Annotated in this window: 106 protein-coding genes and 1 pseudogene (1 of these 107 only partly in view); 63 read left to right on the forward strand and 44 right to left on the reverse strand. The window is 62.0% G+C overall.

Annotated elements, in window-relative coordinates:
* The first annotated feature begins 315 nt into the window (after positions 1-315).
* From KW838_RS25920 to KW838_RS25950, 7 genes are all read left to right on the forward strand, one after another.
* On the forward strand, positions 316-1,464 hold the full coding sequence (locus tag KW838_RS25920) for an amine dehydrogenase large subunit (protein ID WP_095968170.1): 1,149 nt from the start codon (positions 316-318) through the stop codon (positions 1,462-1,464).
* A gap of 11 nt (positions 1,465-1,475) precedes the next feature.
* Positions 1,476-2,015 carry a MauE/DoxX family redox-associated membrane protein gene (locus KW838_RS25925; protein ID WP_218503969.1) on the forward strand — a complete coding sequence of 180 codons (540 nt, stop codon included), beginning with the start codon at positions 1,476-1,478 and terminating at the stop codon, positions 2,013-2,015.
* Between the two features lie 5 nt (positions 2,016-2,020).
* Positions 2,021-2,641: a methylamine dehydrogenase accessory protein MauD gene (mauD, locus tag KW838_RS25930; RefSeq protein WP_085728207.1), complete on the forward strand. Its 621-nt coding sequence runs from the start codon at positions 2,021-2,023 to the stop codon at positions 2,639-2,641.
* A gap of 18 nt (positions 2,642-2,659) precedes the next feature.
* Positions 2,660-3,181, forward strand: a complete 522-nt coding sequence (locus KW838_RS25935) for a methylamine dehydrogenase light chain (RefSeq protein ID WP_007978110.1) — start codon at positions 2,660-2,662, stop codon at positions 3,179-3,181.
* A 224-nt stretch (positions 3,182-3,405) separates the two neighbouring features.
* Positions 3,406-3,957, forward strand: coding sequence for a cytochrome C (locus tag KW838_RS25940; protein ID WP_218503970.1), 552 nt, complete (start codon positions 3,406-3,408; stop codon positions 3,955-3,957).
* Between the two features lie 51 nt (positions 3,958-4,008).
* Positions 4,009-4,221: a DUF4287 domain-containing protein gene (locus KW838_RS25945; protein WP_218503971.1), complete on the forward strand. Its 213-nt coding sequence runs from the start codon at positions 4,009-4,011 to the stop codon at positions 4,219-4,221.
* A 14-nt stretch (positions 4,222-4,235) separates the two neighbouring features.
* Complete coding sequence (locus tag KW838_RS25950; RefSeq protein WP_218503972.1) at positions 4,236-4,907, forward strand: bifunctional 2-polyprenyl-6-hydroxyphenol methylase/3-demethylubiquinol 3-O-methyltransferase UbiG; 672 nt, start codon at positions 4,236-4,238, stop codon at positions 4,905-4,907.
* A 621-nt stretch (positions 4,908-5,528) separates the two neighbouring features.
* On the opposite strand, the gene metE is transcribed toward KW838_RS25950, so the two are convergent.
* The 3 genes from metE to KW838_RS25965 all read right to left on the reverse strand — a co-directional run bounded on the left by metE (position 5,529) and on the right by KW838_RS25965 (position 10,832).
* Positions 5,529-7,817, reverse strand: coding sequence for a 5-methyltetrahydropteroyltriglutamate--homocysteine S-methyltransferase (metE, locus tag KW838_RS25955; protein WP_218503973.1), 2,289 nt, complete (start codon positions 7,815-7,817; stop codon positions 5,529-5,531).
* Positions 7,818-7,953: 136 nt separating this feature from the next.
* Positions 7,954-8,325 (reverse strand): nuclear transport factor 2 family protein, encoded by a 372-nt coding sequence (locus KW838_RS25960; RefSeq protein ID WP_218503974.1) that lies wholly within the window; start codon positions 8,323-8,325, stop codon positions 7,954-7,956.
* Positions 8,326-8,603: 278 nt separating this feature from the next.
* Positions 8,604-10,832, reverse strand: a complete 2,229-nt coding sequence (locus KW838_RS25965) for a TonB-dependent hemoglobin/transferrin/lactoferrin family receptor (protein ID WP_218503975.1) — start codon at positions 10,830-10,832, stop codon at positions 8,604-8,606.
* Between the two features lie 244 nt (positions 10,833-11,076).
* Between KW838_RS25965 and KW838_RS25970 the strand changes: the two genes are divergently transcribed.
* From KW838_RS25970 to KW838_RS26005, 8 genes are all read left to right on the forward strand, one after another.
* The gene (locus KW838_RS25970; RefSeq protein WP_218503976.1) at positions 11,077-11,889 is read left to right on the forward strand and encodes an energy transducer TonB; all 813 of its coding nucleotides are present in this window, start codon (positions 11,077-11,079) and stop codon (positions 11,887-11,889) included.
* Positions 11,890-11,906: 17 nt separating this feature from the next.
* Positions 11,907-12,977, forward strand: a complete 1,071-nt coding sequence (locus tag KW838_RS25975) for a hemin-degrading factor (protein ID WP_218503977.1) — start codon at positions 11,907-11,909, stop codon at positions 12,975-12,977.
* Between the two features lie 12 nt (positions 12,978-12,989).
* The gene (locus tag KW838_RS25980; protein ID WP_218503978.1) at positions 12,990-13,874 is read left to right on the forward strand and encodes a hemin ABC transporter substrate-binding protein; all 885 of its coding nucleotides are present in this window, start codon (positions 12,990-12,992) and stop codon (positions 13,872-13,874) included.
* 50 nt (positions 13,875-13,924) lie between these two features.
* Positions 13,925-14,908 carry an iron ABC transporter permease gene (locus tag KW838_RS25985; RefSeq protein ID WP_173900848.1) on the forward strand — a complete coding sequence of 328 codons (984 nt, stop codon included), beginning with the start codon at positions 13,925-13,927 and terminating at the stop codon, positions 14,906-14,908.
* Positions 14,908-15,675 (forward strand): heme ABC transporter ATP-binding protein, encoded by a 768-nt coding sequence (locus tag KW838_RS25990; protein WP_102701690.1) that lies wholly within the window; start codon positions 14,908-14,910, stop codon positions 15,673-15,675. The genes KW838_RS25985 and KW838_RS25990 overlap by 1 nt, the downstream gene beginning before the upstream one ends.
* A gap of 55 nt (positions 15,676-15,730) precedes the next feature.
* Positions 15,731-16,615 carry a ChaN family lipoprotein gene (locus tag KW838_RS25995; RefSeq protein ID WP_218504075.1) on the forward strand — a complete coding sequence of 295 codons (885 nt, stop codon included), beginning with the start codon at positions 15,731-15,733 and terminating at the stop codon, positions 16,613-16,615.
* 277 nt (positions 16,616-16,892) lie between these two features.
* Positions 16,893-17,498: an SCO family protein gene (locus KW838_RS26000; RefSeq protein ID WP_218503979.1), complete on the forward strand. Its 606-nt coding sequence runs from the start codon at positions 16,893-16,895 to the stop codon at positions 17,496-17,498.
* Between the two features lies 1 nt (position 17,499).
* Positions 17,500-18,009, forward strand: coding sequence for a copper chaperone PCu(A)C (locus tag KW838_RS26005; RefSeq protein WP_218503980.1), 510 nt, complete (start codon positions 17,500-17,502; stop codon positions 18,007-18,009).
* A 262-nt stretch (positions 18,010-18,271) separates the two neighbouring features.
* Here KW838_RS26005 and KW838_RS26010 read toward each other — a convergent pair whose 3' ends face one another.
* Both KW838_RS26010 and KW838_RS26015 read right to left on the reverse strand, forming a co-directional pair.
* Entirely contained in the window at positions 18,272-18,688 is a 417-nt protein-coding gene (locus KW838_RS26010) for an organic hydroperoxide resistance protein (protein ID WP_095968188.1), read from the reverse strand.
* A 123-nt stretch (positions 18,689-18,811) separates the two neighbouring features.
* Positions 18,812-19,141: a hypothetical protein gene (locus tag KW838_RS26015; protein ID WP_015094587.1), complete on the reverse strand. Its 330-nt coding sequence runs from the start codon at positions 19,139-19,141 to the stop codon at positions 18,812-18,814.
* A 183-nt stretch (positions 19,142-19,324) separates the two neighbouring features.
* Between KW838_RS26015 and potE the strand changes: the two genes are divergently transcribed.
* The 7 genes from potE to KW838_RS26050 all read left to right on the forward strand — a co-directional run bounded on the left by potE (position 19,325) and on the right by KW838_RS26050 (position 28,007).
* Positions 19,325-20,734 (forward strand): putrescine-ornithine antiporter, encoded by a 1,410-nt coding sequence (gene potE / locus KW838_RS26020; protein ID WP_102701695.1) that lies wholly within the window; start codon positions 19,325-19,327, stop codon positions 20,732-20,734.
* Positions 20,731-23,016, forward strand: a complete 2,286-nt coding sequence (locus KW838_RS26025) for an Orn/Lys/Arg decarboxylase N-terminal domain-containing protein (protein WP_102701696.1) — start codon at positions 20,731-20,733, stop codon at positions 23,014-23,016. The genes potE and KW838_RS26025 overlap by 4 nt, the downstream gene beginning before the upstream one ends.
* A gap of 182 nt (positions 23,017-23,198) precedes the next feature.
* Positions 23,199-23,600: a hypothetical protein gene (locus KW838_RS26030; RefSeq protein WP_015094584.1), complete on the forward strand. Its 402-nt coding sequence runs from the start codon at positions 23,199-23,201 to the stop codon at positions 23,598-23,600.
* Entirely contained in the window at positions 23,600-24,139 is a 540-nt protein-coding gene (locus tag KW838_RS26035; RefSeq protein ID WP_218503981.1) for an HD domain-containing protein, read from the forward strand. Before KW838_RS26030 ends, KW838_RS26035 begins: the two co-directional genes overlap by 1 nt.
* Before the next feature lie 191 nt (positions 24,140-24,330).
* On the forward strand, positions 24,331-25,944 hold the full coding sequence (locus KW838_RS26040) for an arylsulfatase (RefSeq protein ID WP_218503982.1): 1,614 nt from the start codon (positions 24,331-24,333) through the stop codon (positions 25,942-25,944).
* Positions 25,945-26,013: 69 nt separating this feature from the next.
* Entirely contained in the window at positions 26,014-27,282 is a 1,269-nt protein-coding gene (locus KW838_RS26045; RefSeq protein ID WP_218503983.1) for an OmpP1/FadL family transporter, read from the forward strand.
* A 50-nt stretch (positions 27,283-27,332) separates the two neighbouring features.
* Positions 27,333-28,007, forward strand: coding sequence for a DUF3313 domain-containing protein (locus tag KW838_RS26050; RefSeq protein WP_007978067.1), 675 nt, complete (start codon positions 27,333-27,335; stop codon positions 28,005-28,007).
* Between the two features lie 147 nt (positions 28,008-28,154).
* On the opposite strand, the gene ligD is transcribed toward KW838_RS26050, so the two are convergent.
* Together ligD and KW838_RS26060 are read right to left on the reverse strand one after the other, a co-directional pair.
* The gene (gene ligD, locus KW838_RS26055) at positions 28,155-30,167 is read right to left on the reverse strand and encodes a DNA ligase D (RefSeq protein ID WP_218503984.1); all 2,013 of its coding nucleotides are present in this window, start codon (positions 30,165-30,167) and stop codon (positions 28,155-28,157) included.
* Positions 30,168-31,162: 995 nt separating this feature from the next.
* On the reverse strand, positions 31,163-31,891 hold the full coding sequence (locus KW838_RS26060; RefSeq protein ID WP_218503985.1) for a tellurite resistance TerB family protein: 729 nt from the start codon (positions 31,889-31,891) through the stop codon (positions 31,163-31,165).
* Positions 31,892-32,149: 258 nt separating this feature from the next.
* Here KW838_RS26060 and pcsA point away from each other — a divergent pair, with 258 nt between their 5' ends.
* Together pcsA and KW838_RS26070 are read left to right on the forward strand one after the other, a co-directional pair.
* Positions 32,150-32,872, forward strand: a complete 723-nt coding sequence (gene pcsA, locus KW838_RS26065; protein WP_102701706.1) for a phosphatidylcholine synthase — start codon at positions 32,150-32,152, stop codon at positions 32,870-32,872.
* 2 nt (positions 32,873-32,874) lie between these two features.
* The gene (locus tag KW838_RS26070) at positions 32,875-33,261 is read left to right on the forward strand and encodes a DUF488 domain-containing protein (RefSeq protein ID WP_218503986.1); all 387 of its coding nucleotides are present in this window, start codon (positions 32,875-32,877) and stop codon (positions 33,259-33,261) included.
* A 122-nt stretch (positions 33,262-33,383) separates the two neighbouring features.
* Here KW838_RS26070 and KW838_RS26075 read toward each other — a convergent pair whose 3' ends face one another.
* Together KW838_RS26075 and KW838_RS26080 are read right to left on the reverse strand one after the other, a co-directional pair.
* On the reverse strand, positions 33,384-34,196 hold the full coding sequence (locus tag KW838_RS26075) for a class I SAM-dependent methyltransferase (RefSeq protein WP_218503987.1): 813 nt from the start codon (positions 34,194-34,196) through the stop codon (positions 33,384-33,386).
* 44 nt (positions 34,197-34,240) lie between these two features.
* Positions 34,241-34,510: a DUF4242 domain-containing protein gene (locus KW838_RS26080; RefSeq protein WP_102701709.1), complete on the reverse strand. Its 270-nt coding sequence runs from the start codon at positions 34,508-34,510 to the stop codon at positions 34,241-34,243.
* Between the two features lie 177 nt (positions 34,511-34,687).
* Here KW838_RS26080 and KW838_RS26085 point away from each other — a divergent pair, with 177 nt between their 5' ends.
* Complete coding sequence (locus KW838_RS26085; protein ID WP_007978348.1) at positions 34,688-35,680, forward strand: AraC family transcriptional regulator; 993 nt, start codon at positions 34,688-34,690, stop codon at positions 35,678-35,680.
* A gap of 9 nt (positions 35,681-35,689) precedes the next feature.
* Here KW838_RS26085 and KW838_RS26090 read toward each other — a convergent pair whose 3' ends face one another.
* The 3 genes from KW838_RS26090 to KW838_RS26100 all read right to left on the reverse strand — a co-directional run bounded on the left by KW838_RS26090 (position 35,690) and on the right by KW838_RS26100 (position 37,619).
* Positions 35,690-36,907 (reverse strand): cytochrome c biogenesis protein DipZ, encoded by a 1,218-nt coding sequence (locus tag KW838_RS26090; protein WP_218503988.1) that lies wholly within the window; start codon positions 36,905-36,907, stop codon positions 35,690-35,692.
* A 145-nt stretch (positions 36,908-37,052) separates the two neighbouring features.
* Positions 37,053-37,307, reverse strand: coding sequence for a hypothetical protein (locus KW838_RS26095; RefSeq protein ID WP_218503989.1), 255 nt, complete (start codon positions 37,305-37,307; stop codon positions 37,053-37,055).
* Between the two features lie 48 nt (positions 37,308-37,355).
* Complete coding sequence (locus KW838_RS26100; RefSeq protein WP_218503990.1) at positions 37,356-37,619, reverse strand: DUF2790 domain-containing protein; 264 nt, start codon at positions 37,617-37,619, stop codon at positions 37,356-37,358.
* A 306-nt stretch (positions 37,620-37,925) separates the two neighbouring features.
* Between KW838_RS26100 and KW838_RS26105 the strand changes: the two genes are divergently transcribed.
* Both KW838_RS26105 and KW838_RS26110 read left to right on the forward strand, forming a co-directional pair.
* Positions 37,926-38,666, forward strand: a complete 741-nt coding sequence (locus tag KW838_RS26105) for a response regulator (protein ID WP_102701714.1) — start codon at positions 37,926-37,928, stop codon at positions 38,664-38,666.
* Entirely contained in the window at positions 38,663-39,973 is a 1,311-nt protein-coding gene (locus KW838_RS26110) for an ATP-binding protein (protein ID WP_218503991.1), read from the forward strand. The genes KW838_RS26105 and KW838_RS26110 overlap by 4 nt, the downstream gene beginning before the upstream one ends.
* Before the next feature lie 608 nt (positions 39,974-40,581).
* Here KW838_RS26110 and KW838_RS26115 read toward each other — a convergent pair.
* Positions 40,582-41,340, reverse strand: coding sequence for a putative DNA-binding domain-containing protein (locus KW838_RS26115; RefSeq protein ID WP_218503992.1), 759 nt, complete (start codon positions 41,338-41,340; stop codon positions 40,582-40,584).
* Positions 41,333-42,175 carry a DUF692 domain-containing protein gene (locus tag KW838_RS26120; RefSeq protein ID WP_218503993.1) on the reverse strand — a complete coding sequence of 281 codons (843 nt, stop codon included), beginning with the start codon at positions 42,173-42,175 and terminating at the stop codon, positions 41,333-41,335. Before KW838_RS26120 ends, KW838_RS26115 begins: the two co-directional genes overlap by 8 nt.
* A gap of 447 nt (positions 42,176-42,622) precedes the next feature.
* On the opposite strand from KW838_RS26120, the gene KW838_RS26125 reads away from it, so the two are divergent.
* Positions 42,623-43,669 (forward strand): class I SAM-dependent methyltransferase, encoded by a 1,047-nt coding sequence (locus KW838_RS26125; RefSeq protein ID WP_218503994.1) that lies wholly within the window; start codon positions 42,623-42,625, stop codon positions 43,667-43,669.
* A gap of 133 nt (positions 43,670-43,802) precedes the next feature.
* Positions 43,803-44,645, forward strand: a complete 843-nt coding sequence (locus KW838_RS26130) for an NAD-dependent protein deacetylase (protein WP_218503995.1) — start codon at positions 43,803-43,805, stop codon at positions 44,643-44,645.
* 120 nt (positions 44,646-44,765) lie between these two features.
* Here KW838_RS26130 and KW838_RS26135 read toward each other — a convergent pair whose 3' ends face one another.
* Positions 44,766-45,662, reverse strand: coding sequence for a LysR family transcriptional regulator (locus tag KW838_RS26135; protein WP_015094555.1), 897 nt, complete (start codon positions 45,660-45,662; stop codon positions 44,766-44,768).
* A gap of 173 nt (positions 45,663-45,835) precedes the next feature.
* Here KW838_RS26135 and KW838_RS26140 point away from each other — a divergent pair, with 173 nt between their 5' ends.
* The 7 genes and pseudogenes from KW838_RS26140 (at position 45,836) to KW838_RS26165 (ending at position 51,529) form a co-directional block, all read left to right on the forward strand.
* On the forward strand, positions 45,836-46,534 hold the full coding sequence (locus KW838_RS26140; protein WP_007975747.1) for a CoA transferase subunit A: 699 nt from the start codon (positions 45,836-45,838) through the stop codon (positions 46,532-46,534).
* Positions 46,535-46,570: 36 nt separating this feature from the next.
* Positions 46,571-47,236, forward strand: a complete 666-nt coding sequence (locus KW838_RS26145; RefSeq protein WP_007975748.1) for a CoA transferase subunit B — start codon at positions 46,571-46,573, stop codon at positions 47,234-47,236.
* An 11-nt stretch (positions 47,237-47,247) separates the two neighbouring features.
* A complete protein-coding gene (locus KW838_RS26150) occupies positions 47,248-48,429 on the forward strand; it encodes an acetyl-CoA C-acetyltransferase (RefSeq protein WP_218503996.1) in 1,182 nt (393 codons plus the stop codon).
* 395 nt (positions 48,430-48,824) lie between these two features.
* Complete coding sequence (locus tag KW838_RS26155; RefSeq protein WP_218504076.1) at positions 48,825-49,619, forward strand: hypothetical protein; 795 nt, start codon at positions 48,825-48,827, stop codon at positions 49,617-49,619.
* Between the two features lie 58 nt (positions 49,620-49,677).
* Entirely contained in the window at positions 49,678-50,595 is a 918-nt protein-coding gene (locus KW838_RS26160; protein ID WP_218503997.1) for a DMT family transporter, read from the forward strand.
* Between the two features lie 51 nt (positions 50,596-50,646).
* Positions 50,647-50,724, forward strand: a pseudogene (locus KW838_RS30015) (glutathione S-transferase family protein); the annotation flags it as partial.
* Between the two features lie 238 nt (positions 50,725-50,962).
* Positions 50,963-51,529: a hypothetical protein gene (locus KW838_RS26165; RefSeq protein WP_218503998.1), complete on the forward strand. Its 567-nt coding sequence runs from the start codon at positions 50,963-50,965 to the stop codon at positions 51,527-51,529.
* Between the two features lie 3 nt (positions 51,530-51,532).
* Here KW838_RS26165 and KW838_RS26170 read toward each other — a convergent pair whose 3' ends face one another.
* The 3 genes from KW838_RS26170 to KW838_RS26180 form a co-directional block, all read right to left on the reverse strand.
* Positions 51,533-52,249, reverse strand: coding sequence for an alpha/beta hydrolase (locus KW838_RS26170; protein ID WP_218503999.1), 717 nt, complete (start codon positions 52,247-52,249; stop codon positions 51,533-51,535).
* Positions 52,250-52,431: 182 nt separating this feature from the next.
* A complete protein-coding gene (locus tag KW838_RS26175) occupies positions 52,432-53,544 on the reverse strand; it encodes a succinylglutamate desuccinylase/aspartoacylase family protein (RefSeq protein ID WP_218504000.1) in 1,113 nt (370 codons plus the stop codon).
* Positions 53,545-53,735: 191 nt separating this feature from the next.
* Positions 53,736-54,515, reverse strand: a complete 780-nt coding sequence (locus tag KW838_RS26180) for an ABC transporter substrate-binding protein (protein WP_007975754.1) — start codon at positions 54,513-54,515, stop codon at positions 53,736-53,738.
* A gap of 329 nt (positions 54,516-54,844) precedes the next feature.
* On the opposite strand from KW838_RS26180, the gene KW838_RS26185 reads away from it, so the two are divergent.
* The gene (locus KW838_RS26185; RefSeq protein WP_218504001.1) at positions 54,845-55,486 is read left to right on the forward strand and encodes a type 1 glutamine amidotransferase; all 642 of its coding nucleotides are present in this window, start codon (positions 54,845-54,847) and stop codon (positions 55,484-55,486) included.
* Between the two features lie 134 nt (positions 55,487-55,620).
* Here the strand turns inward: KW838_RS26185 and KW838_RS26190 are convergent, their stop codons facing one another.
* Complete coding sequence (locus KW838_RS26190; RefSeq protein WP_218504002.1) at positions 55,621-56,055, reverse strand: rhodanese-like domain-containing protein; 435 nt, start codon at positions 56,053-56,055, stop codon at positions 55,621-55,623.
* A 101-nt stretch (positions 56,056-56,156) separates the two neighbouring features.
* On the opposite strand from KW838_RS26190, the gene ftrA reads away from it, so the two are divergent.
* On the forward strand, positions 56,157-57,143 hold the full coding sequence (gene ftrA / locus KW838_RS26195; protein ID WP_218504003.1) for a transcriptional regulator FtrA: 987 nt from the start codon (positions 56,157-56,159) through the stop codon (positions 57,141-57,143).
* A 107-nt stretch (positions 57,144-57,250) separates the two neighbouring features.
* Here ftrA and cobF read toward each other — a convergent pair whose 3' ends face one another.
* Both cobF and KW838_RS26205 read right to left on the reverse strand, forming a co-directional pair.
* Positions 57,251-58,006 (reverse strand): precorrin-6A synthase (deacetylating), encoded by a 756-nt coding sequence (gene cobF, locus KW838_RS26200; RefSeq protein ID WP_218504004.1) that lies wholly within the window; start codon positions 58,004-58,006, stop codon positions 57,251-57,253.
* Positions 58,003-58,578, reverse strand: a complete 576-nt coding sequence (locus KW838_RS26205; protein ID WP_218504005.1) for a histidine phosphatase family protein — start codon at positions 58,576-58,578, stop codon at positions 58,003-58,005. Before KW838_RS26205 ends, cobF begins: the two co-directional genes overlap by 4 nt.
* A 714-nt stretch (positions 58,579-59,292) precedes the next feature.
* Here KW838_RS26205 and KW838_RS26210 point away from each other — a divergent pair.
* The 3 genes from KW838_RS26210 (at position 59,293) to KW838_RS26220 (ending at position 62,411) form a co-directional block, all read left to right on the forward strand.
* The gene (locus KW838_RS26210; RefSeq protein ID WP_218504006.1) at positions 59,293-60,309 is read left to right on the forward strand and encodes an arginine N-succinyltransferase; all 1,017 of its coding nucleotides are present in this window, start codon (positions 59,293-59,295) and stop codon (positions 60,307-60,309) included.
* A gap of 55 nt (positions 60,310-60,364) precedes the next feature.
* Entirely contained in the window at positions 60,365-61,399 is a 1,035-nt protein-coding gene (astA, locus tag KW838_RS26215) for an arginine N-succinyltransferase (RefSeq protein WP_218504007.1), read from the forward strand.
* Positions 61,400-61,541: 142 nt separating this feature from the next.
* Complete coding sequence (locus KW838_RS26220; RefSeq protein ID WP_007975765.1) at positions 61,542-62,411, forward strand: oxaloacetate decarboxylase; 870 nt, start codon at positions 61,542-61,544, stop codon at positions 62,409-62,411.
* Between the two features lie 323 nt (positions 62,412-62,734).
* Here KW838_RS26220 and KW838_RS26225 read toward each other — a convergent pair whose 3' ends face one another.
* Complete coding sequence (locus tag KW838_RS26225; protein ID WP_218504008.1) at positions 62,735-63,808, reverse strand: diguanylate cyclase; 1,074 nt, start codon at positions 63,806-63,808, stop codon at positions 62,735-62,737.
* 198 nt (positions 63,809-64,006) lie between these two features.
* On the opposite strand from KW838_RS26225, the gene KW838_RS26230 reads away from it, so the two are divergent.
* From KW838_RS26230 to KW838_RS26240, 3 genes are all read left to right on the forward strand, one after another.
* Positions 64,007-65,461 carry an NAD(P)/FAD-dependent oxidoreductase gene (locus KW838_RS26230; RefSeq protein ID WP_218504009.1) on the forward strand — a complete coding sequence of 485 codons (1,455 nt, stop codon included), beginning with the start codon at positions 64,007-64,009 and terminating at the stop codon, positions 65,459-65,461.
* Between the two features lie 22 nt (positions 65,462-65,483).
* Entirely contained in the window at positions 65,484-66,440 is a 957-nt protein-coding gene (locus KW838_RS26235; RefSeq protein WP_102702683.1) for an alpha/beta fold hydrolase, read from the forward strand.
* Positions 66,441-66,550: 110 nt separating this feature from the next.
* Positions 66,551-67,981 (forward strand): VOC family protein, encoded by a 1,431-nt coding sequence (locus KW838_RS26240; RefSeq protein ID WP_218504010.1) that lies wholly within the window; start codon positions 66,551-66,553, stop codon positions 67,979-67,981.
* Between the two features lie 457 nt (positions 67,982-68,438).
* Here KW838_RS26240 and KW838_RS26245 read toward each other — a convergent pair whose 3' ends face one another.
* From KW838_RS26245 to KW838_RS26260, 4 genes are all read right to left on the reverse strand, one after another.
* Positions 68,439-69,017, reverse strand: a complete 579-nt coding sequence (locus KW838_RS26245; RefSeq protein ID WP_008052121.1) for a hypothetical protein — start codon at positions 69,015-69,017, stop codon at positions 68,439-68,441.
* 117 nt (positions 69,018-69,134) lie between these two features.
* The gene (locus tag KW838_RS26250) at positions 69,135-70,208 is read right to left on the reverse strand and encodes a lipocalin-like domain-containing protein (RefSeq protein WP_218504011.1); all 1,074 of its coding nucleotides are present in this window, start codon (positions 70,206-70,208) and stop codon (positions 69,135-69,137) included.
* Entirely contained in the window at positions 70,198-72,669 is a 2,472-nt protein-coding gene (locus tag KW838_RS26255) for an FtsX-like permease family protein (protein WP_218504012.1), read from the reverse strand. The genes KW838_RS26250 and KW838_RS26255 overlap by 11 nt, the downstream gene beginning before the upstream one ends.
* Position 72,670: 1 nt before the next feature.
* Entirely contained in the window at positions 72,671-73,339 is a 669-nt protein-coding gene (locus KW838_RS26260; protein ID WP_218480547.1) for an ABC transporter ATP-binding protein, read from the reverse strand.
* A 137-nt stretch (positions 73,340-73,476) separates the two neighbouring features.
* Here KW838_RS26260 and KW838_RS26265 point away from each other — a divergent pair, with 137 nt between their 5' ends.
* A complete protein-coding gene (locus KW838_RS26265; protein ID WP_218504013.1) occupies positions 73,477-75,450 on the forward strand; it encodes an alkyl/aryl-sulfatase in 1,974 nt (657 codons plus the stop codon).
* A gap of 950 nt (positions 75,451-76,400) precedes the next feature.
* Here KW838_RS26265 and KW838_RS26270 read toward each other — a convergent pair.
* From KW838_RS26270 to KW838_RS26290, 5 genes are all read right to left on the reverse strand, one after another.
* The gene (locus KW838_RS26270) at positions 76,401-77,786 is read right to left on the reverse strand and encodes a DUF1254 domain-containing protein (RefSeq protein ID WP_218504014.1); all 1,386 of its coding nucleotides are present in this window, start codon (positions 77,784-77,786) and stop codon (positions 76,401-76,403) included.
* The gene (locus tag KW838_RS26275) at positions 77,783-79,132 is read right to left on the reverse strand and encodes a DUF1254 domain-containing protein (RefSeq protein ID WP_218504015.1); all 1,350 of its coding nucleotides are present in this window, start codon (positions 79,130-79,132) and stop codon (positions 77,783-77,785) included. The genes KW838_RS26270 and KW838_RS26275 overlap by 4 nt, the downstream gene beginning before the upstream one ends.
* Before the next feature lie 159 nt (positions 79,133-79,291).
* Complete coding sequence (locus KW838_RS26280; protein ID WP_218504016.1) at positions 79,292-80,629, reverse strand: DUF1329 domain-containing protein; 1,338 nt, start codon at positions 80,627-80,629, stop codon at positions 79,292-79,294.
* An 11-nt stretch (positions 80,630-80,640) separates the two neighbouring features.
* Positions 80,641-82,467, reverse strand: a complete 1,827-nt coding sequence (locus KW838_RS26285) for a DUF1302 domain-containing protein (protein ID WP_218504017.1) — start codon at positions 82,465-82,467, stop codon at positions 80,641-80,643.
* Between the two features lie 629 nt (positions 82,468-83,096).
* Entirely contained in the window at positions 83,097-83,393 is a 297-nt protein-coding gene (locus KW838_RS26290; protein WP_095967716.1) for a DUF1330 domain-containing protein, read from the reverse strand.
* 70 nt (positions 83,394-83,463) lie between these two features.
* On the opposite strand from KW838_RS26290, the gene ribBA reads away from it, so the two are divergent.
* From ribBA to KW838_RS26320, 6 genes are all read left to right on the forward strand, one after another.
* On the forward strand, positions 83,464-84,573 hold the full coding sequence (ribBA, locus tag KW838_RS26295; protein ID WP_126045298.1) for a bifunctional 3,4-dihydroxy-2-butanone-4-phosphate synthase/GTP cyclohydrolase II: 1,110 nt from the start codon (positions 83,464-83,466) through the stop codon (positions 84,571-84,573).
* A 322-nt stretch (positions 84,574-84,895) separates the two neighbouring features.
* Positions 84,896-85,921 (forward strand): ABC transporter substrate-binding protein, encoded by a 1,026-nt coding sequence (locus tag KW838_RS26300; RefSeq protein WP_102701563.1) that lies wholly within the window; start codon positions 84,896-84,898, stop codon positions 85,919-85,921.
* Complete coding sequence (locus tag KW838_RS26305) at positions 85,918-86,862, forward strand: ABC transporter permease (RefSeq protein WP_015095695.1); 945 nt, start codon at positions 85,918-85,920, stop codon at positions 86,860-86,862. Before KW838_RS26300 ends, KW838_RS26305 begins: the two co-directional genes overlap by 4 nt.
* 6 nt (positions 86,863-86,868) lie before the next feature.
* Complete coding sequence (locus KW838_RS26310; RefSeq protein WP_218504018.1) at positions 86,869-87,678, forward strand: ABC transporter permease; 810 nt, start codon at positions 86,869-86,871, stop codon at positions 87,676-87,678.
* A 16-nt stretch (positions 87,679-87,694) separates the two neighbouring features.
* On the forward strand, positions 87,695-88,849 hold the full coding sequence (locus KW838_RS26315) for an ABC transporter ATP-binding protein (protein WP_218504019.1): 1,155 nt from the start codon (positions 87,695-87,697) through the stop codon (positions 88,847-88,849).
* Between the two features lie 264 nt (positions 88,850-89,113).
* Positions 89,114-90,829 (forward strand): amidase, encoded by a 1,716-nt coding sequence (locus KW838_RS26320; protein WP_218504020.1) that lies wholly within the window; start codon positions 89,114-89,116, stop codon positions 90,827-90,829.
* 295 nt (positions 90,830-91,124) lie between these two features.
* Here the strand turns inward: KW838_RS26320 and KW838_RS26325 are convergent, their stop codons facing one another.
* The gene (locus tag KW838_RS26325) at positions 91,125-92,123 is read right to left on the reverse strand and encodes a bile acid:sodium symporter family protein (protein WP_218504021.1); all 999 of its coding nucleotides are present in this window, start codon (positions 92,121-92,123) and stop codon (positions 91,125-91,127) included.
* Positions 92,124-92,207: 84 nt separating this feature from the next.
* On the opposite strand from KW838_RS26325, the gene KW838_RS26330 reads away from it, so the two are divergent.
* Positions 92,208-92,996, forward strand: coding sequence for a helix-turn-helix domain-containing protein (locus tag KW838_RS26330; RefSeq protein WP_218504022.1), 789 nt, complete (start codon positions 92,208-92,210; stop codon positions 92,994-92,996).
* 201 nt (positions 92,997-93,197) lie between these two features.
* Here KW838_RS26330 and KW838_RS26335 read toward each other — a convergent pair whose 3' ends face one another.
* A complete protein-coding gene (locus tag KW838_RS26335; protein ID WP_218504023.1) occupies positions 93,198-94,298 on the reverse strand; it encodes a polyamine ABC transporter substrate-binding protein in 1,101 nt (366 codons plus the stop codon).
* A gap of 15 nt (positions 94,299-94,313) precedes the next feature.
* On the opposite strand from KW838_RS26335, the gene KW838_RS26340 reads away from it, so the two are divergent.
* The gene (locus KW838_RS26340) at positions 94,314-94,520 is read left to right on the forward strand and encodes a hypothetical protein (protein ID WP_218504024.1); all 207 of its coding nucleotides are present in this window, start codon (positions 94,314-94,316) and stop codon (positions 94,518-94,520) included.
* A gap of 223 nt (positions 94,521-94,743) precedes the next feature.
* On the opposite strand, the gene KW838_RS26345 is transcribed toward KW838_RS26340, so the two are convergent.
* A complete protein-coding gene (locus KW838_RS26345; protein ID WP_218504025.1) occupies positions 94,744-96,069 on the reverse strand; it encodes an OprD family porin in 1,326 nt (441 codons plus the stop codon).
* A 348-nt stretch (positions 96,070-96,417) separates the two neighbouring features.
* Between KW838_RS26345 and KW838_RS26350 the strand changes: the two genes are divergently transcribed.
* Positions 96,418-97,038, forward strand: a complete 621-nt coding sequence (locus KW838_RS26350) for a glutathione S-transferase family protein (RefSeq protein ID WP_102701570.1) — start codon at positions 96,418-96,420, stop codon at positions 97,036-97,038.
* A 205-nt stretch (positions 97,039-97,243) separates the two neighbouring features.
* On the opposite strand, the gene KW838_RS26355 is transcribed toward KW838_RS26350, so the two are convergent.
* Positions 97,244-98,650: a cytosine permease gene (locus KW838_RS26355; RefSeq protein ID WP_102701571.1), complete on the reverse strand. Its 1,407-nt coding sequence runs from the start codon at positions 98,648-98,650 to the stop codon at positions 97,244-97,246.
* 323 nt (positions 98,651-98,973) lie between these two features.
* On the opposite strand from KW838_RS26355, the gene KW838_RS26360 reads away from it, so the two are divergent.
* From KW838_RS26360 to KW838_RS26380, 5 genes are all read left to right on the forward strand, one after another.
* Positions 98,974-99,459 carry a flavin reductase family protein gene (locus KW838_RS26360; protein ID WP_007976207.1) on the forward strand — a complete coding sequence of 162 codons (486 nt, stop codon included), beginning with the start codon at positions 98,974-98,976 and terminating at the stop codon, positions 99,457-99,459.
* A 231-nt stretch (positions 99,460-99,690) separates the two neighbouring features.
* On the forward strand, positions 99,691-100,734 hold the full coding sequence (locus KW838_RS26365) for an LLM class flavin-dependent oxidoreductase (RefSeq protein WP_218504026.1): 1,044 nt from the start codon (positions 99,691-99,693) through the stop codon (positions 100,732-100,734).
* A 136-nt stretch (positions 100,735-100,870) separates the two neighbouring features.
* Entirely contained in the window at positions 100,871-101,023 is a 153-nt protein-coding gene (locus KW838_RS26370) for a hypothetical protein (protein WP_007976201.1), read from the forward strand.
* Positions 101,024-101,113: 90 nt separating this feature from the next.
* On the forward strand, positions 101,114-101,791 hold the full coding sequence (locus tag KW838_RS26375; RefSeq protein WP_218504027.1) for a cysteine hydrolase family protein: 678 nt from the start codon (positions 101,114-101,116) through the stop codon (positions 101,789-101,791).
* A 5-nt stretch (positions 101,792-101,796) separates the two neighbouring features.
* Positions 101,797-103,149: a cytosine permease gene (locus tag KW838_RS26380; RefSeq protein WP_218504028.1), complete on the forward strand. Its 1,353-nt coding sequence runs from the start codon at positions 101,797-101,799 to the stop codon at positions 103,147-103,149.
* Between the two features lie 301 nt (positions 103,150-103,450).
* On the opposite strand, the gene KW838_RS26385 is transcribed toward KW838_RS26380, so the two are convergent.
* From KW838_RS26385 to KW838_RS26400, 4 genes are all read right to left on the reverse strand, one after another.
* The gene (locus tag KW838_RS26385; protein ID WP_102701575.1) at positions 103,451-104,797 is read right to left on the reverse strand and encodes a glutamine synthetase family protein; all 1,347 of its coding nucleotides are present in this window, start codon (positions 104,795-104,797) and stop codon (positions 103,451-103,453) included.
* 20 nt (positions 104,798-104,817) lie between these two features.
* Positions 104,818-105,372 carry a helix-turn-helix domain-containing protein gene (locus tag KW838_RS26390; RefSeq protein WP_007976194.1) on the reverse strand — a complete coding sequence of 185 codons (555 nt, stop codon included), beginning with the start codon at positions 105,370-105,372 and terminating at the stop codon, positions 104,818-104,820.
* Positions 105,373-105,397: 25 nt separating this feature from the next.
* Positions 105,398-106,687 (reverse strand): FAD-binding oxidoreductase, encoded by a 1,290-nt coding sequence (locus KW838_RS26395; RefSeq protein WP_218504029.1) that lies wholly within the window; start codon positions 106,685-106,687, stop codon positions 105,398-105,400.
* Between the two features lie 139 nt (positions 106,688-106,826).
* Positions 106,827-108,029 (reverse strand): NAD(P)/FAD-dependent oxidoreductase, encoded by a 1,203-nt coding sequence (locus tag KW838_RS26400; protein WP_218504030.1) that lies wholly within the window; start codon positions 108,027-108,029, stop codon positions 106,827-106,829.
* Between the two features lie 309 nt (positions 108,030-108,338).
* Between KW838_RS26400 and KW838_RS26405 the strand changes: the two genes are divergently transcribed.
* The gene (locus KW838_RS26405; RefSeq protein WP_015095711.1) at positions 108,339-108,899 is read left to right on the forward strand and encodes an Rrf2 family transcriptional regulator; all 561 of its coding nucleotides are present in this window, start codon (positions 108,339-108,341) and stop codon (positions 108,897-108,899) included.
* A gap of 127 nt (positions 108,900-109,026) precedes the next feature.
* On the opposite strand, the gene KW838_RS26410 is transcribed toward KW838_RS26405, so the two are convergent.
* Entirely contained in the window at positions 109,027-109,362 is a 336-nt protein-coding gene (locus KW838_RS26410) for a hypothetical protein (protein WP_102701579.1), read from the reverse strand.
* A 279-nt stretch (positions 109,363-109,641) separates the two neighbouring features.
* Here KW838_RS26410 and KW838_RS26415 point away from each other — a divergent pair, with 279 nt between their 5' ends.
* The gene (locus KW838_RS26415; RefSeq protein ID WP_102701580.1) at positions 109,642-109,881 is read left to right on the forward strand and encodes a hypothetical protein; all 240 of its coding nucleotides are present in this window, start codon (positions 109,642-109,644) and stop codon (positions 109,879-109,881) included.
* A gap of 13 nt (positions 109,882-109,894) precedes the next feature.
* Entirely contained in the window at positions 109,895-110,245 is a 351-nt protein-coding gene (gene osmE, locus KW838_RS26420; RefSeq protein WP_007976184.1) for an osmotically-inducible lipoprotein OsmE, read from the forward strand.
* A gap of 121 nt (positions 110,246-110,366) precedes the next feature.
* On the opposite strand, the gene KW838_RS26425 is transcribed toward osmE, so the two are convergent.
* Positions 110,367-110,567 carry an SPOR domain-containing protein gene (locus tag KW838_RS26425; protein WP_102701582.1) on the reverse strand — a complete coding sequence of 67 codons (201 nt, stop codon included), beginning with the start codon at positions 110,565-110,567 and terminating at the stop codon, positions 110,367-110,369.
* 218 nt (positions 110,568-110,785) lie between these two features.
* Between KW838_RS26425 and KW838_RS26430 the strand changes: the two genes are divergently transcribed.
* A complete protein-coding gene (locus KW838_RS26430) occupies positions 110,786-111,148 on the forward strand; it encodes an NUDIX hydrolase (protein WP_218504031.1) in 363 nt (120 codons plus the stop codon).
* Between the two features lie 3 nt (positions 111,149-111,151).
* Here KW838_RS26430 and KW838_RS26435 read toward each other — a convergent pair whose 3' ends face one another.
* The 3 genes from KW838_RS26435 to benC all read right to left on the reverse strand — a co-directional run.
* Positions 111,152-111,850, reverse strand: coding sequence for an alpha/beta hydrolase (locus tag KW838_RS26435; protein ID WP_218504032.1), 699 nt, complete (start codon positions 111,848-111,850; stop codon positions 111,152-111,154).
* A gap of 42 nt (positions 111,851-111,892) precedes the next feature.
* On the reverse strand, positions 111,893-112,666 hold the full coding sequence (locus tag KW838_RS26440; RefSeq protein WP_218504033.1) for a 1,6-dihydroxycyclohexa-2,4-diene-1-carboxylate dehydrogenase: 774 nt from the start codon (positions 112,664-112,666) through the stop codon (positions 111,893-111,895).
* A 155-nt stretch (positions 112,667-112,821) separates the two neighbouring features.
* A protein-coding gene (gene benC, locus KW838_RS26445) for a benzoate 1,2-dioxygenase electron transfer component BenC (RefSeq protein WP_218504034.1) crosses the window boundary here: on the reverse strand, positions 112,822-113,037 show its 3' end. Its footprint extends 798 nt past the window's final position; 216 of the gene's 1,014 nt are visible here — the last part of the coding sequence; the start codon falls outside the window, past its right edge; its stop codon occupies positions 112,822-112,824.

Genomic DNA, 113,037 nt, shown 5'->3' on the forward strand with positions numbered 1-113,037 from the left:
TACCAAGCGGATGGCTTCCGCTTTTTCCTCAGATGTAACAACCCGATATCCCATGATGCGTCCTTAAGTCGATGCTCCTACATCATGGTCCAAAAATGTTCGACCACTACACGGCAGCTCCTACAGGGTAATGCGCCCCCTGTAGGAGCTGCCGCAGGCTGCGATCTTTTCGCTGTTCATCACGACTGGCACAGACACACAAACACTTGGCAGGCAGGGCAATTCTCCTGATCGCGGGGCACGGCAGAATCAAAGGGTAAAAATCTGCCAAAGCACCCGCGATCCGCGTTACCAACAATTCAGGAAGTTCCCCTTATGCGAACAAACAGGATCTCCGTACAGTCAGCGCTTGGCCTGAGCCTGCTTGTACTCGGTTTGAACAGTGCCCGCGCGGATTTGCCCGCCGGTACGATTGGCCAGACCGTTCTGGCGTTTCCACCCGAAGCTCACCGCGCGTTTGTCATCGACGTCGAGTTCGACAGCTTCGTCGCTGGCCGCGTGACCGTGGTCGACCCGGACCAGAAGCGCATCCTCGGCATGGTGCCGACCGGTTTTGCCGCGCCGTCGACCCTCAGCCATGACAAGAAGACCCTCTACAGCGCGGACATCTGGTATTCGCGCGGCACCCGCGGTACCCGTACCGATGTGCTGACCGCGTGGGACAGTTCGACCCTGTCGCCGGCCTGGGAAGTGCTGATCCCGAACAAGCGCGCCGAATCGCTGACCCAGCGTTATGCGCTCAAGCCGAGTGGCGACGACAAGTTCGTCTATGTCTACAACTTCACCCCGTCGACCTCGGTCACTGTGGTCGATACCCAGGCCAAGGCCGTTGCCACGGAAATCGCCATTCCCGGTTGCGTGCTCAACTACCCGATCGGCAACCGCCGCTTCGCCTCGCTGTGCGGCGACGGCAGCCTGCAAGTGGTGACCCTCAACGATCAGGGCCAGGAAACCGCGCGCAGCCGCACGCCGTTCTTTGATCCAAATGCGGAAAAACTGGTGGAGCGTGCGGTCAACGTCGGTGACACCTACTACTTCACCACCACGACCGGCACCGTGCGTCCGGTGGATTTCGCAGGTAGCGCGCCGAAGATCCTACCGTCCTGGTCGCTGGTTACCGACGAAGAAAAGAAGGCCGGTTGGGCACCGGGTGGCTGGCAGTTGATGGCCGTGGCACCGAAGCTGGACCGCCTGTACGTGCTGATGCACGACGCCCACGAAGCCATGAAGTGGGAAGACCCGAGCCCGTTGATCTGGGCGTTCGACCTCAAGACCCACAAAAAGGTAGCGACCCTGGAAGCCCCGGTTCCGGTGTGGAGCATGCAAGCCACCGGTGACGACAAGCCGCTGTTGCTCGGCACCGATGTGGAAGGCGGTTTGCAGATTTTCGATCTGAAGACCAACAAGCTCACCGGCAGCATGCCGAAAGTCGCGAAGACCGCGACTCAGGTCCTGAGCTACTGAGAGGTTCGGCCATGCACACAGATCCGATCTTCATCATTGCCAGCGCCATCGCCATCGCGGTGTTGCTGGCCAGCGCCGCGACCCACAAGTTGCGCGCGCCGGCCCGCTTCGCCCGGCAACTGGCGGACTACCAACTGCTGCCCCAGGCGCTGGTGCGCCCGACGGCACGGCTGGTGCCGCTGCTGGAACTGGCCATCGCCTTTGCCCTGCTGGTGCCGGTCAGCCGTGGTTACGCCGCAATAGGCGCGGCCAGCCTGTTGGCGCTGTACGCCGCCGCCATCGGCATCAACCTGTGGCGCGGTCGCGCGGACATCGACTGCGGTTGCGCCGGTCCCGACCAGGCACAACCGCTGCGCCCGGTCCTGCTGGCGCGCAACAGCGCACTGGTGCTGCTTGCGCTGGTGGCCAGCGTGGCCCCGGTGGCCCGCGACCTCAACCTGTTCGATGGTTTCGTGACCCTGGCCGCCGCCGCAGTCGCGTTGCTCATCTACGCCGCGGCCGATGGCCTGCTGGCGAACTCCCCTCTTCTGCTCAAATTGATTGGTAGGTAATCGAAATGGAAGGCTTGATTGTTTCCAACGTTCTGCTCTGGGTGCTGCTGGTGGCCGTGGCGTTTGTCGTCATGGGCCTGGTGCGGCAGATTGGCGTGCTGCACGGGCGTCTGGCCCCCGCCGGCGCACTGATGGTCGACAAAGGCGTGGCGGTCAATGAACCCGCGCCGCAAATCACTGCCAGCGATCGTCACGGTCGCCCGGTGAACTTCGGCTATGCCGGTGAAAAATCGCAATTGCTGTTCTTCCTCTCGCCGACCTGCCCGATCTGCAAGTCGCTGCTGCCGGCGATCAAATCCATCGCCAAGGAACAAGCGGGCAGCCTGGACGTGGTGTTCGTCAGCGATGGCGACATGGACGCCCAGCAAGCGCTGATCCGTGAACACAAACTCGAAGACGCCACCTACGTGGTCGGCCCGGAAGTGGGCATGACCTACCAGATCGGCAAGCTGCCGTACGCCGCGCTGATCGACAAGGCCGGCACCCTGCGCGCCAAGGGCCTGGTCAACTCCCGCGAGCACCTGGACAGCCTGTTCGAAGTCGAGCACCTCAAGCACGCCACGCTGCAGCAGTACCTCAATGCCCAACCCCACACCCACGACCACAGCCACGGCCATAGCCACTGATTAGGCAGGGAGACCTTTATGAAACTGCTGGATCTGTTGTTCGAGCGCTCGACCCGCCGCGTGGCCGACACCACTTCGCGCCGCAAATTGCTGTCGCGCATGGGCTCGCTGATGGTGGCCGGTGCCGCCCTGCCCTTGCTGCTGCCGCTGGACCGTACCAGCAAGGCCCTGGCCGCGGAGCCGGCGCAGGCTGGCGACCCGGGTGATCCGAACAGCTGCGACTACTGGCGCTACTGCTCCATCGACGGCTTTCTGTGCAGCTGCTGCGGCGGTTCGGTGACCTCCTGCCCGCCAGGCACCGAAGCCTCGCAAGTGACCTGGATCGGCACCTGCCGCAACCCGGCCGATGGCAAGGACTACATCATCTCCTACAACGACTGCTGCGGTAAGCAAAGCTGCGCCCAGTGCGCCTGTACCCGAAACGACAGTGAAGAACCGGCTTACCGCCCGTTCAACAACAACGATGTGAACTGGTGCCTGGCCGCCAAGTCGCACATCTACCACTGCACCGTTTCGGTAATCCGCGGCGTCGCCGTCTAAACGCGCACTTTCCGCCGGTTGCTTGCGCAATCGGCGGTTTTTTTTCTGTGGCTGCTTTTCTTTTTTTACTGCTTTGTGTGTGTACCTGTAGGAGCGAGCCTGCTCGCGAAGAACGTCAACGATAACGCGGGCTATCTGGTTCAACGCGGTGCCCTTGAGTTCTTCGCGAGCAGGCTCGCTCCTACATTAACGTGCCAAACCGGTCATCAGCGGAGGTCTGTTTCATGCGTAGGTTGATATTGCTCGGACTCGTCTGCGCCCTGAGCGCCCCGCTCGCGTTCGCCCGGGCCATTCCCGACCCGGCGCAGGGCCATGCGCCGGGCAACGAAGCGGTTCAAAAACCGATTGCCCAGGCCGGGTACGGCGTCGGCGTCAACTATCAGCTGCAATGCGCCGGTTGCCACCTGGGCGACGGCACGGGTTCCGCCGCCAATGACACGCCACGGATGAAAGGCTTTGTCGGCAACTTCCTGAAGGTACCGGGCGGCCGCGAATTCCTCGTGCGGGTGCCGGGCATGTCGCAGTCGGCGCTGAATAACGCGCAACTGGCGGACTTGCTCAACTGGCTGATGCGTAAAGACGGCATGGCGGGCGAAAGCCTGCCGGCGGACTATCAGCCCTACACCGCCGAAGAAGTCACGGCGCTGCGTGCCCAGACCATGCTCAACCTGCCCGGCACCCGCAGCGAGTTGATCAAGGCCATGCGCGCCCAGGGCATCGCGATCGATGACGGGATGACCGCTGGAACGATGGACTCGCCGACGGCAAATCAGTAACGTAACCGGTGCTGCTTTCGAACCCACAAAAGCGAAAAGGGAGTTTGCATCGTGACCGAAGAGACAAAACCAAAAGGACCGGCTTCGTACTTCCCGTCAATCGAGAAGAAGTATGGGCAGCCGATCAGCCATTGGCTGGACCTGCTTAAAACCCTCAGCGACAAGAAACACATGGAAATGGTGGCCTGGCTCAAGACCGAACACGGCATGGGGCATGGCCACGCCAACGCGCTGGTTGCCTATCATTTGGCAACTGCCAAATAGCGTCGGACAACGCCATGCCCGCCCCCGAATCCACCCTCCTCGACAGCTGGCACCACAATGCCCGGGCCTGGATCGACGCCATCCGCACGGGCACCATCGAAAGCCGTCTGAAGGTCACCGACCAGGCCATCCTGCTGGCGGTGCTGGGGCGCCAGCCCGAGCGGGTGCTCGACCTGGGTTGCGGCGAAGGCTGGCTGTTGCGTGCGCTGACGGACCGGGCCATCGAGGCGGTCGGTGTGGATGGCGATGCGACGCTGGTGGAAGCGGCGCGGACGGCGGGCGCGGCACCGGTGCATCTGGCGAGCTATGAACAGTTGGCAGAGGCAGCCGTCGACATCGGCCGCGACTACAACCTGATCTGCGCCAACTTCGCCCTGCTGCATCAGGACATCATCCCCCTGCTCGGCGCCATGAACAGCCTGCTCGCCCCTGGCGGCGCGCTGGTGATCCAGACGTTGCACCCGTGGGCCGTTGCGGCGGGCGACTATCAGGATGGCTGGCGGGAAGAGACCTTTGCCGGATTCAAGGGCCAGTGGCAGCCCATGCCGTGGTACTTCCGCACCCTGTCCAGTTGGCTCAACGCGCTGGACATGGCGGGTTTTGTACTGGCCGGCCTGCAAGAACCGCAGCACCCGCAAAGCCCTGTGCCGCAGTCGTTGCTGTTGGTGGCCGAGCGGCGGTTGTAGGAGCGCGGCACATCCAACATCATCAGCGATTGATCTACCGCTTTCGCGGGCAAGCCCGCTCCCACAGGTTCAGCGGTTGAGCGCAAAATCTGCGAACTACCCAAATCAATGTGGGAGCGGGCTTGCCCGCGAAGAGGCCGGCACATTCGACATCGATGTCGCCTGACAGTCCGTCATCGCGAGCAAGCTCGCTCCCACAGGTTCAGCGGTTGAGCGCAAAATCTGCGAACTAACCAAATCATTGTGGGAGCGGGCTTGCCCGCGAAGAGGCCGGCACATTCGACATCGATGTCGCCTGACAGTCCGTCATCGCGAGCAAGCTCGCTCCCACAGGTTCAGCGGTTGAGCGCAAAATCTGCGAATTAACCAGGTCACTGTGGGAGCGAGCTTGCTCGCGATTGCGGTCTGGCAGTCACTACACCGGTGTCTGTCATGCCGCCTTCGCGAGCAGGCTGCTCCCACAGGTTCAGGACTTTACGCAAAATCTGCGAACTAACCAGGTCACTGTGGGAGCGAGCTTGCTCGCGATTGCGGTCTGGCAGTCACTACACCGGTGTCTGTCATGCCGCCTTCGCGAGCAAGCTCGCTCCCACAGAGTTCAGTGGTAGATCCAGCAAAGCCTCAGGCCCATTCTTTACGCAACTGACGCGCAGCGTTGACCATGTGCACCAGCGCCGCTTCGGTTTCCGGCCAGCCGCGGGTTTTCAGGCCGCAGTCCGGGTTGACCCACAGGCGGTCGGCGGGAATGCGCCTGGCGGCCTTGCGCAACAGGTTGGCCATTTCCGAGGCGTCCGGCACCCGTGGCGAGTGGATGTCGTACACGCCGGGGCCGATGTCGTTCGGGTAGGCGAAGGCTTCGAACGCGTCCAGCAACTCCATGTCCGAGCGCGAGGTTTCGATGGTGATCACGTCGGCATCCATGGCGGCGATGGACTCGATCACATCGTTGAACTCGCTGTAGCACATGTGGGTGTGGATCTGGGTTTCGTCACGCACACCCGAGGCGCACAGGCGGAACACTTCGGTCGCCCAGTCCAGGTAGTGTTGCCACTGCGCCTGGCGCAACGGCAAGCCTTCGCGGAACGCCGCTTCGTCGATCTGCACGATCCTGATCCCGGCGGCTTCCAGGTCCACCACTTCGTCGCGAATGGCCAGGGCCAGCTGACGGGCTTGTACTTCACGGGTCACGTCTTCACGGGGGAACGACCACATCAGCATGGTCACAGGACCGGTCAGCATGCCCTTCATCACTTTGTCGGTGAGGCCTTGAGCGTAGCGGATCCACTCCACCGTCATGGCTTTCGGGCGGCTCAGGTCGCCGAAGATCACCGCCGGTTTCACGCAGCGCGAACCGTAGCTCTGCACCCAGCCAAAACGCGTGAACACATAGCCGTCGAGTTGCTCGGCGAAGTATTCGACCATGTCGTTGCGCTCGGCTTCACCGTGCACCAGCACGTCCAGGCCCAGGTTCTCCTGCACTTGCACGGCGTGGCGAATCTCGCTGTGCATCGCTTCGGTGTATTCGGCTTCGGTCAGCTTGCCTTGCTTGAACGACTGGCGCGCCAGACGGATCGACACGGTTTGCGGGAACGAACCAATGGTGGTGGTCGGGAACAGTGGCAGGTTCAGGCCGGCGCGTTGCCTGGCGATGCGCTGGGCAAACGGCGATTGACGCTGGCTGTCCCTGGCGCTGATCGCGGCGACACGGGCCTGAACAGCCGGCTTGTGGATGCGTGGCGATGCAGCACGGGCCGCCTGAACGGCGCGGCTTTGGCTCAGCGCTTCAAGCACGTTCGGCGCCTCGGGCTCGTTGACCGCCTGAGCCAGCAGCGCGACTTCTTCACACTTCTGCACGGCAAACGCCAGCCAGCTTTTCAGCTCGGCATCGAGCTGGTCTTCGCGGCCCAGATCAACCGGGCTGTGCAACAGCGAGCAGGACGGCGCGACCCACAGGCGATCGCCCAGGCGTTCGTGAGCGTGCTGCAGGGTGGCCAGGGCGTTTTCCAGATCGCAGCGCCAGACGTTACGGCCGTTGACCACCCCCAGCGACAGCACTTTATAGGCCGGCAGGCGGTCGAGAATGGTCGGGTACTGTTCAGGCGCACGCACCAGATCGATGTGCAGGCCATCCACCGGCAGGTTGGCGGCCAGGCCCAGGTTCTCTTCCAGGCCACCGAAGTAAGTGGCGACCAGCTTCTTCAGCGGATCGCGCTGGATCAGGTTGTAGGCGCGTTCGAAGGCGTTTTTCCAGTCCTGAGGCAGGTCGAGGACCAGGATCGGCTCGTCGATTTGCACCCACTCAACGCCCTGTGCCGCCAGGCGCTGGAAGATCTGGCCGTACAGCGGCAGCAGGCGTTCGAGCAGTTCGAGCTTGTCGAACCCGGCGCCCTTGGCCTTGCCCAGCCACAAGTAGGTCAGCGGGCCGATGATCACCGGCTTGACGTTGTGCCCCAGTGCCCGGGCTTCTTCGACTTCTTCGAACAGTTGATCCCAGCCAAGCTGGAACTGCTGGTCGGCGCTGAATTCCGGGACCAGGTAGTGATAGTTGGTGTCGAACCACTTGGTCATTTCCTGGGCGTGGGCACCGCCGCAACAGCTGTCGCTCACACCGCGCGCCATGCCGAACAGGGTCTGCAGGCTGGCCTTGCCATCGTGCGGGCGGAAACGCTCAGGGATCACACCGAACATCAGCGAGTGGGTCAGGACCTGGTCGTACCAGGCGAAGTCGCCGACTGGCAACAGCTCGATCCCGGCCTTTTTCTGCAAGTCCCAGTGGGTCTTGCGCAGGTCACGGCCAACGGCGCGCAGGCCGGCTTCGTCCAGCTCGCCCTTCCAGAACGCCTCTTGGGCCTTTTTCAGTTCACGGTCGCGGCCGATGCGCGGAAATCCAAGGGAATGGGCCAATGCCATGACAATAAAACTCCATGTGGTTGATGGCGTCATTGTCGGTAGTTGAGCCCTGGTGAGACAAACTCATTTAAATCGTGATGATCACGAGTTTATTTCATGAAGATAGACGCAGGCCTTTGCGTCGAAGCGCGACGCACTACGCCTGATAGTAATAAAGCTTGTTGATGATCACCCAGCGACCGTCCACCTTCAGCAACGACAGGTAATCGGTAAACCGTATCCCGGCGAAATCATCGATGACCTTGACCGCCGCGGCGTCGCCGGTGACATCGAGACTGATCACCTGCCAAAACGGCTGCGTACCGGCAGGCGCCGGGATTTCGGCCTTGATGGCGATGACAAACTCATCCAGGGAAGCCCATTCAAGCACCTTCTGGAAGTGACCGATGATGCGACAGTCTGGATGAAAGGCCTTGCGCAACAGCGCTTCATTGGCGAAGACCATGCCCTCCACGTAATGACGCACCACCAGGTTGATCTGTTCGGTATCTATCGATTGAGTGCTCATGATTGAACCTCTGGTTGTCTTGACCGACAGTCTCCCCCAGGCTGATCAAGCAGAAAGTCTAGGCAGCGCTCGTGCAGTTGCGCGGTTTTACGACCGGAGGCGCGGAGCAGGATGCAGGTTGCGTCCTGAGCCACAGCACAAAAACCTGTGGCGAGGGAGCTTGCTCCCGCTGGACTGCGCAGCAGTCCCCTTTATGGGGCCGCTGCGCGACCCAGCGGGAGCAAGCTCCCTCGCCACAAATCATGTATTTCTGCAGGAATAACACCAGGTCACACCGATCAAATCTCCCAGATCAGGTTGACCGCCGCATAACGCCCAGGCTGAGTCATACGATCAAGACCCGCTGCGTTTTCGTCGCGGCCCTGCACGTCACCCCAGTTCCAGTACTTCTTGTCGGTGACGTTGAACAGGCCGCCGTTGATCGACACTTCCTGCGTCACCTGCCGCCAGGCCGTCAGGTCGAGGGTGCCGTAGCCCGGGGTCTCGAACTGGCGGTTGATCAGCAAGTCGGCATCGCCGCTGTGGTCGACGCGGTCCTTGGACTGAACCAGGGTCCACATGACCTGGCCGCCATACACACCGCTCGGTGCATCGTAGGCCAGGCCCATGACCGCCTTGAGCGGGTCGACACTGTTGAGCGCCTCGCCGGTTTCTTCATTCTTGCCACGTGCATAGGCAATCGAGCCCAGGGCACGGGTACCTGCCGGCATGAAGGCGTCCAGCTTGATGTCACCCTTGGCTTCGGCACCGCGGATGGTGACCTTGCTCACGTTTTGCGACTGGAAGGTCAGCGGGATGTCGCTGGTCGGATCGGTGAAGCTGACCGTTTCGATGAAGTCCTTGTACTTGTTGTAGAACAGCGCGATGCCGAAGCTGCCCAGGTCGTAGCGACCGCGCAGGCCGGTCTCGAAGCTGTTGCTGGTTTCCGGCTTGAGGTTCGGGTTGCCGATTTGCTTGTAGCCAAATTGCGGGTTGCTGAACTCGCCGTACATGTTGACCGGGTTCGGCGCGCGGAAGCCGGCAGCGTACTGGCCGTAGACGCTTTCGTGTTCGGTCAGCTGATAGGTCACACCGAATTTCGGCGAAATGTGATCGTCGGAGAGGCGCGACGGATCGGTGTCCGAGGGCAATCCGTTGAGGTATTCCTGGGTGACGTGCGGTGTCTGACGGTAGTAGTCGTAGCGCAGGCCTGGCAACAGGGTCCAGCGGCCGACCTCGATACTGTCCTGGACGAACAGGCCCAGGGATTCGCTGGTCGGATCCGGGAAGTCGCTGACCGGGAAGTTCTCCGTGGCCGGCACAATGGCGCCGGTGTCCAGGCGCACTTCTTGACCCGTACGCTTGTTGCTCGACTCGATGCGTTTGACCTCGGCACCGTAGATCAGGTGACGCCGGGTGTCGGCGATCGCGAACTCCTTGTCGAGCTGGGTGTTCAGGCTCCACAGGCGTTCGTCGTAAGTCGACTGGCGGGTGCGCACACGGTTGACCCGCGAGGTGGTCTGGCGCTGCTGATAAGTGTCCTGGTCGTTGCTGCTTTCCTGATAGTTCAACTGCCATTGCAGCTTGTCGGCCATCGCGCTGTCCAGGGCCAGGGTATGGGCCAGGCTATAGCGAGTGCGGTCGATGCTGTCATCGGCCGTGGAGCCGAGAATCGCCGGGCTGGTGAGGGTGGCGCGGGTGACGATGTCGCTCAGCAGGTTGCTGTTGGCGTCATCCTGGTAGCGCTCGTAGGTGAACTGCAGGCGGTCGCCCTCGCCGTAGTCCCAGCCCAGTTTGGCCAGCACGTTTTCGGTGGTGTAGTTCAGCGGGTTGGCTTCGGTGCGCGATGCGCCTACACCACCGACATTACCTGCGGTGTCGGTGGACTGACCGTCGCGGCGACCCAGGTGCAGCAGGCCGTCGACCGTGCCGGTACGCCCGGCGAACGTGGCGCTGCGCTGCCAGCTGTCATCGCTGCCGTCGTAGCCGGTCTTGAAGCGCGCGTAGGTGTCGTCGCCGTCTTCGAGGTACTCGCCGGCATCCTTGGTCAGGTAGCTGACCGCACCGCCGATGGCGTCGCTGCCGTACAACGAGGACGCCGGGCCGCGGATGATTTCCACCTGCTTGATGGTGTCGAGGTCGACGTAGTTGCTGCGCACGTCCTGGAACGGGCTGAAAGCGTTGCTTTGCGGCACGCGCACGCCGTCGACCTGGGTCAGTACCCGATTGCCGTCGATACCGCGGATGTTCGCCCCGGACAGGCCGAAACGGCTGCCGGTGCCGCTGACCGAAACGCCCGGCTCGTAACGCACCACATCCTTGAGGTCCTTGTCGTTTTGCTGATCGATTTCACGCTCGCTGTGCACCGACACGGTACTCGGCACTTGCAGCAGGGTCTGCTCGGTGCGGGTGGCGGTCACGCTGACGGTATCGAACTGGGTAACGGGTTCAGCGGCAAAGGCCAGCGAAGGCGAGAGCAACAGCAAGCAGAGCCAGGGACGCATGGCGAATGGCGGGCGGATCGACATCTAACTTTTACTCCTGGGATCTGACAGTGGTCACGTGCATGCAGGGTGTTGAAGGGGGTCTGCATGGGCGACGGACACTGTCCGGCGTGTGTTTGATTTTTTTATGGACAAAGCGTTTGGCCCCGTTCTGCTGATGGGATGTATACAAAAACGCTCGTCGGCAGCGGCGGCGAAGATAACCAGCTTGACTTGTAAATGCAAATTATTACCATATGCATTCCGCTTAAAACTGGAACGAGTGTGCATGAAGCACTTCTGGGGTTGTCTGGGGTTATCGATTGCGCTGCATCTGAGCGCCGGATGGCTCGTTCGCGAGATTCAGGCCGCGCCCGAACCCCTGGCCTTTCAGCCGCCGATGGCGATTCAGTTGGTGACGCTGGCACCGATTGCCGTGCCCGCACCCACTCCGCCGCAGCCCGTGCGCCCACCTGCCCCGATGCCGGCATCAGCACCTGCGCCTGTACCTGCGCCTGTACCTACGAAACAACCTGAAACGGCGAAAGCCGAGACCGCACCGACACCGGTCAAGCCGCTGCCGGTCAGCACCCAGCCGTCCCTGGTCAAGGCGCCAGGCAAGCCACAACCACCTGCCGAACCTCGTGGCGAAACCAGACCGGAACCCCGTCGTGCCGACCCCGTGGAGCTTCCGGCCACCATGGCGCAGACCCCGACTCGACCGGCACCGGCAGCGACGCCCGCCGCCGCGCCCGCACAGAACGCCAAGCCGACACTCCCCGTCGCTGCCGCTCCGGCGCCCATGCTCACCCCGGTGGTCAGCCTGCGCCCGTCTTTCGTCACCCCTCCCCCGGCGCCCCGTTATCCCAACACTGCCCGCCGCCGCAACCAGCAGGGCGTGGTGCGGATCGAGGTGCGCCTCGACGAGCGCGGCCAGCAACTCAAGCTGACGCTGGTGCGTTCCTCGGGGGTGGAGAGCCTTGACCAGGCCGCTCTCGAAGCAGTGACCACCTGGCGTTTCCGCCCCGAAATTGTCGACGGCCGGGCTGTGCCCAGCCGCGTAGAGATACCAATAGAATTCGCCCTCACGGCGAACCGTTGATCCTGAAGGAGCATCACATGACCGCCAATACTTCCGCCCTGCCAGTCGCCCCGGCCCTGTACCAGAGCTGGCAACAACTGCGCGCCGAACAACCCGGCCTGCGCGCCCGCGATGCCGCGGCCAAACTGGGTGTCAGCGAAGCTGAACTGACCGCCAGCCGCCTGGGCACCGACACCGTGCGCCTGCGCCCGGAATGGAAGGAACTGCTGCCGGCACTGGGCGAACTGGGCACCATCATGGCCCTGACCCGCAACGAGCATTGCGTGCACGAACGCAAAGGCGTGTACAGCGAAGTGACCGTGATGGGCAGCGGCCAGATGGGCATGGTGCTGTCGCCGGACATCGACCTGCGCCTGTTCCTCAGCGGCTGGGCCAGCGTGTTCGCCGTCGATGAAAGCACCCCGCGCGGTCCGCAGCGCAGCCTCCAGGTGTTCGACCGCCAGGGCCTGGCCGTGCACAAGGTCTACCTGACCGCCACCAGCTTCGATGCTGCCTGGGCGCCGCTGGTCGAGCGTTTCCGTGCCGAACAACAGACGGCCGAACTGGACCTGCAACCGCTGCCACAGGCCAAGGCGCCACGCGTCGACAGCGAAGTCGATGTAGATACCCTGCGCAGCGAATGGTCGCAGCTCAAGGACACCCACGACTTCTTCATGCTGCTCAAGCGCAACGACGTGGCGCGCACCCAGGCCCTGCGCCTGGCCGGTCACGAGTGGGCCGAACCTCTGGCTACCGTCGAGCTGACCCGGGTCATCGAAGAAGCCGGCAAGCGCGAAGTACCGATCATGGTGTTCGTCGGCAACAAGCACTGCATCCAGATTCACTCAGGCACCGTCAACAACCTGCGCTGGATGGACACCTGGTTCAACGTGCTCGACCCGATGTTCAACCTGCACCTGAAGACGACCGGCGTGACCGAGTTGTGGCGTGTGCGCAAGCCGAGCGTCGATGGCATCATCACCAGCTACGAAGGTTTCGATGCCGAAGGCGAACTGGTGATCCAGTTGTTCGGTGTGCGCAAGCCAGGCATTCCTGAGCGTGACGACTGGCGTGCCCTGGCTGAAACCGCCACCCCTCTGATCGGCTAAGGAAGAGTCCCGATGCGTATCAAAACACTGCTGGCCTGTGCCGGCGTGCTCGTCAGCCAGATGGCCGTCGCCGACGCCCTGCCCCAGCGCTGGGTCAGCGCCGGCGGCGCATTCAGCGAATGGGTGGTCGCCCTGGGCGGCGAAAGCAAGCTGGTGGGTGTCGACAGCACCAGCCAGTACCCACAATCGCTGCACAGCCTGCCGGGCGTCGGCTACCAGCGTGCACTGGCGGCCGAAGGCATCCTGGCCCTGAAGCCGGACATTCTGGTGGGCAGCAACGAAATGGGCCCGCCACCGGTGCTGGAGCAACTCAAGGCCGCCGGCGTGCGCATTGAATTGCTGTCGGCCAAGGCCGACGTGCCGGCCCTGCAACACAACCTGACCGAACTCGGCCAACTGCTGGGCAAGGAAACCGAGGCCCAGGCGCAGATGGCGGGCTACCTCAAGCGTCTGCAAACCCAGGCCGATTGGGTCAAACTGGCGCAGCAACAGCAACCGGCGCCCCGGGTGCTGATGCTGCTCAGCCACTCCGGTGGCAACCTGCAAGTGGCGGGCAAGGACACCCTGGCGGCCTGGATGATCCAGCAGGCCGGCGGCAAGAGCCTGGGTGAGCACAACGGCTACAAACCGGTCTCCAGCGAAGCCATGCTGAGCCTGGACCCGCAGGTGATCATCTTCGCCGGTGGCAAACTGCAAGGCGATGCGGCCCGCAAAGCCCTGCTGGAACAGAACCCGATCCTGGCGCAAACCCAGGCCGGGCGTGATGGCCGGGTGCTGGTGATCGACCCGACGCTGCTGGTCGGTGGCCTTGGCCCGCGAGTGCCGGACGCCTTGACGCGTCTGTCAACGGCGTTCTATCCGGATGTCAAGGCGCAGACTGCCGGGACCCACCCATGACGGCCATTTTCCGGCCGCGTCCGACCTTGATCTGTTTGCTGCTGTTGCTGGTGCTGGTGTTCTGGCTGTCCCTGGCCCTCGGGCCGGTGAGCCTGCCGCTGGGCGATACCTTGCTGGCCGGGATGCGCCTGCTGGGGTTGCCGCTTGACGGTGGGGACACACAACAGGCGGAGCTGATCCTCGGTCAGATCCGCCTGCCGCGCAGCCTGCTCGGCATCGCCGTGGGCTCGGTACTGGCGTTGTCCGGCGTGGCGATGCAGGGGTTGTTCCGCAACCCCTTGGCGGACCCGGGCCTGGTCGGCGTCTCCGGCGGTGCCGCGCTGGGTGCCGCCCTCGCCATCGTCGGCGGCAGTTTGCTGGGTGGCGTGCCACCGGCCATCGAACCTTACCTGCTGTCGGTCAGCGCCTTCGCCGGTGGCTTGATCGTCACGGCGGTGGTGTATCGCTTCGGCCGCCGCAACGGGCAAACCGACGTTGCCACCATGCTGTTGGCGGGTGTGGCGATGACGGCCATGGCCGGTGCTGGCGTGGGTCTGTTCACCTACCTGGCCGATGACGCGACCCTGCGCACCCTGACGTTCTGGAACCTGGGCAGCCTCAACGGCGCCAGCTATCCGCGCCTGTGGCCGTTGCTGATCGTCACTGTGGGCGTGGCACTGTGGTTGCCACGTCGTGCGGCGGCACTCAATGCCATGCTGCTGGGCGAGTCGGAGGCCCGTCACCTGGGCTTCGACATCGAGCGCATCAAGCTTGAGCTGGTGTTGTGCACGGCGCTCGGCGTCGGCGCGGCCGTCGCGGCGGCCGGCCTGATCGGCTTCATCGGCCTGGTGGTGCCGCACCTGATGCGCCTGCTGGTCGGCCCGGATCACCGGGTGTTACTGCCCGCGTCGTTGCTCGCCGGTGCCAGCCTGCTGTTGCTGGCCGACCTGGCCGCGCGCCTGCTGTTGGCGCCCGCCGAATTGCCGATCGGCATCGTGACCGCACTGATCGGCGCGCCGTTCTTTCTCTATCTGCTGGTACGAGGGCGTTCCTGATGCTGCGGGCAAACAACTTGCTGGTACGTCGTGGCAACCGCACGGTACTGGCGAACATCGATATCCAATTGCGCCCCGGCGAAGTGCTCGGCGTGCTGGGACCGAATGGCGCCGGCAAAAGCACCCTGCTCGCCGCCTTGTGCGGCGAACTGCCAACCAGCGAAGGCACGGTCAGCCTCGACGAGCGTCCGCTCGCCGACTGGCCGGGCCAGGAACGGGCCAGGCGCCTGGCCGTGCTGCCGCAGAGTTCGAGCCTGAACTTTGCGTTTTCGGTCAATGAAGTCGTGGGCATGGGGCGCCTGCCTCACGCCAGCGGCCGCGTGCGCGATGGCGAAATCGTCGCCGAGGCGCTGTCAGCGGCCGATGCGCTTCATCTTGCCGGGCGCAGTTACCTGGCGCTGTCCGGCGGTGAACGCCAGCGCGTGCATCTGGCGCGAGTGCTCGCTCAACTCTGGCCGGGGGCCGAAGGGCAAACCCTGCTGCTCGATGAACCGACGTCGATGCTCGATCCGCTGCACCAGCACACCATTTTGCAAGCCGTGCGCGACTTTGCCGAGCGCGGTGCAGCGGTGCTGGTGATTCTGCACGACCTCAATCTGGCGGCGCGTTACTGCGATCAACTGCTGTTGTTGCAACAGGGCCTGCCCCACGCCTACGGTCCACCGGCACAGGTGCTGACCGCCGAGGCGCTGGCGGCGGTGTATGGCCTGGAGGTGCTGATTCACCAACACCCGGAACGCGGCCACCCGTTGATCATCGCGCGCTGATACCGTCCCCCTCCTTCATTGATAGAGGGGGCTTATGTCTATTCAAGGAAAACCGATGCGCTTTCTGCTGCTGTGTGCGTTCAGCCTGTTGGCTGCCTGCCAAACCCATTCTGTAACGCCGCCCCCGGCGCCGATTGCCCCGCAAGGGCGCGATCACGCCGATCTCGGCGTCATCCGCGAACTCGCCAGCGGTCGCACGCTGACACCGCAGGAACTGGTCGAACGCCTGGCCGTCGCGCCGCGGGTTCTGGTCGGCGAACAGCACGACAACCCGGACCATCACGCCCTGCAATTGTGGTTGCTGCGCGAGCTGGCGGCACAGCGTGCCCAGGGCAGCCTGCTGATGGAGATGCTCAATCCCGATCAACAGGCCAAAGTCGATGCCGCGCAAGCCGCGACCCGCGCTGACCAGCCACCGGCCGATGCGTTCAAGGCGCTGGCCTGGCAGGCCAATTGGGACTGGAGTGTCTACGGTGCCCTCGTCACCTACGCGCTGCGCCAACCCTATCCGCTGCTGGCGGCGAATCTGGACCGCGCACAGATCATGCAGATCTATCGACAGCGCCCTGAGTTGAAAGGCGAAGCGTCCACCACCCGACAGGTGCAGGCGACCTTGCTGGACGACATCCGCCAATCCCATTGCGGTCTGCTGCCCGAATCACAAATGCCGGCCATGCTCGCCGTGCAGCAACAACGCGACCGGCGCATGGCCGAACGCCTGATGGCCGCGCCGTCGCCGGCGTTGCTGCTGGCCGGGGCCTTTCACGTGCGCAAGGATCTCGGGGTGCCGCTGCACTTGAAAGACCTCGGTGCCGGTGAAGGCAACGCCGTGCTGATCCTCGCCGAAGCGGGCAAGACCGTGACCGCCGAGAGCGCGGATTACGTGTGGTACACGGCCGCACAGCCGGAACAGGATCATTGCACGAAGTTGCGTCGTTAATTGTGGTGAGGGGGCTTGCTCCCGCTGGACTGCGCAGCAGGCCCTCTTTTTTGGGGTCGCTACGCAACCCAGCGGGAGCAAGCTCCCTCGCCACAAGCGCACTATTGCCCTCAGCCGAACATGCTGCGGCGCGACACTATGTCACGCCTCTGCGCCGGTCCAATGGTCGTATCCACCCCGCCGCTACCGGCACAGTTTGTTAAGATCCCCCCGATTTTTTCGTCTGTACAGTCATCACGCTGTCAGTTTCAGCCTGTTCAACAGGATGCTTTTTTCCATGAGTACTTTGTATACCCGCCGAACTGTCCTGCAAGGCATGGGCCTGTTGAGCCTGGGCCTGCTCGCCGGTTGCGACGACAGCAGCAAGCTGTCGTTCAAGTACGGCAAAGATCTCAGCGACAAGATCATGGGGCGTAACTTCAAGCTCACGAACGCCGAGGGCGAAACCAGGATGCTGGGCAGCTATCGCGGCCTGATGCCGATGGTGTTCTTCGGCTTCACCCAGTGCCCGGCCGTGTGCCCCACCACGTTGGCCCGTGCCGCCCAGGCCAAAAAGCTGATGGGCCGCGATGGCGAAAGGCTGCAGGTGATCTTCATCACCCTGGACCCGGAGCGCGACACGCCAGAGCTGCTCGACAAGTACGTCAAGGCCTTCGACCCGAGCTTCGAAGCGCTGTACGGCACCCTGGAAGAAACCGCCGCCACCGCCAAGGAATTCGGCGTGTTCTTTGAGAAAGTCCCGAGCGGCGATACCTATACCCTCTCCCATACCGCGACCAGTTATGTCTTCGACTCCCGGGGCAATCTGCGCCTGGGGCTGTCCGCGTCCCTGACGGCCAAAGAGTGCGCAGAGGACCTGCTCACCGTAATGGAGGTTTGCTGATATGAATGCCCCGCAGGCTAAGAACCGTTTCGCACAGCGTTGCAAGCAACTGGCACTGGGCTTGTCCCTGGTCGGCCTGGCCTTTCAGGTGTCGGCACAAACCCGGGTCGACGACGCCTGGGTCCGCGCCACCGTAGCCGGCCAGCCGTCGAGCGGCGCCTTCATGACCGTCACCGCGAGCAGCGACAGCAAACTGTTGAGCGTGCAAACGCCGGTGGCAGCTCTGGTGCAGATTCATGCAATGAGCATGAAAGACGACGTGATGAAGATGCAGCAAGTGGACTCCGTGGCACTGCCGGCCGGTAAAGCAGTGAGCCTGGATCCCAATGGCTACCACATCATGCTCATGAACCTGACGGGCCAGATCAAGGAAGGCGACAAAGTGCCGCTGACCCTGACCGTCGAAGATGCCAAGGGCGAGAAAGAGTCGATCCGGGTTGAAGCCGTTGCCAAGGCGATTGGCACCATGGATCACGGCAACATGGCGCATGATCACAGCAAGATGAATTGATTTTCCCGTAGCGCCGCAACGTCAAAAAGATCGCACATTGCGGGTCAGGTAAAACACAGTACCTGTGGGAGCGAGCTTGCTCGCGATTTACGGCAGGTCAGTCAACATTGATGTTGAATGGTACGCCGCCATCGCGAGCAAGCTCGCTCCCACAGGAGTTGCCCAAAAAACATCCCGTGGAAATCCACCGTCACCGACAATTTCAATGCCCTCGGCTCACCCTGGGTCAGGTCATTGTTGGCGCCGAGCTTTTCACGTCAACTCAAACAAGCTTGAGCACGACGTTGATGTTATTGCGCGTGGCTTTCGAATACGGGCAGTACTGGTGCCCGGTGTCGACGATTTTCTGTGCGGTCTCACGGTCCAGCCCCGGCAGGCTGACATTGAGCCGGGCCTGGAGCAGGTAGCCGCCTTCATTGGTGCCCAGGTCGACTTCCGCATCGACCGCCACATCCTTGGGCAATGCCACTTTCATTTCCCTGGCTGCCACTTGCATGGCGCCGATAAAGCAGGCTGACCACCCGGCAGCGAACAATTGCTCGGGGTTGGTACCGCCACCGCCCGCACCTGGCGAAGACAGCTTCACATCGAGGATTCCGTCGGAGCTGCGGGAGGCGCCGTCGCGCCCGCCGGTGGTGTGGGTCTGGGCGGTGTACAACACTTTATCGATCTGGTTCATGCTGACCTCCTGATTGAGTTGTAGGAAACCGGTTTTAACACCCATCCAGTCGCCGGGATGGTCAATCAATATAGACGTCACCGGCCCGCGCCGCGGTCGATCCGACCAGCGCCCGCTTCTTCCTTATTTACGCGCCAACTTGTACCTGACGCAGTCCTCATAAAAGCTTTGCCGTACGGCAGTCGGTTTCAATCGCGACGAACTGTCATAAGTTTGCTCTGTAATACCAAGTGCCATCATGCGCATCCATGTTTTGGAGAACTTGTAGGCCTGGATTTTCTGCCGCGCGGCGTATAGAGAAACCCCTGAAAGCTTGAGTTCCTGTGCCCTTGCAGCGGTGCCCGCGCCCCAACTGCACATGTATTGATCCTGGGTGGCCAGTTCTTTGGCTTGCGTTGAGTTGCTGATACCCGCAACAACTAGCGGAATTAACGCGATCCATATCTTGCGCATCTTGACCTATCTAACTAGTTGAAAATGAACTAATTTTGCGGGGGATTTTTTAACTTGGGGGCCAGCATCGTGCCTTTTTTGCCAATGAGTGCAAAAAACGAGATGGCTGAGGCCATTTCTTGCGAGTTTTCAATCCTTTGCTATAGCTAAGACTCTCAATCGCCAACTAAGTGAGGCAACGGAATGTCAGTCGCAAAAAAAATGAGTGTAGGGCAACTGACAATGTTGACCGCAGTCAACATGTTGGGCTCAGGCATTGTGCTACTACCGACGAAACTAGCGGAAGTCGGTGCAATTTCGATTCTTTCCTGGCTGGTGACGGCCACCGGCTCCCTGGCTCTGGCCTACGCCTTTGCGCGATGCGGGATGCTCAGCCGCAAGACCGGCGGTATGGGCGGCTATGCCGAATACACGTTCGGTAAAGCCGGTAACTACATCACCAACTACACCTACGGCCTCTCACTGTTGATTGCCAACGTGGCGATCAGTATTACCGCAGTTGGCTATATACAGACGTTGTTCGGAATAAAACTTGATTCCCTGCAAGTCGGTCTCGCGACCATTGCCTTGTTGTGGATTACCACCTTCGCCAACTTTGGCGGCGCGAGCATTACCGGCCGGATCGGCGCGATCACCGTCTGGGGGGTGATTGCACCGGTGGTGCTGGTGTCCACGGTGGGCTGGTTCTATTTCGACAGCAGCGTCTACGCCGCTGGCTGGAACCCTCATGACAAAGGCTGGTTCGAAGCGGCGGGCGCCTCGGTGGCGATCACCCTGTGGGCCTTCCTTGGCCTGGAATCGGCTTGCGCCAACACCGACGCGGTGGAAAACCCTGAGCGCAACGTACCGATTGCCGTGCTGGGCGGCACCCTGGGTGCGGCGGTGATCTACATCGTCTCCACCAACGTCATCTTCGGCATCGTCGGCAACGAAGAACTGGTCGCGTCCACCGCGCCGTTCGGCCTGGTGTTCGCCAAGATGTTCACCCCGATGGTCGGCGACATCGTGATGGCGGCCATGGTGCTCGCCTGCATCGGTTCGTTGCTGGGTTGGCAGTTCACGATTGCACAGGTGTACAAAAGCTCGGCCGACACCGGTTACTTCCTGTCGATCTTCGCCAAGGCCAACAAGGCAGGTACCCCGATTGTCGGCATGCTGGTGCTGCTCGCCGCACAGACCGCACTGGCCCTGCTCACCATCAGTCCCGACCTGAGCAAGCAGTTCGACACCCTGGTCAACCTCGCGGTGGTGACCAACCTGGTACCGTACATCCTGTCCATGGCCGCGCTGATGACCATGCAGAAAGTCTCCAACGTGCCGGAAGGCAAGGCGCTGGCCACCAACGTCATTGCGCTGATCGCGGCGGCCTACAGCTACCTGGCGCTGTACAGCTCCGGTGAGCAGGCCCTGATGCTCGGTGGCGTCGCCACGATCTTCGGCTACACCCTGTTCGGCTTCGTCAACAACCGCCTGATCCGCCTCGAAGCACTCAACAACAGCGTACCGACGCAAACCGTCAGCGCGCAGCACCTCACTGCCGAGCCAGTGCCGGTGAACAATCTGAATAAAGCCACTCTGGAGATTCAAGCATGACGGACTATAAACACTCGCTGGGCATGCTGGCGCTACTGGTCAGCAGTCCACCGGACAAACGAACGGTGTTTGGCCGCGCCCTGGATCATCTGGTCCACGATGTAGAGGGACGTGGCGTCAGTGTCCTGGCTTCGGAAAGCCTTTCGGATGCCGCATCGATCCTGCGTTCGGACCCTGCCGTCCAGTGCGTACTCATCCGCTGGGAAATGGACACCAGCGACGGCCACGCCGACTGCATCAAGCTGCTGGTCAAACTGCGCGAGCGCAACACCCGGGTGCCGGTGTTCCTGATCAGCGACCGTACCACCGCGTCGAGCATTCCGTTGCTGGTCATGCAACACGCCGACGACTTCATCTGGCTGCCCGAAGACACCACCGGTTTCCTCAGCGGGCGCATCCTGGCCGCCATCGAACGCTATCGTCAGGCGGCCCTGCCACCGATGTTCGGCGCGCTGGTGAAGTTTGCCCGCACCTATGAATATTCCTGGCACACCCCGGGCCATGCCGGCGGCACCGCGTTTCTCAAGAGCACTGCCGGGCGCGCCTTCTACGAGTTCTTCGGTGAAAACCTGCTGCGTTCCGACCTGTCGATCTCGGTCGGCGAACTGGGTTCCCTGCTCGATCACAGCGGCCCCATCGGCCAGGGCGAACGTTATGCCGCCAAGGTCTTCGGTGCGCACCGCACGTACTACGTGACCAACGGTTCGTCGATGTCCAACCGCGTCATTCTCATGGCCAGCGTCACGCGCAACCAGATCGCCCTGTGCGACCGCAATTGCCACAAGTCCGCCGAGCATGCGATGACCCTGTCCGGGGCCATTCCGACCTACCTGGTGCCGACCCGCAACCGCTACGGCATCATCGGCCCGATCCTGCCGCAGACCCTGAGCGCCGAAGGCGTGAAAGCCGCCATCGCCAACAACCCGCTGGTCAAGAAAGGCATCGACCCGACGCCGGTGCACGCCATTGTCACCAACTCGACCTACGACGGCCTGACCTACAACGTCACCCGCGTCGAAGAGTTGCTGGGCGAAAGCGTCGACCGCCTGCACTTCGACGAAGCCTGGTACGGATATGCGCGCTTCAACCCGCTGTACAGCGGACGCCATGCCATGCACGGCAACCCGGCCGACCACGACAAGTCCAAGCCGACCGTGTTCGCCACCCAGTCGACCCACAAGTTGCTGGCCGCGCTGTCCCAGGCCTCGATGATCCACGTGCGCGACGGCCGTAACCCGATTGAACATGCGCGCTTCAACGAGTCGTACATGATGCACGCCTCGACCTCGCCGAACTACGCGATCATGGCGTCCTGCGACGTCAGCTCGGCCATGATGGAAGCGCCGAGCGGACAGATCCTCACCAGCGAGTCGATCGAAGAAGCCATCAGTTTCCGCCAGGTTCTCTCGCGCATGCACAACGAGATGCTGAGCAAGGACGACTGGTTCTTCACCTGCTGGCAGCCGCCGACCGTACAGGTGGGCGCCGCGACCGTGCCGTTCCATGAGGTCGACCCGGCTACCCTTAAAACCGACCCGAACTGCTGGGTCCTGCACCCGAATGCGGTATGGCACGGTTTTGGTGACATCGAAGACGGCTACTGCATGCTCGACCCGATCAAGGTGTCGGTACTTGCCCCGGGCATGGGCGACGACGGCAACCTGCTCGCCTCCGGTATCCCGGCCTGTGTGATCACCGCGTACCTGGGGCGCCAGGGTATCGTGGTCGAGAAAACCACCGACTTCACCATCCTGTTCCTGTTCTCCATCGGTATCACCAAAGGCAAGTGGGGCACGCTGCTCAACGCCCTGCTCGACTTCAAGCGCGATTACGACGACAACGCCGAGCTGGAGCTGTGCCTGCCCGACCTGTACAACGCCAACCAGCGACGCTATGCCGGCATGGGCCTCAAGGATCTGGCCGACGAAATCTTCGCCGCCATGAAGAAACACAAGACCACCGCCAACATGTCCCAGGCCTTCGGCACCTTGCCAAAAGCCGAGTTCAGCCCGGTGGAGGCCTACGAGAAACTGGTGCGCAACGACATCGAACTGGTGACCCTCGAGCAAGCCGCCGGGCGTCTTGCCGCCACCGGTATCGTGCCGTATCCGCCAGGCATCCCGTTGCTCATGCCAGGTGAGAACGCAGGCCCTGCGGACGGTCCGCTGCTGGCGTATCTCAAGGCACTGGAAGCTTTCGACAAATCCTTCCCAGGCTTCACCCATGACACCCACGGGATCGAGGTTGAGGATGGCGTTTACCGGATGCTGGTCTTGAAGTGAGGTAAGCGAGACTCACCGTAAAACCTGTGGGAGCGAGCCTGCTTGCGAAGACGGCCTGACAGTCACCCAAGATGGCGACTGACACTCCGCTTTCGCGAGCAGGCTCGCTCCCACATTGCTTTGCATACTCTCCCAAAATCCCTATGGGCAAACTCAATCACCGCGCTCTATGATTGATCCCCATGACCACCACCGCTCCAATTCGCTCACCCTGCCCGCCCGGCGCCTGCGACTGCGGGCGTGACCCGCTGCTGGAAACACCGGGGGCGGACCTGCGCATCCTGTTTCTGACCCGCAACGAAGAAAAACGCCTGATCGAACGCCTGGAAAATCTGCAGAGCCTGAGCGATCTGGAGCACCTGCAACGGCGTATGCTCGAACAGTTGGGCATCCGCGTGGACATCGCCCCCGGCTTCAATGAGGTGCGCACCATGCGCGGCATCGGCATCCAGATCGGCGAACTGCCGGGGCTGTGCCGCAAGACCCGCGCCAACATCCCGGCCGCCATTCGCCGAGCCATGGAAAAGCGCCCGGAGATTGCCTACGAGCTGCTCAATGCCAACGACCTGTTGCGTGACGCCTGATGAAGCCCATTCTCGAATTCCCCCTCACCGACGAGATCCTCACCTCGTTCGCCCTGGCCATCGGCGCCGACCTGCAGGGCTACCGCAACCACATTTACCGGGTGCTGAATTTCCATGCCGCCCTCAGCGGTACCGAAGACTTGCCCCCGGATGCCGTACAGATCGCAGCGGCGTTTCATGACCTGGGTATCTGGACCGATGACACCCTTGACTACCTGCCGCCGTCCATTGCACTGGCCACTGAATATCTCGACAGCCGACAACGCCCGCAACTCAAAGATCAAGTCAGTGCGTTGATACTCGAGCACCACAAGCTGCGTCGGTATCGCGGCGCTTGTGCCGACAGCGTCGAACCCTTCCGCCGGGCCGATCTGGTGGATGTGTCCCTGGGTCTGGTCCGCTTCGGCCTGCCCCGAAGCTTCATCAAGACCGTGCAGTCGACCTTTCCCGATCACGGTTTTCACTCGATGCTGATGAAGCTTTCAGCCCGCCAACTGCTCCACTCGCCGCTACGACCGCTGCCCATGTTTCGCTGGTGAAACAGGCGTCTGTCAGCCAAGCGCTTTTGCGAACGGTCATTTCTGGCAAACGCCCTGAAGCACTCACTTTCTGACTATCCAGAACTGGATATTTTGCAATTCAAACCTACGCTCTTGGCGGGGGAATACTAATTTCAATGACGGTTGGGGGCTCGTCTCGAAGTACTCACGCAAGTACGCAGGAGCTCTACATGAACCGGACAACCTTATCCTCGATGTTTGCGGTACCGCTGTTGCTGTCTGCAATGGCGATTCCCGGCCTGACCCTGGCCGCCGACAAAGCCCCCAACATCCTGGTGATCATGGGCGACGACATTGGCTGGTCGAATATCGGTGTCTACAACCAGGGCATGATGGCTGGCAGAACCCCCAACCTCGACCAACTCGCCGCTGAAGGCATGCGCTTTACCGACTATTACGCCGAGGCCAGTTGCACGGCCGGGCGCGCCAACTTCATCACCGGCGAACTGCCGATTCGCACCGGCATGACCACCGTCGGCCAGGCCGGCTCGCCCGTGGGTATTCCCGCCGAAGCCGTCACCATCGCGACCGCGCTCAAGGCCATGGGCTATGCCACCGGCCAGTTCGGCAAGAATCACTTGGGCGACTTGAACGAGTTCCTGCCCACCGTGCACGGCTTCGACGAATTCTTCGGCTACCTCTACCACCTCGACGCCATGGAAGACCCGGCGCACCCCAACTATCCGCAAGAACTGCTCGCCACCGTTGGCCCGCGCAACATGGTCCACAGCTGGGCCACCACCACCGATGACACGACCGTGATGCCGCGCTGGGGCAAGGTCGGCAAGCAGAAAATCGAAGATGCCGGCACGCTCTATCCGGAGCGGATGAAAACCGTCGACGACGAGATTCGCGACAAGGCCTTCTCGTTCATCGACAAGGCCAAGCAGGACAACAAACCGTTCTTCGTCTGGCTCAACCCGACCCGCATGCACATCGTCACGCACCTGTCCGACAAGTACGAAGCCATGCGCAATGCGCAAAATGGCTGGTCGGAACAGGAAGCCGGCATGGCGCAGCTCGATGACATCGTCGGCGAAGTCATGGCGAAGCTGAAAAAAGACGGCATGGACGACAACACCATCGTGGTTTTCACCACCGATAACGGTGCGGAAAACTTCACCTGGCCGGATGGCGGCACCACCCCGTTCGCCATGGGCAAAGGCACGGTGATGGAAGGCGGCTTCCGGGCACCGGCGATCATTCGCTGGCCGGGCAAGGTACCGGCCAACCAGGTCGCCAACGGCATCATGTCCGGCATGGACTGGTTCCCGACCCTGGTCGCAGCGGCGGGCAACCCGAACATCACGGCGGAACTGCTCAAGGGCAAACAATTGGGTGATACCACCTACAAAGTTCACCTGGACGGCTATGATCAAACACCAATGATCACCGGAAAAGGCCCGTCGAACCGGCATGAAATCTTCTACTTTGGAGAGAGCACCCTGGGTGCGATCCGCATCGATGACTTCAAGTACCGTTTCATCGATCAGCCCGGGGGCTGGCTGGGTGCCAAGGTCACGCTGGACATGCCGATCCTGACTAACCTGCGCCTCGATCCGTTCGAACGTGCCGGATGGCCGGAAAACATGGCGGCCAATGGTTCGCTGGAATATTTCGAGTGGTTCAAATTCCAGTTCTGGCGTTTTGTATTTGTACAGCAACAAGTGGTCAAACTGGCCGAAACAGCCGTGGAGTTTCCGCCGATGCAGAAAGGCGCGAGCTTCAACCTTGATGCGGTCAAGGCCAAGATCGAAGCGGCCCGGGCAGCCATGGCCAAGTAAACAGCCGAAACCATGGGTGGCCGGCACAGGCCACCCACATTCGAAATGGACATTTGCTGAGGTAGTTACATGCGCACAAGCACACTGGCCCTACCCGCCTGTACGCTACTCGCCCTGTGCTGCCAGCCAGCCTGGGCCGGCGGCATCATACTTTACGAAATCGGCACCGATAACGCTGGCCTGGCCAACGCCGGTGCCGCTGCCCGCGCCCAAGGCCCCTCGACCATCGCCAGCAACCCGGCGGGCATGAGCTACCTGCCAGGCACGCAAATCACCGCCGGCTTGCAGGTGCTGTACGGCGATTTGAGCTTCGACCGCGACGCCGGCACCAACACTCCGGGCAGCGGCAGTGGCAACGCCCTCGACCCGATTCCCGGCGGCAGCTTCTTCATCAGCCATGAACTGGACGAACACTGGAGCGTCGGTTTCGGCCAGTACGGCGACTTCGGGTTGGCGGTCAACTACGACAACGACTGGTCCGGTCGCTACTTCGCGCAAAACTCCAGCCTGCTCGGCCTGTCGCTGGTACCGAGTGTGGCTTATCGCTTCAACGAGCAGTGGTCGGTTGGCCTCGGCGTCAAGGCCATGTACGGCATGTTGCAGGCGCAAACCGCGATTGACCGCTCCCCCTTCGGTTTCACCGACCGCACCGACGGCCAGTACAAATACAAGGACGGCACCTGGGGCTTTGGCGCCAACGTTGGAGTGATCTATGCCCCGCAAACCGGCACGCGGATTGGCCTGACCTACACCAGCCAGGTCGATCTGGACTTCGAGGACCGGCTGGACGTGAATGGCGATGGCCGACTGCTCGAGCGCGTCAACAACACCAAGACCGAACTCGACATGAAGGTGCCGCAAACCGTCACCCTGAGCCTGTTCCAGCAACTGGACCGGCAATGGGCCTTGCTGGCCTCAGTCAACTGGCAGGACTGGTCGGAATTCGGTGACATCGGCGTACAGGTCGACACCACCGCAGTCGGTGCGCAATCGACAACAGTCGACGCCGGCTTCAAGGACACCTGGCACCTGTCCCTGGGTGCGCAATACCAGGCCACCGAGCAATGGCTGTGGAACGTCGGCGTGGCGTACGACAGCAGTGCCGTGTCGGACAGCAACCGCAGCGTGATCGTGCCGATGAACGAATCCTGGCGCATTGCCACAGGAGCCACCTATGCTCTGAACAAGGACACCGATATCAACGTCAGTTGGGCCATGGTCTGGCTCGGCGACATGCCGGTTGACCAGACCAAGTCCGTATCCGGCAATCAGATTTCCGGTGAGTTCGACAATGCCTGGATTCAAGCCCTGAGCGGGAACATGACCTGGCGATTTTGATGTCTTGTAAACGAAAGAACGACGATTTTATCCAAGGAGTAGACACCACTATGAATCTGTCCCGAAAACTGCTGGTCGGCGCTGCGCTGGCAAGTCTGTTGCTAGGCGGTTGCACCTCGAAAGTGACTGAGAAGGAACAGTACTCAGGCTTCCTGTCCAACTACAACAACCTGCAGGAAGTCGAAACGCCGAGCGGCGGCACCGCGATGCGCTGGGTCAGCCCTTCGTGGAACCCGAATGCGTATGACACCGTGGTGTTCAACAAACTGGAACTGTACCCGGCGCCCAAACCCGATGAGCGGGTCAACCAGCAGACGCTCACCGACATTCAGAACTACATGACCAACAAGGCCAAGGCCACGCTGGGTCAGCGGTACCGCGTAGTGTCGAACTCCTCAGCGGCTCCGGCGGGTTCCCGACCCCTGATCATGCGCGCGGCGATTACCGGGGTGAACGCCGAGAACGAAGGCATGAAGTGGTATGAAGTGGTCCCCATCGCGGCCGTCGTCGGGGCAACCCAGGCAGCCACCGGTCACCGTGACCAGGACACCACCCTGTTCATCGAAGCCGAGTTCATCGACGCGAAGAGCAATCAGACCGTGGCCAAAGTGGTGCGCAAGGTGTTTGGCACTACCCTGGAAAATGAAAGCCAGAAGATTACCGCCAAGGACTTCAAGGCGGCGATCGACAAACTGGGTACCGACTTCCAGGCCTTCCTCAAGTAACACCCCACCCTTGTGGCGAGCGAGCTTGCTCGCGCCGGGCTGCGCAGCGGCCCCATGACTGTCGGCAACGACGTGTTGTGTGACTGCTGCGCAGTCGAGCGGGAGCAAGCTCCCTCGCCACATGAGGTCCCTTCCCGATCCTTCCGGTCACTTCTTCATCCCCACCCGCCGGCGCATTTCGGCAGTGATCGCCTGCCGGGTCTTGCGCATGTCCGCCCAGGGCTCATCGCCGACTTCAGCCAGGCGTTCAAGCGCGTTGTGCAGGTTCCACTGATTGCCGCCCTTGAGTTCGGCAACCTCTTGGCGAAAGATCGGCATCGACACCGGCAGGCCCTCACGGGTCCGGACGGCGTAGGCACAGATGGTGGTCGCGCCCAGGCCATTGCGCAGGTAATCGATGAAGATCCGCCCGACCCGGTTCTTCGGTCCCGACACCGCCGAAAAACGCTCGGGCAACAGCCTGGCCATGTGGCTGACGATGGCATGGCTGAAGTCCTTGACCTCATCCCAACCGAGCTTGCGGGTCAGCGGTACCACCACATGGATGCCCTTGCCGCCGCTGGTTTTCAGAAACGCCTTGAGCCCCAGTTCATCCAGCACCGACAGCGTCAACTCAGTGGCCTCGATCATGCGTTTCCATGGCAGCGCCGGGTCCGGGTCAAGGTCGAGGATAAAACGGTCCGGCTTGTCGAAGTTGGCCGACGTGGCGTTCCAGGTGTGCAACTCCACGGTACTCATCTGCACCGCGCCAATCAGCGCCTCGGCATTGTTGATCAGCATCATCGGCTGACCGGTGAGCTGCTTGTCCAGCGTGGCGATGCCGGGGATCGCCAGGTGCTCGGCATTCTTCTGGAAAAACAGCTCGCCGGCGATACCGTCCGGCGCACGCACCAGCGCCACCGGGCGATCCTTGAGCTCGGGCAGGATCCACTCGGCGACACTCGCGTAGTACTGCGCCAGTTGCAGTTTGGTGGTGCCGCTGCCGGGGTCGATCACCCGGTCCGGGTGAGTGATGCGCACCTGGCCCTCGTCCAGACCGATTTGCGAAGGTGCGGGGTCGGGCTTCTTCTGTGTGGCAGCGGTTTTTTTCGCAGTGGAGGTTTTCACGGTTTTCGCGCGCTCCTCGGTGATGTCGTGTGCCGGTTTGTCATTGCGCAGGCCATGGAACACGGCGTGGCGCACCGAGCCGTCCCGGGTCATTTCAGCGAAAGCCACTTCTGCCAGCAGCTTGGGTTTGAGCCAATGCACATCCCTGGCCTCGGCACCGCCGGGTGGATTGACCACCGGCGGTTTTTTCACCTGCAACGGCTTGAGCTGCTCATGGAGGCTGCGCAGCGTCGCCTCGTTGAACCCGGTGCCGACTTTGCCGGCATAGCGCAACTCGCCACTGTCGTGGTCATGCAGCCCCAGCAGCAGCGCGCCGAAGGCATGGCGCGAGCCTTTCGGCTCGGTGAATCCGACGATGACGAACTCCTGCCGATGCTGGCATTTGAGCTTGATCCAGTCGCTGCTGCGCCGGGAGACATAGGGCGACCCAAGGCGCTTGCCGATCAAGCCCTCCATGCGCATCCGGCAGGCGCTGTCGAACAAGGCTTGCGGCTCCTCGCCAAACGACTCGGAGAAGCGCAGCAGCGGCTGGTCATTGGCCTTGAGCACAGTCGCCAGCGCGGCCCGACGTTCTTCGACCGGCACTTCACGCAAGTCCACGCCATTGAGGTACGGCAGGTCGAACAGGTAGTAGAGAATGCCGTCGCTGCGCTGCGCCTCGAAGGCGTTTTGCAGCGCCTGAAAGTCCGGCACACCCTGGTCGTCGGCCACCACCATTTCGCCATCGAGCCACGCCGATTCCAGGCCAAGCGCGACCAGGGCCTGGGCCTGCTCTGGCAGTTTGTGGGTCCAGTCGTGGCCATTGCGGGTGAGCAGCCTGACGTCACCGTGGTCGATGCGGGCCATGATCCGGTAGCCGTCGAACTTGATTTCGTAGCTCCACGCGCCGTCCGGGACCCTGTCCACCAGCGTCGCCAATTCCGGCTTGAGCAGGTCCGGCAACCTGGCTTTGCGTGCGCCGGTCAGTGGCGATGGTTTTTCCTTGCTTGAGCGCTTGGCGGCTGGCTCGCCAGTCGCCGAAAAATCGCGCCTGTCATCGAGGTTGCGGGGCATGGCTCACCTGCTTCGCGCCAGGACGTCGGATGCAAACGTCTCTTAACCAAGCAGAGCCGGCGAGCGGCGCAATAATTCAATCGGCGTTGAAAAGGCCCGGACGGACGGGCTTTTGGCGCGGGGTGCGGCCGGTGTTTCAGCAGGTTGACCGCGTTATCGTTCTTCGCGAGCAAGCCCGCTCCCACAGGGATTTTCAGCGCTTGCAGAATCTGCGTTCGGCGCGGATCAACCTGTGGGAGCGAGCTTGCTCGCGATGGCGGTGGGTCAGACGCCAAGGATGTTGACTGTGGCGACCGCTTCGCGAGCAGGCTCGCTCCCACAGGGATTTTCAGCGCTTGCAGAATCTGCGTTCGGCGCGGATCAACCTGTGGGAGCGAGCTTGCTCGCGATGGCGGTGGGTCAGACGCCAAGGATGTTGACTGTGGCGACCGCTTCGCGAGCAGGCTCGCTCCCACAGGGATTTTCAGCGCTTGCAGAATCTGCGTTCGGCGCGGATCAACCTGTGGGAGCGAGCTTGCTCGCGATGGCGGTGGGTCAGACGCCAAGGATGTTGACTGTGGCGACCGCTTCGCGAGCAGGCTCGCTCCCACAATGATTTTCAGCGCACACAGCCTCTGCGTTCGGCGCGGATCAACCTGTGGGAGCGAGCTTGCTCGCGATGGCGGTGGCTCAGGCGCCAAGGATGTTGACTGTGACGACCGCTTCGCGAGCAGGCTCGCTCCCACAATGATTTTCAGCGCACACAGCCTCTGCGCTCGGCGCGGATCAACCTGTGGGAGCGAGCTTGCTCGCGATGGCGGTGGGTCAGGCGCCAAGGATGTTGACTGTGACGACCGCTTCGCGAGCAGGCTCGCTCCCACAATGATTTTCAGCGCACACAACCTCTGTTCACGGCGCGGATCAACCTGTGGGAGCGAGCTTGCTCGCGATGGCGGTGGGTCAGGCACCAAGGATGTTGACTGTGACGACCGCTTCGCGAGCCTGCTCGCGAAGCTTTAGGCAGTACCCTTGACCTGCTGCTCCAGACGCAATTGCAACTCCGGCTCGATCTGCAATGCCGCGGCCAGTTCATCCAGATAGTTGCGCTCGGCGTCCTGCTGGTCGTCCACCAGCATCACGCTGGCCAGGTACATCTCCGAGGCCATGCCGGGGTCGGTGGCCGACTGCGCCACTTCATTGGGGTCCAGCGGCTTGGCGACCTCGTCGTCCAGCCATTGCTGCAATTGCGGATCGTCGGTGTGACGGCCGATTTCAGTGCTGATCATCTGCTTTTCGGATTCATCGATCCGGCCATCGGCCTTGGCCGCCGCAATCAATGCCCGCAGGATCGCATGGCTGTGTTCCTCGGCTTCCGGGCCGGCCAGCAAGTCCACGGTGCGCGGCGCTTCCTGCGGCGCCGACGCCTGGCTGCGTTGCCAGGCCTGGTACGCCTGGAACGCCATCATGCCCAGGGACGCCAGCGCCGCATAATTGGTGCCGCCACCGGAGCGGCTTTGGGGTGCGCCGCCCATCGGCGAACCGCCGCCCAGCAATCCACCGAGCAAACCGCCCAACCCTGCGCCACCGCCGCCCGCACCCGCACCGGCGCCACCGCCCAACAACCCGCCGAGCAATCCGCCCAGGTCGCCGAGCCCGCCCTGGGCCGACGCGCCACCGCCGCCCCGTTGCGCCATCGAGCCCTGGCCGGCGCGCAATAACTGTTCGAGCAGATCGCTGGTGTTCATGACGCTTGTCCTCTTGGGAAGAGTTCTGTCCAGACAGGCAACGATAGACCTCGCAGACGAATGTGCCAGCGCCGTTGGGCTGACGCGCCCGCGTCACGGCGGATTGTCCGGGGTATTTTTTTTCAGCGCGGCTAAGATTCATAGGTGGTGAACCTTATACGCGGATACCCGGTCGATACCTGCAACCCGACCCGGTTTGCCAGCGCCCTCTTACGCGGGGCGTCAACTGGCTTGCTTCATTCACTGGAGAACGCCCCTGTGATTTCAACCCTGTACATCGCCAGACTCAAAGCATGGGGCGCCCATGGTTTTACGGCCACCGGCGTGGTCACCGCTTTCCTCGCCACCCTGTCCCTGCTGGATAACCAGCCGACCCATTGCCTGCTGTGGCTGGGTGTCGCCCTGATCGTCGACGGACTGGACGGCGCACTGGCGCGCAAGGTCAACGTGCAGTCGGTGTTGCCGAGCTTCGATGGCTCGATCCTCGACCTGGTGATCGATTACCTGACGTATGTGTTTATCCCGGCGCTGTTCATCTATCGCTACATCCCGTTACCGGACTACACCCTGCTGCTGAGCGTGTCGCTGATTCTGGTGTCGTCGCTGTTCTGCTTCTGCAACGTCAACATGAAGAGCAAGGACAACTACTTCCAGGGCTTCCCCGCCGCCTGGAACGTGGTTGCCCTGTGCCTGTACATCATCGCCCCGTCGCCGTGGATCACCTTCCTGACCGTGATTGGCCTGGCCCTGCTGACGGTGACCCGGATGAAATTCCTGCACCCATTCCGCGTGCGCCGGTTCATGCCGATCAACATTGCAGTGACGGCCATCTGGTTGCTGTGCAGCTTGTCGCTGGTGCTCAACCATCCGGTGATCAACCCGATGGTGATGGGGCTGTGGCTGCTGATGTCGGCGTATTTCCTCGGTATCTGCTTCTGGCGCACGGCGCTGGAGTGGTTCGACGAATCGCGGCTCAAGTAGCCATGGCGGTCCATATCGTTCAACTGGGTTCGCCGCGTCACCCCGACGAAGGCTTGCGCCTGGGCACGGTACGCCGCCCTCCCCGTGGCGTACCGAAAGCCGAATTCGCCAGCCGGGATTTTTATGATGTCTGGCAACCCTTGCTGTCACCCAGCGCGGAACTGGTGGCCGAGGCCAAGGCTGCGCAGGATGCCAAGGCCTGGGCGGTGTTCCGGCGCAAGTTCAAGGCCGAGATGAACCAGCCAGCCGCCAGCCAGATGCTGGACCTGCTGGCCGCGCTGTCCCACCGGACGTCCCTGGCCGTGGGGTGTTATTGCGAGGATGAAGCGCATTGTCATCGGTCGGTGTTGCGCGAGTTGCTGGAGGCGCGGGGGGCGAAGGTTGTTTAGTCTGCACCACCATCCAATGTGGGAGCGGGCTTGCTCGCGAAAGCGGTGTATCAGTCACAATAGCTGCGACTGGAAGACCGTCTTCGCGAGCAAGCCCGCTCCCACATGGGACTTGTGGTCACTCAACGCCGTGTGATCACCACCTCCAGGTATTCACTCGGCACCACCAGCGACTTGTCGCCCGCCCGGTTCATCCGGTTGATCAGCTCGCTCAGGTCCGCTTCCAGGGCCTTGGCGCCATCCGCGGGCAGTGCGGCGAAGGCTTTGTGCACCGGCCCGTACCACTGGCGGAAGGTGTCGATGAAATGCGCCGCCGAGCGATAGCGGAAATTGAACGTGCGGCGCGTCACCTGCAGCAGGAATTCCCGCTCGTCGAAATGCTCGTGCAGCCAGGCTTCGGTGCCCCAGCGCGAGGGCGGATTCGCTCCCGGCGGTGGCGGCAGGTGCTGGCCCAGGGTCTTGAACATCTGGCCGACGAAGCCTTCCGGCGTCCAGTTGGCCAGGCCGATCCGCCCGCCCGGGCGGCAGACTCGTGCCAGCTCCGCGGCGGCCTTGGGCTGGTCCGGCGTGAACATCACACCGAAAGTGGAAAGCACAGCGTCGAAGCTGGCGTCGGCAAAGGGCAAGGCTTCGGCATCGGCGACCTGGAAAGAGACGTTCAGGCGTTCTGCCCGGGCCCGCTCTTCGCCGCGTTCGAGCAAGGCGGCGACATAGTCGGTGGACGTCACCTTGCAGCCTCGGCGCGCGGCCGCGAGGGTCGCATTGCCGTTACCGGCGGCGACGTCGAGCACGCGCTCATCGCACAACAGGTCGCAGGCTTCGGCCAGTTGCTCGCCGACGATTTGCAGGGTGGTGCCGATCACGGCGTAGTCGCCGCTGGCCCAGGAGGCCATTTGACGGTTTTTCAAGGCAGTCAGATCAATGGGTGTACTCATGGAGGCAGTCTCTGGGTTGAAACACGAATCGGGCCTGATCGCGGTTACTCCGCTGTCGTCGGGTCGATGATGTTCATGACCCGGGAAATGCGGTTGGCGGGAAAACCACTGATCCTGGCGTGTTCCTGGATCTGCGCTTCGCTCGGCGAGATGTACACGCAATAGAGCTTGTCACCGGTGACATAGCTCTGCAGCCACTGTACCTCTGGCAACTCACGCAAGGCCTGGCAGGACTTTAGCGAAGCGGCTTTCAAATCCCTTTCCGACAGAGCTCCGGCGCCCTGGATCTCACGTTCAATGACGAACTTAGGCATGGCAACCTCTCTTTATTGTTCTGGATGGCAGGGCGCGTTCACCCTGTGATCAAACTATCGTCCTGACCGGCGCTGGCGTCCTGCCCGATCGTCGCCCAAGCCTGCCCGATCGTCCGGAGATTCCACACGGCGCACCGACGCGTTCACAATCAGGAATCCTGTCACGGGGAAATCCCTATGGACGCTCTGTCACAGACCCTGCGGGTGGTGCACCTGGTCGGCGCGATCTTCATCAACGCCCGGTTCACCGCGCCCTGGTGCTACCAGTCGCCCAGCGCCGACACGGCCGCGCCGTTCCTGGAGCCCGATGCGGAACGGGTGGTGATCTTTCACCTGATCACCGAGGGCGAGTGCTACGTCGAGTTGGGCGATGACCCGCCGCTGCTGCTGAGCGCTGGCGACGTGGTGATCTTCCCTCAGGGCGATGCCCATCGCATGTGCTCCCGACCGGGATTGCCCCCGGCCACGGGTGCACGACTGGATGCGGTACTGGCACGCCGGCCCCGCCAGCTGAGCTATGGCGGCGGTGGTGCGGTCACCCGCCTGGTCTGCGGCTACCTGGCGTGCGACACGCGCCTGGCGGGCATGTTGCTCAAGGGCTTGCCGCCCGTGGTGCGGGTCAACGTGCGCGGTTCGAGTGCCGGTATCTGGCTGGAATCCTCCGTGCGCTACGCCCTCGCCGAAGCCCGTTCGCCCCGCCCCGGCGGCGAAGGGGTCCTGGCCAAACTCGCCGAGGTACTGTTCATCGAAGTGCTGCGCCTGTACATGAACGAACAGGGCGAAGGCCGCACCGGCTGGCTGGCCGGTGTACGCGACCGCATCGTCGGCGCCGCCCTCAACGCCTTGCACAAAAAACCCTGCCACGCCTGGACGCTGGACGAACTGGCGCGCACCGCCAGCACTTCAAGATCGGTATTGGCCGAGCGCTTCCAGCAACTGGTGGGGGTGTCGCCGATGCAGTACCTGACGCAATGGCGTATGTTGCTTGCCGCCAACCTGTTGCGCAGCAGCAACAACTCATTGACGCGCATCGCCGAAGAAGTGGGTTACCAGACCGATACCGCCTTCAGCCGCGCCTTTCGGCGCGAGTTCGGTGCACCGCCGGCGGCGTGGCGGCGTGGTCAGGAGAAAAAAAACATGGCCCACGAGGCTATGCCCGTGAGCCATTGATCAAGCCGGTTACGCCGCTGGCGCGCTGGCCTTGGCCTCCTCCAGCAACTGCTGGATCACTTTCTCCTGCGTGTCGTAGCTGCCTTCACCGAAGTGGGTGTAACGCACCTGCCCCTTGGCATCGATGATGTAGTGCGCCGGCCAGTACTGGTTGTCGAAGTTGCGCCAGATCGCGTAGTTGTTGTCGATCGCCACCGGGTAGGTGATGCCGTATTCCTTCACCTTGTCCCTGACGTTGTCGATGATGCGTTCAAAGCCGTATTCAGGCGTGTGCACGCCGATCACCACCAGTCCGTCCTTTTCATATTTCTTCGCCCAGTCTTTCACGTACGGCAGGGTGTGCTTGCAGTTGATGCAGTCGAAGGTCCAGAAGTCCACCAGCACCACCTTGCCTTTGAGGGCTTCGTTGGTCAGTGCCGGTGAGTTGATCCAGTCCACCGCACCGGACAGCGACGGCATCGCGCCCTGGGCGTCGCCCATGGTGCTGTCGGCCTGGACCTTGCTGACCAGGTAATCGACGACTTTCGGCACGGTCTCCAGCACGCCTTTCTCGATACGGCTGACACCTTGCGATGAGGTGTTGGCCAGCAACAGGTCATTGGCCCCCGTTGCGATCACCGCCGCACCGGCCAGCACCGCAACCCCGGCGCCCCGGCGCAGCCAGCCAGTGACCGGAATCGACGGTTTCAGGCGATTGACCAGGCCACGCCCGGCAAAGATCAAGACGCCCAGAGACAGCGCACTGCCCGCGCCATAGGCCACCAACAACAGGCTGGTACCGGCGTTCGCGCCCTGCAGCATGGCGCTGGTCAGAATCACCCCGAGGATCGGCCCGGCGCAGGGTGCCCAGAGCAGTCCGGTGGCGACACCGATCATGATCGACGCCAGCGGCCCGGACATCTTGCGCGAGTCCGGGTCGATGCGATTGCCCAACAGCACGAAGGGGCGCGCCAGCCAGTCACCGACCCGGGCGGAAATCAGCGACAGGGCGAACAGCACCATGACGAACAGGGCGACGTGGCGCCCGGTGTTGCTGGCCTGTATCACCCACTCGGTGCTGACCACGGCCAGGCTGGAGACCAGGGCAAAGGTCAGGACCATGCCGCCGAGGGTCAGCAGGATCGAGGCGCGTGTGCGATCGGCCCCGGCGAACAGGAAGGGCACGACCGGCAGGATGCACGGGCTGAGGACGGTCAATATGCCGCCCAGGAAAGCGATGAGTAACATGGGATCACCTAATACAATTCAGAGGGCGACATAGAGCCAATGTGGGAGCGAGCCTGCTCGCGATGGCGTCGGGTCAGGCGGCACATCGTTGACCGGACAATCGCTTTCGCGAGCAGGCTCGCTCCCACAGTGGATTGGGGTGTTTTCAAGCTGTCTGTTCATCCAGCAACTGCCCCTGAGGCGTGCGGCTGGCACCGTTCTCGGCGAGCATCTGCCCTTGCGGCGTACGGCTGGAACCGTCTTGCGCAAGGAAGCCCTGGGTGCCCTGCTCTGCCACGGGCGTCAGCTGGAAGCAGGTGTTGCTGGCGCAGGCGCTTTGCTCGACAGCGGCGTTGGCATGGGCTGCCGCACCGGCGACGGAAAAGGCGATGGCGGTAAGAAAGCGGGATACGTTGTTCATGATGTCCTTCCTGATTCAATGGGATTAGGCGGTCGTTGATCGCAGCACTCAGTTTTCCGAGTTGCAGTGGTCGGCGAATTTGCTGTAATCCAGCACCTGGGTTTTCGACTGGGAGTCGAGGTACGTCAGCCGTGCATTGACCACACCGCAGGAAGGCGTAGCTTCCTCGGTCAGCGAAACCACTTTGCTGATGTCAAGATGGGTGCCGTAGGTGTAGGTTTTTGGCGCAACATCGGCTTCGGCGCGGGCCGACAGGGTGCAGATGTTCAGGGCGGCAAACAGGCAGGCGGCGTAAACAGCTTTGGTGTTCATGGCGAGTTCCTCAAGGTTTCAACAGGTCGTTGGTTCGTTGGGCCGAGGCGCTCTGGTTTGCCTCGATGGAACCTATTAAAAGCCTGCGAGGTATCTCGTCTGTGTCGGGAATCGGCGTGAATCAATCGGTACGTATCAGAACCGGGCGCAGATACAGAGCAATACAAAACCCCCGGAAATCGGCTTTTTTGCCTTCGTGTGTATCCCCAGGCAGGCCGGATACACTGCAATACAAAGGGCGGCAGGCGACCCCGCCCGGGCTCGATAGACTGTGTGGCATTCCCCATTCATCAGAGGTTTGGCCCAATGGATCACGTTGATCACATCCTCATCGTTGACGATGACCGCGAAATCCGCGAGCTGGTAGGCAACTACCTGAAGAAGAACGGCCTGCGCACCACCGTCGTGGCGGATGGGCGGCAGATGCGCGCGTTTCTGGAAACCACCCCGGTGGACCTGATCGTGCTGGACATCATGATGCCCGGGGACGATGGCCTGCTGCTCTGCCGCGAACTGCGCGCCGGCAAACACAAGACCACGCCGGTGCTGATGCTCACTGCGCGCAACGATGAAACCGACCGCATCCTCGGCCTGGAAATGGGCGCCGACGACTACCTGGTCAAACCCTTCGCTGCCCGTGAGCTGCTGGCGCGGATCAACGCGGTGCTGCGGCGCACCCGCATGCTGCCGCCGAACCTGGTGGTGACCGAAGCCAGCCGCCTGCTGGCCTTTGGGCGCTGGCGCCTGGACACTTCGGCCCGTCACCTGCTCGATCAGGACGGCACCATGGTCGCCCTGAGCGGCGCCGAATATCGATTGCTGCGGGTGTTTCTCGACCATCCGCAACGGGTGCTCAACCGCGATCAATTGCTCAACCTGACCCAGGGTCGCGACGCCGACTTGTTCGACCGTTCCATCGATCTGCTGGTCAGTCGCCTGCGCCAGCGCCTGCTCGACGACGCCCGCGAACCGGCCTACATCAAGACAGTGCGCAGCGAAGGCTATGTGTTTTCCCTGCCGGTGGAAATCCTGGGCGATCAATCATGACGCGGGCGCTGCATTGGCCGCGGACCCTGGCCTCGCGGCTGTCGCTGATTTTCCTGATCGGCCTGATCCTCGCCCAGGCATTGTCCTTCGGCGCGCAGTACTACGAACGCTACGAATCCTCGAAAAACACCATGCTGGGCAACCTGGAAACCGATGTTTCCACCTCCATTGCCATCCTCGACCGCCTGCCCGCCGATGAACGATCCGCCTGGCTCAAACAACTGGAACGGCGCAACTACAGTTACCTGCTCAACGAGGGTTCGCCGGGCACGCCCATCCGCACCGACATGCCCGATGCGCCCATTGCCATCGCCTCGATCAAGGACGCCATCGGCCACGATTACCCGATGACCTTTACCGACATCCCCGGGCCGAAAAAACACTTTCAAGTGCACCTGAACCTGGCGGATGGCAGCCCGCTGACCATCGACCTGCGCCCGGCGATGGTGCCGTTGTCGCCCTGGCTGCCCTTCGTGTTGCTCGGGCAACTGGCGCTGATGCTCGCCTGTTCCTGGTTGGCGGTCAGAATCGCCATCCGCCCCCTCACCCGCCTCGCCGACGCCGTCGAAACCCTGGACCCCAACGCCCACCCCGTGCTCCTGGACGAAAAAGGCCCGACCGAAGTCGCCCACGCCGCCAAGGCCTTCAACGCGATGCAGGCACGCATCGCGGCGTACCTGAAGGAACGCATGCAACTGCTCGCAGCGATCTCCCACGACCTGCAAACCCCGATCACCCGCATGAAACTGCGCGCCGAGTTCATGGACGACTCCAGCGAAAAAGACAAACTGTGGAACGACCTGGGCGAGATGGAACACCTGGTGCGCGAAGGCGTCGCCTACGCCCGCAGCATCCACGGCGCCACCGAAGAAAGCCGCCGCACCGACCTCGACTCGTTCCTCGACAGCCTGGTGTTCGACTACCAGGACATGGGCAAGGACGTTCAGCTCACAGGCAAGAGCACCACCGTCATCGACACCCGCCCCCACGCCCTGCGCCGGATGCTGGTCAACCTGACGGACAACGCATTGAAATTTGCCGGGGCCGCCGAGTTGCGCGTGGAAAAACAGGCCGACGGCAAGCTGTCGATCAAGATCCTCGACCGCGGCCCGGGAATCGCCGAAGAAGAACTCAAGCACGTGATGGAGCCTTTCTACCGCGTGGAAAACTCCCGCAACCGCAGCACCGGCGGCACCGGGTTGGGACTGGCCATTGCCCAACAATTGGCGATCGCCATTGGAGGGTCGTTGACCTTGAGCAATCGTGAAGGTGGGGGGTTGTGTGCGGAGCTGAGATTGCCGGGGTAGGAAGGATTGGCTTGGGGGTGAGGATGTTGGGCAAGCTGTAGAAAATGGTCGACTGGAAGGCCGCCTTCGCGGGCAAGCCCGCTCCCACAGGTGCCTACCGGCCAACCTGGTACTGATGGGAGAGCGTTTCCCTGTAGGAGCTGCCGAAGGCTGCGATCTTTTGATTTTAATTTTTGACAATGTCGAAGGGGCGGAAGATCAAGATCAAAAGATCGCAGCCTTCGGCAGCTCCTACAGGGGCGTGTGTTTAGCCGAAGAGCAGGTTCGCCCCCACACGCTCTTCACCACTCATCAGGCCGAGCGTTAGCTCGCCTGCAGCTTTTGATCTTGATCCACCCGCCCCCTCGGCAGGCTGAGTGGAGGTGTTCATCCGGGGATGGGCGCGCAGCGCCGTTCGACGCAGTCGAACTCATTGCATGTAGGTCGAAGCGAAGCCGACCGGAGGGCAATGCCCCCGGATGAATACCGGAGCGAAGGAACACCGAGCCTCAGCGAGGGGCCGTACGTAAGGGGCGAGCGCTTTTGGTTACTTTTAAGGCGCTTGTTAAAAGTGACTCGCCGTAAGGGCGAAACCGCCAGCTGCCGTTACCGCAGCAACGGATATGTACTCAATCAACAACCCCCAAAACCCCCTCCCCACGCATCTGCCGCAACAACCCCACCCCACCTTCCAGAAACTCCAAAGACCCCACCACCCCCGCCTCCACCGCCAACCCCTGCAACAGCTCACGCCCGGTCAACTCGGGAAACTCGCCAACAAGCAGCAACAACCGCCACGCCAACGGACTCAACTCGGAAAACTTCACACCCCAGTCCTCGGCCCGACGCACCAGCAACAACGTCGGCTGAGCCGGTAAAACGTCCGGCTGATAATCCGGCCCCACCCGTTGCACCGGCCAGGCATACGCCAACGGCCAGGCCAGCGGCGACACCTGCAACGGCCGATCCAGCAACAACGCCGCATCACCGGCTGCCACAGGTTCGGCGTCGGACTGTTGCAGCGCCATTTCCACCCACTCGTAATGCGCCAGTTCCACCATGAACGGCGGCCACGACCCATCGGCCAAGGCCTGAGGTTCACTGGCAAGAAACTCGACAAACTCCTGAGCGATCTCACCGAATTTCGGCGTGCAGGCGCGATAGTCCCGCAGAAAAATCCGCACCAGCGAACGCCAATCCTCATCCCCGAGAATCTTCACCAACACCGGAAAGGTTCCACTGAGCAATGAAGACAGGTTGGCAAACACCAGATCGCGATAAACCTGTGCTCGCGCCGGGTCCATTTCGGTGGGTGGCGCGTTGCGCTCAGGGTCGCGCAGGTACAGGCCCATGGTGGTTTGTTGCTGCACAAGGCTCGACTTATCCACGGTTCACGCCCTCCTGTTGCAAACGGCGAATGGTCTGCAATTCCGCCACCAGTTCGGCGAATGCCGGAAAATTGAAGTCGCGCTCCAGCAAGGTCGGTTGCGCACCGAACCGGGCGTAGGCCTGGGCCAGCAACGACCACACCGCCGGTTTCACCGAAGCGCCATGGGTATCGATTTTCAAGGTGTCGGACTCATCGAAATGCCCGGCGATATGCATGGCCACCACCCGTCCCGCATCGATACCGGCGAGAAACGCCTGGGGGTCGAAACCGTGGTTGATCGAGTTGACGTAGACGTTGTTGACGTCCAGCAACAGGTCGCAATCAGCCTCGCGCAACACCGCATTGGTGAACGTCACCTCGTCCATGTCCTGTTGGGGCGCGGCGTAGTAAGAAACGTTTTCCACCGCCAGGCGCCGACCGAGGATGTCCTGGGCCTGGCGGATACGCGCAGCGACGTGGTGCACCGCTTCTTCGGTAAACGGCAGCGGCAACAGGTCGTACAGGTGACCGTCATCGCTGCAATAGCTCAAATGCTCGCTGTACAGCGGCACGTGGTAGTGATCGAGAAAACCCCGGACTTCCTGCAAAAAACCGACGTCCAGCGGCGACGGCCCGCCCAGGGACAGGGACAGCCCGTGACAGGACAACGGATAACGCTCGGCCAGTGTCCGCAGCGCCGCGCCATGGGCGCCGCCGATGCCGATCCAGTTTTCCGGCGCGACCTCCAGAAAGTCGAAATGACCGGCCGGGGCCGCTTGCAGGTCTTTGAGTAAACCGCGACGCAGGCCAAGCCCGGCGCTGGCCTTGGCTACGGGGGGAATGGATGTCTGCATGGTATCGATCTCGCCTGTGTCCAAGGGCGCGGGCCGGTGCCCGCCTTGAGACACAGTTAATCGAAGGGGTGTATCGGGACTGTGTTCGGCTGGGGGCGACAATGGGTGTCTGTGTATCGAAACCGGGGTTGGATACATGGGGATACACACGATCCTTGCGGGCACTGCTGATCCCTGTGGGAGCGGGCTTGCTCGCGAAGAGGCCGGCACATTCAAAAGAGATGTTGGCCGACCCACCGCTTTCGCGAGCAAGCCCGCTCCCACAGGGGTTTAGTGTCAATCAGGGGGACTTTCGTCGCTCGAGACAGCAGTACACGCGCCCCGGACTAGACTTAACGCACACAGGACCGGCTCAGCGTCCTGCACATCCCCACGACCACCGCCCAGCGGCGAATGCCTCGCCATACAATGCCTCTGGACCGTGATCCTGCCAAAGGAGCACATGTGATGGACGAGGCCAGACTCAACGACTTCATGGGCAAACTGGTGAATGACATGGGCGGCGCGGCGATGCTCGCCAACGTCATCCTCGGCGAAGAGCTCGGCCTGTACCGGGCGATGGCCGACAGCCAGCCCATCACCCCCGAAACCCTTGCCGAAAGAACCGGCTGCAACACCCGCCTGCTGCGCGAATGGCTCAGCGCCCACGCCGCCTCCGGCTACATGGAACACCGCGACGGCCAGTTCCGCCTTCCTGAGGAGCAAGCCCTGGCCCTGGCCATCGAAGACTCTCCGGTCTACATCGCCGGGGGCATAGGCGTGGTCGCGTCGTTTTTCCACGACAAGGACAAGCTGGTCAACGCCATGCGCGGCAATGGCGCCCTGCCCTGGGGCGAGCATCACCCGTGCATGTTCAGCGGCACCGAACGTTTCTTCCGCCCCGGCTACAAAGCCCATTTGATCGCCGAATGGTTGCCGGCCCTCGACGGCGTGGTGGCCAAACTGGAAGCCGGGGCCAAAGTGGCGGACATCGGCTGCGGCCACGGCGCCTCGACGGTGATCATGGCCCAGGCATTTCCGGATTCGCGCTTCGTCGGCTTCGACTATCACGCGCCGTCCGTCACCGTCGCCACCCAAAGGGCCGAAGAAGGCGGTGTGTCCAGTCGGGCCCGGTTCTTCCAGGGCACGGCGAAAAGCTACCCCGGCAGCGACTATGACCTGGTCTGCTACTTCGACTGCCTGCACGACATGGGCGACCCGGTGGGCGCGGCCAGACATGCCTATGAATCGTTGAAAGACGACGGCACGGTGCTGCTGGTAGAGCCCTACGCCAATGACTTGCTCGACGACAACGTCAACCCGGTCGGACGCCTGTTCTACGCTGCCTCGACCTTCATTTGCACGCCGAACTCGCTGTCCCAGGAAGTCGGTCTCGGCCTCGGCGCCCAGGCCGGTGAAGCGCGGTTGCGCAAGGTGTTCAGCGAGGCGGGTTTCACACGCTTTCGTCGGGCCACGGAAACACCGTTCAACCTGATTCTGGAGGCACGTAAATAATCCCCGAGGGTTGTAGGAGCTGCCGAAGGCTGCGATCTTTTGATCTTGTTTTTTAAAAGCAACGTCAAGAGATCGCAGCCTTCGGCAGCTCCTACAAAAGGCCATGCCAATCTGCGTCCCCAGAGTGCTGAACATGCTCGACAGCCTGATCCATGACCAACTCGACCGCCTCCATCAACGCATGGCCGACGCGCCATTTGCAGTGCTGACCGGTGCCGGCATCAGCACACCTTCGGGCATCCCCGATTATCGCGACAACCAGGGTGTGCGGCGGGGCCGGCAGCCGATGATGTACCAGGAGTTTCTCTCCGCCCCGGAGTCCCGGCGACGCTATTGGGCGCGGGCGATGCTCGGCTGGCCACGGGTGCGCCTGGCGCAGCCGAACGTGGCCCACGACAGCCTGGCCCGGCTGCAGGGCACGCGGCAGATCAGCGGGTTGATCACCCAGAACGTCGACACCCTGCACGACCAGGCCGGCAGCCATGACGTGATCAAACTCCACGGCAGTTTGCACCGGGTGTTGTGCCTCGATTGCGGCAAGCTCTGCGAGCGCGATTCGATCCAGCGCTTGATGGAAACCCGCAACCCGTACCTGGCCGGCGTCGACGCGGTACAGGCACCGGACGGCGACACCTTGCTCGACCCGACCTTCGAGGCACGTTTCCAGGTCCCGCATTGCCCGCATTGCGCCGGGGAACGGATGAAGCCGGATGTGGTGTTTTTCGGTGAAAACGTTGCGCAGGCCACGGCGGCCAAGGCGATGGCGGCCGTTGAACAGGCTGCCGGGTTGTTGGTGATCGGGTCTTCGTTGATGGCCTATTCGGCGTTTCGCTTGTGCCGGGCGGTGGTGGACCAGGGCAAGCCGTTGATGGCGATCAACCTGGGCAAGACCCGGGCGGATGACATTCTGGATATGAAGATCGAAGGGTCATGCGAGCAGCTCTTACCCTTATTGGCCCAACGCCTGTCTTCCTGATCAACCCAGAAAACTGTGGGAGCGGGCTTGCCCGCGATGGCGGTGAGACAGTCAACGTAGATGTTGAATGTGCAGGCCTCATCGCGAGCAAGCTCGCTCCCACAGGGGCCGGCGTTCATTTCAGAGGAGCTTTTCCCCAAATTTCTCCTCTTTCAGCACATCAAACAACGCCTGCGCCGCCGCCGACAGCTCTCCCCCCGGCAACGTCAACACGCCAAGCGCCCGCTCCACCACCGGATCGCGCAAAGTAATGCAGCGCGCCCCCAGCTCACGCATCTGCCCGGCACACAAGGCCGGCACCGCGCTCACGCCCAGGCCGCTGGCGACCATGCGCCCGACCGTCGCCAGTTGATGGCTTTCAAACTCCACCGACAGCTTCATGCCGCGGGCCTGCAGGTGCTCTTCAAGCATGACACGCACGGTGGAAGGTCGCTGCAAGGTAATGAACGGCTCCTTGAGCAGGGTCTGCCAATCGATGTCATCGAGTTCGGCCAGCGCCGAATCCAGGGGCACCACCGCCACGAATCGATCGATGTACAACGGCGTGAATTGCAGCGGCGAACTCTGGGTCGGCTCGAACGCCACCCCCAGTTCAACCTGGCGGTCACGGACCATTTCCAGCACCTGCTCGTTGATCACGTCATTGACCGTCACGTTGACGTTCGGGTAACGGGCGCGGAAGGTCTTGAGGATCGGCGGCAGCAGGTTGCCGGCGAACGATGGCATCGCCGCCAGGGTCACGCGACCGCGCTGCAGGGTGAAGCGTTGGCGCAGCTCGTCTTCGACATTGTCCCAGTCGGCGATCAACCGGCGCGCCAGCGGCACCAGGGATTCGCCTTCGGCGGTGAGCGCCACGTTGCGCGTGTTGCGGGTGAACAGGCGCCCGCCGAGGCCCTCTTCCAGCGCCTTGATGGTCAGGCTCAGGGCCGATTGCGACAGGTGCAGGCGTTCACAGGCCACGGCAAAGCTCAGGCTCTGGGCCACGGCCAGAAAGGCGCGGATCTGCTTAATGGTCATGTTCGCTTCGCTTCCAGTTGTAAGCTACAAGCCTGGAGCTGCAAGAAAGCAGCGGTTTGTTGAGTTTTATCTATTAATCAACCTTAAAAATCAACTTAACAAATGAATACTTCGGCGAGACACTCCTTCCCATTCGGCTAGCCAGCCGCCCACAAAGAATAAAAGAGGTGCATATGGCAGGTTTCGACAAGCGCGTGAGTTCCTACGAGGAAGCTCTGGCAGGTCTTGAAGACGGCATGACCGTGATCGCTGGCGGCTTCGGCCTGTGTGGCATCCCGGAAAACCTGATCGCCGAGATCAAGCGCAAGGGCACTCGCGACCTCACCGTGGTCTCCAACAACTGCGGCGTCGACGGTTTCGGCCTCGGCGTACTGCTGACCGACCGCCAGATCAGCAAAGTGGTGGCGTCCTACGTCGGCGAAAACAAGCTGTTCGAAGAGCAACTGCTCAAGGGCGAAATCGAAGTCATCCTGACCCCGCAAGGCACCCTCGCCGAGAAAATGCGCGCGGGCGGCGCCGGCATTCCGGCCTTCTTCACCGCCACCGGCGTGGGCACTCCGGTTGCCGAAGGCAAGGAAGTGCGCGAATTCCATGGCCGCAAGTACCTGATGGAAGAGTCCATCACCGGCGACTTCGCCATCGTCAAAGGCTGGAAAGCCGACCATTTCGGTAACGTGATCTATCGCCACACCGCCCAGAACTTCAACCCGCTGGCCGCCACCGCCGGCAAGATCACCGTGGTCGAAGTCGAAGAAATCGTCGAACCCGGCGAGCTGGACCCGGCGCAGATCCACACCCCTGGCATCTACGTCGACCGGATCATCTGCGGCACGTTCGAGAAGCGCATCGAACAGCGCACCGTGCGTAAGTGATCCCCTGCCCCCGGACCGAATGAAGGAATAACGACAATGGCACTTTCCCGCGAACAAATGGCTCAACGCGTCGCCCGCGAAATGCAGGACGGCTTCTACGTGAACCTGGGCATCGGCATTCCGACCCTGGTCGCCAACTACATCCCCGAAGGCATGGAAGTTATGCTGCAGTCGGAAAACGGCCTGCTGGGCATGGGTCCGTTCCCTACTGAAGAAACCATCGATGCCGACATGATCAACGCCGGCAAACAAACGGTGACCGCGCGTATCGGCGCGTCGATCTTTTCCTCGGCCGAGTCCTTCGCGATGATCCGCGGTGGCCATGTCGACCTGACCGTGCTGGGCGCCTTCGAAGTGGACGTGCAAGGCAACATCGCCTCGTGGATGATCCCCGGCAAGCTGGTCAAGGGCATGGGCGGCGCGATGGACCTGGTGGCTGGCGCAGACAACATCATCGTCATCATGACCCACGCCTCCAAGGACGGTGAGTCCAAGCTGCTGTCCCAATGCAGCCTGCCGCTGACCGGCGCCGGTTGCATCAAGCGCGTGCTGACCGACCTCGCCTACCTGGAAATCGAAAATGGCGCATTTGTCCTCAAGGAACGCGCACCTGGCGTCAGTGTCGAGGAAATCGTCGCCAAGACCGCTGGTAAACTGATCGTCCCGGACCACGTTCCGGAAATGCAGTTCGCTGCCCAGTGAGGAATCATTCCATGCAAGAAGTCGTCATTGTTGCCGCCACGCGCACCGCGATCGGCAGTTTCCAGGGTTCCCTGGCCAATGTTTCTGCCGTTGACCTGGGCGCTGCGGTGATCCGCCAGTTGCTGGCGCAGACCGGCCTGGACCCTGCGCAAGTCGATGAAGTGATCATGGGCCAGGTGCTGACCGCCGGCGCCGGGCAGAACCCTGCGCGCCAGGCCGCGATCAAGGCCGGCCTGCCCTTCGCCGTACCGGCCATGACCCTGAACAAGGTCTGCGGTTCGGGCCTCAAGGCCCTGCACCTGGGCGCCCAGGCGATTCGCTGCGGCGATGCCGAGGTGATCATCGCCGGCGGCCAGGAAAACATGAGCCTGGCCAACTACGTCATGCCCGGCGCGCGTACCGGCCTGCGCATGGGCCACGCCCAGATCGTCGACACCATGATCAGCGATGGCCTGTGGGACGCGTTCAACGACTACCACATGGGCATCACCGCCGAGAATCTGGCCGAGAAGTACAGCCTGACTCGCGAGCAGCAGGACGCGTTCGCCGCCGCCTCGCAGCAGAAAGCCGTGGCCGCTATCGAAGCCGGGCGCTTCGTCGATGAAATCACCCCGATCCTGATCCCGCAGCGCAAGGGCGATCCGCTGTCCTTCGCCACCGACGAGCAGCCAAGGGCCGGCACCACCGCCGAATCCCTGGGCAAACTCAAGGCGGCCTTCAAGAAGGACGGTTCGGTGACCGCCGGCAACGCTTCGTCGCTGAACGACGGTGCCGCCGCCGTGATCCTGATGAGCGCCGAAAAGGCCAAGGCCCTGGGCCTGCCGGTACTGGCAAAAATCGCGGCCTACGCCAACGCGGGCGTTGACCCGGCGATCATGGGCATCGGCCCGGTGTCGGCCACCCGTCGTTGCCTGGACAAGGCCGGCTGGAACATCGACCAGCTTGACCTGGTTGAAGCCAACGAAGCCTTCGCCGCGCAATCGCTGGCGGTGGCCAAGGACCTGGAATGGGACTTGAACAAGGTCAACGTCAACGGCGGCGCCATCGCCCTGGGCCACCCGATCGGTGCTTCGGGTTGCCGCGTGCTGGTGACCTTGCTGCATGAAATGCTCAAGCGTGATGCCAAGAAAGGCCTCGCCACCCTGTGCATCGGTGGCGGTCAGGGCGTGGCACTGGCGCTCGAACGGGCTTAAAGCGTTCAACAGACGGCGCGGGGACCCACGAAGATCCGTCGCCGTCTGGACAAACACCCGGTGCGATGCAAGTCGCACCGGGTTCTTTTTTGCCTGCGTTTTTTCAGTTGGACCGCGTCATCGTTCTTCGCGAGCAGGCTCGCTCCCACAGTAAATGTTCAGTGAGCACCACTCCCCTGTGGGAGCGAGCCTGCTCGCGAAGGGGCCCGACGAGTCACCCCAAGAACTGCAGAATCAACCCACTGTCCGCCCCACTGGCCCAGGAAACCCAGGCGCAAAAGATCCTTTCGTACAAATTCAGAAGGGCTTTATGTATACAAAATCCGCATGCAGATAAAGCAATCCAGCCGCTGCAATGTTACCGTTGCCACCTCACACAGGTCGGAGACATGCGCGTGCTGATCCTCAAACTGCTGGTAATCCCAGGCTTCCTGCTACTGATCTCCCTGGCCGGCAAACGCTGGGGACCGAGCGTGGCCGGTTGGCTGTCGGGGTTGCCGGTGGTGGTCGGACCGATCCTGTTGTTCCTTGCCCTTGAGCAAGGCCAGGCGTTTGCTGCGCAATCGGCCACTGCAGCGCTGTCGGCCATGTTTGCGATGATTGCGTTTTGCGTGACCTACGCCCAGGTCGCACAACGGGCCGGATGGCCACTGGCGTTGCTGATCTCGCTGTCGGTCTGGGCGCTGGTGGCGGTTGTCCTGTCGCTGATCCCGGGATCCCTGGTGTTTTCCCTGTGCGCCGCCGCGACCGCGCTGCTCGCCGCGCCCTATCTGTTTCCCGCCGTGCAACCGGTGCTCAGTGGCCCGGGGCCGAAATCCGACAAGCTTGTGCTGCGCATGGTGGCCGGTGCATTGCTCACCCTGGTCGTGACGCTGCTGGCCAGCACCGTCGGCGACCGCTGGAGCGGCCTGCTGGCGGTGTTCCCGGTATTGGGCAGCGTGATGGCGGTGTTCTCCCAGCAAACCCGTGGCTCGGCCTTTACCGCCGCGTTGTTGCGCGCCACCGCCACCGGCATGTATTCGTTCGCCGCGTTTTGCCTGGTGTTGGCCCTGGCCCTGCCGTCGATGGGGATGAACGCTTTTGTCCTGGGCGTCGCGGTGTCGGTGGCCATGCTGGGGGTGACCAAACGCTTGCTGGCGCGGCCGGTCGGCCCGACGACGGACACTGGAGGAACAGCCATCAAACGCTAAGCTGCATGATGTCATCGGGCCAGGATGTTGCCCGCCTCTAAGCGCTGAAGGAACAGACATGACTGCATCTCGCTTGCGCACTGCCCGATCGGCGACCGCCGTGGGCGTGATTGCGATCTTCCTCTGGTCCTGCCTGGCGTTGTTGACCACCCTCACTGAAGGCATCCCGCCCTTTGAACTGCTGACCTTGAGTTTCGGCGTGGCGTTTGCCGCCAGCCTGATCACCCTCGGCCGCCATGGCATGAGCGGGTTCAGCAGCTGGCGCCAGCCCTGGGCTGTCTGGGCCACCGGTTTCGTCGGGATTTTCGTTTATCACGCGCTGTACTTCTTCGCGCTCAAGGTCGCGCCTGCCGCCGAAGCCAGCCTGATCAATTACCTGTGGCCGCTGATGCTGGTGCTGCTCTCGGCCTTCGCCGCCGGCGAAAAACTGCACAAGCGCCAGGTGCTCGGTGCGGTGCTGGGCCTGGCGGGCACGGCGTTCATCATGCAGCAACGCGCCACCCACACGGCGGCGACCATGCCCGTCGCCGGGTATCTGGCGGCGTTCGGCTGCGCGCTGATCTGGGCCGGCTACTCGGTGTTCAACCGTCGTTTCAGCGCAGTGCCCAGCAGCATCATCGGTGGCATCTGCGGCATGTCGGCCGCCGCCGGGCTGGTCTGCCACCTGGCCTTCGAAACCACCGTGTGGCCTGACCTCAATCAATGGGCGGCGATCGTCGTCCTCGGTCTGGGGCCGGCTGGCCTGGCGTTCTTTGCCTGGGACCACGCCACCAAACACGGCAACCTGGCGACGCTGGGGGCGCTGTCCTATCTGGCACCCTTGATCTCGACCTTGCTGCTGATCGTCGTCGGCCATGGCCATGCCAGCCCGATCCTGATCGTGCCGGCGCTGCTGATCATCGCTGGCGCGGTGATTGCCACCGCACAGGCGCCCGAAAAAGCACCCGCAACCCGTTCGATGGTTTCGCACGAGTAGAACAACGACCCCGTACGTCAATCGAACCGTTTTGCTTCAACATCAGCCTCGATGAAAGTTGCCCTGCTGCTCGAAGAACTGCAAACGCCCTACGAACTGATCGGCGTCGACACCTTCAAGGGCGAGCAAGAGTGATCAATGTGGCGAGGGAGCTTGCCTGTGGCGAGGGGGCAAGCCCCCGTTGGAGTGCGAAGCGCTCCCAAAATTTTCGAAAGTTGCCGAGACTCTGGGGTCGCTACGCAACCCAACGGGGGCAAGCCCCCTCGCCACAAGTGCTCACATGACCACTCGGTAGGGCAGGCTGGAATGCAGCACAACCTCCGTGGGATGATCGCGCCCCACCGCGCACCCATCCCTGGAGATTCCGATGTCTTTGTTGAGTAAAAAAGCCCTTGTCCTGCTGCTGGCAGCCGCTACCGGCCTGGGGGCTTTGAATGCGCAGGCCGCCAAGGCCACTTCCAGCGATGCGCCAGCCCAGAAAGTCTCGATGCTCGGCAGCAAATTCACCTTCAACCTGCCCAAGGGTTTCAGCGCCAACCCGCTGCCGGCCAGCCCGGACGGTGCCAGTGGCACCCTGTACAGCAATGCGACCACCAAGACCGTGGTGATCGCCGCTGAAAACACCCTGCCCAACGGCATCAGCGTCAAGGACAACGACGGCGGGTTCCTCGATGGCACCGTGGCCGACTTCGAGGCGGCGCAACACAAGTCCCTGCCCGACTACAACAAGCTCAGCGAGAAAACCCTGACTCAGAAATCCGGGTTGGGCCTGCGCCAGATCGACGGCACTGCCACGCAAGGCGGTGGCATGACCCTCACCACCACGCTGATGGCTGCCTCCGGCACCCGCATGGCGGTGGTCCAGGTGATTTCCCGCCCTGGCGACATGGCGGCCCATGAAACCCTGATCAAACAGATCGTCAGCGGAAAATAAGGCTCAGGGGTTAAGACGCTGCAACCAGGCGCTCAAGTCCTGGATCTCTTCGGCGCTGATGTTGTGGCCGACACCGGGGTAGCCGTGAAACTCGGGTTCGAGTGACACGCTCTGCAACAGGCTGTTGGCCTCGGTACCGTCGCTGTAGGGAAGGCGTTTGTCGTGCTCGCCATGACCAATGAAAATCGCCAGCGACTGGCGCTTTTCATCCGGTTTGAGCTCGGCCTTGAGCACCGGCAGAATCCGCCCGCTCAATGCAGCGATCCCGCCGAGCGCTTCGGGGTGCCGCAAGCCCACTTCGTAAGACATGATCGCGCCCTGGCTGAAACCGACCAGGAACACCTTCTCCGGTTCGGTGTGATATTTCTTCGCGGCCTGTGCGACGAAGTCCAGCAACACCTGGCCACTGGACTTCAAATCATCGGTCTCGCCGTTGTAGGCCCCTTCGCCCTTCTTGCGGAACCACTGATAGCTGCCCGCCTCCATCACCAAAGGTGCCCGCACCGACAGGTAGGTGTAGGACGCGGGCAAATCGTCCTTGATGCCGAACAGGTCCTGCTCGTTACTGCCGTAACCGTGAAGGAAAATCACCAGGGGCTGAGGGTTCGAATCGGTGGTGGCCTGTGCCAGGTACTTGAGTGGCAGGTCGGTTTGCAACGGGGTTTGGGCGTGGACGGCAGTGGATGCCAACAGCGTGAGCAGCGCGAGAATCTTCAACATGGGTCTTCCTTCACGGAATGCAGGATTCGCGCAAGAGCCTAACACTGTGCAGTAGGCAGGAACATCTCGGGTGTGGCTGATGCCGCCTTCGCGAGCAGGCTCGCTCCCACAAGGACCGCATTTCAAATGTGGGAGCGAGCCTGCTCGCGAAGAGGCCCGGACGGGCACTGAAGATTCCGAAGTCAGTCGTTGATCAGCTTCCCCACCCGAATCGGCTCACGCCCGGCGACTTTCGCCTGCCAGGTGCCTGGCTGGGTGTAGCGCCCACGGTCGATGGCGAACAGCACGCCGCTGGTGCCGGCCTGCACGGTGGTGACCTTGTCGTTCAACGGGTCGACCACTTCGAACAGCGCATCGCCCTTCTCTACCCACTCCCCGGCTTCACGCAGGAAGCTGACCACGCCGTGATGCGGTGCGAACAGGTATTGGGTGCCTTCGAACGGCATGCCTTCACAGCAGTCGGCCGGTGCCGCCGGCCAGGTGCCGGAGATGAAACCCTGTTCGGCGAGGAAGCCGAGAATGGCCTCGCCATTGGCCCGGGCCTGGTCGACCCGGGTGTCCCCCATGCTGCCCAGCTCCAGCGTGGTCGCCAGGTTGGCCGGGGGAATCGCCGCCGCAGGGAACGCCCGGGCCAGGCGCAACCAGGGAGAAGAACAGGACTCGTCGAACGAGCTGCCGCCGGAGTCCTCACACAACAGCGCCACGCCGGCCTGCAAACGCGCCGCCAGGGATCGCCATTGTGGCCAGTGCTGCGGCAACGCGTAGATGTGGATCGCCGCGTCGAAATCGCAATGCAGGTCGAGGGTGATGTCGGCGTCGCAGGCATGGCGCAGTAACAGGCGGTGCATGGCTTCCAGCTGCGATGTCGCTGCCGGCAAGTCATCGAGGACCTGGCCCATGGTCTGGCGAATCAGCGTGATGTTGGCCTGGGCATCGCTGCCGAGGCGATCACCGACCCGCTCGGCCACCGGCGCACTGAGTTCGACGAACGAGCGGTTGAAGTTCTTGCCACTGCCCAGCTCGAAACGCCCCATGTGGCTGCCTTGCAGGTGCTGGTCGAGGCCAATGGGATTGGCCACCGGCACCAGTTCGATCACGCCGTTCAACTGTCCCTGTTGCTCAAGTTCGGTCAGGCGCTTCTTCAACTCCCAGGCCGTGCGCATACCCGGCAATTCGTCGGCATGCAGGCTGGCCTGGATGTACACCTTGCGCGGGCCCGCGCCATAACGAAACACGCTGAGGGTGCGCTCAGTGCCCAGGTGGCTCCAGGGCAGCGGATGGTCGATGCGTTGCATGGAAATACTCCTGAGGATTACCTCTGTGGGAGCGAGCTTGCTCGCGATAGCGGTCGAACAGTCAACAATGATGGTGGCTGGTATGGCCCTATCGCGAGCAAGCTCGCTCCCACAAAGGTCTCTTTACATTAGAAAACGCATAAAAAAAGTGGCAGTCGCGTCAACGGCTGCCACTTTCTCGAACGGCTGGATTACTCGCCGTAAACGTCAAACTTGAAGTACTTGTCCTGCACTTGCTTGTACTTGCCGTTGGCGCGGATCTCGGTGATGGCTTTGTTGAACTGCTCGGCCAGGGCGGTATCGCCCTTGCGCACGGCGATGCCGGCGCCGCCACCGAAGTACTTCGGATCGTTGTACTCAGGGCCGACGAAGGCAAAACCTTTACCGGCGTCGGTTTTCAGGAAACCGTCGTCCAGGTTGACCGAGTCGGCCAGCAGCGCGTCGATGCGGCCGGAGACCATGTCCAGGTTGGCTTCCTGCTGGGAGCCGTAGCGCACCAGGACAATCCCTGCCGGTTGCAGCACTTCAGTGGCGAAGCGGTCGTGGGTACTGGCGCGCAGTACACCGACTTTCTTGCCCTTGAGTTCGGTCAGCGGATCCTTGACGTCGGTGCCTTCCTTCATCACGAAGCGCGCCGGGGTGTGGTAGTACTTGATGGTGAAATCGACGTTCTTCTTGCGGTCGTCAGTGATGGTCATGGACGACAGGATGGCGTCGATTTTCTTGACCTTCAGCGCAGGGATCAGGCCGTCGAACTCTTGCTCGACCCAGGTGCACTTGACCTTCATCTGCTCGCACAAGGCATCGCCGATGTCCACGTCGAAACCGGTGAGTTTGCCGTCAGGGGTTTTCATCGAAAATGGCGGGTAGCCGGCTTCGATGCCGATGCGGATCGGCTTGGCGTCGTCAGCCACGGCGGTCAGGGACAACATCGACAGTGCCAGGGCACCGAACATCACTAGCTTCTTCATTTATAACTCCTGTGTGCGGAGGCTTTTATTGGCAGCTTCGATTGGCAGCGTTCGGTCCTCGCTTTGTGAGCGGAACCGAAGTGGCCGGCAGTCTAGAGCGGCTACAGGAGGGTAAATTACGCCAAGGCGACAAATACTTACAAAAAAGTGGCGCCAGGATCGCGTCATTGCGGTGAACGAGCCATGACGGAGCAACCTCTGTCGGACAGATCGCGTTTTCAGACCGGACCTACAGGCGTTTCGACGCCATCCGACGCAACGGACCGGCTGGCGATACCGGGTGTTTTACGGCACATTGGGCGCCCTTGCGTCCCATCGAGAGTAGCGCGATGCCCACGTTGAACCTGATCCAGCACCACCCCGCCGAAGGCCCGGGTGCCATCGCCTTTTGGGCCGAGTCCGAGGGGCTGACGCTGAAGGTGTTTCGCGCCGACCTGGGGCAGTTGCCGCCCGTCAGCGCCGATCCGGTGATCCTGTTGGGCGGACCTTATGAATCCAATGCCGGCCCGGCCTGGCTTGCGGCCGAACGGCAATGGCTCAAAGGCAGTCTGGATCTGGGTGGGGCCGTGTTCGCCATCTGCCTGGGGGCTCAGCTGCTGGCGTTGAGTCTGGGCGGCAATGTCCGACGCATGGACCGGAGCGAAACCGGATGGACCACGGTGAGCTTTATCGATGGGCAAGCGCTGAAGGTACTCGAGTGGCACGAAGACGCCATCGACCTGCCGCCTGGCGCGCAACTGTTGGCCAGCAGCGAGCACTGTGTGCAGCAGATGTACCGCGCCGGGCCGGCGCGGCTGGGGTTGCAGTTTCATCCGGAGTGGAACGCCGAGTCGGTGGCCATGCTCAATGCGCATTTTGGCGATGAGTCGCCATTGCCGCGGGGGCCGCAGGACGATGCGGATTACGCAGCGGTGGCCGTGTGGCTGGAGGCGACACTCGATGAGTGGTGGGCGGCCGCTAACGAACACTGATCCATATCAAAGCACATTCCTGTGGCGAGGGAGCTTGCTCCCGCTCGGCTGCGCAGCAGACGCCGTTTTTGGGGTCGCTACGCGACCCAGCGGGAGCAAGCTCCCTCGCCACAATGATCATTGGTGTTTGGGTATCAGCATTCGCAACCGATCACTTCACGGGCCAGCCGCGGCTCAGTGACACTCAACTCAAACCCTTCATCCAGCCACCCGGTCACGCCGCCGATCATCTCCTTGACCGGATAACCCAAGGCCGCCAGCTTCACCGCGGCCTTGTTGGCGCCGTTGCAGTGAGGCCCGGCGCAATAGACCACGAACAGGCTGTTTTTCGGATATCCGGCCAAACCTTCGGCGGTCAGCAAGCGCCCGGGAATGTTGATCGCTCCCGGTACATGCCCGCGCTCGAACGCCAGCGGGCCACGCACATCCACCAGAATGAAATCGATTTCGCCAGCCTGCTGGCTGCCGTAGACGTCGGAACAATCGGTTTCGAACGTCAGACGGTTGCTGAAATGCATCAGGGCGATGGCCGATGGGGCGGCGGGAATTTCGCGAACCAGACTGGTCATGGGCTGTACTCCAAAGAGGCGGTGGGTGTGGGAAGACTTTATCCGCCCGGCACTTGCGGCTACAGTGGCGCACAAGACACCGATCGGGAATTTTCCGCCAAATGCATCCCAACCCAGCCATGGTCGCGATTCTGGCCTACGACGGCCTCTGCACATTCGAGTTCGGCATCGCCGTGGAGATCTTCGGCCTGCCACGCCCCGAGTTCGATTTCCCGTGGTACGAACATCGCATCGTCGCCGTCGATCAAGGCCCGATGCGTGCCATGGGCGGCATCCAGGTCCTGGCCGACGGCGGCATGGAATTGCTCGCCGATGCCCGCACCATCATCATTCCCGGCTGGCGCGACCGCAGCGCCACGGTCCCCGCAGAGCTCATCGACGCCCTGCGCCAGGCCCATGCGCGGGGCGCGCGGTTACTGTCGATCTGCTCCGGGGTGTTTGTCCTCGCCGCCACCGGGTTGCTCGACGGGCACGGTGCGACCACGCACTGGCGCTACACCTCGGAACTGGCCGAGCGGTTTCCCGGCATCCTGGTGGACCCGGACGTGCTGTATGTCGATTCCGGCCAATTGATCACCTCCGCCGGCAGCGCGGCCGGCATCGATGCCTGCCTGCATCTGGTGGCCCGGGATTTCGGCACGCAAGTGGCCAATTCCGTGGCCCGGCGCCTGGTCATGTCGCCACAACGCAGCGGCGGCCAGGCGCAATTCATTCCGACGCCGGTCAGTTCTACACCGCGCAGCGATCTTTCCCGCGTCATGCAGTGGGCACGTGAGCGCTTGCACGAACCGCTGGAGGTGCGCGACCTGGCCAGCGAAGCCGCCATGAGCGAACGCACCTTCCTGCGCCGCTTCACCGAAGCCAGCGGCCAGTCACCGAAAACCTGGTTGCAGCAGCAACGTCTGGGCCGCGCCCGCGAACTGCTGGAAAGCAGCGACCAGAACACCGAACAGATCGCCGAACGTTGCGGTTATCGCTCGGTGGAAAGCTTTCGGGTGGCCTTTCGAACTGTGGTTGGCGTGCCGCCTTCGGTGTATCGGGAGCGGTTTGGGCGTGGGGGCAGTGCTTTACCTTCGGTTGACCTTTAAGACGCCTTCGCGAGCAGGCTCGCTCCCACACGGATGGTGTGAACTCTGAAAGTCCACTGTGGGAGCGAGCCTGCTCGCGAAGGCGTCAGCCCGGTCACCTCAAGCTCTCAAGGCTTGCGCAACAGATAGGTATCCATGATCCAGCCATTGGCCAGCCGCGCCGCCTTGCGCACCCGTTCGATTTCATCCGCCACGTCCTTGAGCTTGCCGCTGATCAGGATTTCATCCGGCGTCCCCAGATAGGCCCCCCAGTAAATCTCCGTGTCCCGGTCCGCCACCTGATGGTAGGCATCCTGGGCATCGAGCATCACCACCAGGCTGTCGGCATCGCCCACCTGCCCAGCCGCCAACCGCCGGCCCGTGGTGATTTCAACGGAGCGGCCAATCTGGTTCAGCGCCACCTTGTGCTGTGCCGCCAGGGCCTGGACGCTGGTAATGCCGGGGATCACCTCGAACTCGAACCCACACGCGCCCGAGGCCTGGATCGCCTGAAGGATACGGATTGTGCTGTCGTACAGCGCAGGGTCGCCCCACACCAGGAAACCACCACACTGACCGTCGGACAGTTCTTCATTGATCAGCCGTTCGAAAGTCTGCTGTTTGGCCAGGTTCAAGTCGTCGACACTGGTCCTGTAGTCCACTTCACCACGTTCGCGCTCGGGGCTGTGGGCCTGGACAAAACGGTAAGCGTGGTCGGTGATGTAGCGTTCGCAAATTTCGCGGCGCAAGTCGATGAGCTTGTCTTTGCTCTCGCCCTTGTCCATGAGAAAAAAAACGTCGACCTGATTCAGCGCCTTCACCGCTTGCATCGTGATGTAGTCGGGATTGCCGGCGCCGATGCCGATGACCAGGAGTTTTTTCATTGCAACAGCTCCTCGGGGTCGGTGCCCGGCAAGCGCAACCGCCAGCGGCCATGGAACCTCAACTCGACCGCCGACAGGGGTTCGACGTCGATCATGTCGGATGCCGCACCCTGCAACACCTGCGTCAGCGCGGCGCGGATGACAAAGGGATGGGTAATGGCAACGATGTGTCCGGGTGTCGATTGCAACGCGGTCAACCACGCCCCCACCCGCTCGCCCAATTGCACCAGCGACTCGCCACCGTGGGGAGCCGAAGCCGGATCCCCCAACCAATGCTCGAGCACCCCGGGGTCGGTTTTTTGCAGATCGCCGATGCGCACACCGCCCCAATGCCCGAAGTCGCAGTCCTTCAACGCATCGACAATCTCCGGCGCGCTACCAAACAGCTCAGCGGTTTGCCGGGTGCGCAGTTCCGGACCGCAGACAAGGCGTGGAACGCCCTTGAACTGCTTGCAACGGGAAAGCCTGAGCGCTTGCCAGTCCATCTCCAGAGGTTCGTCCAATGGAAAACGCGCCAGTTTCTGTGCGACGGTTCGAGCGTGACAAATCAGGGTTAAACGGGTCGCCTGCACCGGCAATCACTCCAGGGATGGAAAGGAACAACGGCGTCAGGGGACTGCCATCGCGCAATTGTGCCGCAAGAAAGCAGGCCTTGGGGGTAATGCCGATCAGTTAAGCCCCGGACATTGTGGGAGCGAGCTTGCTCGCGATGGCAGACTGTCAGGCACCCCTTGCTTGACTGTCCAGCCGTCATCGCGAGCAAGCTCGCTCCCACAAGGTTTGCACTGACTGGCATCAGGCCTTGGGGGTGTTTAATTTTCCGGTTTGAAGCGGGCTCCGTCAGGCATTTCCCGGCAGATTTTCTGTTATCGCTGACTGCAACCAAGGCAATTGCCTACAAGACTTTGCGACATCGGTGTAGCCCCTTGCTGCAGGCACTTCGCCCCATTTTCGGGCACGGTCGGAGCACGCGAAAATTAACTAGACAGGCAGCACGCGATAATTAAATACTCTTTTCAACGGACTGTTAAAACATGTGCCACGCTCATCCAGCAGGAGCCCGGATGCCTTTTCTCGAATACCCGATCAATGTGCCAGGCCCGGCATCGCCAGCGGCCGAACCATCCGTTCCTCGTTTAATGCAGGCAACCCCAGCAAGCATCTGACAAGAAAAAGAGTGGCGCCTGACAACGATCAGATGCCCACCGAACAAATGTGTGGAAAAACCGACAGTGATAGTCAGGTTCGGCTCAAACCGCCGGATCGTTTGATACAGGAGTATCTCCATGCTGGTCTTGCGTCCAGTCGAGTTGGCCGACCTGCCAAGGTTGCAGAAGCTGGCTCGTGAAAGCCTGGTGGGTGTCACATCCCTGCCCGACGATAGCGAACGGTTACGCGAAAAAATTCTCGATTCCTGTACCTCGTTCAAGAAAGACGTCGAAGGTCATGGCCCGGAAAACTATTTCTTTGTCCTCGAAGACCCGACGACGCAGCACCTGGTCGGCTGCTCGGAAATCCTCGCCACGGCGGGGTACGGCGAGCCGTTCTACAGCCTGCGCAACCGGCACTTCACCAGTGCCTCGCGGGAACTGAACATCGAGCACGGTGTACCGGCCTTGTCGTTGTGTCACGACCTCAGTGGCCACACCTTGCTGCGTGGCTTCCATATCGATGCCGCACGGGTGCGCACCGCCCATTCCGAACTGCTGTCGCGGGCGCGCCTGTTGTTCATCGCGGCCCACCCCGGGCGTTTTTCCGCAACGGTTATCACCGAAATCGTCGGCTACAGCAGTGATGAAGGGCACTCGCCATTCTGGGATGCCGTGGGCAAGCATTTCTTCGACCTGCCCTACGTCGAGGCCGAACGGCTTTGCGGCCTGCAGAGCCGCACCTTTCTCGCCGAGCTGATGCCGCAGTACCCGATTTACGTGCCCATGCTGCCCAAAGCGGCACAGGACTGCATCGGCAGCATCCACCCCGATGGCCAGGAGGCCTTCGATATCCTCGAGCGCGAAGGCTTCGAAACCAACAGCTACATCGATCTGTTCGATGGCGGCCCGACGCTCTATGCGCGCACCTCGGGCATTCGGTCCATCGCCCACAGCCAGTGCGGCCTCACGCAGCCTGGTCTGGTGAACGATGCCCGGGGCAGCTTTCTGGTGAGCAACGAGTCCTTGACGGATTATCGGGCCATCGTCGCCGACCTTGATTACATCGCCGGGCAACCGGTCACGCTGGATGCGGCCATGTGCGCGGCGTTGAAGGTCAGCGAAGGCAGTCCGGTCAGGCTGATCGCCCTGTGAGTGCCCGCTTGGGTCAACGCCAACGTCTGAACACCCATGAACAAGGAATAGCCGCATGATCGTCCGTCCGGTCCAGATCACCGACCTGCCCGCCTTGTTCACGCTGGTGCGCCAGGCCAGCCCCGGACTCACCAGCCTGCCGGCCGACGAAGAACGCCTGGCCTACCGGATCCGCTGGGCCCAACGCACCTTCGCCGGGCAGGTCGATCGGGCCGATGCCGATTACCTGTTCGTGCTCGAGGACGACGAGCAGCAAGTGGTGGGCGTCAGCGCCCTGACGGGTGGAATCGGTCTGCGCGAGCCCTGGTACAACTACCGGGTCGGGCTGACGGTCAATGCTTGCGCGGACCTGGGTATCCAGCGCCAGATCCCGACCCTGTTCCTGAGCAACGAATTGACCGGGCAATCGGAAGTCAGCTCGTTGTACCTGCGCCCGGATCAGCGCCAGGGAAGCAACGGCCGGTTGCTTTCGCTCGGGCGTTTGTTGTTCGTGGCCGAGTTCACGCAGCTGTTCGGCAACCGGCTGATCGCCGAATTACGCGGCAGTACCGATGAACGAGGCGGCTCACCGTTCTGGGACAGCCTTGGCCGGCATTTTTTCAAGATGGATTTCAGCCATGCCGATCACTTGTCCGGGCTGGGCAACAAATCGTTCATCGCCGAACTCATGCCACGCCAGCCGCTGTACACCTGCCTGCTCACCGAACAGGCCCAGGCGGTGATCGGCAAGTCCCACCCGAATACCGAGCCGGCCCTGAAAATCCTCAGCGCCGAAGGTTTTGCCCACAAGGGCCATATCGATATCTTCGACGGCGGACCGGTCATCGAGGCCCCGGTTTCCGGTATCCGCAGCGTGTGCGACAGCCGACCGCTGCAACTGGCCATCGGCTCGCCGGACGCGAACGATCCGCTCTGGCTGATTCACAACCGTCGCCTGGAAAACTGCCGCATTACCTGCGTCCCGGCCCGACTGGCGGGCAACAGCCTGGTGGTCGATCGCCTGACCGCCAAGCGTTTGCAGCTGCAGCCCGGCGACTCGGTGCGCGCCGTGCCGCTGCTCAATCAGCGGCACCAGGCCGCAGCGGCGTGACTTATCAGCTTGCTGCCTCAGGCGTCAATCGGGCTTACCCAGCAAATTCGTCATCATTCTCCCCCTGCGCGCGTGATAGCCTTTTATTTCTTCGGCGTTGACACTTTTGCTCAAGCCCTTCCATTCCATTGGTGGAACTCATATGTCCAGGCTTTCCCATCAAGATTTGCGCCGCAATTTTCGCCAACTGTTCGCCTCCAACACCTGCTACCACACGGCCTCGGTGTTCGACCCGATGTCGGCGCGCATCGCCGCCGACCTGGGTTTCGAAGTCGGGATCCTGGGTGGCTCGGTCGCCTCGCTGCAGGTGCTGGGCGCCCCTGACTTTGCCCTGATCACCCTCAGCGAGTTCGCTGAACAGGCCACCCGCATCGGCCGTGTTGCCCAGTTGCCGGTGATTGCCGATGCCGACCACGGCTACGGCAACGCGCTCAACGTCATGCGCACCATCGTCGAACTCGAACGCGCCGGCGTCGCTGCGCTGACCATCGAAGACACCCTGCTGCCCGCGCAGTTCGGCCGCAAATCCACCGACCTGATCACGGTCGCCGAAGGCGTCGGCAAGATCCGCGCGGCACTGGAAGCCCGCTGCGATAAGGAAATGGCGATCATCGCCCGCACCCACGCCGGGATTCTGCCGGTGCAGGAAATCATCAGCCGCACCCGGCAATACCAGCAAGCCGGGGCCGACGGGATCTGCATGGTGGGCGTCAAGGACTTCGACCATCTGGAGCAGATCGCCGAGCACCTGAGCGTGCCGCTGATGCTGGTGACCTACGGCAACCCGCTGCTGCGCGACGACAAGCGCCTGGCTGAACTGGGCGTGCGCGTGACCATCGACGGCCATGGCGCCTACTTCGCCGCGATCAAGGCGACCTACGACAGCCTGCGCGAACAACGCCAGATCCTCACCCAGACCTCGGACCTGAGCGCGACCGAGCTGACTCACACCTACACGCAACCTGAGGAATACATCCGCTACGCGGAAGAGTTCATGAGCGTGAAGGAGTGATGGTTTAACCCGGCACGACGCCATCGTCGGATCGCCTGGTTCGCGGTTGCACACCAATGTTGGACTCGCCACAGATCCACTGTGGGAGCGGGCTTGCTCGCGAAGGCGTAGTGTCAGTCGATACAAATACTGAATGACACACCGCATTCGCGAGCAAGCCCGCTCCCACATTTGGATTGCGGGTGTACACAGGTGATGGACTCACCACAAATCTACTGTGGGAGCGAGCCTGCTCGCGAAGAGGCCATCACAGCCAACATCCCTGCCGCCTGACACTGCGCCTTCGCGAGCAGGCTGACTCCCACAGGTCTTGCGGTGGGCGGTCACGCCGAGTCGAGCAGTTCGCGATGGGGTTTGCCATTGCCGCAACAGATCACGCGGTTACGCCCGGTGGTCTTGGCTTCGTACAGCGCATGATCGGCGTCGTTGAGCCAAAGCGTCGCATCGGTGTGCGCCGGGTCGAATGACGCCAGGCCAATGCTCAAGCTGACTTTCAGTGCCGGACTCTGCTCGTAGCCCAAGGTGGCGAAGCGATCACGCAGGGCCTCCATGACCACCGCGGCGCGGTTCAGGGGCAGGTCCGGAAGGATCACGCAGAACTCGTCACCGCCGTAGCGCCCGGCCACATCGGTCGCTCGCAGGTTCTGCTTGAGCATTTTGCTCAACTGACGCAGGACGATGTCACCGGCAACATGGCCGTAGGTGTCGTTGATGGCCTTGAAATGGTCGATGTCGATCAGGGCAATCGCCCCGCCTTTTTGCTGGCGTTTGCAGCGCTGGAACTCGACTTCCAGCTGGTCCTTCCAGGCGCCATGGTTGAACAGGCCCGTCAGGCTGTCGGTGCGGCTCAGTGCCAGCAGTTCACGCTTCTGACGGCCGAGGGTATGGGCCTGGCGGAAGCAGATCCAGCCCAGCGCCAACGGATACAGGCACAGCAAGGGCAAACAGGCATAGAGCTGCAGCGGGCTGGTCGCTGGAATGAACGCCGGGGCGAAAATCTGTAGACCGACGCCAATGCCCAGCACTTGCGCGGCCGTCCCGGCCAGCAGGAAGCGCATGCCGCCGATGGCCACGTTGTTCATGGCCATCATGGAAATGGTGGTCGCGCTGGGCAGTGGATTGAAATGCATCGCGGCAATCCAGAAGCCGCCGAGAAAGGCATCGATCAGCAGGTTGCGGTGTTCGGCGTGATAAGGCTTTCTGGCCCGGCGCGCCCATTGATAAGCCACGTGCGGCCAGACCAGGCCATTGAACCACATGAAACCCCAGACCCAGGGCGCCGGATCGAGTGGATACATCGCCGCGCTCACGCACACCAATCCCAGGGCCACCCCCAGGATTCGCGATGTATAGAGCCTCCTGGCCAATGAGAAACCCTTTCCTCCCGCTTTTTCCATAAGGCCTCTGTGCCACTCGACGGAATGCGATAACAGCCTGTGCCTGTGCGCTGGAGTCTATCAGGGCGAGATTAAATAGCCATCACCGGCTGGCGGGCTGAATATCGCGACATCACCCTCTCATAAAAGCAAAAGCCTCACCCCAGAAACGGCTATACATGAAAGAAGGGGTTGATCAATGACCATAAGAGGAGGCCCATGCAGACCTTTCAAGTATTGATCATCGGCAGCGGGTTTGGCGGCCAATGTGCAGCAATCAATTTGCTCAAGGCCGGCATCGACGATTTTCGCCTGCTGGAGCGGCGGGATTTCTTCGGCGGCACCTGGTGCCAGAACACCTACCCCGGCGCGGCAGTCGACGTGCCCTCGCCGCTGTATTCGTTGTCTTTCGCGCCGTATCGCTGGACGCAGATGTTCGCCGAACAGGCCGAGCTGCATCGCTACACCCGCCATGTGGTGGAACACTTCGGCCTGCGCGACAAGGTGGAACTGGACGCGAATGTCGAGCGCATCGAATGGGACGACACCAGCAAGCGCTGGACCGTCTACACCGCCGGCAAGGGCACGTATTGCGCGCAGTTCCTGATCAACGCGACCGGGCCGCTGAGCCAACCGGTGGTGCCGCACTTCGAGGGACAGGAGCGTTTTCAAGGTAAAACGTTTCACACCAACAACTGGGATCACGGCTACGACTATCGGCACAAACGCGTGGCCATCGTTGGCAGCGGCGCCAGTGCGGCCCAGGTGATTCCGGCCATTGCCCCGGACGTCGGGCACTTGCATGTGTTCCAGCGCACGCCCCACTGGGTTCTGCCCCGGGCTGACCGCAGCTTTGGCCGTTTCCAGCGCTGGCTGCTGGGGCTCAAGCCGGCCTACAAACTGCTGCGCTGGGGGATCTACTGGCAGTTCGAAACCCGGGTGATTGCCTTCAAGTATTCGAAGCCGGCGATACACATGGTCCAGCGCCAGGCCCTGCGTTTTCTCAAACGCCAGGTGCCGGACGCCAAACTGCGGCGTCAACTGACGCCGGACTACACCATCGGCTGCAAACGGGTGATCCTGTCCAGCACACTGTATCCGGCACTGGCGCGGCGCAACGTGACGCTGCACAGCCGCGAGCAAGGCATCGCCGCCATCGACGAAACCGGCATCGTCACCCTGGACGGCCAACACATCGACCTGGACCTGATCGTCTGGTCCACCGGCTACGACGCCACCGACGGGGTTATTTCCTACCCGGTCACGGGAAAAAACGGCACCCGTCTCAAGGAAGTCTGGGCGCAATACCCTCGGGCCTACCTCGGCACCGCCCTGCCCGACTTTCCCAACCTGTTTATCGTCACCGGGCCGAACACCGGGATCGGCCACACCTCGGCACTGTTCATCATCGAATCGCAGATGAATTACATCCTCGACTGCATTCGCACCTTGAAGACTCAAGGTTTACGCAGCATCGAAGTTCGCCATGAGGCGGAACGTACCTACACTGAAATGATCCACCGGGAAATGGAACGTACCGTGTGGAAGTCCGGTGGTTGCCACAGTTGGTATCAAAGCAAGAGCGGTCATGTGATTGCGATGTTTCCGGGGTTCAGTTTCAGCTTTCATCGCTTGACCCGAGCGCTGAAACCCGCCGATCACATTTTGTCCTGAGCTGATAGAAGGGAGACGCGTGATGCTTTTGTTGTTCGTGGTTCTCGCAGTGTTCGTCGCCTGGAGCTGGCTGACCTACCCGGCCATCGGCTACTGGCTCTATGACTTGAGCATGGCGGCCGAGGCCAAGCTGTACCGGCTGCACAAGATCGTCGTGCCCATCCCCGAGATGACCGTCTCGACCTGGCAAGGCGGGCCGTACGAGGCCACCAGCAGTGTGCTGATGCTCCATGGCTTCAGCGCCGACAAGAATCTCTGGCTGCGTTTCGCCCGGCACTTTGTCGGCAGCCATCGGGTGATCATCCCGGACATCGCCGGCCATGGCGAAACCGGCTTCAAGGCGGGCGGCGGCTATGACATCCCGCTGCAGGCCAAGCGCATGATCCAGCTGCTGGACGTGTGTGGCGTCGAGAAAGTCCATGTCATCGGCAACTCCATGGGTGGCTACATGGCGGCGTGGCTCGCGGCCAATTACCCGGAGCGCATTGTGTCCCTGGCCCTGATCGACCCGGCGGGGGTCACCTCGCCCGAGCCCAGTGACCTGGAGCGGCATTTGGCCAAGGGCCACAACCCGTTTCTGATTCATTCGCGGGAAGAATTCCGGCGTTTCTACGCAATGACCATGGCGTCCCCGCCCTGGGTGCCGAAACTGGTGCTCGATGCCGTCGCCCAGCGTTATGAACAGTCCCGCGAGGAGCTGGAAGAAATCTTCCGCGATTTCCGCGCCAGCCCGCCGATGGAACCCCACCTGCCCGACATCAGCGTCCCGTCGCTGTTGCTGTGGGGGCGCAAGGACCGGCTGATCGACGTCAGCAGCGTGGCGGTCTGGAGCAAGGGCATCGCCGACCTGCGCGTGCATATCTGGGACGCCATCGGGCACATGCCCATGGTGGAAGCGCCCTCCGGTTCGGCGCGCCTGTATCGGGAGTTTTTGGCATCGCTGCGTTCGGAGAGTCCACAGGATCAACGGCTCCACTAGGTTTGCAGTCGTTTGCAGAATGAAGTTCGTCAGAAACTTCGTTTGTCGGCGTCGCTGAAGGCTGCGATCTTTCGTCCATCCTTTACGTCACCGCGCCAGGAATCCTGTTCATGAACCACCCGAACTTCGTCAGCCCTGACCTGATCCGTCAACGCTTTTCCAAAGCGATGTCCGACATGTACCGCGAGGAAGTGCCGTTGTACGGCGCGTTGATGGAGCTGGTGGAGCAGACCAACCGTCACGTGCTGCACAGCGATCCGCAGATCCTGCAACAGCTCACCAGCACCGGCGAAATCGAGCGCCTGGACCTGGAGCGCCATGGGGCGATTCGCGTCGGTACGGCCGATGAACTGGCGACCCTCGCCCGCCTGTTCGCGGTGATGGGGATGCAACCGGTGGGTTACTACGACCTGACACCCGCCGGCGTGCCGGTACATTCCACGGCGTTTCGTGCCGTGCATGAAGCGTCGTTGCAGGTCAGTCCGTTCCGGGTGTTCACCTCGCTGTTGCGCCTGGAGTTGATCGAAGACCTGGAGCTGCGAGCGTTCGCCCAGTCGATGCTCGACCGGCGCTCGATCTTCACCGCCAAAGCCCTCTCGCTCATCGAGCGTGCCGAGTCCGAGGGTGGCCTGACCGATCCGCAAGCCCTGGAGTTCGTCGAACAGGCCCTGGAAACCTTTCGCTGGCACCACAGCGCCACCGTCACCGCCGAGCAGTATCAAAAGCTCAGCGCCCAGCATCGGCTGATCGCCGACGTGGTGGCATTCAAGGGTCCGCACATCAACCACCTGACTCCACGGACCCTGGACATCGACATCGTCCAGGCGCAAATGCCCGCCCATGGCATCACCCCCAAAGCCGTGATCGAAGGTCCGCCCCGTCGCCGGTGCCCGATCCTGCTGCGCCAGACCAGTTTCAAGGCCCTAGACGAGCCGATTGCCTTCACCGATCAGAACGAAGCTCGCGGCAGCCACAGTGCCCGCTTCGGCGAGATCGAACAGCGCGGAGCCGCCCTCACGCCCAAAGGCCGCGCCCTGTACGACCGCTTGCTCAATGCCGCGCGGGACGAACTCAAGGACTTCCCCAACGAAGCCAACGCCGCGCGCTATAACGCCCTGATGGCGCAGCATTTCAGCGAATTCCCCGACACCTGGGAAGGCATGCGCCAACAGGGCCTGGCTTACTTCCGCTACTTCGTGACGGAAAAAGGCCTGGCGGCGGGCGACCTTAAAAATACCGCCCTGGAAGACCTGCTCGGCAGCGGTTACCTGCGAGTTGAACCGCTGGTGTACGAAGACTTCCTGCCGGTCAGCGCGGCGGGGATTTTCCAGTCGAACCTGGGGGACGCGGCGCAAACCCGTTACGGCGTGCACGCCAATCAGCAGGCGTTCGAAAAGGCCCTTGGGCGTTCGACGATCGATGAGTTGGCGTTGTATGCCGAGAGCCAGCGGCGCTCAATCGAACAGTGTTTCGCGGCGTTGGCCGATGTTGTTCCAGCCAATGAAAAAGGCTCTTCACACAATCCCGGGAAACACCGATAACGCAACACCTGTAGGAGCCAGCCTGCTGGCGATGGATTCAAATGCGCCGCGTTCATCCGGTTAACACGCGTTATCGTTAACGACCATCGCTGGCAGGCCAGCTCCCACAAGGGCGCGTGCCCACGTTGAAATCCCAAAAAAAACGGGCTACCTGCAGGTCGCCCGTTTTTTTATATCCGAAACTTTCAATACAACCAATAAAGTGTTCGCCCAGTGCAATGGCCTCGGCAATCCATGCGCTGGTAAAGAGCCGCACACTGGGCGAACGGAAAGTATTTTAGTAGATGAGAATCAATATGTCCGCACTGCAAAGATGAAATTTATCGACACAATGTTTAAGGAAATGTCGACTAGATTACAACGCTGCACAACGCTGTAAACGCGCTCGTTAAACGCTATGAGCTGATTATTCCTGTACAAGACTTCTACAGAAACAATCAGCCCATATCACTCAATCTCAGTGTTTGCTGGTCACCGTCAATATGTCGGTGTAAACCACGTTAACGCTTTGTCCAACTTTCAAGTCCTTGAGTTTGGCCTGGACTTCAGGTCGCTTGACGTCAACCGTCTTGGACTTGCCTTCCGGGTTTTCAAAAGTCACCTGGTGTTTTTTCTGGTCGATGTGGGTGATTTTCAGCTGCACTTTCACCTGACGGTAAGCTTCGCCGCCGGGGTTGTCGCTACCGGGTGCTGCGCGCACTTCGCCGGTGGCTTCGGCAGTGCCCGGCAGGCCTTTGTCGACATCGGTGTCGAGGAAGGCGGCAACGGCGCTGGTGACCCTGATGTCGACCGTGTCGCCGGCCTTGAGGTTGTCGAGGTTTTTCGCTTTTTCGGTCAGTTGCACAGGGAACTCATTACCCTGCGGGCCTTTGAGGACCACGATACGGTTTGCGGTATCTACCGAAACGACTTGGGTGGCGACCTGATCGACCACCACCACTTCGGACAACGGGAGTTCGGCGGCAACCGCGCCGAAACTGGCGGCAGACAACAAGGTTGCGAGGGTGATGGCTTTGGTCAGTGCGTGGCGTTTCATAGGCAGAACTTTCCCTGTGATGAATGACAACAGACGGCGTTGACGCAAAGCGCAATGCCATGTGTGCGATGAGCATAGACGCTGTTCAGCGAGTGGTCGCAGCAGGTCGCTGATTTTCTAATACCCGGTCATTTCCAGATAGCCGTTCCCTGCATGACTGCCACTGAGGCGCACCGGGCCTTCCCAGTACGGTATGCGCAAGTCCATCCACGCCTGGGGATTGAGCGCGGTGATGGTGATATCGAGGTGTCTGGAGGGGATACTGATCGACCAGCGCACGGGCATCTCGCGCCCGGCCACGCTGGCTTTGTCCTGCGGTGTGAGGCTGATGTCGCCGGCGTGCAGCAACTGTGTCTGCCCCCGGGCGTCGATCCAGGTGCCGGTGAGGTAGGGCTCGCCGTCTTTTTGCCGCATGCGATACAGCATCACCTGCTCGCCGCTGTCCAGGTGCAGGGAGAACCAGTCCCAACCGCTCTGGTTGGCCGTCAGGGGCTGGCTGCTCCATTCGCGGTCGAGCCAGGCCGGGCCACTGACCTGAAAGGTCTGGCCGTCGATTTCCAGGCTGCCGCCGGCCTGGAAAAACGGCTGGCTGTAGTAGTAAGAGGCCTGACCCTGTTCGGATTTCTGGCTGAAGCCCTTGTCGCCTTGCAGCACCAGCGGACCTGTCGAGGTCAACCGCAGCCGGTAGCTGAAACGCTTGTCGCGGGCGCTGAGCAGCAGGTCCGCCAACGGATCGTCGGCTGTCGCCTGGCTGCTCAGCTGCCAGTCGTCGATCCATGCATTGAACGGCGCAACGCTGACACCGGCCTGACCGACGCCGCCACGGGCATAGCGTTCAGCCGCGTGATGCACCGTCGCCGACGTCACCGCCGCGTGACCGAGCCAGATCGTCTGGTTCTGCCAGCCCGCCACCTCGGGGGTGGCTTTCAAGGCGCTGCGGAACAGCGTCCATTGCGCGCCGAACTCATGCCCCTGAGCGTCCTTCAGGTTGGCGGTGATGTACCACCATTCGATGCGATAGCCATCGTGCGGTGCGTGATCCGCAGGGAAGCTGAACACCCGGCCGGGCACCACCGGGGTAAACGCAGCGGCCTGGTTGCCCAGCCCGGCAAAACCCTTTTCTACCGGCGCCGGTTGATCGCAGCCGCTCACCAGCAGCACCAGCAGCAAGACGCCGAATTTAATCTTCATGGGCAAAGGTCCGCAGCAAGTCCGCCGGTTGCGTGCGGTACAAACGGAACAACGGCCAGGCCGAAGCCAGCAATGTCGCCACCAGCGCCAGGCCCATCAACTGCAACAATTGCCACGGGAACACCCGCAACGGCAGGCGCCAGCCAAAGGCCTGCACATTGATTACCGTGTCCAGGCACCACGCCAGGGCGATGCCCAACGGCAACGCCAGCACCAGGGTCAGCAGCGCCAGCAACCAGGTCTGCCCGAGGTTGAGCAACATCAGATGCCGGCGTGTCACGCCCAGCGCCCACAGCGGCGCCAGCTGTCCGAGACGGCTCTGGCTCTGGGTCAACAGGCTGATGAACAGCGCCACACCGGCCACGCACAACGTCAGGCTATTGAGCGCGGCGGTGGCGGCGAAGGTGCGTTCGAAGACTTGCGTGGACCAGCCCTTGAGCCGCGCCTGATCGACGATGCGGCTGTCGTCCAGGGTAAAACGCGCCTGTAGCGCCGTGACGAACGCCGGGATCGACGCCGGTTCGATGCGCAGGTTGAAGCGGTTCGGTGCCAGTTGCGGCCAACCGCGCAACAGGTGGTTGATATTGACCAGAAGGTGACCCTTGGGATTGCCGTAGTCGGCGTAGATCCCGACGATCCGTGGCGACCAGGGGCCAGTGGGCGTCGGCAGCGTCAGGTGATCACCCAGCTGCACGCGCAGGCGCCGGGCCAGTTGCTCGCTGAGCATCACCCCATCGTCCTTGGCCAGTCGTTCCCAAGGGTTGTCACCCAGGGCTTCGAGCAACGGCCAGTGCTGGCGGTAGGTCGGGTGATCGATGATCCCGGATAGGTCCGTCGGCCAGCCCTGCAACTGGATCGACACCTGCCAGTTGGGCAGCACCGCCGCCAGTTGCGGCTGCTGGTTGAGCCAGCTGTGCAGCTCCCTGGCCTGGGCCGGGTTCTGTGGGTTGAGGTAAAGCTCGGCCGTCAGTCGTTGCTCGAGCCAGTCGCTGAAGGTCTGGCGAAACCCTGCGGTCATGCTGCCGGCACCGATGTTTGCCGCCATGGCCAACAGCAGCGCCATCAACGCCAGGCTCAACGCCGGAAGTTGCTGGCGGCAATCGGCGACAAACCATTGGCCCAGTACCGAGCGGCTGCGCTGCGAAGCGAGACTGAGCAGCGAACTGAGCACCACCGGCAACGCCAGCGCGGCGCCGATCAACAGCGCCGCCATCAGCACGAAGCCACTGACCAGGCTGTCGCCGAAGATCAGCGCCAGCAAGGCGATGACCCCGGCCATGGCCGCCACCCAGGCCTGGCGTCGCAACCAGCGTGCATGGGCCTGATGCCAGGCCTGCGGGTCGGCCAGCGCCAGCAATGGCAAACGCGCCGCCCGCAGCAGACTGTTGACACCAGCCAGCAACGCGCCGATCAGACTCAGGCCGATACCACTGAACCACCATGACAGGCCAAGGTTCAACTGCCCCGCCACTTCGGCCCCATACAAGCCACGCAGACTGGCGGCGACATCCGGCAACAGCACGCCGGCCAGCAGGTAGCCGCTGACCACCCCGGCCACACCGCCGACCAGGGCCAATCCACCCAATTCGACGGCAAGACAGGCGATCAGCATGCGCGCACTCACACCACAGGCCCGCAGGGTCCGCAGCAAACCCCGGCGTTGTTCCAGCGCCAGCCCGATGGCGGCGTGCACGATAAACAGGCCGACCACGAACGACAGCACCCCCAGGGCCTCGAGGTTCAGGTGAAAGCTTTCGGTCAGGCGTGTGAGGTTGTTTTCTTCGCCAGCACTCTTGAGTTGCAGCTGGCCCTGGAAGGCGTGCGGCAGCGGCGCAGTGAAATCCTTCGGTAGCAGCAGACGCGACAGTTGATCCGGCAACCCGAGAATCTGCTGGGCAAAACCGATGTCCACCAGCAGCACACCGGGCGCCATGTCGGCCTGCACCTGCAGCGGCGGCAGTGCCACGCCCGCCAGGTTCAGTGGTCGGTCACCTTCGCGCAAGCCCAGTACCTGCAGCGTCTGGGATGAAATCCAGGTACTGCCCGGCGGGCTGAAAAAGCCGACCACCTGCTCAATCGCCAAGGCCTGCCCCGCCACCGCCGCGCCCGCCGGCAGCGACACCGGCTCGATGCCCATCAACTGCAGGCGCTGTTCTTCATGCCCCTTGAGCGTGACCCGGCCTTGCAGCACCGGTGACACGGGCCACCCCGCACGGCGCAGATCGACAAACCATTGCTGCGCGAAGGTGTCGCCACCGGGCGCACCGAGACTGGCCTGAGGCTCGCCGCCAATCAGCTGACTGGCGCGGGCATAGCTGTCGCGGGCCTGGCTGTTGAGTGCCTGGACGCCGGTCAACAGGCCGGTGGCCAGCCACAGCCCGGTCAGCACACTGAAAAACTGCACCGGATGCTGCCGCCAGTGGCTGAGCAGCGCGCGCAGGGTCTGGCCAAAGATGCGCATGTCAGCGCTCGCCCACACCGGCCAGGCGACCACCGCACAGCAAGGCCTTTTCCGCCAGCCGCGCCGCCACGCCGGGACTGTGGGTGACCATCAGCAGGCTGGTGGGACTGTCGTCGAGCAGTTCCAGCAGCAACTGCAACACCTCGGCGCCGGTGGTCTCATCGAGGCTGCCGGTGGGTTCGTCGGCCAGCAGCAATGGCGGGCGCGACGCCAGCGCCCGGCCCAGCGCGACCCTTTGCTGCTGGCCGCCGGACAGTTGCTCCGGGTAGCGCCGCAACAGCTCGCCCAGGCCCAGGCGCTGCACCAGATGGGCTTGCCAGCGTGGGTCATGACGCCCGGCCAGACGCGCCTGAATCGCCAGGTTGTCTTCGACCCGCAGGCTGCCGATCAGGTTGAATTGCTGAAACACCAGGCCGATTTCCGTTCGACGCCAGTTCGCCAGTTGCCCTTCGTTCATCTGTTCCAGGCGATGCCCGCCACTGCGGATGCTGCCGCGATCGACCTTGTCCAGCCCGGCGATCAGGTGCAGCAAGGTGCTTTTGCCACTGCCCGACTCGCCCATCAGCGCCAGGCTGCTGCCGGGCCTGAGCGTCAGGTCGACGCCTTGCAGCACCGGCAGCGGCCCCTGCGGTGTGGCGTAGCTTTTGAAAACGCCATGGACTTCAAGCATGGGTCAACCTGCTGGATATGCGTGGCTCAAGGATAGCGGCCCTGAATGTTTTTTGTCCGTTGCCGATGATCGCCCTGCCCGTGCCCCGCCCTACCCTCGAAGCTGGTCTAGCCATAACGATAAAAAACGGAGACGCCATGCCTCGTTTCACCTTGAGCCCTCGTGGGCTGCTCGCTTGCCTGATCACCGCCTGCCTGGCGCAATCGGTGATCGCCGCCGATGCACCGGTCGCGGCCAGCCCGCAAACCACGGCCAGTAACGCCGCCGTCCTGAAACAACTGCCCTTCACCGATCGCACCGACTATGACTCGGTTACCAAGGGGCTGATCGCGCCCTTCAAAGGCCAGGTCAAGGACGCCTCGGGCAAGGTCATCTGGGACATCCAGGCCTATGACTTCCTCGCCAAGGATCAGGCCCCGGAGTCGGTCAACCCGAGCCTCTGGCGCCTGGCCCAGCTCAGCGCCCATGCCGGACTGTTCGAAGTCAGCCCGCGCTTGTATCAGGTGCGCGGCCTTGATCTGGCGAACATGACCATCATCGAAGGCGACGACGGACTGATCATCATCGACCCGTTGACCATGGCCGAAACCGCCAAGGCAGCACTGGACCTGTACTACCAGAACCGCCCGCACAAACCGGTGGTGGCCGTGATCTACAGCCACACCCACGTCGACCACTTCGGTGGCGTGCGCGGGGTCATCGACGAAGCCGACGTCAAGGCCGGCAAGGTCAAGGTGTTCGCCCCTGCCGGGTTCATGGAACACGTGATGAGCGAGAACGTCTACGCGGGCAACGCCATGAGCCGCCGTGCGCAGTTCCAGTTCGGCAGCCTGCTGCCCCGTGGCGAAAAAGGCCAGGTCGATGCCGGCCTGGGCAAGAGCACGCCGAGCGGCGGCACCGTCACCCTGATCCCGCCCACCGACCTGATCGACAAGGCACTGCAGACCCGCACCATCGCCGGCCTCGAGGTGGAATTCCAGTTGACCCCGGGCACCGAGGCGCCTGCGGAAATGAACCTGTACCTGCCGCAATTGCGTGCCTTGTGCATGGCGGAAAACGCCACGCAAATGATGCACAACATTCTCACCCCACGCGGCGCGCAAGTGCGGGACGCCAAGGCCTGGGCCGAGTACCTGGACGACAGCCTGGCGCGGTACGGCGACAAGAGCGACGTGCTGTTCGCCCAGCACAACTGGCCGACCTGGGGCGGCGAACGCATCCGCACCTTCCTCGCCGACCAGCGCGACATGTACGCCTTCCTCAATGACCGCACCCTGCACCTGCTGAACCAGGGCCTGACGCCGCTGGAAATCGCCGACTCGATCAAGAAACTGCCCGGCAGCCTGGACCAGAAGTGGTACACCCGTGGCTACTACGGCTCGCTGAGCTTCAACACCCGAGCGGTGTATCAGCGCTACATGGGTTTCTATGACGGCAACCCGGCCAACCTCAATCCGCTGCCACCCGTGGAAACGGCGAAGTACACGGTCGAGGCCATGGGTGGCGAAGCGGCGGTACTGGAGAAAATGCGCGCGGCGATGACCAAGGGTGAGTACCGCTGGGCCGCGCAACTGGGCAATCAATTGCTGTTCGCCAACCCGGACAACGGCGATGCGCGCAAAGCCCAGGCCGAGGCGCTGGAGCAGATGGGCTATCAAAGCGAAAACGCCACCTGGCGCAACATGTACCTGACCGGCGCCATGGAACTGCGCAACGGCGTGCCGCCCCATGCGGGCACTTCGGTGTCGGTGGACATGGTGCGGGCGATGAGCCCGCAGATGTTCTTCGACTTCCTGGCGGTGCGCCTGGACAGTGAAAAGGCCGTGGGCCATGACCTGACCCTGAACTGGACCTTCGAGGACCTGAACATGGACTTCAACCTGACCCTGCGCAACGGCGTGCTGACCCACCGCGCCGGCCTCAACGCCCAGGCGGATGCCAGCGTGACCATGAGCAAGGCCACCCTGGAACAGATCAGCCTCAAGCAACTGGACATCCCCACGGCGATCCAGAAAGGCCTGATCAAATTGCAAGGCAATGGCAAGAAGCTTGGAGAGTTGATGACCAGCCTCGATACGTTTGCGCCGCAGTTCAATATCGTTACCCCGTGAAACCGCTTTCGCGAGTTGGCTCTCATACTGGCTCTGTGTCGTTCACACATGCTGTGAACATCACTGATCCCTGAGGGGCGGCATGGATTTTTACGGGTGTACATATCCATTTCTGCGGTAACGGCTGCTAATGGTTCCGCCCTTACGGCGGGTCACTTTCGAAAAGCGCGAAAGTAACCAAAGCGCTTTGCCCCTGACGTTCGGTGCCTCGCCTAGGCTCGGCATCCCCTCGCTCCGGTCCTGCTCCGTGGGCCCGCCGCCATCGGCCATCCATGGCCGGCGGCGGCTAACCCGGCATCCATGCCGGGTTGCCCACTACGCAGAACCTCCGCTCGGCCTCTCGAGGGGGCGTGTACCTCAAAAGCCAAAGCGAGGCGGCCTACCGGCCGGCCTGTTTGCTGGGTTCGTTCGTCTGTGATGTACCTGCGCCTGTCAGGCCGCCTTCGCGAGCAGGCTCGCTCCCACAGAAGAGCAAAAGCAGAGCAGCCCATACCGCGCCGCTTCTCACCACTCAACAGGCCGAGCGTTAGCTCGCCTGCCGCTTTTGATTTTGATCCACCCGCCCCCTCGGCAGGCTGAGCGGAGGTGTTCATCCGGGGATGGGCGCGCAGCGCCGTTCGACGCAGTCGAACTCATTGCATGTAGGTCGAAGCGAAGCCGACCGGAGGGCAATGCCCCCGGATGAATACCGCAGCGAAGGAACCCCGAGCCTCAGCGAGGGGCCGTACGTTCGGGGCGAGCGTTTTTTGCTTCCTTTTTTAGGCGCTTGTAAAAAAGGGAGTCGCCGTAAGGGCGAAACCATAAGCCGCCGTTACCGAAGAAACGGATATGTACACCCGTAAAAATCCACACCGCCTGACAGGCCGCCTTCGCGGGCAAGCCCGCTCCCACAGGGATCCAGGTTGTCCACAACAGGTGTGAACGACACAAATCCAATGCAGGAGCGCAGCTCAGGCAGACACCACCTCAACCACCGGCATTTGCCAGCGCTGATTGACCACCTGCTGCCCAGGCCCATACAGGCGCAAGACCAGAGTGAACGCCCCACTCGCCGGCGTCGGCAACCAGTTGCTCTGCTCAGCCGGCGTGGCGTTCTGCAGGATCAACGTCAACCCACCATCCGCGTCCATCTGCATATGATCCCGGCTGCTCAGGCAGTAACGATTGATCGGGTTGGCCACCAGTTGCCGGTCCGGCAAGTCATACAAGGTCAGCGACCAGAACTCGCTGGCCGGCGGCAATTGTCCCGGTGCGAAACGCAGGCGATAGCTTCGCCCGCCCTGCAAGGGTTGCCCCTGATTATCCACACGAGTGCCGGTGTAGAAGGCCTCCTCCACACTGTTGCCGTAAATGCCGACATTCGCCGCGACAGCGCGGTTGAGGTAATTGCCGTCCAGCGCTTCGCGAGTGCCGAACAGGCCGAGGGTGGTACGCACCTGGCTCACCGCGGCTTGCAGTTGCGCCTGGGCGTCCTGAATCCCGGCGAGCAGTGCCTTGCGCGTGGCTGGTGGCAACGTCGCCGGGTCGAAGCCCTGGCCGGGCACGATGCCGATCCGCGCAAAGCGTGCACGCAAGGCTTGCTCGGACGGTTGCGTCGGACACAGGCTGAGGATCTGGTTCAACACCGGGATAAACTCAAGCCCCAACCCGGTCTTGCTGTCCCAGGGTTGCCAGTCAATGACTGGCGCAGCCACGGGCGGTGCACTGCCGATGTATTCATGCAACGAACGCAACTCGTATTGCTGCTGCACGGCACGCACCGCCGGCAGGTCCCCGGCGTTTTTCAGGCCCGTTCGGCCAAGCACCATGACGATTTCGGTTTCGCTGCGCAGCACGGCCGTGACACCGTCCGGTATCTGTCCTTGCCAGCCGGGTCCGGCGATCAGGTAGTTTCCCGCTTCGCGCCCGGTGCTGAGCACGCCGACATAGGCAAAATTGTGGGTGTACTGGTCGACCAGTTGAAGCACGTAATAGCGGTCGTCAGGCACGGTCGGCACACTCAACACTTGCGGCTCGCTGCGCAGGTCGAGCCAGGCCCAGGAGTACGGCGTGTCGTTGTTCGGCGTGACGATTTCGCGGTTGTTCGGGGTGTACAACTCGCTGTAATGGCGAAAGCGATTGAAGCCGCCGACGTACTCCGGCGCAGACGCGTTGAGCGCCTGTTTTTCCATGGTCTGGTAATGCATGAGCATGGGGTACGCGTAAATCCACGCCTCTTTGGCAATCTGCCGAAGGTCTTCGGAATCAGCGGCCAGCAACCAGCGCGGAAACATCAGGCTGCCTCCCAATACCCCCATGGAGCCCAACACCCGGCGGCGACTGAACATCAGGTTCATGATTCGATCCTCGCGATCGTCGGCAACTGATAACTCCCGTCCAGTGCCCCGCCCTTGGGCAGGTACAGGCGCAACAGCAGGTTGAACGGACCTTGCGGCGTCGGCAGCCAGTTGCCCTGCGGCGCATCCTTGGGCGCATCGGCTTGCAGGGTCAGGGTCAAGCCGCCGTCGGCATCGTATTGTAGACCAGGGCTGCGGTCGCCCAGGGCATAACGCTGGATCGGGTTGGCGGCGAGCAGTTGGGTTTTGCCGTCATACAAGGTCAGCGACCAGAACGCATTCACCGGCGGCAATTGCCCGGCGGGGAAATGCAGGCGATAGGCGTGCTGGCCACTGAGCATCTGCCCCTGGGCATCGTGCAGTGCCATCGGGTACAGCGCTTCCACCGCATCGTTGGCGTAGATGTAACGCCACGCGACCGCGGCACGGGTCAGGTCGTCGTCGCCGAACTTGCCGACGTTGGACGGCGACGGCAACCAGCCCTGCTGTTCCACCGACAGTTGGCTGGACGCTGCGCGCACTTGCTCGCGACCGGCTTCGGCGCCCTGGGCGACGGCTTCGTGCAAATCCGCCGGCGCCTGGAATGTGGCGCCCGGCTTCACACCGATGGCGGCGAAACGGGCCAGTTTTTCCTGCTCGCTGGCGCTCCACTGGTGCAGCGGCGCCAAGGCGTTGAAGGTGCTGAACAGCGCCTGTGCCGGCCCCTGTTTGGTGTCCGCATACGCGGGAAGCTGCAGCGCTGCCAAGGGTTCAGGCGCCGCGCCGCCGCTCACGGTGGACAGTGGTTGCAAGGCGTAGCCCTTGAGCACTTGAGCGGCGTCTTTCTGATCGGCTTCGCCCTTGACCTCGGTGCGCCCCAACAGGAACACCAGGCGGCTCGGCGAGCGAATCACACCGCTGAAACCCGATGGCATTTCACCCTTCCAGTCCGGCCCGGCGATCAGGTAGCGCCCCGCTTTATCACCCGTGGCGCGGGTGCCGATGTAGTCGAGGTTGTCGGTGCGCATGTCGACCAGTTGAAAGCTGTAGTAGCGCCCCTGCACGGCCGGCACGTCCAGCACCATCGGTTCGCTGCGCAAATCAAGCAGGGCTCGGGAATAGAAGGTGTCGTTGTTCGGCGACACCACTTTGTTGTCCTGCGGGCCGAGCAAGCGCGGTTCGCTGTAGAGCCGGTTGAACGGCAGCCTGGCGGCGATGGCGCTGAGCACTTTGTCGTGCTCGACGGTGGCGTAGGCGAACACGTAGGCCTCCCGGGCCAGTGCCTTCGCCTGGGGTTGATCGAGGGTTGCAGCGTGAACGGTACCCAGGCTTGCGCCCAGGGCAAGAGCGGATATCCAGTAGCGCACGGTAGATCTCCTTTGTGGAATCAACGATTCACCGCAAGTCCCTGTGGGAGCGGGCTTGCTCGCGAAGAGGGAGTGTCAGCTAACATAGATGTTGACTGACACACCGCTTTCGCGAGCAAGCCCGCTCCCACAAGGGGTTTGCGGTGGTTTGGCGAATGGTTACTTGGCCCAGCGCCGCAGGTCCGACGGGGTGTAGTCGTCGGTCTTGGCGGCGAAGCCCACGCGCATCGGTTCGGTCTCTTCGTTGGCCAGGCCGCCGGCGTAGTAGCGTCCGGAGATCAGGTCGTAGGAGGTTTCCAGCACGTTGTAGGTGAAGCCGTGGTCGTACTGCTGAATCGCATGCAGTTCACCGCTGCGCCACAGTTCACCGCGGCTGTCGTACTGGTCCGACTGGGCGATCTGCCAGCTGTCCTCGTCCACATAGAAGCGGCGCTTGGCGTAGATATGCCGGGCACCCGGCTTGAGGGTCGCCTCCACCACCCACACCCGATGCTTCTCGTAGCGGGCCAGGTCCTGGTTGACGTGGTTGGGCTTGATCACGGCGTCGTACTTGAGGTCGCGGCTGCCGATCTTGTAGCTGTTGTAAGGAATGAACAGCTCTTGCTTGCCCACCAGTTTCCAGTCGAAACGGTCCGGCGCGCCGTTGTAGCCGTCGACGTTGTCGGCGGTGATCAGGCCATTGCTGTAACGGGCGCTGTTGTCGTAGGCGATCATCGGCGCACGACGCACGCGACGTTGCCCCGGCAGGTATTGCCAGGCCGAACGCGGCTCGGCGACCTGGTCGATCGGCTCATGCACCAGCACCGCTTCGCCGGACAGACGCGCCGGCTCCAGGACCCGGCTCTTGAACATGAACAGCACGTTGGAGCCCGCCTCCAGGCCACTCACGGTGTCGGCGAAGTTGATCAGCGACTGGTTGCGCACATAGCTGGTGGCGCCGTTTTCACGCACCAGTGCGGCGCTGCTGATGCGCTCGTAGCTGCCGCCGCGATAACGGGTCATGTGGTTCCACATCACCTCCAGGCCTTCGGTGGGCAGCGGAAACGGAATGCCCCTGGCGTAGTCATGCAGACCGTTGCCACCATCGGCCATGCTGGTCTTGGCCACGTTGTCGCGGCTTGCCGCCAGCACATCCTTGGGCAGGTTGGCGCTGCGATGGGTCGGGTAGATGTTCATCTTGTAGGTGTCGGGAAAACGCTTGAACAACGCGATTTGCCCAGGGCTGAGAAACTTCTCGTACTGTGCCACATTCTTCGCCGTGACGGTGAACAAGGGCTTCTCGGCCGCATAAGGGTCGCTGTAGCCGCCCTTGCTGTCGACGGTGCCGGCGTTGCTCGCCAGGCCACCGGTCCAGGCCGGAATGCTGCCGTCGGCATTGGCTGCCATTTCCGAGCCCATGGGGGTCAGGGTCTTGCCCAGGGCCGCCGAATCGGTGCCTTTGGCCTGAGCCAGGCCGACGGTGCAGGCCAGGGCCAGCACGCACAATTGCATACGCATAACGGTTCTCCTTAGAAGTCTGCCTTGAAGCTGACGGATGCGAAATCGCGGTCGTCGAGGGTGCTGTAGTCGTTGGAACCGAAGAAGGCGTTGTAGGCCAGTTCCACGCTGTAATCGTTCATGTAGACGCCGGTCAGGCTCACGCCCAGCGCTTGCTGGCCTTCCTGGAACGGCCCTTGCGGATCGTAGGAATAACCCTCGACGTCATGTCGCCAGTTGACGGCCGGAATCAGGTTGATGCCCGGCAACACATCGCTGTATTCGAGGCTGGCGCGCAGGCGATAACCCCACGACCACTCGGTGGCAAAGCCTTTGTCGGTGCAGTACTGGTTGGTGACGCCAGAGGCCACGGTGTTGCACGGTGTGCCGTTGCGAGGAGCACTGCGGCCGAACGCGGCGTTACGGCCAAGGCGCTCGTCGCCCAGATCGTCGATGTGCACGACCCCGGCTTCACCGAACAGGCTCAGGCGCGTGGCGCCCAGCACGTTGTCGATGGCCTGGGTAGCCGAACCGGTCATCTGCCAGACACCCTTGCGTTCCCACGCATCGAACTGACTGCCATTGGTGGTGCTGAAGCCGTCCGGCAATTGCACCCAGGAGCTGCCACCCGGCCCGGAAATCACGGCGACGTTGACGTCGGGTGCGTTGATCGCCAGTGGCATGTTCGGCCGGTAGCTCAGCTCACCGGCCAGGGAAATCCCGGTGACCGGTTCGACGCCGTTGAGGCTGATGCCGTACAGGTGAATGTTTTCCGGGAAGGCCGCCGCATAACTCGGCGCCTGGGTACCACCGGGAAAGGTGCCGGGCAAGGAAGTGTTCCTGGCGTTGAGGGTGAAATACGGCAACCGCGAGTGATAGTTGATGTAGTAGATCGCCGCTTCGGCATCGTTCAGCGCCGGGATCATCTGGCGCAGGGCGAAGCCGAACTGACCGTAATCGGACGGCGACTCATTGCCCCGGGAGGTGGCGTACAAACCCGCGGCCTGCATCTGATCATCGGTCTGCACCTGGCTCAGGTACAGCGGCCCGCACCCCGGCTGAATCACGTCGCTGCTGGCGAAGAACGTGCCGCAACCGTCGAGGACACTGGGCCGCCAGTTGTACTGATAGAAACCTTCGAGGTTGGTGGTGTCGGTCAGGCCGAAGCTGAAGGACACCATCTCCACCGGCAACTGGCCTTCCTTGATTTCCACGCCGGGACGGTTGAACGCCGAGATGTCCAGCGGGTTGATCACGTTGATGCCGTTCTGGATCAACAGCGCCTCGCCCCAGGACAACACCTGGTTACCGACCTTCACGTTCAGCGGATGCTCGGCCACCTGGAAGTCTTTCCAGACGTAGGCGTCGAGGACCTGGAAGCCCTTGAACTTCGACAGGTCATCCCAGCCCGAATCGTCGAAATCCTTGAAGCGGCCATTGCCGGTTTCATAGGCGTGGTCGTACCAGTATTTGAAGCGCAGGAACGCACCCTGGCCCTGGCCATCGAGACTGAAATCGGTGAGGCCCTTGAACAGCTGCGAGATGGGATCCCCCTTCTCGAAGTTCAGCCGGTTGTCATCGGCGCTGACGCTGCTGCCATTGGCATTCACGCCCTGGGCCTGCAGGGCATTGGCGCGGGTCATCAGGCTTTTGTCGGGGTTTTGCGTCGACCAACTGCTGCCCAGGCTCAGACTGGTCTTGGTCGACAGACTCCAGTCTTCGTTGAGGTCAAAGGTGGTGGCGCAGGCCGGCCCCGTGAGTACGGCAAGAATCGCCAATGCAAGAGGTTGCGGGCGAGTATGGCCAAGCCGGTGAAGTCGTTGGCGGACTCCGGCTGTGGCCGAGCATTTTTTTATCATTATTGGGCTCCGGTCAGGTTTGCTCAGCCCGGACACGGTGCCCAACTATCGACCGCGACACGCAAGCGATGGCCGACAAAAAATAATCATCGGGGGGATCTGCGGAGCGGGTGGTATGCCGGCCTGGTTCTGATGCGTTTCCCTGTAGGAGCTGCCGCAGGCTGCGATCTTTTGATTTTGATTTTTGACAATGTCGAAGGGACGCAAGATCAAGATCAAAAGATCGCAGCCTGCGGCAGCTCCTACAGGGGGCGTGTGTTTAGCCGAAAGAGATTGGTCGGCCATAAGACCCCACCACTCAACAGGCCGAGCGTTAGCTCGCCTGCCGCTCTTGATCTTGATCCACCCGCCCCCTCGGCAGGCTGAGTGGAGGTGTTCATCCGGGGATGGGCGCGCAGCGCCGTTCGACGCAGTCGAACTCATTGCATGTAGGTCGAAGCGAAGCCGACCGGAGGGCAATGCCCTCGGATGAATGCCGGAGCGAAGGAACCCCGAGCCTCAGCGAGGGGCCGTACGTAAGGGGCGAGCGTTTTTGGTTACTTTTAAGGCGCTTGTTAAAAGTGACTCGCCGTAAGGGCGAAACCGCCAGCCGCCGTTACCGAAGAAACGGATATGTACACATTCGCAATTCAAAGCGGCGCCACGCCTTCGACAATGATGACCTCAGCCAAAGCCACCCCCTCACGATACCCCCTCGCCTCCTGATACAACGCCGAGTGATAACAAGCCACCGCCTGCTCATAGGAATCAAACTCGATCACCACACTGCGCTGCGGCGTCGCCCGACCTTCCATCGCCTCACTCCGCCCACCCCGCGCCAGAATCCGACCGCCATACAGGGCAAACGCCTGCGGCGCCCGCCGGGTGTATTGGCTGTATTGATCAGGGTCAGTGACATCCACATGAGCAATCCAGTACGCCTTCATAGTGACCTCTCGGTTTGTTTTGTATTATGGTATACCACATTACCCCTCCCACAAACACCGAGACTCCAGCATGGCCTTCAACAGCATCGAAGAAATCATCGAAGATTACCGCCTCGGCAAAATGGTCCTGCTGGTCGACGATGAAGACCGGGAAAACGAAGGCGACCTGTTGCTGGCCGCCGACTGCTGCACACCCGAGGCGATCAGCTTCATGGCCCGTGAAGCCCGTGGCCTGATCTGCCTGACCTTGACCGACGAACACTGCAAACGCCTGGGCCTGGAGCAAATGGTGCCGAGCAACGGCAGCGTGTTCAGCACCGCGTTCACGGTGTCCATCGAGGCTGCCGTCGGTGTCACCACCGGTATCTCCGCCGCCGATCGTGCCTGCACCGTGGCCGCCGCCGTCGCCGCCAATGCCGGCCCCGCCGACATCGTGCAACCGGGCCACATCTTCCCGCTGCGCGCCCGGGAAGGCGGTGTGCTGACCCGCGCCGGTCACACCGAAGCCGGTTGCGACCTGGCCCGCCTGGCCGGCCATACGCCCGCCTCGGTGATCGTCGAAGTGATGAACGACGACGGCACCATGGCCCGCCGCCCCGACCTGGAAGTGTTCGCGCGCAAGCACGGGATCAAGATCGGCACCATCGCCGACCTGATCCACTACCGCCTGAGTACCGAACACACCATCGTGCGCATCGGTGAACGTGACTTGCCGACGGTGCACGGCACCTTTCGTCTGATCACCTTCGAGGATCGCATCGAAGGCGGTGTCCACATGGCCATGGTCATGGGCGATCTGCGCCGCGATGAGCCGACGCTGGTGCGCGTGCATGTGATCGATCCGTTGCGCGACCTGGTCGGTGCCGAATACAGCGGGCCGACCAACTGGACCTTGTGGGCCGCCTTGCAGCGTGTCGCCGCCGAAGGCCACGGCGTGGTGGTGGTGCTGGCCAATCACGAATCCTCCCAGGCGCTGCTGGAACGCGTGCCGCAATTGACCCAGTCGCCCCGGCAGTTCAGCCGTTCGCAGTCGCGGATTTATTCGGAGGTGGGCACTGGCGCGCAGATCCTGCAGAACCTGGGTGTCGGCAAGCTGCGCCACCTCGGCCCGCCGTTGAAATATGCGGGCTTGACCGGGTATGACCTGGAGGTGGTGGAGAGCATTGCGTTCACCGAGTGATCCTCGGCTGAATGCAATCCCCCTGTGGGAGCGAGCCTGCTCGCGAAGAGGCCGGTACATCCAACATCTTCGTTGACTGTTACACCGCCTTCGCGAGCAGGCTCGCTCCCACAGGGGATTGCGTCACCGGGCAATAGTCAGAACCACTGAAAAACCACTTTTGGCTGATAGCCGGTACGGCAAAGTGCTTGCACAAAGCTTGGAATACCATAATATGATATTCCATAGACCGGACAGTCAGTACTGACTCGACGGACCTACTGCTCCCGATAGGCGGGCACTCGAAAGCCCCGCTCATAAACACAACAATGAGGGCGTGAAAATGGTGTTGAACAAACGTGCGACCGCGGTTCTTTTGGCGGGACTGCTGAGCGTCACCAGCCAGGCATTGCTGGCGGCTGAAAGCGTCAACTTCGTGAGTTGGGGCGGCAGCACCCAGGATGCGCAGAAGCAGGCCTGGGCCGATCCGTTCAGCAAGGCCAGCGGCATCACCGTTGTGCAGGATGGCCCGACCGACTACGGCAAGCTCAAGGCCATGGTCGAAAGCGGCAACGTGCAATGGGACGTGGTCGATGTCGAAGCCGACTTCGCCCTGCGCGCCGCCGCCGAAGGCTTGCTCGAACCCCTCGATTTCAAAGTCATCGAGCGCGACAAGATCGACCCGCGCTTCGTCAGCGATCACGGCGTCGGCTCGTTCTTCTTCTCCTTCGTCCTCGGCTACAACGAAGGCAAGCTCGGCGCCAACAAGCCTCAGGACTGGTCCGCGCTGTTCGACACCAAGACCTACCCCGGCAAACGCGCCCTCTACAAATGGCCAAGCCCTGGCGTGCTCGAACTGGCGCTGCTGGCCGACGGGGTAGCGGCGGACAAGCTCTATCCGCTGGACCTGGATCGCGCGTTCAAGAAACTCGACACCATCAAGAAAGACATCGTCTGGTGGGGCGGCGGCGCGCAGTCGCAGCAGTTGCTGGCCTCCGGTGAAGCGAGCATGGGCCAGTTCTGGAACGGCCGGATTCATGCCCTGCAGGAAGACGGCGCCCCGGTCGGCGTAAGCTGGAAACAGAACCTGGTCATGGCCGACATCCTGGTCATTCCCAAGGGTTCGAAAAACAAGGACGCGGCGATGAAGTTCCTGGCCAACGCCAGCAGCGCCAAAGGACAGGCTGACTTCTCCAACCTGACCGCCTACGCCCCGGTCAACGTCGACAGCGTGGCGCGCCTGGACTCGGCGCTGGCCCCGAACCTGCCGACCGCTTATGCAAAGGATCAGATCACTCTTGATTTCGCATACTGGGCCAAGAACGGTCCGGCCATTGCGACACGGTGGAACGAATGGCTGGTCAAATGAAAATGACGGCAACTGCGCCTCGTCCTTCCACGGCCTCCGGGAGCGCCATTGGCGCTGCCGGTTCGGCAGTCGGCCAGACCCTTGCAAAGCAGCCCTCGCCGTCGCTGAAACAGCGTTGGCGTGGCGCCAGTAACCTGGTCCCCGCCCTGCTGTTCCTCGGCCTGTTCTTTCTCGCGCCGCTGATTGGCCTGCTGCTGCGCGGCGTGCTGGAACCGGTGCCGGGCCTGGGCAACTACGAGCAACTGTTCGCCAACTCGGCCTATGCCCGGGTCCTGCTCAACACCTTCTCGGTGGCGGGCCTGGTGACGCTGTTCAGCCTGTTGCTGGGCTTCCCGCTGGCCTGGGCGATCACCCTGGTGCCGCGTGGCTGGGGGCGCTGGATCCTCAACATCGTGCTGTTGTCGATGTGGACCAGCCTGCTCGCCCGCACCTACTCCTGGCTGGTGTTGCTGCAAGCCTCCGGGGTGATCAACAAGGCGCTGATGGCCATGGGCATCATCGATCAACCGCTGGAGATGGTGCACAACCTCACCGGCGTGGTGATCGGCATGAGCTACATCATGATCCCGTTCATCGTGCTGCCGTTGCAGGCGACCATGCAGGCCATCGACCCGATGATCCTGCAGGCCGGTTCGATCTGCGGCGCCAGCCCCTGGACCAACTTCTTCCGGGTGTTCCTGCCGCTGTGCCGGCCGGGGCTGTTCTCCGGTGGCCTGATGGTGTTCGTGATGTCCCTCGGTTACTACGTGACCCCGGCACTGCTGGGCGGTGCGCAGAACATGATGCTCCCCGAGTTCATCATTCAGCAGGTGCAGTCGTTCCTCAACTGGGGCCTGGCCAGCGCTGGCGCCGCGTTGCTGATCGTGATCACGCTGGTGCTGTTCTACTTCTACCTGAAGCTCCAGCCGGAATCCCCGGTTGGCGCCAGCAACGCGAGGTAAGCCGTCATGCTCCTGACCCCAAATGCCATGAGCCGCCGGATGCGCTTCGGCCTCTATGCCACCACCGGGCTGATCGGTCTGTTCCTGCTGCTGCCGATCGTGTTCATCGTGCTGCTGTCGTTCGGTTCGTCGCAATGGCTGGTGTTCCCGCCGCCGGGCTGGACGCTGAAATGGTACGGCCAGTTCTTCTCCAACGCCGACTGGATGAACGCGGCGATGGCCAGCCTGAAGGTCGCGGTGCTGACCACGTTCTTCGCTGTCACGCTGGGCCTGCCCACCGCGTTCGCCCTGGTGCGTGGCCGCTTCCCCGGCCGGGAAATGCTCTACGGCCTGTTCACCCTGCCGATGATCGTGCCCCTGGTGATCATCGCCGTGGCGGTGTACGCGCTGTTCCTGAAACTGGGCTACACCGGGACCATGTTCGCCTTCGTGGTCAGCCATGTGATCGTGGCGTTGCCGTTCACCATCATCTCGATCATCAACTCGCTGAAGCTGTTCGATCAGTCGATCGAGGATGCGGCGGTGATCTGCGGCGCCTCGCGCCTGCAAGCGGTGTTCAAGGTGACCTTCCCGGCGATCCGTCCGGGCATGGTGGCCGGCGCCCTCTTCGCCTTCCTCGTCTCGTGGGATGAAGTGGTGCTGAGCGTGATGATGGCCAGCCCGACCCTGCAAACCCTTCCCGTGAAAATGTGGACCACCCTGCGCCAGGACCTGACGCCCGTGATCGCCGTCGCCTCGACGCTGCTGATCGGCCTCTCGGTATTGGTCATGGTGATCGCCGCCGCTCTGCGCCGGCGCAACGAAATCAGCGCTTGAGCGCCAGGAGTACGACATGAGTGCAGTGATCAAAGATTCCGCGCAGCAAAATGACAAACCCCTGGTCAGCCTGCGTAACCTGAACAAGCACTACGGCGACTTCGCCGCCGTGGACAACATCTCGCTGGACATCAAGGACGGTGAATTCCTCACCTTCCTCGGCTCCAGCGGCTCGGGCAAAAGCACCACGCTGTCGATGCTCGCCGGATTCGAAACGCCGAGCAGCGGCGAGATCCTGGTCAACGACCAGTCGCTGGTGAACGTGCCGCCGCACAAACGCGACATCGGCATGGTGTTCCAGCGTTATTCGTTGTTCCCGCACCTGTCCGTGCGCGACAACATCGCCTTCCCGCTGGCCATTCGCAAACTGGCCACGGCCGAACGCGAACGCCGGGTCGATGCGATGCTCAAGCTGGTGCAGCTTGAGCAATTCGCCCATCGCCGCCCTTCGCAACTCTCTGGCGGTCAGCAACAACGCGTCGCCATCGCCCGCGCACTGGTTTACGAACCACGCATTTTGCTGATGGACGAACCCCTCGGCGCGCTGGACAAGAAACTGCGCGAAGACTTGCAGGATGAACTGCGCCAGCTGCATCGGCGCCTGGGCATCACCATCGTCTACGTGACCCATGATCAGGAAGAAGCCATGCGCCTGTCCCAGCGCATCGCGATCTTCAGCCACGGCAAGATCGTTGGCCTGGGCAGCGGCTATGACCTGTACCAGAACCCGCCGAACGCCTTTGTCGCCTCGTTTCTGGGCAACTCCAACTTCCTCAAGCTCAAGGCCCAGGGTAATGCGGTGGCGACCTTCGAGGGGCAACCGCTGTCGATCCGTCTCACCGCCAGCCTGCAAACCGACCAGGACGTACTGCTGATGGTGCGCCCGGAAAAAGCCCTGGCCCTGAGCAATGAACAAGCCCTCGCCGAACCGCTGGCCGCCGGCTGGAACGAAGTCTCGGCCAAGGTCGTGGAAGTGCTGTTCCTCGGCGAAAGCCAGACCTGCAGCGTGATCACCGCTGGCGGCACCTCGATGACGGTCAAGGCTCTGTCCGCCGCCGGCATGCCGCTCAAGACGGGCGACCCGGTGCGGGTGCGTTGGGCCACCGCCGACGCCTGCGTCTACACCGAATGGGCCGAAAGCGACCTGAACAAGGCTGCCGGCGCTCACTGATCCATTGGCCTGCGCGCGCGGGCCACTATAATGAGTCACCCTCGGGCCACCACAACGTCGGGTTGTGGTGGCCTTTTTTCTGTCGCCTGTAAGATAAATTGGACAACGGATTCCTAAAATCCCGGTTTAATGCTAAATAGTGCTCAGTATTTTTAACACCCGACCCTGTCGTGCCACACAGTGCAACGAGAATAACGATATGAAAGTCCATTTCGAGAAAAGTGAAGTGTTTGGGACCCTCCACCTGCAAGCGGCGGTGGCAGCATGATCGAAGTCACCGAAGTTTCCATTGCCGAGCTGCGCGCCGCGCTCGAATCCGGCCAGACCACCTCGGTTGAACTGGTCCAGGCCTATCTCGCGCGGATCGATGCCTATGACGGCCCCGAGACGCCCACGGCACTGAACGCAGTGGTGGTGCGCAACCCCGAGGCCCTCGCCGAAGCGCAGGCCGCCGACGCCCGTCGCGCCAAGGGCCAGACGCTGGGTCCGCTGGACGGCATCCCTTACACCGCCAAGGACAGTTATCTGGTCAAGGGCCTCACCGCCGCTTCCGGCAGCCCGGCCTTCAAGGACCTGGTTGCCTATCGCGATGCGTTCACCATCGAACGCCTGCGTGCCGCCGGGGCGATCTGCCTGGGCAAGACCAACATGCCGCCAATGGCCAACGGCGGGATGCAGCGCGGCGTCTACGGCCGCGCCGAGAGCCCGTACAACGCCGGCTACCTCACCGCCCCTTTTGCCTCCGGTTCGTCGAACGGTGCCGGCACGGCCACCGCGGCCAGTTTCGCCGCTTTCGGTCTGGCGGAAGAAACCTGGTCGAGTGGTCGCGGCCCGGCTTCGAACAACGGTTTGTGCGCCTACACCCCGTCGCGCGGCGTGATCTCGGTACGCGGCAACTGGCCGCTGACCCCGACCATGGACGTGGTCGTGCCGTTTGCCCGGACCATGGCCGACCTGCTCGAAGTGCTCGACGTGGTGGTGGCCGATGACCCGGACACTCGCGGTGACCTGTGGCGCTTGCAGCCTTGGGTGCCCATTCCGAAATCGTCCGAGGTACGCCCGCAATCCTATGCCGCGCTGGCGGCGAACAGCGAAGCGCTCAAAGGCAAGAAGTTCGGCATTCCGCGCATGTACATCAATGCCGACCCTGAAGCCGGCACTTCCGAAGCACCGGGCATCGGTGGCCCGACCGGCCAACGCATCATTACCCGTCCGTCGGTGATCGGTCTGTGGGAACAGGCGCGCAAGGCCCTCGAAGACGCCGGTGCGCAAGTGATCGACGTGGACTTCCCGCTGGTCTCCAATTGCGAAGGCGATCGTCCTGGCGCGCCAACCGTGTTCAATCGCGGCATCGTCTCCAAGGAATTCCTGCACCATGAACTGTGGGACCTGACCGCCTGGGCGTTCGATGACTTCCTGCAGGCCAACGGCGATCCGAAATTGAATCGCCTGGCCGATGTCGACGGCCCGCAGATCTTCCCTCACGACCCGGGCACCCTGCCCAACCGCGAGGGCGACCTGGTCGCCGGCATGGACGAATACGTGCGCATGGCCGAGCGCGGCATCACGCCGTGGGACCAGATCAGCACAGTGCCCGACGGCCTGCGCGGGCTTGAGAAGACCCGCAAGCTCGATCTCGAAGACTGGATGGATCGCCTGGGCCTCGACGCGGTGCTGTTCCCGACAGTCGCCGATGTAGCGCCGGCGAATGCCGATGTCGATCCGCAGTCGGCGGATATCGCCTGGAGCAACGGTATATGGGTCGCCAACGGCAACCTCGCCATCCGTCACCTCGGCGTGCCAACCGTCACCGTGCCAATGGGCGTGATGCCGGACATCGGCATGCCGGTCGGCCTGACCTTCGCCGGGCGCGCCTATGACGACTCGTCGCTGCTGCACCTGGCATCGGCGTTCGAGTCCACCGGCAGCAAACGCATGATCCCGCCGCGCACCCCGCCATTGGCGGCTGACCAGCGCTAATGCAGGCGCTGGCTTAGCAAGCTCGCTCCTACAGACGCGGTCTCCTGTAGGAGCGAGCTTGCTCGCGATGGTCGTCAACGAAAACGCGTGTGAACTGGATGAACGCGGTCCTTTGTAGGAGCTGGCCTGCCAGCGATGGTCGTTAACGATAACGCGTGTGAACTGGATAAACGCGGTCCTTTGTAGGAGCTGGCCTGCCAGCGATGGTCGTTAACGATAACGCGTGTGAACTGGATGAACGCGGCGCACTTGAATCCATCGCCAGCAGGCTGGCTCCTACAGGTTCCCGGGAGTTTCAGGGATCGACCTGAGCCATCAGTTCCGGAATCGATTCCGGCCGATTGGCAAAACGCTGCGCCAGCACCGCACAGACCATCAGTTGAATCTGGTGGAACAGCATCAACGGCAGGATCAGCACGCCAATGGTGCTACCGGCAAACAACACCTGCGCCATCGGCACACCGGTCGCCAGGCTTTTCTTCGAGCCGCAGAAGAGAATGGTGATGCGGTCTTCCTGATTGAAGCCGAACGCCTTGCCCAGTACGGTCGAGGCCACCAACACCAGCGCCAGGACCACGCAGCACGCCACCACCAGCCCGACCAGGTCCAGCAACGGAATCTGGTGCCAGAGGCCTTCGATCACCGCTTCGCTGAACGCGCCGTAGACCACCAGCAAAATCGAACCCTGATCGACGAACTTCAGCCAACTCTTGTTGCGCCCCACCCAGTTGCCGATCCAGCGTCGCGCGATCTGCCCGGCAATGAACGGCAGCAGCAACTGCACGCTGATCTTGAGGATGGCGTCGAGGGTCGATGAACCTTCGCCGTGCACATTGAGCAGCAGGGTCACCAGCAAGGGCGTGAGGAAAATCCCGAACAGGCTGGACGCCGCCGCGCTGCAGATCGCCGCCGGGATGTTGCCCCGCGCCAGCGAAGTAAAGGCAATCGCCGACTGCACCGTGGCGGGCAGCGCACACAGGTACAGCATGCCCATATACAGGTCGTTGCCGATCAACGGCGACAGCAGCGGCTTGAGCGCCAGGCCGAGCAGCGGGAACAGCACGAAGGTCAGGCTGAACACCAGCAAATGCAGGCGCCAGTGCCCGGCACCGGCAATGATCGACTCGCGGGACAGCTTGGCGCCATGCAGGAAAAACAGCAGCGCGATGGCGATGTTGGTCAGCCAGCCAAAACCGACCGCGACCTGGCCGCTGGCAGGCAGCAGGCTGGCGAGCGCGACCACGCCGATCAGGGTCAGGGTGAAGTTGTCGGGTAACAAACGGGGGCGAGTCATGGGTTGATCATCCGGGGGTTGCCAGTACGTGAAAGCGACTCTAACGTGACTGGATATTACCGACTAACGCCGATGAGCCCACCGATGCCGCCTAAAGGACATGACAAAAGTATCCGGCGCAGTATTCCCGGGCTGTCCAGCCTGCCAAGGCCGCTCTACGGCCGTACCGAATCGCTGCCCAATCGCGCCCTGACCCGGCGCCACAGCCACCCGTGGGTGCAGCTGTCCTATGCGATCCAGGGCGTGCTCGAAATCCAGACCGGCGTCGGGCGCTTCGTCGCCCCGCCGGAGCGTGCGGTGTGGATTCCGGCGGGCATGCCGCACCGGGTGTTCAGTTCGCCGCGCACGGAAATGCGCAGCCTGTACATCGATTGCAGCGTCTCGACCTGGGCGCCGCCGGGCTGTCATGTGTTGGCGGTCAGCGATCTGTTGCGCGAGTTGATCCGTGCCTTCAGTCAGATTCCGGTGGAATACGATCAGGACGGAGCGCACGGCCGGTTGGCCCAGGTGATTCTCGATCAGTTGGCTGAGGCACCCCAGATCGACCTGATGCTGCCGCTGCCCCAGGACAGCCGATTGCGGCAAATCGCGCAAAGCCTGGAGTCGCACCCCGAGCAACAAACCACCCTCAGTCACTGGAGCGAGCAATTCGGCGTCACCGAGAAAACCCTCAGTCGTCTGTTCCTGCGCGACACCGGCCTGACCTTTCGCGCCTGGCGCCAGCGCTTGCGCCTGCTCGGCGCCCTGACACCCCTGGAACAGGGCGAGCGAGTGACCGATGTGGCGTTGGCTTGCGGCTATGACTCGACGTCGGCGTTTATCGCGGCGTTTCGTCAGCAGTTTGGTGAAACACCCGGGGAGTTTTTTCGCTAGGCCTGCACCGTACATCCTGTGGGAGCGAGCATGGGATTTGTGCTCGACATCAATCAAATGTGGGAGCGGGCTTGCTCGCGAAAGCGGAGTGTCAGTCGACACATGCTTGACTGACACTCCGCTTTCGCGAGCAAGCCCGCTCCCACAATGGATGTTCGTCGCCCGCAGGATGTGTGTTCGACGCCTGCAAGGATCTCGGGGTTACTGATCGGACTTGATGCTGGTCCACACCCGCGTGCGCACCCGCTCGAGCTTTTGCGGCAATGGCTGCACGACGTACAGCGTCTTCAATGCCTCGCTGGTCGGTGTCAGGTTCGGGTTGCCGGTGATGTCCTTGTTGATCAGCGCCAGCGAATCCTTGTTGGCATTCGGGTAGCCGAGGAAGTCGCTGATCGGCGCGATGACTTTCGGGTCCAGCAGGTTGTTGAGGAACTCATGGGCCTCGGCGACATTCTTTGCGCTTTTCGGGATGGCGAAGGTGTCGAACCAGATCGGCGCACCCTCTTTCGGCAGGCGCCAGTCGACGACCACACCGTTACCCGCCTCTTTGGCGCGGTTGCCGAACTGATAGAAGCTGCCGGAGTAACCGATGGCCACGCAGATATCGCCGTTGGCGATGTCAGTCATGTACTTGGCGGAGTTGAAATAGGTGACGTAAGGACGGACCTTGAGCATCAGCGCCTTGGCTTTTTCGTAGTCATCCGGGTTCTGGCTGTTCGGGTCCAGCCCCAGGTAATGCAGGGCCAGCGGCAGGATCTCCGACGGCGAGTCGAGCATCGCGACGCCACAGGCCTTGAGCTTCTCCATGTTCTCGGGCTTGAACACCAGGTCCCAGCTGTCCACCGGCGCATTCTCGCCCAGCGCCGCCTTGACCTTGGCCGGGTTGAAACCGATCAGCACGGTGCCGTACATGTAGGGCACGCCGTACTGGTTGCCCGGGTCGTTCTTGTCCAGCAGCTTGAGCAACGCCGGGTCCTGGTGCGACCAGTTCGGCAGTTTGGACTTGTCGAGTTTCTGGAACACGCCCGCCTTGATCTGGGTTTCGATGAACTGGTTGGAGGGCACCACCAGGTCGTAGCCCGAGTTGCCGGTGAGCAGCTTGGCTTCCAGGGACTCATTGGTGTCGAAGGTGTCCCAGGTCACCTTGATCCCGGTGTCCCTGGCAAAATCCTTGGGTACGGACGGCAGGATGTAGTCCGCCCAGTTGTACACCCGCAATTCGCGCGGTTCGGCGTGCACCGCGCTGGCCAGCAGCGACAGTCCGCAAACGGTGGCACCCATTATGCGTTTCATTGAGTCCATGGATCATTTCCCCAAGTGTGGCGTGAGTTCGATGGTTTTTATGTTCTGTACACGGCAGCGGCCTTGAAAATTGCCAAGGGCAAGGAAGTCAAGCGTATGGTTGTGATTCTTGCCGAGGGCGTGGCCGGTTCACAGCGTGAGTCAGGCCAAAAGGAGATCGAAACGGCCAAAATACCTGTCCGCATTGATCAGCGATGCGACAGTGCGGCGGCCAGCCCATGAATCGATTTTTCTGTGGGAGCGGGCTTGCTCGCGAAGAGGCCGGCACATTCAGTATCGATGTGATCTGACACACCGCCATCGCGGGCAAGCCCGCTCCCACAGGGTTTGCGCGGTCCTTGTGGGAGCGGGCTTGCTCGCGAAGAGGCCAGCACATTCAATACCAATGTCGCCTGACACACCGCCTTCGCGAGCAAGCCCGCTCCCACAGGGGACTGTGGTGTGATTACAGCAGCGACAAGGTGTAATTGATGATGAACCGGCTCTGGTCCACATTGCGGCCGGCATCGGTGTTCGATTTGGCATTACGCAGTGTGAACCCTACCCCCTTGAACGTGCCCGACTGCAACACGTAGTCCAGGGTCATGTCGCGCTCCCATTCGGACTGATCGCTGGCGTTTTGCGCCTTGATGTCCGTGCCCTTCAGATACGCGATCGAGGCTTTCAGGCCCGGCACGCCCATGGGCGCGAAGTCGTAGGTGTATTGCCCGAAGTTCGTCTGCTCTCCGGCGCGGGCAAAGTTCTGGATCATCTTGTCGGTGGGCAGGTAGACACTGCCGCCGCCCGCCCCTTTGTCCACCAGGCTGCCCTGGTTGGGCTGGACGAAGTTGCTGCCGTCGCCCACCCGTTGATGACCCACCGACACCGCGTGCCCGCCATGGGTGTAGGTGAGCATCGCCACCCAGGTGCTGTTGTCGATTTCACCGTCGTTGTCGTCGGTGTAACCGGATACCCGATAACCTTGCGCGCGGCCGGAGGCTGAGCTGTTGGCACCGCTGGACGTGGTGTGGAAGTAGCGCAGGTCGGTGGTCAGTGAGCTGGCGCTGTCGATGGACAGAATGTGCGTCAGGCCGAGAAAGCTCTGGTTGTAGAAATCCTCCAGCTGCGCGAAGTAATACTGCGTCTTCAGGGATTTGCTGAGGTTGTAGTCAGCGCCGGCGTAGTAGAACTTGTTGCTGTCCTGGGTGCTGCCGGCGACCGACAAGCCTGTACGGTCGGTCGAGGCACGCCCGACCGCGTGCTCGAGCACACCGCTGGTCAGCGTCAGGCCATCGATGTCGTTCGAGGTGACCTGCGCACCGGTAAACGATTGCGGCAACACACGCGCATCGTTGGCCAGCAGGATTGGCAACTTCGGCAGCAAGGTGCCGTAGCGAAATTCAGTCCTCGCCAGGCGCATCTTCGCCGTAGGACCGAAGCTGCTCCAGGTGTCGGCCGCGCCGTCGCCGTCGGAAGGAATCATGCCGCTACCGACGTGGCGCCCCGCTCCGCTGTCCAGCGTGATGCCGAGCAACGCCTGGGCATCGAGCCCGAACCCTACCGTGCCCTGGGTAAACCCGGATTCATAGCGCAACACGAAGCCCTGGGCTGACTCTTCGGTTTTCGAAGGCTGTGCTGCGCCATCGCGATTGTCGCTGTTGAAGTACAGGGTGCGCATCGACAGGCTGGCCTTGCTGTCTTCGAGAAAACCATGGGCGGCGGAATCGGCGGCCTGTGCACACAGCGAACCGGTGGCCAACAGGACTGCGGTGGGAATCGCGCGTTTGAACATAGGGTGCTCCTGGGTGTTTCTTATCGTTATTTGAAGGTTTCACCGCCAGGCAGGACCCGATTGCCGCCCACGCAACAGCGCTCAACACGAGCGCGACAACAGGCGCGTTCGATGAGTGATGTGAATCGTTCGAGGTGAGGGGTTACTGACTGGCTTGTGAAACTCTTAAAACATTTCGGCAGGCTATTATCAAACGCGGTGAAAGTAGTTTTCGTAGAGGGATACGGCTTGTCGCGCAGGGGTATGGACGATCACTGTTTTTGAATATCGCTGCGTCGGATTTTCATCATACTGACCTCATCGGCAGTGTTCGCTGGCTGCCTGTGTGTCACCCAAGGAGCAATGCCCATGAACGATCGGATAGAGCTGTTCGGCGCCAATACCGGCAACAGTCTGCGGGCCGCGATCGCCCTCGAAGAGTCGGGCATCGCCTACACGGCACGCAAGCTCGACCTGTATGCACAGGAGCACCGCGGGCCGGACTTCCTGGCGCTCAACCCGGCCGGGAAAGTACCGACCCTGATCGATCACGGGACGACGCCGACGCTGGTCATCAACCAGTCCAACGCCATCATCCAGTACGCCGACTCCATTGCCCCCGGAAAGCTGGCACCGGCGCAGCCGGGACCTGTGCGCACCCGGGTGATCGACCGCTATTTCTTTTTCGTGACCGATGTCATCGCCCCCAGCCATGCCGCGTTTTTCCTGCACCAGGCAGGCCAGGACAAAGCGGCGGCGATCATCGATCTGCGGGTGATCGAACAACTGACCTACTCGGAAAGTTATTTGACCGGCGAATTCATGGCGGGCGAACAGTTTTCCATGGCCGATATTTCGGCGTTCACCATTGCCATGGCATTCCGTGACCGGCTGGACTGGAAGCTGCTTCCACAGCTATCGCGCTGGTTCGACACGGTCGAAGCCAGGCCGGCGGTACAACGTGGCCTGAATGTGTTCAAGCATTCCTGAGCAATCAGCGAACACAAAAATGCCCGACACGCCGCCGTCATTGTGGGAGCGAGCTTGCTCCGGGCGGCGTTCCGACGATGGACTTAAGAGCGCTGCGTTTAGTCAGTAACCACGCGGCATCGTTAACGACCATCGCGAGCAAGCTCGCTCCCACAGTGACGACGACGCGCCGGGCATTTTTATACGAACACCAAACGATTTTGCCTCAGTCGGTGTAGCCGAACCTCACCGCACGGCTTTCCTGTGCCTGGCTGCGCGTAGCGAGGCAGTAATACAACGGGCATGTCACCACCAGACCCACCAGCCACGACAGGTCCGCGCCGTCTACCAGATTGGCGTAGGGTCCGACATACAGTGAAGTGTTGGCGAATGGCAACTGCACGATGATGCCGATGAAGTAGGCGATGATCGCGTGCAGGTTGAAACGCCCGTAGATGCCGCCATCCGCGCGGAAGATCGAGGCGATGTCGTAGCGGCGACGCTTGATCAGGTAGAAGTCGATCAGGTTGATCGACGCCCAGGGCACCAGCACCAGCAACAGCGCCAGAATCAGGCCGATGAACTGCGAAATGAAGTTCGCCGAGGCACCCAGCGCCACCACGCAGCAACCCGCCAGGATGATGCCCGACAACACCACGCGGACCTTGATGCTCGGCGTCCACTGGCTGGCGAAGGTCTGGATCGAGGTGATGATCGACAGCACCGCGCCATACAGATTCAGGGCGTTGTGGCTGATGATGTTGAGCAGGAACAGCACCATCAGGATCGGCCCCAGCCAACCGGTGGACTGCTTGACCGCCGCCATCGCCTCGGTGCCTTCGGGCGTCGCCAGTACCGCCACGGCACCGAAGGTGAACGACAGGATCGTGCCCAGGGTCGCCCCCAGGTAAGTGGCGAAGAACGGCCGGGTGATGCCGATGTCCGCCGGCAGGTAGCGCGAGTAGTCCGACACATACGGCGAGAAGCTGATCTGCCAGATGATGCCCAGCGAGACCGTGGCCAGCCAGCCCGACAGGTTGAACCCGCCGCGAGTGAAGAAGTCCGCCGGCAGGTCATGGGCGAAAATGTAGAGGAAACCGGCGAGCAACGCGCTGCCCATGACCCAGGTGCCGATGCGGTTGAGGGTGTGGATGAAGCGATAACCGATCACCCCGATGGCCGTGGCGCTGAGGGCGCCGATCAGAATGCTCGCCGGCACCGGAACCGACGGCGCAATGCCGACGATCGATTTGCCTGCCAGCACGATGTTGGAAATGAAGAAACCGATGTAGATCAACGCGGCGAAGAACACGATCAGCAGTGCGCCGTAGCGGCCGAACTGACCACGACTCTGGACCATCTGCGGAATGCCCATGCACGGCCCCTGGGCCGACGCCAGCGCAATCACCACACCGCCGACCATGTGCCCGAGGGCAATCGCCAGCAGGCCCCAGAACAGATTGAGGTGGAACACCTGGACCACCATGGCGCCGGTGACGATGGGCAGTGGCGCGATGTTGGTGCTGAACCACAGGGTGAAAAGATCGCGGGCCTTCCCATGGCGCTCTGCGAGTGGAACGTAGTCGACCGTGTGGTTCTCGATCAACGGATCTTGCCGGGACATCTGGGACATGTGCATGAACTCGAGTTTGTCTGTTCTTATCTTTGTATGAAGCCAAACCGGGGGGACTCTCTGGCCGCCCCTCAGATGAGAACCATATTATGGTATTCCAAACTTTAAACAAGACTGATCCGGTCTTTGAACAAGCCTCTGAGCCGGTATCCTGCCCGATTCACGCCCACATTTGTTAGCCAATAGCCCCGTAATCATTGGCTTTGCGACGAAAGCCGTACGTTTATCGGTTCACTCAAAAAGACCTTGCAATCGATGTATTACGGTATACCATCAGACCTACAAACACATAAAAACGCGTCACACCACCCGAGGACCGTCCAATGATCGATGCCGCCATCTACAAACAAGTCATGGGCTCGTTCCCGTCCGGAGTGACCGTGATCACTACGCTCGATGAAGATGGGCAAATCGTCGGCCTGACCGCCAGCGCCTTCAGCTCGCTGTCGATGGACCCGGCGCTGGTGCTGTTCTGCCCCAACTACAGCTCCGATTCCTACCCGGTCCTGATCAGGAACAAACGTTTTGCGATCCACGTGCTGTCCGGCGGCCAGCAAAGCGAAGCCTATGCCTTCGCGCGCAAAGGCAAGGACAAGGCCCAGGGGATCGAGTGGACGCTCAGCGAGTTGGGTAACCCGATCCTGGCCAACGCCACGGCGGTCATCGAATGCGAGTTGTGGCGCGAATATGAAGGCGGCGACCACGCCATCATGGTCGGCGCGGTGAAGAACCTGATCGTGCCCCAGCAGAGCAGCGGGCCACTGGTGTATTGCCACGGCAAGATGGGTGCCCTGCCTGTTCTGGCCTGATCCCTCTGATATCACCGCATCCCCCTGTGGGAGCGGGCTTGCTCGCGAAGACGGAGTGTCAGTCAACACATATGCCGCCTGGAAGTTCGCTTTCGCGAGCAAGCCCGCTCCCACACTGCTTAGCGTTAGCCGCGAAGAGAAGTCATTTGCGGAAATTATGTATTATGGTATACCAATAACCATCAGGCCCGCAGTCGACAGGCCAACAACAAAAGATCCGAGGTAAGCGTCATGAAGTTTTCCCTGTTCGTACACATGGAACGTTGGGACGAAAGCGTCAGCCACCGCCAGTTGTTCGAAGACCTGACCGAACTGACGCTGATGGCCGAAGCCGGTGGATTCAGCACCGTGTGGATCGGCGAACACCACGCCATGGAGTACACCATTTCGCCGAGCCCGATGCCGTTGCTGGCTTATCTGGCGGGCAAGACCACCACCATTCACCTCGGTGCCGGCACCATCATCGCGCCGTTCTGGCATCCGCTGCGGGTGGCCGGTGAATGCGCGTTGCTCGACGTGATCAGCAATGGCCGCATGGAAGTCGGCCTGGCCCGTGGCGCCTACCAGATCGAGTTCGACCGCATGGCCGGCGGCATGCCAGCCTCCTCCGGCGGCCAGGCGTTACGGGAAATGGTTCCGGTGGTGCGAGCCTTGTGGAACGGTGACTACGCCCACGACGGCGACATCTGGAAATTCCCGACCTCCACCAGCGTGCCCAAGCCGATCCAGCAACCGAACCCGCCGATGTGGATCGCCGCCCGCGACCCGGACTCGCACAACTTCGCGGTGGCCAACGGCTGCAACGTCATGGTCACGCCGCTGATGAAAGGCGACGAGGAAGTCCTCGACCTGAAGAACAAATTCCAGGCCGCCCTGGACAACAACCCTGGCGTGGCGCGCCCGCAACTGATGGTGCTGCGACACACCCACGTGCACACCGCCGACGATCCGCAGGGCTGGGAAGTCGGGGCCAAGGCGATCTCGAAGTTCTATCGCACCTTCGATGCCTGGTTCGGCAACAAGACCACCCCGGTCAACGGTTTCCTCGCGCCGAGTCCGGAAGAGAAATTCGCCGGTCGCCCCGAGTTCGAACTCGAGAGCCTGCACAAGACCGCCATGATCGGCACCCCGGAAGAAATCATTCCGCGCATCAAGTACTACCAGGAACTGGGTGTAGACGAGTTCAGCTTCTGGTGCGATAACAGCCTGCCCCACGCGGAGAAGAAAAAATCCCTGGAGCTGTTTATCAAGCATGTGGTGCCAGCGTTTCGCTGATTACGCCGCCCTGCGACATCAACTGTAGGAGCGAGCTTGCTCGCGATGGACGCCAACGATAACGCGGGCCATCTGAATGAACGCGTTGTCCAGAGTTTTTCGCGAGCAAGCTCGCTCCTACAGGGGGTCGATTTCCATGTTCACTGATCGCCTCCCATCACTCGCCCTCCCCTCCGGCGCCGCGCGGGCTTACCTGCGCGGTGAATGGACCGCTTCGCACCTGCATTTCAAGCGTCTGCGCGCCAGCGTTTCGGCCAAGCAGAACGGCTTCTGGCAAATAGTTCACTGAGCCCACCCGAACAGCCAATCACGCACCCCGCGTCTCGCCATGGCATGGCGCGTGCGGTGTCTTATATTCGCCTTTGATCAGGTTTGCCCAATGAACAATAACAACGCGCTGTTGATCATCGACATGCAGCAGGAGGACGGCTTCGTCCTGAAGAACTTCGACAGGGTGGTCGCCCATACCGCCGCCCTCCTCGACACCGCCCGCCATCAGCGGATGCCTGTCATCTATACCCGCCACATCAATCAGGCCGACGGCAGTGATCTGCCCCACGGTGAACCCCTGGCCGCCGACGGTGGCCCCGGCAGCTACCGCGCCGGCACCTGGCAAGTGGAAATCATCGAGTCGCTGACGCCGCAGCCCGGTGAATGGATCATCGACAAGGGCCGTTACAGTGCCTTTCACCGCACCGACCTCGATGCCCGACTCAGGGCCATGGAGGTCGACACGCTGATCATCTGCGGTGTGTTGACCGACGTCTGCGTGCTGACCAGCGTGTTCGATGCCTTCGCCCTGGGCTATCGCGTACGCCTGGTCAGCGATGCCTGCACCACGACCACCGAGGCCGGGCATTATTCGGCCTTGCTGATCATGGCCAACTGGGTCTACTCACTGGAAATCCTCACCACGACCGAATGCCTGCGCGCCCTGGAACAGCGCGACTACCTGAGCCTGATCCCCGAGCGTCCGGACCTGTTTGCCCACCAGCCCCATGAGCTTCCCGGCACCATCGCCCGTCTGCAATCCCGTCTCGTCCGGACTCAGGAGTGATCGCCATGCAAGTCGAAAAAAGAAGCATCGATTTCATCCCCGAAACCGAACGCCACGGCAAACCGGGGTCGCTGTTCTATATCTGGTTCGGCGCCAACATGAACATCACCACCATCGCCTCCGGCGTGTTGCCGGTGGTGATGGGGCTCAACCTGTTCTGGAGTGCGCTGGCGATCATCGTCGGCTCGTTGCTGGGGGCGATTTTCATGGCCTCCCACTCGGCCCAGGGACCGAAGCTGGGCATTCCGCAGATGATCCAGAGCCGGGCACAATTCGGCGTGCTGGGGGCGGTGTTGCCGCTGCTGTTTGTGATGCTGATTTACCTGGGCTTCTTCGTCAGCAACACCTTGCTCGCGGCCCAGGCGCTGGAGTCCGTCAGCCCGCTGCCGATGTCCGGCAACATCTACCTGATCGGCGCGTTGTGCTTCGTCGTCGCCCTCTATGGCTATCGATTGATTCACCGTTTGCAGAAGCTGCTGTCGATTCTGTCGCTGGTGGTGTTCATGGCCGCCACGGTGCTCGCCTTGCAGTTGCCGATCCCGGCCGAACAATGGCTGCCGACCGGCTTTTCGTTGTCGAAGTTCCTGGTGGCGGTGAGCATCGCCGTGACCTGGCAACTGTCCTACGCACCTTACGTCGCCGACTACTCGCGCTACCTGCCGAGTAATACGCCGACCGCCCAGGTGTTCTGGTACAGCTACGCCGGCACGGTCAGCGGTGGCGCGTGGATGATGATTCTCGGGGCGATCCTGAGCGTCGGCATCGGCGACTTTTCCAGCAACGTCGGCGGGCATGTCGCCGGTTTGTTCGGCACTGGCGCGGTGCTGCTGTTCGCCTTCATCGTCTATGGCCAGGTGTCGATCAACGTGTTCAACCTGTACGGCGCGTTCATGTCGACCATCACCGTGATCGAGCCATTCGCCCGACTCAAGGTGACGCCGCGGGTGCGCGGTATGTTCATGCTGCTGATCAGCCTGGTGGCCACGGCCCTGTGCACCATCAGTCAGGACGACTTCATCAACTTCTTCCTGAACTTCATCTTCTTCATGAGCTACTTCCTGATCCCGTGGACGGCGATCAATCTGGTGGACTACTACTGCCTGCGCAAAGGGCAGTACCGGATTGACGACATCTTCGACCTGAACGGAATCTACGGGCGGGTCAACCGGATTGCCTGCGGCAGTTTCCTGCTGGCGATCGCCCTGGAAATTCCGTTCATGAACACCACGCTGTACGTCGGCCCGGTGGCCACGGCGCTGGACGGGGTGGATCTGGCGTGGGTGGTCGGGTTGCTGGTGCCGGCGGTGAGTTACTACTGGCTGATGAAAATGACCGCGCGCGTCAGCGTACCTGCATAGTCATCAGCCTTTGACGGCAAAAAGATCGCAGCCTGCGGCAGCTCCTACAAGGGCAAGACGTACACCCCTGTAGGAGCTGCCGCAGGCTGCGATCTTTTGATTTTCAACGGCCAACCAAACTCCAGGCAAAAAAAATCCCGGGCAGCTGATGGACGCCCGGGACTTAAAAATGCATAAACCGTGGTGGTGAACGCGGCGCGGATATTACGGAATATTTCGGCCTGTAACAAGATATTTTTATTCACTATCCAGTTACTAAACGCTCTAAGCCCTTATATATCCACATATTTTCTAAGGGCGACTACAAGAACCAGCGATACTCACGCGCGCTGATGTCATGCAGAAATGCCAGATGATCCTGGCGTTTGTTTTCGCAATAGACGTCCACGAACTCCGCCCCCAAGCCTTCGCGCACGGCTGAATGATGTTGCATGGACTGTACCGCTTCGAGCATTTCCAACGGGAAATCGACGCCACTGCTGCGGTCTTCGTTGAGCGGTGCAATCGGCTCGCGCTCCCCTTCCAGGCCCTGCTCCAACCCCACCAGGATCGCCGCCAACGCCAGATACGGGTTGGCATCGGCGCCCGCCAGGCGATGTTCGATGCGCAGGTTCTTGACGTCCGACTCCGGAATACGCAAGCACGCATCGCGGTCCTCGAAGCCCCAACTGGCGCGGGACGCAACGTTCACCGTGCCACTCAAGCGACGCATGGCATTGTGGTTCGGGGCAAAGATCGGCATGCAGTGCGGCAACACCTCCAGGCAACCAGCCACGGCATGGCGCAGCGCCCGCTGACCGTTCGCCGCCAGCAGGTTGTTGCCGGCCTGGTCATACAGGCTGACGTGCACGTGCATGCCGCTGCCGGGGTGTTGCAGGTAAGGTTTGGCCATGAAACTGGCGCGCAGGTTGTGCTTGAGCGCCACGCCCCGTGTGCTGCGGCAGAACAGCGCGGCCCAGTCGGCGGCACGCAGGCCGTCATCGCAATGGCCGAAATTGATTTCGAACTGGCCCGGGCCGAGTTCGGCGGTGATCACCGTGGCATCGATGCCTTGGGCCCGCGCGGTCTCGACCATTTCATCGAGCACCGGGGCGAAGCGCGACAAGCGTTCGATGTGCATGTTCGGCTGATCGTCGGCGTCGCCGGTCAGCTCATCACGGGGGAACTGCGGCAGGCCGTCCTTCAAGCGGCTGTCGAACAGGTAGAACTCCAGCTCGAAGGCCACCACCGGGAAAATCCCTTTACGGTGCAGGCGGTTCAGCACCTGCGCCAACACTTCACGGGGTTCGAATTCGATGGGTTTTTCCGTGCCGTCGGAGGTGATCAGCATCTGGCCCAGAGGCTGCTTTTCCCAAGTCACCAGCTTCAAGGTGCCAGGCACCAAACGCCGCAACGCATCCGGGTCGCCATCGTTGAAGCAGTAGTCACCAATCTTGAACAGCCCGCCCTGGGTGCCGAGCAGCACACAATTTTGCGGCAGTTTTAGTGCACTGCCAGCAGCGACTTTTTCCAGCATCTCGATCGGGTAGCGCTTGCCGTAGAAATGCCCCGGAATGTCCAGGGAGATCAGGTCGACATAACGCACTTCGGGGTTGCAGTGGCGGAAGTTGCGAACTTCGGCCAGCAGTTCAGAGCACACGGCATCCATCGTTTTGGTCCTTGTTGTTATCAGGTGTAAACCCAAAGCACGCGGGTCAGTTGGTCGGACAGGTTGCCGTAGCGGCAGTGCGCATGGCTGGCCAGTTGAAAGCTGTCGCCGGGATGCAGGGTCACCGGTTCGTTGTCGTCGAGCCACAGGGTCAGTTGCCCTTCGAGGACATAACCGCCCTGCTCCGAGCTGTCCTTCATGTGCCGGTCGCCGCTGCTGGCGCCGGGTTCGAGCTGGCTTTCAAGCATCGAGAACGACGCGCGCATTTTTGGCGAAACGAGGATGTCGGTGATGCCGTCGGCGTAGTACAGCGTACGGCGCTCGTCCGGGCGGGTGACCCAGGACAACGCCATGGGTTTGGGCAGGCTGTAGAAATAGGTGGTGGGCACCCCGAGGGTTTCGCTGATCGCGGTCAGGTCCGCCACCGTCGGGCGCGACAGGCCGCGCTCGACCTGGGACAGAAAACCTACGGAGCGGCCGATTTTGTCCGCCAGTTCCTTCAGGGTGTACTTCTTGTGCTTGCGCAGGTCCTGGATCAGGATCGCCAGCGCCGAAATTTCTTCTTGCATGTCCATCTTGAGGCTTCCAGAAAGTGTCGCTTCAAATACTGTCGCGCAGTCGATACCAGGCTTTGCCGATGGCTTCCAGCGGCGCGGCCAGGTATTTGCCGCCGGGGAAACTGCCGTTGTTCAGGCCCTGGTACAGGAACAGTTCGTCGGGTTGACCGAGGATCGCGTCGGACACCGCCCGCGCCGCGGCCAGTGTCGGCAGCACGCCATGCCCGGAATAGCCCTGCATCCAGTACAGATCGCCGCGCCGTCCGATGTCCGGCGTGCGCTTGAGGGTCAGGTCGATGTGTCCGCCCCAGGCAAACTCCAGCGCCACACCCGTGAGTTGCGGGAACACCCGCTCCAGGAACGGTCGGGTCGCCGCGGCGATGTCCTTGGGCATCCCGCCCAGGTAAGTGCAACCGCCGCCGAACAGCAGGCGGTTATCCGGGGTGCGGCGGAAATAATCGAGCACGAACTGATTGTCGGTCACGCACACGTTGCTCGGCAGCAGCGCAGTGGCCTGGTCCCTGGTGAGCGGCGCGGTCGCCACCTGATAGGTGCCGACCGGCAACACACAACTGGCCAGTTGCGGGTCGAGCCGATCGAGGTAGGCGTTGCACGCCAGCACCAGCACATCGGCGCGAATACGACCGCGCTCGGTCGTCACCACAAAGCCTTCGCCCTCCTCGCCATAACTCAGCGCCTTGCTTTGCTCATAGATACGGCCGCCAGCCCGCTCAACCGCCTCCGCGAGGCCCAGGGCCAGTTTCAGCGGGTTCAAATGCCCGCCCTCGGGGTCGAACAGGCCGGCCTGATAACGCTCGCTGGCCACCCATTCCGGCAGCTGTTGCCGGGGGATGAACTGCAGTTTGTCGTGACCCCACTTGTGGCTGGCCTCGTGCTGCCACTCGGTCAGCAGCCCCACTCGCCGCGGCATCACCGAAGTCCAGAGATGGCCGGCGCGGTAGTCGCAATCGAATTCATGGCGGCCGGGCAGATCACGCAATTCGCGCGCGGCCCAGCGCATGCCGTCCCACAATCGCCGCGCCCGCTCGTATCCCAGCGCCGCTTCCAGCGGGGGCATGTCGCACGACCAGCCGAGAATCGCCTGCCCGCCATTACGCCCGGACGCGGCCCAGGCCACCCGGCTGGCTTCGAGCAAAGTCACGCGCTTGCCGGCCAGCGCCAGGCGCAACGCCGTGTGCAAACCACTGAAACCAGCCCCGATGATCAGCACTTCAGTGTCTTGCTCACCTTCCAGTGCGGTGCGATTGACCAGTCGATCGGCGCAGCTATGGGCGTAGTAACTGGCGACATGCCGGGTGGATTGCTGAAACATACGGCCTCGTGAAATTTTGTATTTTTAATTTCATGAAAAAATACACGGTAAATTTCACGCAGGCAATCGAGGCGTAAAAAAATCCCGCTTCGGCGAACCCGAGCGGGATTGTTTTATTCAGACGCGATGTTCGAAGCAATCAGGCCACAGGAATCATCGGATCCGCCGAAGCCAGTGCGGTGACTCGATCTGCCGCCGGTGGGTAGATCCACTGGGTGTTGATCTGGGTCTTCAGTGCCTTGGCCTCATGCTTGACCAACTTGACCTGGCGGTCCCAACCCTCGGTGTAGACCGCGCCCCAGGCGCCGAGGTCGAGGCAGGTCACGTACTTGGGCTGGCTGTACGGCGTCGGGTCGACACCGAGGATCTGCGCCGCCACGTTGTTGCCGGCATGGCGGCCCAGCGAAATCGCGTGCTGGCAGGTCATCAGGGCGTAGTTGCCGATCTCGTCACTGGCTGCGTAGGCCACGTCGCCGGTGGCGAAGATGTCGTCCTGGCCAATCACTTTCAGGTGGGCGTCGACATGCAGGCGGCCCAGGTGATCGCGTTCGGCCGGGATCTGTTCGGTCAGGGAGCTGGCGCGAACGCCGGTGGTCCAGACCACGGTCCTGGCATCGATACGCGCACCGTCGGACAGGGTGACGCCATTGGCATCGACCGACACGACCGAGGCTTTCAAGTGCCATTTCACGCCGGTCGCCAGACTGGCCTCGACGATCGATTCGGCGATTTCCTCGCCCATCGAGCCGCCGATTTTATCGCCGCGGTCAACGATGATCACATTGATGTCGGCACGGTCGCCGAGGATGGCCCGCAGGCGGGTCGGCATTTCAGTCGCCGTTTCGATCCCGGTGAAACCGCCACCGGCCACCACCACCGTGTTGCGCGCCTTGCTTTCAGGCTGGTTGGCCAGCGCCTTGAGGTGGTTTTCCAGGCGCACGGCCTGTTCGATCTGGTCGACGTCGAATGCATGTTCGGCCACGCCCGGGGTGTTTGGCGAAGCCAGGCCGCTGCCGGTGGCCAGAACGAGTTTGTCGTAGCTGCCGACTTGTCGGGCACCGCCGGCATCGACATAGCCGACCTGCTTTTGCTCGACATCGATGGTCTGCGCCGCGCCCTTGATGAACTTGACCCCGACAGCATCGAACAGATCGCCGATCGGCGCCGCCAGTTGATGGGCGTTCGGTTCGTAGAAGCGCGGACGCACTCGCAGCTCGGCCTGGGGCGCCAGCACGGTCACTTCAACGTCGTTGTGGCCGTGAATGTCGAACAGGCGCGTGGCACTCAAAGCGGTCCACATGCCACCGAAACCTGCGCCGATCACCAGAATGTGCTGTTTCATCTTTAACTCCAGGGGATAAACAAGGGTTGTGAGTCACGCTCATCGGGAGCCGGCATGAGGTCGGTGTTTTTCGAGAATCGTCGACCTGTGCCGCTCGAACAACTACGACTGTATTGATCCTAGTTAAATCCTGCAACCCGTTTTTTTTGATGGCGGCCATCGAACCCGTCGATACTTCCGTAGAAAAGCCTCAAGAACGTGCATGACAAGGACTTTTCGAGCAGACAAAAAAAATTCAGGACGCGACGATTCGTTGCCTGGCTTAGGCTCGGCTGCTAGAATTGGCGACTAATCAAGTCGGAGATCTGTATGTCTCTTTACAGCGCGGGTGTCGAGTACGGCATCCACTGCCTGCTTTTTCTCGTCGGCAACGGCGGCGACTCGCGCGAAGCGAGCGTGCGCGACCTTGCCGAACTGCAAGGCGTTCCCCTGGACTATCTGGCGAAAATCTTCACCAAGCTGGCCAAAGGCAAACTGGTGGTCGCCACCGAAGGCATGCGCGGAGGCTTCAAGCTGGCCCGGCCCGCCGACGAAATCACCCTGCTGGATATCGTCAACGCCATCGACGGCCGCAAGTCGATCTTCGACTGTCGGGAGATCCGTGGCCGTTGCGCCGTGTTTGACGGCACCCCGCCGGCCTGGGCATTGGACGGTCCGTGTGCGGTCCATGGGGCGATGATGGTTGCGCAAAAGCGCATGGAAGAGGCCCTCGCCCAACAAACCATCCTCGACATCGCCAGGAAATTCGGGCGCAAGGCCCCGGCAGAATTCGGCGTCAAAGTGGAGAGCTGGATGAACGAGCGTCGGGAAAGGAAAAGCAGCGCCCAGGCCAGTGAGCAGATCATTCCTGCGACCAACCTTTCAGACTGACGGCACAGATTACGAAATATCCCGGAATTACGTGATGAACCATAAAAAAACCGGATGCACGCCAGGCATCCGGTTTTTCTCGGTTCAGGCGAAAAGCGGTCGGTGACCGATTTTCACCCTCTCGCACTTACAGGCAGTCGCGCACGATTTTGCGCAGGTCGCCGGACTTGGCCCAAGGCGGCCCCTGATACAGCGAAATCCGGCTGCCATCCTTGTATTTCACGATATCCAGCACTTCATCGGCCGTTATCACACTCGGTGCGGTGATCCGGTAGCCGTTGGAAATCGAAACCTGGGTCGTATTCGATACTTCCTTCTGCCAGGCAGGCAAAACGCACGCCGCATACTCTTTTGGCGTCTTCTCGCTGTGCTTGCTGACATTCGGCTCGCCCGGTACCAGCGACGCCGGCAACGAACACCCGCCCAGCAATGCCAGCGCGACTCCCCCCATCAACATCCGCATGCTGCTTCCTTAAATTCGAAAAGAGAAAATGTAGCTTGCCATCGACCGTACATCCATCCCGACGATTCGGCGAGTCATTGATATCACTTCGCCCAGTTAGTTCCTTGCAGGCTGTCATTTGACGTCGTCCTGCTGGGTGAACAACCGGCACTAGAGCAGCCGGCGCCTTTTCCCGTTCGCTTTTCCCGACCAAAGGAAACCCTGTTGATTCAGACGAGCACAACATCCGGTCCGGTAAACGGGTCTAAAATTGCGGAGTGCAGTGTTCAGGAGGTCATCATGTGGCTTAACGAATCGGAACAGCAACTTCGGCGTGATCTTCAGGGGCTTGCGTCAGATTTGCGCTGGTCGGCGGTGGAGCTTCTGCGCATAGAGCAGCAGTTGCGCCTGCTCGGCAGCGAAGTCGACGCGCAAGCGGTGCAAAGACTGTGTGCCTTGTTTCAGGGTGATGAAGAAAAACTGTCCGGCTATGCCGAGGAAGTGAAAGCCAAGGTCATTAGCCGCAACAAGGCTCAATAGCGGGAGCGCTGCCATGAACAGGCCTCTATTCACGCTGGTCGCCGTACTGACCGCGTTGCCAGGCTGCAGCACCAACTCGATCTATCAGGACCAGCCGCTGGTGGCGAAAGTCGACACCGGCATGACCCGGGAACAAGTCCGGCAAATCGGCGGCCAGCCCCTGGCGGTCACGGATCGTACCGTTGAACCCGGTACCTGCTTTGACTACAAACTGACTCACGAAGGCCATCAGCAGGCGTACAACGTCAGTTTCGATGGCCGCGGCATGGTCGACCACAAGAGCTTCATGACCTGCGCGGAATGGAGCCACGCGCAGCTAAAGGCCCGGGAGCCCTCCCGGCCCAGCGGTGGAGGTGGCTATTAATTATTAATACTGCAGGAGCGAGCTTGCTCGCGATGGACGTCAACGATGACGCGCCCTGTCTGAATGAACGCGTTGTCCGGACGTTTTTCGCGAGCAAGCTCGCTCCTACAGGAGATTGACGTCATTTTGTTTGATGGCTGCCTGCAGGCTTGCCCGCACGCGCCCTGTAGCCGGGCAGTGACGCGGCAAACGCCAATGCCTCCTCTCGACTGTTGAACGAGCCAAGCCGGTCACCCTGGGTGCATACCCGCCAGGGGCCGTTGTTCACGCTGAGTACGTCATAGCCGTTCATGTGCATCTTGTTCAGCATCGAAACGCTCATGGTCACCTCCTCCTGGGCAGTGCTATCAGGTTGACTTGTTTACCTTACACCCACCCTTCTCCAAAATACCGACCAGACGTCGCCATGGAAATTCCCCCTTTCGGTTGCACTTTTCGTCTCATCGGCAGCTCAAACTACTCCGATGGCAGCGCAATCGCGGCGAAGGCCCGAACGCTGCAGCTCCATGCCTGTTTCATGACAACGGCACCGGGTAACCCATGAAAGTACGCGCAACCATCATCTGCGAGCAGGACCGGCATGTACTGCTGGTACGCAAGCAAGGAGGTCGCTGGACGCTGCCCGGCGGCAAGCTCGAACGGGGTGAAAGCGCAGCCGATGCTGCCGTGCGCGAGCTGTGGGAAGAAACCGGCCTGCGGGTCGACCAGTTGATATACGTGCTGGAGCTGGAAACGGACGGCACCCGACACCACGTCTTCGAGGTGTCGGTGCTGAACCTTGAGCAATTGCGGCCGCAGAACGAAATCACCGATTGCATCTGGCACCCGCTGGATGCGCTACACAACCTGAACATCAGCGATGCCATGCGCAGTATCGTCAGCGCCTTTGTGCGGCGCTTGTAGACTCTAGTCTTTGGCCAACGCCGTCGCGGCCCTGTCGATCAAGGCCGCCACTTCAGCGGGCATCGACGCCAATGACGCATGACTGGCGTTCAGGGTCAGAATCTCCCGGGGGTTGAGCCGCGCGGCCATCCATTGCTGGTTCTGTGGCGCGATCATCCGGTCGGCGGTCGAGATCTGATACCACGATGGCTTGTTCTTCCAGGCCACCGTGCCAACGGTGTCGCCGAAGGTGCTCGCCAGCGGCGCTTTCTGGGTAAGGCCCATGACCAACCCTTCGGTCGCCGGCAGGTCCTGACAGAAGCTCTCGTGGTAGAGCTCGGGCTTGACCCACAGGTAACCGTCGCTATCGGGCATCAGGTTGGCCGCTGCCGCAGGCAGGTGCCGTTGCGTGATGCCGCCGGGGCTTTCACCGGCGTCCGGGGCGAACGCGGCGATGTACACCAGCCCGACCACATTCGGCAAATCACCCGCTTCAGTGATGACCGCGCCGCCATAGGAATGCCCCACCAGCAGCACGGGACCGGGCACCTGGGCGACCATCTTGCGCGTACGCTCGGCATCCTCGGCCAGGGACGTCAGCGGTAACTCGACGGCACGAATGTGCGTGTCACCCCGGCTGAGCAGTTTGACGATGACCTTGTTCCAGTGGGCGGCACCGCCCCAGAAACCATGGACCAGCACGATCGTGGGTTTGTCACTCATCACCATGACTCCGTTTGCCGATGGGATTGTTCGTCGCTCGCGTCAGCCCTGATCGCCGCCGCCCACGGGCATGACCATGCCAGTGATATAGGACGCTTCGTCGCTGGCCAGAAACAGAATAGCCCCCGCCTGCTCATCCAGGGTGCCGTAGCGTTTCATCAGACTGCTGTCGAGGGTCTGGTCGACGATTTGCTGGTACCAGCGTTTTTCCTGCTCGCTCTGCTCGGCACCATTGCGGGGTATGCGTCGCGGCGGTGCTTCGGTGCCGCCAGGCGCCGTGGCGTTGACTCGCACACCACGACCAGCGGTTTCGAACGCCAGACAAGCGGTCAAGGCATTGACCCCACCCTTTGCCGCACCGTAGGGCACGCGGTTGAGGCTGCGGGTGGCGATGGAAGAGACGTTGACGATCGCCCCGCTGCCCTGCTCCAGCATGAACGGCAGTGCGGCATGACAACACCACAGGGTCGGGAACAGCGAACGACGGACCTCGGCCTCGATCTGCGATGCCTCGTAGTGCTCAAACGGTTTGGCCCAGATGGTGCCGCCGACGTTGTTGACCAGCACATCGAGGCGGCCGAAACGCTCGACGGCGGTTTGCATCACCCGGCTGCATTCGTCGTATTGCTCAAGGTCGGCGGTCAGGGCCAACACCTGAGTGGTCGCGGCCAGTTGTTGCTGCACGTCGAACACCAGCTCGGAACGATCCACCAGGATCAGCTTCGCCCCTTCGGCGGCCATGCGCTCGGCCACCCGCTGCCCGATGCCCTGGGCAGCGCCGGTGATCAGCGCGACTTTTTCGTGAAATCGGTTCATGTGTACCTCATGAAGAAGGTTGCAGTTCAACTGTGGGAGCGAGCCTGCTCGCGAAGATGTCCTTCCAGTCGACACCGTGGGGACTGCCAGACCGCTTTCGCGAGCAGGCTCGCTCCCACATTGGATCTTTGCCAGGCAGGGTATTTGTGCGCGGCTCAGGCCGCGCTGGCGGCGAATTTTTCGTAGTAGAAGTTCGCTGGCGCGATGCCTTGCTCGCGAATGAACTGGCTGACGGCCTCGACCATTGGCGGTGGGCCGCACAGGTAGACGTCGACGTCGCCCTCGTTCAAATGCTTTGGCTCGATGTGCTGGGTCACGTAGCCCTTGAGCGGATGTCGGCTCTCGGGGCTGGCGACGCAGGCGCTGAAGGT

Source organism: Pseudomonas sp. PDM27 (genome assembly GCF_019219205.1).
In the GTDB taxonomy this organism is placed as follows: domain Bacteria; phylum Pseudomonadota; class Gammaproteobacteria; order Pseudomonadales; family Pseudomonadaceae; genus Aquipseudomonas; species Aquipseudomonas laurylsulfatiphila.

What these genes read in the sequence shown, in the direction of transcription:
- mauD (WP_085728207.1), top strand. Translation starts at nt 2,021, where the DNA reads ATGGAAGGCTTGATTGTTTCCAACGTTCTGCTCTGGGTGCTGCTGGTG.
- KW838_RS26085 (WP_007978348.1), top strand. Translation starts at nt 34,688, where the DNA reads ATGGACGCTCTGTCACAGACCCTGCGGGTGGTGCACCTGGTCGGCGCG.
- KW838_RS26270 (WP_218504014.1), bottom strand. Translation starts at nt 77,786, where the DNA reads ATGAACCTGATGTTCAGTCGCCGCCGGGTGTTGGGCTCCATGGGGGTA.
- KW838_RS26350 (WP_102701570.1), top strand. Translation starts at nt 96,418, where the DNA reads ATGAACGATCGGATAGAGCTGTTCGGCGCCAATACCGGCAACAGTCTG.
- KW838_RS26415 (WP_102701580.1), top strand. Translation starts at nt 109,642, where the DNA reads ATGTGGCTTAACGAATCGGAACAGCAACTTCGGCGTGATCTTCAGGGG.
- KW838_RS26370 (WP_007976201.1), top strand. Translation starts at nt 100,871, where the DNA reads ATGTTCACTGATCGCCTCCCATCACTCGCCCTCCCCTCCGGCGCCGCG.
- KW838_RS26040 (WP_218503982.1), top strand. Translation starts at nt 24,331, where the DNA reads ATGAACCGGACAACCTTATCCTCGATGTTTGCGGTACCGCTGTTGCTG.
- KW838_RS26010 (WP_095968188.1), bottom strand. Translation starts at nt 18,688, where the DNA reads ATGAACCAGATCGATAAAGTGTTGTACACCGCCCAGACCCACACCACC.
- ribBA (WP_126045298.1), top strand. Translation starts at nt 83,464, where the DNA reads ATGGCCTTCAACAGCATCGAAGAAATCATCGAAGATTACCGCCTCGGC.
- KW838_RS26375 (WP_218504027.1), top strand. Translation starts at nt 101,114, where the DNA reads ATGAACAATAACAACGCGCTGTTGATCATCGACATGCAGCAGGAGGAC.
- osmE (WP_007976184.1), top strand. Translation starts at nt 109,895, where the DNA reads ATGAACAGGCCTCTATTCACGCTGGTCGCCGTACTGACCGCGTTGCCA.
- KW838_RS25920 (WP_095968170.1), top strand. Translation starts at nt 316, where the DNA reads ATGCGAACAAACAGGATCTCCGTACAGTCAGCGCTTGGCCTGAGCCTG.
- KW838_RS26105 (WP_102701714.1), top strand. Translation starts at nt 37,926, where the DNA reads ATGGATCACGTTGATCACATCCTCATCGTTGACGATGACCGCGAAATC.
- KW838_RS26025 (WP_102701696.1), top strand. Translation starts at nt 20,731, where the DNA reads ATGACGGACTATAAACACTCGCTGGGCATGCTGGCGCTACTGGTCAGC.
- KW838_RS26300 (WP_102701563.1), top strand. Translation starts at nt 84,896, where the DNA reads ATGGTGTTGAACAAACGTGCGACCGCGGTTCTTTTGGCGGGACTGCTG.
- KW838_RS26290 (WP_095967716.1), bottom strand. Translation starts at nt 83,393, where the DNA reads ATGAAGGCGTACTGGATTGCTCATGTGGATGTCACTGACCCTGATCAA.
- KW838_RS26245 (WP_008052121.1), bottom strand. Translation starts at nt 69,017, where the DNA reads ATGAAACGCCACGCACTGACCAAAGCCATCACCCTCGCAACCTTGTTG.
- KW838_RS26305 (WP_015095695.1), top strand. Translation starts at nt 85,918, where the DNA reads ATGAAAATGACGGCAACTGCGCCTCGTCCTTCCACGGCCTCCGGGAGC.
- KW838_RS26435 (WP_218504032.1), bottom strand. Translation starts at nt 111,850, where the DNA reads ATGAGTGACAAACCCACGATCGTGCTGGTCCATGGTTTCTGGGGCGGT.
- astA (WP_218504007.1), top strand. Translation starts at nt 60,365, where the DNA reads ATGATCGTCCGTCCGGTCCAGATCACCGACCTGCCCGCCTTGTTCACG.
- KW838_RS26210 (WP_218504006.1), top strand. Translation starts at nt 59,293, where the DNA reads ATGCTGGTCTTGCGTCCAGTCGAGTTGGCCGACCTGCCAAGGTTGCAG.
- KW838_RS25975 (WP_218503977.1), top strand. Translation starts at nt 11,907, where the DNA reads ATGACCGCCAATACTTCCGCCCTGCCAGTCGCCCCGGCCCTGTACCAG.
- KW838_RS26060 (WP_218503985.1), bottom strand. Translation starts at nt 31,891, where the DNA reads ATGAACACCAGCGATCTGCTCGAACAGTTATTGCGCGCCGGCCAGGGC.
- KW838_RS26360 (WP_007976207.1), top strand. Translation starts at nt 98,974, where the DNA reads ATGATCGATGCCGCCATCTACAAACAAGTCATGGGCTCGTTCCCGTCC.
- KW838_RS26430 (WP_218504031.1), top strand. Translation starts at nt 110,786, where the DNA reads ATGAAAGTACGCGCAACCATCATCTGCGAGCAGGACCGGCATGTACTG.
- KW838_RS26140 (WP_007975747.1), top strand. Translation starts at nt 45,836, where the DNA reads ATGGCAGGTTTCGACAAGCGCGTGAGTTCCTACGAGGAAGCTCTGGCA.
- KW838_RS26145 (WP_007975748.1), top strand. Translation starts at nt 46,571, where the DNA reads ATGGCACTTTCCCGCGAACAAATGGCTCAACGCGTCGCCCGCGAAATG.
- KW838_RS26185 (WP_218504001.1), top strand. Translation starts at nt 54,845, where the DNA reads ATGCCCACGTTGAACCTGATCCAGCACCACCCCGCCGAAGGCCCGGGT.
- KW838_RS26180 (WP_007975754.1), bottom strand. Translation starts at nt 54,515, where the DNA reads ATGAAGAAGCTAGTGATGTTCGGTGCCCTGGCACTGTCGATGTTGTCC.
- KW838_RS26320 (WP_218504020.1), top strand. Translation starts at nt 89,114, where the DNA reads ATGATCGAAGTCACCGAAGTTTCCATTGCCGAGCTGCGCGCCGCGCTC.
- KW838_RS25940 (WP_218503970.1), top strand. Translation starts at nt 3,406, where the DNA reads ATGCGTAGGTTGATATTGCTCGGACTCGTCTGCGCCCTGAGCGCCCCG.
- KW838_RS26030 (WP_015094584.1), top strand. Translation starts at nt 23,199, where the DNA reads ATGACCACCACCGCTCCAATTCGCTCACCCTGCCCGCCCGGCGCCTGC.
- KW838_RS26125 (WP_218503994.1), top strand. Translation starts at nt 42,623, where the DNA reads ATGGACGAGGCCAGACTCAACGACTTCATGGGCAAACTGGTGAATGAC.
- KW838_RS26100 (WP_218503990.1), bottom strand. Translation starts at nt 37,619, where the DNA reads ATGAACACCAAAGCTGTTTACGCCGCCTGCCTGTTTGCCGCCCTGAAC.
- KW838_RS26385 (WP_102701575.1), bottom strand. Translation starts at nt 104,797, where the DNA reads ATGGATGCCGTGTGCTCTGAACTGCTGGCCGAAGTTCGCAACTTCCGC.
- KW838_RS26240 (WP_218504010.1), top strand. Translation starts at nt 66,551, where the DNA reads ATGAACCACCCGAACTTCGTCAGCCCTGACCTGATCCGTCAACGCTTT.
- KW838_RS26355 (WP_102701571.1), bottom strand. Translation starts at nt 98,650, where the DNA reads ATGTCCCAGATGTCCCGGCAAGATCCGTTGATCGAGAACCACACGGTC.
- KW838_RS25960 (WP_218503974.1), bottom strand. Translation starts at nt 8,325, where the DNA reads ATGAGCACTCAATCGATAGATACCGAACAGATCAACCTGGTGGTGCGT.
- KW838_RS26000 (WP_218503979.1), top strand. Translation starts at nt 16,893, where the DNA reads ATGAGTACTTTGTATACCCGCCGAACTGTCCTGCAAGGCATGGGCCTG.
- KW838_RS25980 (WP_218503978.1), top strand. Translation starts at nt 12,990, where the DNA reads ATGCGTATCAAAACACTGCTGGCCTGTGCCGGCGTGCTCGTCAGCCAG.
- KW838_RS25970 (WP_218503976.1), top strand. Translation starts at nt 11,077, where the DNA reads ATGAAGCACTTCTGGGGTTGTCTGGGGTTATCGATTGCGCTGCATCTG.
- KW838_RS26405 (WP_015095711.1), top strand. Translation starts at nt 108,339, where the DNA reads ATGTCTCTTTACAGCGCGGGTGTCGAGTACGGCATCCACTGCCTGCTT.
- KW838_RS26045 (WP_218503983.1), top strand. Translation starts at nt 26,014, where the DNA reads ATGCGCACAAGCACACTGGCCCTACCCGCCTGTACGCTACTCGCCCTG.
- KW838_RS26395 (WP_218504029.1), bottom strand. Translation starts at nt 106,687, where the DNA reads ATGTTTCAGCAATCCACCCGGCATGTCGCCAGTTACTACGCCCATAGC.
- KW838_RS26425 (WP_102701582.1), bottom strand. Translation starts at nt 110,567, where the DNA reads ATGAGCGTTTCGATGCTGAACAAGATGCACATGAACGGCTATGACGTA.
- KW838_RS26280 (WP_218504016.1), bottom strand. Translation starts at nt 80,629, where the DNA reads ATGCGTATGCAATTGTGCGTGCTGGCCCTGGCCTGCACCGTCGGCCTG.
- KW838_RS26410 (WP_102701579.1), bottom strand. Translation starts at nt 109,362, where the DNA reads ATGCGGATGTTGATGGGGGGAGTCGCGCTGGCATTGCTGGGCGGGTGT.
- cobF (WP_218504004.1), bottom strand. Translation starts at nt 58,006, where the DNA reads ATGAAAAAACTCCTGGTCATCGGCATCGGCGCCGGCAATCCCGACTAC.
- KW838_RS26110 (WP_218503991.1), top strand. Translation starts at nt 38,663, where the DNA reads ATGACGCGGGCGCTGCATTGGCCGCGGACCCTGGCCTCGCGGCTGTCG.
- KW838_RS26335 (WP_218504023.1), bottom strand. Translation starts at nt 94,298, where the DNA reads ATGGACTCAATGAAACGCATAATGGGTGCCACCGTTTGCGGACTGTCG.
- KW838_RS26440 (WP_218504033.1), bottom strand. Translation starts at nt 112,666, where the DNA reads ATGAACCGATTTCACGAAAAAGTCGCGCTGATCACCGGCGCTGCCCAG.
- KW838_RS26095 (WP_218503989.1), bottom strand. Translation starts at nt 37,307, where the DNA reads ATGAACAACGTATCCCGCTTTCTTACCGCCATCGCCTTTTCCGTCGCC.
- KW838_RS26075 (WP_218503987.1), bottom strand. Translation starts at nt 34,196, where the DNA reads ATGAGTACACCCATTGATCTGACTGCCTTGAAAAACCGTCAAATGGCC.
- metE (WP_218503973.1), bottom strand. Translation starts at nt 7,817, where the DNA reads ATGGCATTGGCCCATTCCCTTGGATTTCCGCGCATCGGCCGCGACCGT.
- KW838_RS26035 (WP_218503981.1), top strand. Translation starts at nt 23,600, where the DNA reads ATGAAGCCCATTCTCGAATTCCCCCTCACCGACGAGATCCTCACCTCG.
- KW838_RS26330 (WP_218504022.1), top strand. Translation starts at nt 92,208, where the DNA reads ATGCCGCCTAAAGGACATGACAAAAGTATCCGGCGCAGTATTCCCGGG.
- KW838_RS26255 (WP_218504012.1), bottom strand. Translation starts at nt 72,669, where the DNA reads ATGCGCATCTTTGGCCAGACCCTGCGCGCGCTGCTCAGCCACTGGCGG.
- KW838_RS26310 (WP_218504018.1), top strand. Translation starts at nt 86,869, where the DNA reads ATGCTCCTGACCCCAAATGCCATGAGCCGCCGGATGCGCTTCGGCCTC.
- KW838_RS26365 (WP_218504026.1), top strand. Translation starts at nt 99,691, where the DNA reads ATGAAGTTTTCCCTGTTCGTACACATGGAACGTTGGGACGAAAGCGTC.
- KW838_RS26120 (WP_218503993.1), bottom strand. Translation starts at nt 42,175, where the DNA reads ATGCAGACATCCATTCCCCCCGTAGCCAAGGCCAGCGCCGGGCTTGGC.
- KW838_RS26225 (WP_218504008.1), bottom strand. Translation starts at nt 63,808, where the DNA reads ATGGAAAAAGCGGGAGGAAAGGGTTTCTCATTGGCCAGGAGGCTCTAT.
- KW838_RS25925 (WP_218503969.1), top strand. Translation starts at nt 1,476, where the DNA reads ATGCACACAGATCCGATCTTCATCATTGCCAGCGCCATCGCCATCGCG.
- KW838_RS26220 (WP_007975765.1), top strand. Translation starts at nt 61,542, where the DNA reads ATGTCCAGGCTTTCCCATCAAGATTTGCGCCGCAATTTTCGCCAACTG.
- KW838_RS25935 (WP_007978110.1), top strand. Translation starts at nt 2,660, where the DNA reads ATGAAACTGCTGGATCTGTTGTTCGAGCGCTCGACCCGCCGCGTGGCC.
- KW838_RS26250 (WP_218504011.1), bottom strand. Translation starts at nt 70,208, where the DNA reads ATGAAGATTAAATTCGGCGTCTTGCTGCTGGTGCTGCTGGTGAGCGGC.
- KW838_RS26230 (WP_218504009.1), top strand. Translation starts at nt 64,007, where the DNA reads ATGCAGACCTTTCAAGTATTGATCATCGGCAGCGGGTTTGGCGGCCAA.
- KW838_RS25965 (WP_218503975.1), bottom strand. Translation starts at nt 10,832, where the DNA reads ATGTCGATCCGCCCGCCATTCGCCATGCGTCCCTGGCTCTGCTTGCTG.
- ftrA (WP_218504003.1), top strand. Translation starts at nt 56,157, where the DNA reads ATGCATCCCAACCCAGCCATGGTCGCGATTCTGGCCTACGACGGCCTC.
- KW838_RS26170 (WP_218503999.1), bottom strand. Translation starts at nt 52,249, where the DNA reads ATGTTGAAGATTCTCGCGCTGCTCACGCTGTTGGCATCCACTGCCGTC.
- KW838_RS26235 (WP_102702683.1), top strand. Translation starts at nt 65,484, where the DNA reads ATGCTTTTGTTGTTCGTGGTTCTCGCAGTGTTCGTCGCCTGGAGCTGG.
- KW838_RS25995 (WP_218504075.1), top strand. Translation starts at nt 15,731, where the DNA reads ATGCGCTTTCTGCTGCTGTGTGCGTTCAGCCTGTTGGCTGCCTGCCAA.
- KW838_RS26260 (WP_218480547.1), bottom strand. Translation starts at nt 73,339, where the DNA reads ATGCTTGAAGTCCATGGCGTTTTCAAAAGCTACGCCACACCGCAGGGG.
- KW838_RS25990 (WP_102701690.1), top strand. Translation starts at nt 14,908, where the DNA reads ATGCTGCGGGCAAACAACTTGCTGGTACGTCGTGGCAACCGCACGGTA.
- KW838_RS26080 (WP_102701709.1), bottom strand. Translation starts at nt 34,510, where the DNA reads ATGCCTAAGTTCGTCATTGAACGTGAGATCCAGGGCGCCGGAGCTCTG.
- KW838_RS26190 (WP_218504002.1), bottom strand. Translation starts at nt 56,055, where the DNA reads ATGACCAGTCTGGTTCGCGAAATTCCCGCCGCCCCATCGGCCATCGCC.
- KW838_RS26050 (WP_007978067.1), top strand. Translation starts at nt 27,333, where the DNA reads ATGAATCTGTCCCGAAAACTGCTGGTCGGCGCTGCGCTGGCAAGTCTG.
- ligD (WP_218503984.1), bottom strand. Translation starts at nt 30,167, where the DNA reads ATGCCCCGCAACCTCGATGACAGGCGCGATTTTTCGGCGACTGGCGAG.
- KW838_RS26175 (WP_218504000.1), bottom strand. Translation starts at nt 53,544, where the DNA reads ATGCAACGCATCGACCATCCGCTGCCCTGGAGCCACCTGGGCACTGAG.
- KW838_RS26160 (WP_218503997.1), top strand. Translation starts at nt 49,678, where the DNA reads ATGACTGCATCTCGCTTGCGCACTGCCCGATCGGCGACCGCCGTGGGC.
- KW838_RS26345 (WP_218504025.1), bottom strand. Translation starts at nt 96,069, where the DNA reads ATGTTCAAACGCGCGATTCCCACCGCAGTCCTGTTGGCCACCGGTTCG.
- KW838_RS26400 (WP_218504030.1), bottom strand. Translation starts at nt 108,029, where the DNA reads ATGAAACAGCACATTCTGGTGATCGGCGCAGGTTTCGGTGGCATGTGG.
- KW838_RS26090 (WP_218503988.1), bottom strand. Translation starts at nt 36,907, where the DNA reads ATGTTACTCATCGCTTTCCTGGGCGGCATATTGACCGTCCTCAGCCCG.
- KW838_RS26015 (WP_015094587.1), bottom strand. Translation starts at nt 19,141, where the DNA reads ATGCGCAAGATATGGATCGCGTTAATTCCGCTAGTTGTTGCGGGTATC.
- KW838_RS26070 (WP_218503986.1), top strand. Translation starts at nt 32,875, where the DNA reads ATGGCGGTCCATATCGTTCAACTGGGTTCGCCGCGTCACCCCGACGAA.
- KW838_RS26165 (WP_218503998.1), top strand. Translation starts at nt 50,963, where the DNA reads ATGTCTTTGTTGAGTAAAAAAGCCCTTGTCCTGCTGCTGGCAGCCGCT.
- KW838_RS26390 (WP_007976194.1), bottom strand. Translation starts at nt 105,372, where the DNA reads ATGGACATGCAAGAAGAAATTTCGGCGCTGGCGATCCTGATCCAGGAC.
- KW838_RS26325 (WP_218504021.1), bottom strand. Translation starts at nt 92,123, where the DNA reads ATGACTCGCCCCCGTTTGTTACCCGACAACTTCACCCTGACCCTGATC.
- KW838_RS26265 (WP_218504013.1), top strand. Translation starts at nt 73,477, where the DNA reads ATGCCTCGTTTCACCTTGAGCCCTCGTGGGCTGCTCGCTTGCCTGATC.
- KW838_RS26005 (WP_218503980.1), top strand. Translation starts at nt 17,500, where the DNA reads ATGAATGCCCCGCAGGCTAAGAACCGTTTCGCACAGCGTTGCAAGCAA.
- KW838_RS26150 (WP_218503996.1), top strand. Translation starts at nt 47,248, where the DNA reads ATGCAAGAAGTCGTCATTGTTGCCGCCACGCGCACCGCGATCGGCAGT.
- potE (WP_102701695.1), top strand. Translation starts at nt 19,325, where the DNA reads ATGTCAGTCGCAAAAAAAATGAGTGTAGGGCAACTGACAATGTTGACC.
- KW838_RS26135 (WP_015094555.1), bottom strand. Translation starts at nt 45,662, where the DNA reads ATGACCATTAAGCAGATCCGCGCCTTTCTGGCCGTGGCCCAGAGCCTG.
- KW838_RS26315 (WP_218504019.1), top strand. Translation starts at nt 87,695, where the DNA reads ATGAGTGCAGTGATCAAAGATTCCGCGCAGCAAAATGACAAACCCCTG.
- KW838_RS26130 (WP_218503995.1), top strand. Translation starts at nt 43,803, where the DNA reads ATGCTCGACAGCCTGATCCATGACCAACTCGACCGCCTCCATCAACGC.
- KW838_RS26285 (WP_218504017.1), bottom strand. Translation starts at nt 82,467, where the DNA reads ATGATAAAAAAATGCTCGGCCACAGCCGGAGTCCGCCAACGACTTCAC.
- KW838_RS26380 (WP_218504028.1), top strand. Translation starts at nt 101,797, where the DNA reads ATGCAAGTCGAAAAAAGAAGCATCGATTTCATCCCCGAAACCGAACGC.
- KW838_RS25950 (WP_218503972.1), top strand. Translation starts at nt 4,236, where the DNA reads ATGCCCGCCCCCGAATCCACCCTCCTCGACAGCTGGCACCACAATGCC.